The organism is Bradyrhizobium guangxiense, from assembly GCF_004114915.1.
Classification (GTDB): domain Bacteria; phylum Pseudomonadota; class Alphaproteobacteria; order Rhizobiales; family Xanthobacteraceae; genus Bradyrhizobium; species Bradyrhizobium guangxiense.
Genome location: NZ_CP022219.1, coordinates 1883381 through 1998723, shown reverse-complemented (window position 1 = coordinate 1998723; position 115343 = coordinate 1883381). Strand labels below are relative to the sequence as shown.

General features: G+C 64.6%; 100 protein-coding genes and 1 pseudogene (2 of these 101 running past the window's edge). 48 read left to right on the top strand and 53 right to left on the bottom strand.

The features are described 5' to 3' along the window. From X268_RS09355 to X268_RS40000, 6 genes are all read right to left on the bottom strand, one after another. A protein-coding gene (locus tag X268_RS09355) for an efflux RND transporter periplasmic adaptor subunit (RefSeq protein ID WP_128924673.1) crosses the window boundary here: on the bottom strand, positions 1–460 show its beginning. It extends 965 nt beyond the left edge of the window; 460 of the gene's 1425 nt are visible here — the first part of the coding sequence; the start codon lies at positions 458–460; its stop codon lies beyond the left edge, outside the window. 81 nt (positions 461–541) lie between these two features. After that, positions 542–934 (bottom strand): FixH family protein, encoded by a 393-nt coding sequence (locus X268_RS09350; RefSeq protein ID WP_128924672.1) that lies wholly within the window; start codon positions 932–934, stop codon positions 542–544. 103 nt (positions 935–1037) lie between these two features. Next, entirely contained in the window at positions 1038–1400 is a 363-nt protein-coding gene (locus X268_RS09345) for a hypothetical protein (protein WP_128924671.1), read from the bottom strand. A 108-nt stretch (positions 1401–1508) separates the two neighbouring features. Then, positions 1509–2915: a carbohydrate porin gene (locus tag X268_RS09340; RefSeq protein ID WP_128924670.1), complete on the bottom strand. Its 1407-nt coding sequence runs from the start codon at positions 2913–2915 to the stop codon at positions 1509–1511. Positions 2916–3118: 203 nt separating this feature from the next. Then, the gene (locus X268_RS09335) at positions 3119–3880 is read right to left on the bottom strand and encodes a hypothetical protein (RefSeq protein ID WP_128924669.1); all 762 of its coding nucleotides are present in this window, start codon (positions 3878–3880) and stop codon (positions 3119–3121) included. A 16-nt stretch (positions 3881–3896) separates the two neighbouring features. Further along, positions 3897–4085 (bottom strand): hypothetical protein, encoded by a 189-nt coding sequence (locus X268_RS40000; RefSeq protein WP_036005903.1) that lies wholly within the window; start codon positions 4083–4085, stop codon positions 3897–3899. Positions 4086–4339: 254 nt separating this feature from the next. Here X268_RS40000 and X268_RS09325 point away from each other — a divergent pair, with 254 nt between their 5' ends. Continuing rightward, positions 4340–5320: a DUF2336 domain-containing protein gene (locus X268_RS09325; protein WP_128924668.1), complete on the top strand. Its 981-nt coding sequence runs from the start codon at positions 4340–4342 to the stop codon at positions 5318–5320. A 150-nt stretch (positions 5321–5470) separates the two neighbouring features. On the opposite strand, the gene X268_RS09320 is transcribed toward X268_RS09325, so the two are convergent. The 4 genes from X268_RS09320 to X268_RS09305 form a co-directional block, all read right to left on the bottom strand. Continuing rightward, complete coding sequence (locus X268_RS09320) at positions 5471–5815, bottom strand: DUF1491 family protein (protein WP_128924667.1); 345 nt, start codon at positions 5813–5815, stop codon at positions 5471–5473. Positions 5816–5868: 53 nt separating this feature from the next. After that, positions 5869–6078, bottom strand: coding sequence for a hypothetical protein (locus X268_RS09315; RefSeq protein ID WP_164937627.1), 210 nt, complete (start codon positions 6076–6078; stop codon positions 5869–5871). Positions 6079–6230: 152 nt separating this feature from the next. Then, entirely contained in the window at positions 6231–6935 is a 705-nt protein-coding gene (locus X268_RS09310; protein ID WP_128924665.1) for a peptidoglycan-binding domain-containing protein, read from the bottom strand. Then, positions 6928–8823, bottom strand: coding sequence for an ATP-binding protein (locus X268_RS09305; protein WP_164937626.1), 1896 nt, complete (start codon positions 8821–8823; stop codon positions 6928–6930). The genes X268_RS09310 and X268_RS09305 overlap by 8 nt, the downstream gene beginning before the upstream one ends. A gap of 410 nt (positions 8824–9233) precedes the next feature. On the opposite strand from X268_RS09305, the gene X268_RS09300 reads away from it, so the two are divergent. Then, the gene (locus X268_RS09300) at positions 9234–9677 is read left to right on the top strand and encodes a DUF5330 domain-containing protein (RefSeq protein WP_128924663.1); all 444 of its coding nucleotides are present in this window, start codon (positions 9234–9236) and stop codon (positions 9675–9677) included. Between the two features lie 68 nt (positions 9678–9745). After that, entirely contained in the window at positions 9746–10174 is a 429-nt protein-coding gene (locus X268_RS09295) for a SufE family protein (RefSeq protein WP_128924662.1), read from the top strand. Positions 10175–10222: 48 nt separating this feature from the next. Here the strand turns inward: X268_RS09295 and X268_RS09290 are convergent, their stop codons facing one another. Together X268_RS09290 and X268_RS09285 are read right to left on the bottom strand one after the other, a co-directional pair. Further along, the gene (locus X268_RS09290) at positions 10223–10639 is read right to left on the bottom strand and encodes a Ros/MucR family transcriptional regulator (protein ID WP_128924661.1); all 417 of its coding nucleotides are present in this window, start codon (positions 10637–10639) and stop codon (positions 10223–10225) included. A 168-nt stretch (positions 10640–10807) separates the two neighbouring features. Continuing rightward, positions 10808–11683 (bottom strand): DUF308 domain-containing protein, encoded by an 876-nt coding sequence (locus X268_RS09285; RefSeq protein WP_128924660.1) that lies wholly within the window; start codon positions 11681–11683, stop codon positions 10808–10810. A gap of 309 nt (positions 11684–11992) precedes the next feature. On the opposite strand from X268_RS09285, the gene X268_RS09280 reads away from it, so the two are divergent. Then, a complete protein-coding gene (locus X268_RS09280) occupies positions 11993–13642 on the top strand; it encodes a glycosyltransferase family 39 protein (RefSeq protein WP_128924659.1) in 1650 nt (549 codons plus the stop codon). 133 nt (positions 13643–13775) lie between these two features. Next, positions 13776–14555 carry a class II aldolase/adducin family protein gene (locus X268_RS09275; protein ID WP_128924658.1) on the top strand — a complete coding sequence of 260 codons (780 nt, stop codon included), beginning with the start codon at positions 13776–13778 and terminating at the stop codon, positions 14553–14555. Positions 14556–14814: 259 nt separating this feature from the next. Here the strand turns inward: X268_RS09275 and X268_RS09270 are convergent, their stop codons facing one another. Both X268_RS09270 and X268_RS09265 read right to left on the bottom strand, forming a co-directional pair. After that, on the bottom strand, positions 14815–16209 hold the full coding sequence (locus X268_RS09270) for a M20/M25/M40 family metallo-hydrolase (RefSeq protein WP_128924657.1): 1395 nt from the start codon (positions 16207–16209) through the stop codon (positions 14815–14817). Between the two features lie 134 nt (positions 16210–16343). Next, positions 16344–17966 (bottom strand): helicase HerA-like domain-containing protein, encoded by a 1623-nt coding sequence (locus X268_RS09265; RefSeq protein ID WP_128924656.1) that lies wholly within the window; start codon positions 17964–17966, stop codon positions 16344–16346. A 347-nt stretch (positions 17967–18313) separates the two neighbouring features. Between X268_RS09265 and X268_RS09260 the strand changes: the two genes are divergently transcribed. From X268_RS09260 to X268_RS09215, 10 genes are all read left to right on the top strand, one after another. Further along, complete coding sequence (locus X268_RS09260) at positions 18314–18679, top strand: DUF2267 domain-containing protein (RefSeq protein WP_128924655.1); 366 nt, start codon at positions 18314–18316, stop codon at positions 18677–18679. Positions 18680–18705: 26 nt separating this feature from the next. Then, entirely contained in the window at positions 18706–19113 is a 408-nt protein-coding gene (locus X268_RS09255; RefSeq protein ID WP_128924654.1) for a DUF4332 domain-containing protein, read from the top strand. A 237-nt stretch (positions 19114–19350) separates the two neighbouring features. After that, positions 19351–20211 (top strand): dihydropteroate synthase, encoded by an 861-nt coding sequence (gene folP, locus X268_RS09250; protein ID WP_128924653.1) that lies wholly within the window; start codon positions 19351–19353, stop codon positions 20209–20211. Further along, positions 20208–20576 (top strand): dihydroneopterin aldolase, encoded by a 369-nt coding sequence (gene folB, locus X268_RS09245; RefSeq protein ID WP_128924652.1) that lies wholly within the window; start codon positions 20208–20210, stop codon positions 20574–20576. The genes folP and folB overlap by 4 nt, the downstream gene beginning before the upstream one ends. A 1-nt stretch (position 20577) precedes the next feature. Then, positions 20578–21069 carry a 2-amino-4-hydroxy-6-hydroxymethyldihydropteridine diphosphokinase gene (folK, locus tag X268_RS09240; RefSeq protein WP_128924651.1) on the top strand — a complete coding sequence of 164 codons (492 nt, stop codon included), beginning with the start codon at positions 20578–20580 and terminating at the stop codon, positions 21067–21069. A gap of 81 nt (positions 21070–21150) precedes the next feature. Continuing rightward, entirely contained in the window at positions 21151–23022 is a 1872-nt protein-coding gene (locus X268_RS09235; protein ID WP_128924650.1) for a methylmalonyl-CoA mutase family protein, read from the top strand. Beyond that, the gene (locus X268_RS09230; protein WP_128924649.1) at positions 23019–23483 is read left to right on the top strand and encodes a GFA family protein; all 465 of its coding nucleotides are present in this window, start codon (positions 23019–23021) and stop codon (positions 23481–23483) included. Before X268_RS09235 ends, X268_RS09230 begins: the two co-directional genes overlap by 4 nt. A 24-nt stretch (positions 23484–23507) precedes the next feature. Beyond that, a complete protein-coding gene (scpA, locus tag X268_RS09225) occupies positions 23508–25664 on the top strand; it encodes a methylmalonyl-CoA mutase (RefSeq protein WP_128929198.1) in 2157 nt (718 codons plus the stop codon). A gap of 34 nt (positions 25665–25698) precedes the next feature. Then, positions 25699–25989 (top strand): nucleotidyltransferase family protein, encoded by a 291-nt coding sequence (locus X268_RS09220; RefSeq protein WP_128924648.1) that lies wholly within the window; start codon positions 25699–25701, stop codon positions 25987–25989. 22 nt (positions 25990–26011) lie between these two features. After that, a complete protein-coding gene (locus tag X268_RS09215; RefSeq protein WP_164937625.1) occupies positions 26012–26791 on the top strand; it encodes a DUF3298 and DUF4163 domain-containing protein in 780 nt (259 codons plus the stop codon). Between the two features lie 183 nt (positions 26792–26974). Here the strand turns inward: X268_RS09215 and X268_RS39995 are convergent. After that, positions 26975–27277: pseudogene (locus X268_RS39995) on the bottom strand (SRPBCC family protein); the annotation flags it as partial. A gap of 216 nt (positions 27278–27493) precedes the next feature. Between X268_RS39995 and X268_RS09205 the strand changes: the two are divergent. From X268_RS09205 to meaB, 4 genes are all read left to right on the top strand, one after another. Next, entirely contained in the window at positions 27494–28486 is a 993-nt protein-coding gene (locus X268_RS09205; RefSeq protein WP_128924647.1) for a tripartite tricarboxylate transporter substrate binding protein, read from the top strand. A gap of 273 nt (positions 28487–28759) precedes the next feature. Next, a complete protein-coding gene (locus X268_RS09200) occupies positions 28760–29251 on the top strand; it encodes a tripartite tricarboxylate transporter TctB family protein (protein ID WP_128924646.1) in 492 nt (163 codons plus the stop codon). Positions 29252–29255: 4 nt separating this feature from the next. Then, complete coding sequence (locus X268_RS09195) at positions 29256–30767, top strand: tripartite tricarboxylate transporter permease (RefSeq protein WP_128924645.1); 1512 nt, start codon at positions 29256–29258, stop codon at positions 30765–30767. A 51-nt stretch (positions 30768–30818) separates the two neighbouring features. Next, positions 30819–31808, top strand: a complete 990-nt coding sequence (meaB, locus tag X268_RS09190) for a methylmalonyl Co-A mutase-associated GTPase MeaB (RefSeq protein ID WP_128924644.1) — start codon at positions 30819–30821, stop codon at positions 31806–31808. Positions 31809–31880: 72 nt separating this feature from the next. Here the strand turns inward: meaB and X268_RS09185 are convergent, their stop codons facing one another. Then, positions 31881–32783: a haloalkane dehalogenase gene (locus X268_RS09185; protein WP_128924643.1), complete on the bottom strand. Its 903-nt coding sequence runs from the start codon at positions 32781–32783 to the stop codon at positions 31881–31883. Between the two features lie 89 nt (positions 32784–32872). Here X268_RS09185 and X268_RS09180 point away from each other — a divergent pair, with 89 nt between their 5' ends. From X268_RS09180 to X268_RS09170, 3 genes are all read left to right on the top strand, one after another. Beyond that, a complete protein-coding gene (locus X268_RS09180) occupies positions 32873–33478 on the top strand; it encodes a CGNR zinc finger domain-containing protein (RefSeq protein ID WP_128924642.1) in 606 nt (201 codons plus the stop codon). Between the two features lie 82 nt (positions 33479–33560). Further along, positions 33561–34217, top strand: a complete 657-nt coding sequence (locus X268_RS09175; RefSeq protein ID WP_128924641.1) for a pyroglutamyl-peptidase I — start codon at positions 33561–33563, stop codon at positions 34215–34217. A 208-nt stretch (positions 34218–34425) separates the two neighbouring features. Then, on the top strand, positions 34426–35796 hold the full coding sequence (locus X268_RS09170; RefSeq protein WP_128924640.1) for a TIGR03808 family TAT-translocated repetitive protein: 1371 nt from the start codon (positions 34426–34428) through the stop codon (positions 35794–35796). Between the two features lie 29 nt (positions 35797–35825). Here the strand turns inward: X268_RS09170 and X268_RS09165 are convergent, their stop codons facing one another. The 4 genes from X268_RS09165 to X268_RS09150 form a co-directional block, all read right to left on the bottom strand. After that, positions 35826–36440, bottom strand: coding sequence for a TIGR03809 family protein (locus tag X268_RS09165; RefSeq protein ID WP_164937624.1), 615 nt, complete (start codon positions 36438–36440; stop codon positions 35826–35828). A 525-nt stretch (positions 36441–36965) separates the two neighbouring features. Further along, positions 36966–38681 carry a S8 family serine peptidase gene (locus X268_RS09160; RefSeq protein ID WP_128924638.1) on the bottom strand — a complete coding sequence of 572 codons (1716 nt, stop codon included), beginning with the start codon at positions 38679–38681 and terminating at the stop codon, positions 36966–36968. 16 nt (positions 38682–38697) lie between these two features. After that, positions 38698–39393, bottom strand: coding sequence for a hypothetical protein (locus X268_RS09155; protein ID WP_128924637.1), 696 nt, complete (start codon positions 39391–39393; stop codon positions 38698–38700). Next, a complete protein-coding gene (locus X268_RS09150; RefSeq protein WP_164937623.1) occupies positions 39390–39959 on the bottom strand; it encodes a sigma-70 family RNA polymerase sigma factor in 570 nt (189 codons plus the stop codon). The genes X268_RS09155 and X268_RS09150 overlap by 4 nt, the downstream gene beginning before the upstream one ends. Before the next feature lie 440 nt (positions 39960–40399). Here X268_RS09150 and X268_RS09145 point away from each other — a divergent pair, with 440 nt between their 5' ends. Both X268_RS09145 and X268_RS09140 read left to right on the top strand, forming a co-directional pair. Next, the gene (locus X268_RS09145) at positions 40400–41554 is read left to right on the top strand and encodes a GGDEF domain-containing protein (RefSeq protein WP_128924636.1); all 1155 of its coding nucleotides are present in this window, start codon (positions 40400–40402) and stop codon (positions 41552–41554) included. Positions 41555–41614: 60 nt separating this feature from the next. Beyond that, positions 41615–42715, top strand: a complete 1101-nt coding sequence (locus tag X268_RS09140; RefSeq protein ID WP_128924635.1) for a DUF2336 domain-containing protein — start codon at positions 41615–41617, stop codon at positions 42713–42715. Between the two features lie 113 nt (positions 42716–42828). On the opposite strand, the gene X268_RS09135 is transcribed toward X268_RS09140, so the two are convergent. Next, positions 42829–43467, bottom strand: coding sequence for an NrsF family protein (locus X268_RS09135; RefSeq protein WP_128924634.1), 639 nt, complete (start codon positions 43465–43467; stop codon positions 42829–42831). After that, on the bottom strand, positions 43467–44015 hold the full coding sequence (locus X268_RS09130; RefSeq protein WP_128924633.1) for a sigma-70 family RNA polymerase sigma factor: 549 nt from the start codon (positions 44013–44015) through the stop codon (positions 43467–43469). Before X268_RS09130 ends, X268_RS09135 begins: the two co-directional genes overlap by 1 nt. 290 nt (positions 44016–44305) lie before the next feature. Here X268_RS09130 and X268_RS09125 point away from each other — a divergent pair, with 290 nt between their 5' ends. The 5 genes from X268_RS09125 to X268_RS09105 all read left to right on the top strand — a co-directional run bounded on the left by X268_RS09125 (position 44306) and on the right by X268_RS09105 (position 49109). Then, positions 44306–44959 (top strand): hypothetical protein, encoded by a 654-nt coding sequence (locus tag X268_RS09125; RefSeq protein WP_128924632.1) that lies wholly within the window; start codon positions 44306–44308, stop codon positions 44957–44959. A 159-nt stretch (positions 44960–45118) separates the two neighbouring features. Beyond that, positions 45119–45898 (top strand): enoyl-CoA hydratase, encoded by a 780-nt coding sequence (locus X268_RS09120; RefSeq protein WP_128924631.1) that lies wholly within the window; start codon positions 45119–45121, stop codon positions 45896–45898. A gap of 187 nt (positions 45899–46085) precedes the next feature. Next, a complete protein-coding gene (locus tag X268_RS09115) occupies positions 46086–47516 on the top strand; it encodes a TolC family outer membrane protein (protein ID WP_128924630.1) in 1431 nt (476 codons plus the stop codon). A 22-nt stretch (positions 47517–47538) separates the two neighbouring features. Beyond that, positions 47539–48096: a P-loop NTPase family protein gene (locus X268_RS09110; RefSeq protein ID WP_128924629.1), complete on the top strand. Its 558-nt coding sequence runs from the start codon at positions 47539–47541 to the stop codon at positions 48094–48096. Positions 48097–48146: 50 nt separating this feature from the next. Beyond that, on the top strand, positions 48147–49109 hold the full coding sequence (locus X268_RS09105) for an amidohydrolase family protein (protein ID WP_128924628.1): 963 nt from the start codon (positions 48147–48149) through the stop codon (positions 49107–49109). A gap of 3 nt (positions 49110–49112) precedes the next feature. Here X268_RS09105 and X268_RS09100 read toward each other — a convergent pair whose 3' ends face one another. The 3 genes from X268_RS09100 to X268_RS09090 form a co-directional block, all read right to left on the bottom strand. Further along, positions 49113–52229, bottom strand: a complete 3117-nt coding sequence (locus X268_RS09100) for an efflux RND transporter permease subunit (RefSeq protein WP_128924627.1) — start codon at positions 52227–52229, stop codon at positions 49113–49115. A 39-nt stretch (positions 52230–52268) separates the two neighbouring features. After that, complete coding sequence (locus X268_RS09095; RefSeq protein WP_128924626.1) at positions 52269–53513, bottom strand: efflux RND transporter periplasmic adaptor subunit; 1245 nt, start codon at positions 53511–53513, stop codon at positions 52269–52271. A 145-nt stretch (positions 53514–53658) separates the two neighbouring features. After that, positions 53659–55059 (bottom strand): CoA transferase, encoded by a 1401-nt coding sequence (locus tag X268_RS09090; RefSeq protein WP_128924625.1) that lies wholly within the window; start codon positions 55057–55059, stop codon positions 53659–53661. Between the two features lie 68 nt (positions 55060–55127). On the opposite strand from X268_RS09090, the gene X268_RS09085 reads away from it, so the two are divergent. Both X268_RS09085 and X268_RS09080 read left to right on the top strand, forming a co-directional pair. Then, the gene (locus X268_RS09085; protein WP_100230195.1) at positions 55128–55415 is read left to right on the top strand and encodes a hypothetical protein; all 288 of its coding nucleotides are present in this window, start codon (positions 55128–55130) and stop codon (positions 55413–55415) included. Between the two features lie 174 nt (positions 55416–55589). Beyond that, positions 55590–56360, top strand: coding sequence for an SDR family NAD(P)-dependent oxidoreductase (locus tag X268_RS09080; RefSeq protein ID WP_128924624.1), 771 nt, complete (start codon positions 55590–55592; stop codon positions 56358–56360). 151 nt (positions 56361–56511) lie between these two features. On the opposite strand, the gene X268_RS09075 is transcribed toward X268_RS09080, so the two are convergent. Genes X268_RS09075 through X268_RS09065 form a run of 3 tightly spaced genes read right to left on the bottom strand, consistent with a single transcriptional unit; the run spans position 56512 to position 62271 of the window. Further along, on the bottom strand, positions 56512–59976 hold the full coding sequence (locus X268_RS09075) for an error-prone DNA polymerase (protein WP_128924623.1): 3465 nt from the start codon (positions 59974–59976) through the stop codon (positions 56512–56514). Further along, complete coding sequence (locus X268_RS09070) at positions 59973–61568, bottom strand: Y-family DNA polymerase (RefSeq protein WP_164937622.1); 1596 nt, start codon at positions 61566–61568, stop codon at positions 59973–59975. The genes X268_RS09075 and X268_RS09070 overlap by 4 nt, the downstream gene beginning before the upstream one ends. Further along, positions 61465–62271: an ImuA family protein gene (locus X268_RS09065; protein ID WP_128924622.1), complete on the bottom strand. Its 807-nt coding sequence runs from the start codon at positions 62269–62271 to the stop codon at positions 61465–61467. The genes X268_RS09070 and X268_RS09065 overlap by 104 nt, the downstream gene beginning before the upstream one ends. Before the next feature lie 163 nt (positions 62272–62434). Here X268_RS09065 and X268_RS09060 point away from each other — a divergent pair, with 163 nt between their 5' ends. From X268_RS09060 to X268_RS09050, 3 genes are all read left to right on the top strand, one after another. Further along, positions 62435–63670 carry a putative DNA modification/repair radical SAM protein gene (locus X268_RS09060; protein WP_128924621.1) on the top strand — a complete coding sequence of 412 codons (1236 nt, stop codon included), beginning with the start codon at positions 62435–62437 and terminating at the stop codon, positions 63668–63670. After that, positions 63670–65112, top strand: a complete 1443-nt coding sequence (locus tag X268_RS09055) for a UdgX family uracil-DNA binding protein (protein ID WP_128924620.1) — start codon at positions 63670–63672, stop codon at positions 65110–65112. Before X268_RS09060 ends, X268_RS09055 begins: the two co-directional genes overlap by 1 nt. A 96-nt stretch (positions 65113–65208) precedes the next feature. Further along, positions 65209–66837 carry an inorganic phosphate transporter gene (locus X268_RS09050; protein WP_128924619.1) on the top strand — a complete coding sequence of 543 codons (1629 nt, stop codon included), beginning with the start codon at positions 65209–65211 and terminating at the stop codon, positions 66835–66837. A 156-nt stretch (positions 66838–66993) separates the two neighbouring features. Here X268_RS09050 and X268_RS09045 read toward each other — a convergent pair whose 3' ends face one another. After that, complete coding sequence (locus X268_RS09045) at positions 66994–68166, bottom strand: M20 aminoacylase family protein (protein ID WP_128924618.1); 1173 nt, start codon at positions 68164–68166, stop codon at positions 66994–66996. A gap of 175 nt (positions 68167–68341) precedes the next feature. Here X268_RS09045 and X268_RS09040 point away from each other — a divergent pair, with 175 nt between their 5' ends. The 6 genes from X268_RS09040 to X268_RS09015 all read left to right on the top strand — a co-directional run bounded on the left by X268_RS09040 (position 68342) and on the right by X268_RS09015 (position 73788). Further along, complete coding sequence (locus X268_RS09040) at positions 68342–69961, top strand: GMC family oxidoreductase (protein ID WP_128924617.1); 1620 nt, start codon at positions 68342–68344, stop codon at positions 69959–69961. Positions 69962–69973: 12 nt separating this feature from the next. Then, positions 69974–70864 (top strand): alpha/beta fold hydrolase, encoded by an 891-nt coding sequence (locus tag X268_RS09035; RefSeq protein WP_128924616.1) that lies wholly within the window; start codon positions 69974–69976, stop codon positions 70862–70864. A gap of 177 nt (positions 70865–71041) precedes the next feature. Then, positions 71042–71986: a metallophosphoesterase family protein gene (locus X268_RS09030; RefSeq protein WP_128924615.1), complete on the top strand. Its 945-nt coding sequence runs from the start codon at positions 71042–71044 to the stop codon at positions 71984–71986. Positions 71987–72000: 14 nt separating this feature from the next. After that, entirely contained in the window at positions 72001–72336 is a 336-nt protein-coding gene (locus tag X268_RS09025; RefSeq protein WP_128924614.1) for a cupredoxin domain-containing protein, read from the top strand. A gap of 142 nt (positions 72337–72478) precedes the next feature. Continuing rightward, positions 72479–73027, top strand: a complete 549-nt coding sequence (locus X268_RS09020) for a sigma-70 family RNA polymerase sigma factor (protein WP_128924613.1) — start codon at positions 72479–72481, stop codon at positions 73025–73027. After that, positions 73024–73788 (top strand): anti-sigma factor family protein, encoded by a 765-nt coding sequence (locus X268_RS09015; RefSeq protein WP_128924612.1) that lies wholly within the window; start codon positions 73024–73026, stop codon positions 73786–73788. Before X268_RS09020 ends, X268_RS09015 begins: the two co-directional genes overlap by 4 nt. Positions 73789–73981: 193 nt before the next feature. On the opposite strand, the gene hpnO is transcribed toward X268_RS09015, so the two are convergent. After that, entirely contained in the window at positions 73982–75373 is a 1392-nt protein-coding gene (hpnO, locus tag X268_RS09010) for an aminobacteriohopanetriol synthase HpnO (protein WP_128924611.1), read from the bottom strand. Positions 75374–75514: 141 nt separating this feature from the next. Here hpnO and X268_RS09005 point away from each other — a divergent pair, with 141 nt between their 5' ends. Continuing rightward, complete coding sequence (locus X268_RS09005; protein ID WP_164937621.1) at positions 75515–76144, top strand: DUF2147 domain-containing protein; 630 nt, start codon at positions 75515–75517, stop codon at positions 76142–76144. Here the strand turns inward: X268_RS09005 and hpnN are convergent. Further along, positions 76112–78700, bottom strand: a complete 2589-nt coding sequence (gene hpnN / locus X268_RS09000) for a hopanoid transporter HpnN (RefSeq protein ID WP_128924609.1) — start codon at positions 78698–78700, stop codon at positions 76112–76114. The two genes, X268_RS09005 and hpnN, sit on opposite strands and share 33 nt — an antisense overlap. 462 nt (positions 78701–79162) lie before the next feature. Between hpnN and ispH the strand changes: the two genes are divergently transcribed. Further along, positions 79163–80089: a 4-hydroxy-3-methylbut-2-enyl diphosphate reductase gene (gene ispH, locus X268_RS08995; protein ID WP_128924608.1), complete on the top strand. Its 927-nt coding sequence runs from the start codon at positions 79163–79165 to the stop codon at positions 80087–80089. A 35-nt stretch (positions 80090–80124) separates the two neighbouring features. After that, complete coding sequence (hpnH, locus tag X268_RS08990; protein WP_128924607.1) at positions 80125–81285, top strand: adenosyl-hopene transferase HpnH; 1161 nt, start codon at positions 80125–80127, stop codon at positions 81283–81285. 231 nt (positions 81286–81516) lie between these two features. Here hpnH and X268_RS08985 read toward each other — a convergent pair whose 3' ends face one another. The 4 genes from X268_RS08985 to X268_RS08970 form a co-directional block, all read right to left on the bottom strand. Then, positions 81517–82866 (bottom strand): carbohydrate porin, encoded by a 1350-nt coding sequence (locus tag X268_RS08985; RefSeq protein WP_128924606.1) that lies wholly within the window; start codon positions 82864–82866, stop codon positions 81517–81519. 151 nt (positions 82867–83017) lie between these two features. Beyond that, a complete protein-coding gene (locus tag X268_RS08980; protein ID WP_128924605.1) occupies positions 83018–84076 on the bottom strand; it encodes an ABC transporter permease in 1059 nt (352 codons plus the stop codon). Then, positions 84073–85599 (bottom strand): sugar ABC transporter ATP-binding protein, encoded by a 1527-nt coding sequence (locus tag X268_RS08975; RefSeq protein WP_128924604.1) that lies wholly within the window; start codon positions 85597–85599, stop codon positions 84073–84075. The genes X268_RS08980 and X268_RS08975 overlap by 4 nt, the downstream gene beginning before the upstream one ends. Positions 85600–85657: 58 nt before the next feature. Then, positions 85658–86620 carry a sugar-binding protein gene (locus tag X268_RS08970; protein ID WP_128924603.1) on the bottom strand — a complete coding sequence of 321 codons (963 nt, stop codon included), beginning with the start codon at positions 86618–86620 and terminating at the stop codon, positions 85658–85660. 255 nt (positions 86621–86875) lie between these two features. Here X268_RS08970 and X268_RS08965 point away from each other — a divergent pair, with 255 nt between their 5' ends. Further along, positions 86876–88144 carry an ROK family protein gene (locus X268_RS08965; protein WP_128924602.1) on the top strand — a complete coding sequence of 423 codons (1269 nt, stop codon included), beginning with the start codon at positions 86876–86878 and terminating at the stop codon, positions 88142–88144. Between the two features lie 71 nt (positions 88145–88215). Here the strand turns inward: X268_RS08965 and X268_RS08960 are convergent, their stop codons facing one another. From X268_RS08960 to X268_RS08935, 6 genes are all read right to left on the bottom strand, one after another. Continuing rightward, positions 88216–89022 carry a phosphorylase gene (locus X268_RS08960; protein WP_347341917.1) on the bottom strand — a complete coding sequence of 269 codons (807 nt, stop codon included), beginning with the start codon at positions 89020–89022 and terminating at the stop codon, positions 88216–88218. Further along, positions 88962–90914 carry a squalene--hopene cyclase gene (shc, locus tag X268_RS08955; RefSeq protein ID WP_128924600.1) on the bottom strand — a complete coding sequence of 651 codons (1953 nt, stop codon included), beginning with the start codon at positions 90912–90914 and terminating at the stop codon, positions 88962–88964. The genes X268_RS08960 and shc overlap by 61 nt, the downstream gene beginning before the upstream one ends. Positions 90915–90978: 64 nt before the next feature. Beyond that, on the bottom strand, positions 90979–92235 hold the full coding sequence (gene hpnE / locus X268_RS08950; RefSeq protein ID WP_128924599.1) for a hydroxysqualene dehydroxylase HpnE: 1257 nt from the start codon (positions 92233–92235) through the stop codon (positions 90979–90981). Next, on the bottom strand, positions 92235–93074 hold the full coding sequence (gene hpnD, locus X268_RS08945) for a presqualene diphosphate synthase HpnD (RefSeq protein WP_128924598.1): 840 nt from the start codon (positions 93072–93074) through the stop codon (positions 92235–92237). Before hpnD ends, hpnE begins: the two co-directional genes overlap by 1 nt. Then, positions 93064–93948 carry a squalene synthase HpnC gene (hpnC, locus tag X268_RS08940; RefSeq protein ID WP_128924597.1) on the bottom strand — a complete coding sequence of 295 codons (885 nt, stop codon included), beginning with the start codon at positions 93946–93948 and terminating at the stop codon, positions 93064–93066. The genes hpnD and hpnC overlap by 11 nt, the downstream gene beginning before the upstream one ends. 193 nt (positions 93949–94141) lie before the next feature. After that, positions 94142–94375, bottom strand: a complete 234-nt coding sequence (locus X268_RS08935) for a hypothetical protein (protein WP_128924596.1) — start codon at positions 94373–94375, stop codon at positions 94142–94144. Between the two features lie 463 nt (positions 94376–94838). Here X268_RS08935 and X268_RS08925 point away from each other — a divergent pair, with 463 nt between their 5' ends. Next, the gene (locus tag X268_RS08925; RefSeq protein WP_128924595.1) at positions 94839–95336 is read left to right on the top strand and encodes a hypothetical protein; all 498 of its coding nucleotides are present in this window, start codon (positions 94839–94841) and stop codon (positions 95334–95336) included. Positions 95337–95586: 250 nt separating this feature from the next. On the opposite strand, the gene X268_RS08920 is transcribed toward X268_RS08925, so the two are convergent. From X268_RS08920 to X268_RS08900, 5 genes are all read right to left on the bottom strand, one after another. Continuing rightward, entirely contained in the window at positions 95587–96369 is a 783-nt protein-coding gene (locus tag X268_RS08920) for a class I SAM-dependent methyltransferase (protein ID WP_164937619.1), read from the bottom strand. Between the two features lie 75 nt (positions 96370–96444). After that, positions 96445–98811: an efflux RND transporter permease subunit gene (locus X268_RS08915; protein ID WP_128924593.1), complete on the bottom strand. Its 2367-nt coding sequence runs from the start codon at positions 98809–98811 to the stop codon at positions 96445–96447. A gap of 207 nt (positions 98812–99018) precedes the next feature. Then, the gene (gene eutC / locus X268_RS08910; protein ID WP_128924592.1) at positions 99019–99804 is read right to left on the bottom strand and encodes an ethanolamine ammonia-lyase subunit EutC; all 786 of its coding nucleotides are present in this window, start codon (positions 99802–99804) and stop codon (positions 99019–99021) included. Continuing rightward, positions 99801–101387 (bottom strand): B12-binding domain-containing radical SAM protein, encoded by a 1587-nt coding sequence (locus X268_RS08905; RefSeq protein ID WP_128924591.1) that lies wholly within the window; start codon positions 101385–101387, stop codon positions 99801–99803. Before X268_RS08905 ends, eutC begins: the two co-directional genes overlap by 4 nt. 151 nt (positions 101388–101538) lie before the next feature. Further along, complete coding sequence (locus tag X268_RS08900) at positions 101539–102921, bottom strand: ethanolamine ammonia-lyase subunit EutB (RefSeq protein ID WP_128924590.1); 1383 nt, start codon at positions 102919–102921, stop codon at positions 101539–101541. Positions 102922–103241: 320 nt separating this feature from the next. Here X268_RS08900 and X268_RS08895 point away from each other — a divergent pair, with 320 nt between their 5' ends. Continuing rightward, positions 103242–104981: a methyl-accepting chemotaxis protein gene (locus tag X268_RS08895; protein ID WP_128924589.1), complete on the top strand. Its 1740-nt coding sequence runs from the start codon at positions 103242–103244 to the stop codon at positions 104979–104981. A gap of 351 nt (positions 104982–105332) precedes the next feature. Here X268_RS08895 and X268_RS08890 read toward each other — a convergent pair whose 3' ends face one another. The 5 genes from X268_RS08890 to X268_RS08870 form a co-directional block, all read right to left on the bottom strand. After that, complete coding sequence (locus X268_RS08890) at positions 105333–105995, bottom strand: helix-turn-helix domain-containing protein (protein ID WP_128924588.1); 663 nt, start codon at positions 105993–105995, stop codon at positions 105333–105335. A 461-nt stretch (positions 105996–106456) separates the two neighbouring features. Next, a complete protein-coding gene (locus X268_RS08885; protein ID WP_128924587.1) occupies positions 106457–107323 on the bottom strand; it encodes a L,D-transpeptidase in 867 nt (288 codons plus the stop codon). 246 nt (positions 107324–107569) lie between these two features. Then, on the bottom strand, positions 107570–107836 hold the full coding sequence (locus tag X268_RS39990) for a hypothetical protein (RefSeq protein ID WP_128924586.1): 267 nt from the start codon (positions 107834–107836) through the stop codon (positions 107570–107572). Positions 107837–108080: 244 nt separating this feature from the next. Continuing rightward, positions 108081–110042, bottom strand: coding sequence for a diguanylate cyclase (locus X268_RS08875; protein ID WP_128924585.1), 1962 nt, complete (start codon positions 110040–110042; stop codon positions 108081–108083). 250 nt (positions 110043–110292) lie between these two features. Continuing rightward, the gene (locus X268_RS08870; protein WP_128924584.1) at positions 110293–112266 is read right to left on the bottom strand and encodes a cache domain-containing protein; all 1974 of its coding nucleotides are present in this window, start codon (positions 112264–112266) and stop codon (positions 110293–110295) included. A gap of 395 nt (positions 112267–112661) precedes the next feature. Between X268_RS08870 and X268_RS08865 the strand changes: the two genes are divergently transcribed. Beyond that, on the top strand, positions 112662–112967 hold the full coding sequence (locus X268_RS08865; RefSeq protein WP_128924583.1) for a hypothetical protein: 306 nt from the start codon (positions 112662–112664) through the stop codon (positions 112965–112967). Then, on the top strand, positions 112955–113968 hold the full coding sequence (locus tag X268_RS08860; RefSeq protein WP_128924582.1) for an AraC family transcriptional regulator: 1014 nt from the start codon (positions 112955–112957) through the stop codon (positions 113966–113968). Before X268_RS08865 ends, X268_RS08860 begins: the two co-directional genes overlap by 13 nt. Before the next feature lie 58 nt (positions 113969–114026). Here the strand turns inward: X268_RS08860 and X268_RS08855 are convergent, their stop codons facing one another. Together X268_RS08855 and X268_RS08850 are read right to left on the bottom strand one after the other, a co-directional pair. Next, positions 114027–115244: an acyl-CoA dehydrogenase family protein gene (locus X268_RS08855; RefSeq protein WP_128924581.1), complete on the bottom strand. Its 1218-nt coding sequence runs from the start codon at positions 115242–115244 to the stop codon at positions 114027–114029. 66 nt (positions 115245–115310) lie between these two features. Continuing rightward, on the bottom strand, positions 115311–115343 hold the end of the coding sequence (locus tag X268_RS08850; RefSeq protein ID WP_164937618.1) for an ABC transporter substrate-binding protein. It continues 1179 nt past the right edge of the window; 33 of the gene's 1212 nt are visible here — the last part of the coding sequence; its start codon lies off the right edge, out of view — the gene reads right to left on this strand; the stop codon is at positions 115311–115313.

Below are 115343 nucleotides of genomic sequence, written 5' to 3'. Positions count from 1 at the left end.
CCACGGGCTCGGATCTCACGCCGGTGCGCTGGATCTTGCCCGGCGAGAGCTTGACCGTGCCGTCGTCGACCTCATCGCCTTCATAGACGGGAACGTAGTTCATCCCCATCGGATCCTTCTTCGGCACCGGCGAGGTGTCGGGCAGGCCCATGGGGTTGCGGTAATAGAGGATCTTTCGCGATGACGCTGCCTGCACCGGCTTCGGTGATGCCGCGTCGACCTGACCGTCCTCATAGACCGGCAGATAGTCACGGCCGCGATCGTCCTTCTTCGGGCCGGCGGACCAGAGCGGCGCGCCGCTGGGATCGCGGTAATAGAGCGGAGTTCGGTCGGCCTGGGCCGCAGCCGGGGTCACCTCGGCATGAGCGGACCAGCGTCCGCCATTCGAGGCCCAGTACGCACCGCCCAGGGCGAGGCCACCGCCGAGAGCGAGAATAGTCAGGAGACGCAGCGTCTTCATGGTGTGTCTTCGCGCGGCGTGCGCGCGTCCATGTGAATGGGACGGAGAGAAGCTCGGACGCCGCTTGCGGCGTCCGCACGCTCACTTGGTCGCCGTGACGATCACCTTGCCGGTGACGGTCTCAGATTCGCCCTGCACCTTTGCCGACAGCGTGACCTGGTAGCGGCCGGCCATCGGCAGGGCCGTCTTTAAGGCGTAGACGCCCGGCTCCTTCGACGGCAGCGGCGCCACCGCCGATTCCATCTCGGCCATGCCATCCGGGGCCATGTCGACGCGGGTCTTGAAGATGACGGCGTTCGCCACCGGCTTGCCGGTCTGCTTGTTGGTCAGGCGAACCGAAAGCGTGACGTCGTCGCCCTTCTTCATCTGGGCATTGACGGGCTCGAAGGCGTAGTCGCCGGCGCCCGCCATCGCAGCGGAAGCGGCAAGCGAAAGGGTGGCGGCGAGCGCCGCGGTGCTGAATTTGGAAAGCATTGTTCTGTCCTCATGATCTGATCTCTCGCCGTGGCGCATGATGCGCGCACGTCAGTCGTCGTCGCGCACAGGCGTGCTGCACGCGTCCAAAGGCTTGGCGAAGTCAGACTCGAGGAGGTCGGAAGGGAGGACTGCCGCAGCGGACGGAGACGACCTGATCGGCGGGAATGGGAAGCGGGCTTGCCATGACGGCGAAATGCCGAAAGGCGACAGGCCTGACATCATCGAGCGCAACAAGCCCGCCGACGCAACAGAAGCCCATCCCGCATTTGTAGCTGGCAGTATCGGAACCGGTCCCCTTCATGTCGGGACAGCAATCGTCCATCGACATCTCGGTGGGGCTCATCTGCATCGCCGCCTGCATGTCGTCCGAGGACATGGCAGGAGTAGATGCGGACGCGCCAACCGGCAGCATCGCCAAGGATATGGCGATGGCAAATGCCACGATGGTACGGACGAACCGCATCGATAAAACTTACCCTTCGGGCCGGAACAAGGCCTCAATACCATATCCCGGAAGCGAAAGCAGTCCTTGATCCCGGTCAAGCATCCGTGACCGAAGCGGGCGCAGTCGCTAAAACTTCAGCGTCGTTCGCAATCCAAACACGGAAGCGTCCCGCAAGGGTCTCCCCGGCCGTGGTCCGGCTGGAGCGGTCGCACCGCCGCCGGGATGGACGATGTATTGAAAGTTCGGCTGAACGGTCCAACCATCCCTGACCTGATATTGATAGACCGCGGTGAACAGCCCCTCGAAGCTCCGCAGCGGCCAGCGGGGATCGACATAGGTCCTGTAATCGGTGTCCAGCACCTGCGCACGTTTCGAGACATGCGCATAGCCGGCGGCGATGCCGAACTTGTCGTCCGGCCGGGCATCGCTGAGCCCGATGAACTCGACGCCGCCATCTGCATACAGATCCACCAGATTGCGATCGGCCGGCGCGCCGGACACCCGCGCGAAGATGCCGATGCCGCGGTCGTCGCTGTTCGGCACCCGGTAGATCTGCTGCTCGAAAACCGCCCAGGCTCCGATGTCGCCCGAGAGCAGCAGCGGCTCGCCGCTGCTCGCAGGCGCCGCGAGCGAAACGCCGTTGGAGGCAAAGCGCAGATCGCCGAACGATCCGAAATGTCGCCAGCCGCCGACCTTGAACTGGCCGGTCAGGTTGGGATCGCCCTTCTTGTTGTTCCAGGCATATTGGATCTGGCCCAGCAGCAGTGGCGGATCGTTGACGCGGAAATTCACGCCGTACCGGTTGCGCTCCTGCGGATCGCCGGGACCGGGACCGGCCTGATCGCCATCGTAAATCGCGCCGAGAGCGGACAACTGGTCGGTGACGTTGATGAGCAAGCGCGCGCCGACCGCGGCCAGAGGCGGCGATGGCCCACCGCTCGGCAGCGCCAGCGAGGTGATCGCCGGCCAGCCCATCGAGGCGTTGGTGAACACATCGGTGTATTTGGTATTGAAGAATTCGCTGTCGGCCGCGAGCTGCCCAAGCTTGAGGGACACTTTCTTGTCGCCCCACTGCTTCTCGAAATAGGCTTCGTAAAGCCGCGTCGAGGGCAACGCCTCGATGCCGCTGACGACGAAGAAGTTCTGCAGGTTCGAGCGCGACAGCCCCTCGCCGTGGATCTGAAACATGTTGGCGTGGAAGGTCAGCTTGTCGAGACCAACCAGCTTTTCGAGGTCAAGATCGACGGCAAGGTTGAGCCGGCCTTCATAGACCGCGCCCGTCTTCAGCCCGCCGGTGGGATTGCCGAGCACCTCGCCGATATAGGTCGCCGCAAACTTCACCCCGATCTGCTGCCAGGGGTTCGGCAACAACCCGAGCGTCTTTTCCTCGACCGTGCTCTCTCCCGTATCAGGATCGGCAGGCTTGTCGTCGTCCGTCTTTTTGTCCTCTTGAGCGGCGGACTGCGCTGCCACGCTCAGACAGGCCCCGACTACCAGCACCCGCGCGATATGGCTGATTGCTCTGGCGGCCATGCTCTCCTCCCGGGCGATCAATGACGCACAGCGCCGCCCGGCAGGCAAGCCGGTCATCGAACGAAATCCCGGCGGCCGATCGATCCCCTAGGCTCTGCACTACCGCAGGCGAGGACAGCCGTTATGTTCACTTTTGCACATTGGAGGCGGTCATCCCGCGCGGCGGCTGGCGGGCCGGATCGAACCGAGCGCTCGTAAAGCGCTCAACCCTTGGAGATGACCGCGCGGCCGTAGGGCGGCTGGCCTGCGACCGGCGGGTTGGCGGTCTGGGCCGCGAGCTCGCCGATCAGGCGGTCGGCGTCGGCGGCCATGCCGTCGGGCGCCTGGATCACCAGGCGCTCCAGCGCCCAGCGATAGGACGAGATGCGCTGCTCGAGGCACTGCTGCACCCACTGCACGATCAGCGAGTTCTCCTGCATGCGCGCGACCGCGTCCTCCTTCTCCCTCGGCGAGAGCGCGGAGACGCGCGCCATGCTGGCGTCGCGCTTCCTGTCGAGGTCGATGACGCGGATCGCGCTAGCGAAGAACGGCTCGAAGCGGGGGATGTCGTTGCGTACGTCCTCGATCAGCTGCGCATAGCGCGAGGAATGCGAGCGGTGCGGCTCGTCGATCAGCGTGCGCCCGTACATGGTGCGGTCGAACACGACCTTCTGGCGCCAGGGCGAAGGCATCGCCTTGTAGTCGCCAAACACGCTCTTCCATGCGGGGCGCGACAGCGGCGGCTCGATCATGGGATAGGCGAGGTCGCGCAGCTGGCGCTCCTCGTCGGTGAGCTGAAATTGCGAAGGCTTCAGGCCGACGCTGGAGGTGACCTCCGCGCCCAGCCAGCGATGCATGTCGTCGCTGCGCATGTCGGCGCGGGTGCGGCCGAAATCGCCGCCGCTGCACGCACCCAAGGTCGCAGCAAGCAACGCGAGCAGAACGGCCGACAGGACGGGCCGGAGCTGGCGGATGGTGTCCGGCATGGCATGAAGCCGGATGTCAGCGACGGCGGCGACGACGCCCCGGCGCTGTGCCCTGCTCAGGGCCGCGGTCGCCGCTGGTTTCATCTGCCTCGCGCTCGATACGGATGACGGGAAGGATCAGGACCGTTCCCATGTCCGCGCGCGGAGCGACATCCCCCGACGAGCCCACCCGGCGACCGGCCGGAAATTCAATGATGGTCCCCATGTCAGCTCTCTTCAATTGCCGCGCGACCGAACGCGCCCCTGCAACATGGCAGTCATTAAGATCAGCTCATGGTTAACGGGATGTAAACGCCGCGTTCGGACCGTATCCGCACGGACCGGCCGCGACGTCCCGTTGCGGCACGAGACCGCTTCAAATCGAGCGTTCGGCTTCACGGCTCGTTTTTCTTAACGAGGCTTTAAAGGAGCCTGCGATAGGCTGGCGGCGAGGATGTTTTGCAGGTCGCGTATCTCTCCATGACCAAGTCGCTGTTTCCCGGATTCGACGGGCTGATGTCCCTCTCCCGTCGCGAAGGCGTCGATGTTCGCCCGACGCTGCTGCGCGTGCTGACCGACCTCTATGTCCAGACCCGCATCCACAGCGACGACGAGCAGCGTCAGTTCACCGAGCTGGCGACACGGCTGATCGACCAGGTCGACGATGCGACGCGCGCGGCCATCAAGGCCAAGCTCGCGATCTATCCGCAGACGCCCGTCCCGGTGCTGCAGAAGCTCGGGCTGGTCGCAGCCCAGGAAGGTCGCAGGGTTCCCCTGGCGCGCGAGACTCCCGCGCCCGTTCCCACCCCCGCGCCGGTCCGCACACCCTCGGATACCGAGCTGCGCATGGCCGCCACCAACATGGCGATGCAGCCGAAGGACGCCGCCGAGATCCACGACATGTTCTTCGGCGCCGGCGCCTCCGAGCGCACGCTGATCCTGCACAATCTGGCGCAGACCCCGCTGAAGGCCGCGCCGAGAATCCCGACCGTCCGTGCCAAGCGCGCGATCCAGATTTTGGAGATGGCGGCGATCGCGGGCGACGTCGAGAACTTCACCCTGGAGCTCGGCGACAGCCTGATCCTGCCCTCGCGCGTCGCAGCCCAGATCGTCGACGACGCCGGCGGTGAAGCGCTCGCTGTCGCCGCGCGCGCGCTCGATATGCCGAGCCCGAACTTCCAGCGCATCCTGCTGTTCTTCAAGCCGGCGATCGGCACCTCCGTGAACGAGGTGTACCGGCTGTCGCGGCTCTACGACCGCCTCAGCGACCGCTCGGCGCTGGTGATGCTGGCAGCCTGGCGCGGCTCGACGCTCGCCGTGACGCGCGCAAAATACCAGTCGTCACTGCATGACGGTGAACGCCAGCGCGCCCGCGCCGGCGCGAGCCAGACGCGGCCGGGCGTGCAGCCGGGCTCCAGCGCGGCGGTGCGGACGAGCACTGGCGGATCGTCGGAACGGTAACGCATCCGATACGGTCGCTCGCGCCACGAACTCGTCATGCGTGGTCTAAAGCGCGATGAAATCCAGGTGAATCGTCATCGCGCTTTAGGTTGTTGTTTGCGCATGATCGTTACGGAAAACCGCTTCGCACTTTTCCGGATCATGCTTTGATCAGGCCTTCGCCAGTTCCAGGAAATGCCGGCCCGCGCGGTCTTCAGTCTCGACGATCCAGGCATCCGGGTCGAAGCGGATTTCTCGGGTCAGCCGTTCCTCGACGGTGTGCTCCGGCAAGGGTTGCGGCGCGACCGGCACGAAGAAGCGATCGACGGGGCGGCCGTCGTCGTAAGAGGTCTGCGGCGCCGGCACGTAGAGCATCGCATGGCCGTCGAGTAGCGACACCTTCACGAACACCGCCCCGGCCTCCTCGGCGCCGCGACGGCGGACCGCGCCGAACACGCCCTCGGTCTGGCACCGGCGCAGGTAGGCGGCAACCCATATGTTGGATTTCAAACGCATGAGTCGAACGATAGGCCAGCGTGGCGCCCGCCGCCAGTGTCAGTGTCCGATTGTCACGCCTTGCCGACGCCTTGCCCGCCGCTGATCTGGCGCGCGACGAGGTATGACAGCGGCATTGCAAGTGCAAAGCCCGTTGCGACCGCGTAAGGGATGTTCCTGATGGCGTTGGCGGCGAAACCCGGCACCATCAGCACCACGATCAGGCTGACGCCCGCCAGCGTCGTGCCGAGCATGATCCAGACCAGAACGGAGACCTTGAACATGACACCCTCTCTTCTTCCTTGAAGATGCGCAATCATGTTCCCCGCAGCTGTCGGCGTCATTGATCCCAAGCAAATCGCGCCTCCGGGACGCGCATGGTCTGCCGGTGCGGGATGCCCGGAATTGATCCGCCTCAATGACAGCGGGATGCGCGTTATTCGACGGAATGGCCGATCGCGGCGCCGAGCTCGCGCAGCAGCCGATCGGACAGCTGGCCGGTGACCTGCATCTTGTGCTCGCGCTCGAACTTCTGGATCGCGGACTGGGTCTCGCCGTTCATCGCGCCCGTGATCTTCAGATTGCCGTAGCCATATTCGGACAGCGCGCGCTGCACGCCGGCGATACGCCGTGCGGCCGGGCTCTGCGGCGAGGGAATCGGCGCCGGCGGACGCATCGCGGAGGGCGGCGTCGAGGTCGTCTGCCGGACCAGATTAGCCATCGGATCGTTTGCGCGCGTCGATGCGGTCGCCTCGACAGGTTTTTCCACCGGCTTCTCGGCAGTCCGCTCGGCAGGCTTTGGCTCGGCGCGGAACTCCGTCGCGCGCGGCTCCAGCGGCGAGGGATCGGCGCCGACGGGGCGCGGACGCGGCAGGGGATTGGACAGCGGCACGGATGACGGCGCGGGCAGATTGATCACGGTGCCGAACATCGGCGCCGGATGCCGGCCGGTCTGCAGGAACAGCGCATTGGCAACGATCGCGCTGATCGCAGCGACGGCGACGAGACCTGCCAGCGTGTCCTTGGGGCTGTGCAACAGCACGCGCATCACGAGGTTGCGCTCGGTCTCGACGTCGACAACCGCAGCCTTGGCGCCACGGCGGCGCCGAGCAGTTTCGTCCTTGGCAGACTTCTTAGGCACTTTTCTTCACCAGAGCGGGTTGGTCCTGAGTCTGGTCGTGAGCGCGGTCTTGAAGCTCCTGACCTTGAAGTTCTTGACCGTGAAGGTCTTGGCGCAGCACCGGCGCCAGCGTCGCGATCTTGCTCTCGGCCGGCTTGGCTTGCGGCGGGGTGTAGAGGAGCGGCAGCTTGACGGTGACGGCGGTGCCCTCCCCCAGCCTGCTTTGTACCGTCAATTCGCCGAGATGCAACGCCACGAGGCTCTTCACGATCGAAAGTCCGAGGCCGGTGCCTTCGTGACGACGCTGATAGGTCCTGCCCGCCTGAAAGAACGGCGCGCCGATGCGCTTGAGATCGTCGGGCGCGATGCCGACGCCGGTGTCGCCGATGCGCAGCATCAGCTGGGAGCCGGTCACCGCAGCGGAAACGGAAACTTGACCGCCGCGTTCGGTGAACTTGATGGCGTTGGCGACGAGATTGAGCACGATCTGCTTGAAGGCCCTGGGATCGCCGGTCATGACCGGCAGGTCCTGCGGCGCGTCGGTGATGAGGTCGATGCCGTTCTCCCGCGCCTTCAGCGCCAGCAGATTGCAGCAATGCAAGAGCGAGGCGCGAGGCGCGAACGGCTCGGACGCGATCTCGAAATTGCCCGACTCCATCTTCGACATGTCCAGAATGCCGTTGACGACCGACAAGAGATGCTGGCCGGAATCGTTGATGAGCTGGGCATATTCCCGGCGCTGGGCCGCACCCAGCATCAGGGTCTGCTCCTGCGCAATCATCTCGGAGAAGCCGATGATGGCGTTCAGCGGCGTCCGCAACTCGTGGCTCATGGTGGCGAGGAAGCGCGTCTTGGCGGCATCGGCCGCTTCCGCGGCGCTGCGCGCCTGATCCAGCGCCTGCTCGGACAGCTTGTGGTCGGTGACGTCGCGCATCACGGCGACGACCTCGGCCTCGCGCGTGGCCTCGCTGTGAGGATTCTGGCCCATGTCCCGCTCGAGGGGGCGGCAACGCATCTCGACCCAGAGAAAATCGACCTGGCCGCGCTCCGAACCATCGGGTTCACGCCGCAGCCGGATCTCGACGCTGCGCACATCGCCGCGCGCGGCATCGGAAAGTGCCGTGAGATAGGCCGGGCGATCGGCGACATGGACGCGGTCGAACAGGCCATGACCGAGCAGTTGCGCCACTGACGTGCCGAGCATGGCCTCGGCCGCCGGCGAGATGAACTGCACCGCACCGTTGCGCTGATGCCGCGAGATCACGTCGCTCATGTTGCGGGCCAGCAGACGGTAGCGCTCCTCCTCGCGCGAGAGCAGCGCGACGCTGGTGCGCGCGAGCGATTCGGCGCCGAAGGCGAGAGCCGCAGCATAGAGCGTCGCCGAGGCGACGCCGCAGGCCATCAGCACGCCGCGTTCTGCGGCACTGATGTCTGCCGACGGCAGCCAGCCGAGCTGGCTGCCGAGGATCAGGAGTCCCGCACAGGACAGTGCGAGCAATGACGCGAAGGCGGCGACGCGGCGCGAGGCCGACAGCGCGGCTTCGAGCGGAACCACGACGAGCCAGACCGCGGCGAAGGATTCGATGCCGCCCGTGGTGCCCGCGACCGCCATGATCAGGCCGGCGAGCGCCAGCGACGACAACACATGCGCGCCTTCATAGCGGCCGGTGCGCGACAGGAACCAGGACAGCAGGATGGGTGCGATCAGCCAGGCGAAGGCGGCGACCTCGAGCGCGCTCGGCGCGCCACGCATGGCGAGATAGACCGGAAATGCGGCAAAGGCAGCCAGGCTGCCCAGCAGCCGCGGCGCCATGAAGGCACGATGGCGCGCTCGCATCAGCGCATCGTAACGCGCGGAGGGATGCAGCAGCGCATCGAGACAATCGCGGATGATACTCAAAACTGTCACGGGTCTCGCGCTTCGGCTCAATCGTCCTGAGAAGACGCGCCGGAACGCCTCCTTGTCGTTGAGCCACCGTGTCAGAGCGACCTTAAACGAGTGCTAAGGCGGCGCGGCGTGCGGCCGGGCGCCGGGACATCGCCGGGCTTTTTAGACGATTTGGCGACGTCTTCGGCGAGGATGGTGAACACAGGGTTTCACCTTCCCGCTCATGGTTTCGATTTGGTGGATTTGTCCGCCAGCAGAATCACGGGTCTCGGCGTCAATCGAAAATTTACGACATCGTCGATCCCGAAGAATTTTGCGTCAATTTCCGGCAAATTAAGCTCAAGGCAATCAGTTGCGATTTATCGAGAGTTGCTAGGTCGAAACGCGCGCGGACCATCGCCGCGGACGGGATCTACATACAGGTCGACAAGATGCGCTTTCTGCTCCGCATCACATTCTGGCTCGGGCTGGTGCTGGTGCTCCTGCCACGGGACAAGACACCCGAATCGGACAAGCTGCCGCAGATCGGCGCTGCCGATGCGGTTCAGGCTGCGACGGCGGCCGTCTCCGACATGACCCAGTTCTGCAAGCGTCAGCCGGCGGCCTGCGAGGTCGGCGGACAGGCCGCGACCATCATCGGCCAGCGCGCCCAGGACGGCGCGAAGAAGCTCTACCAGATCATCAACGACAAGAAGGAGCAGATCACCAACGACAAGAACGAGAGGAACGAGAAGAGCGACAAGAAGGCGCCCGACCACACCGGCTCGATCGCGATGGTCGGCGAAGGCGACGCCATCTCGAGCGAAGCGCCGCGCGACACCCTGAGCCAGGACGACCTCGCGCTGGAATGGCGCGGCCCGCAGCCGGCGAATTAGGCCCCAAACCCTATCGATTTCACCGCTTCGCATCCCTATATTGGCGGGAAGCGGAACCGTGGGCCAGCATGACGACGATCGACGAAATCAGGGACAATTTCGAGCTTCTGGACGAGTGGGACGACCGCTACCGGTATGTCATCGAGCTCGGCCGTACCCTGGAACCGATGCCGGAGGCGGAACACTCCGCCGCGAACAAGGTGAACGGCTGCGTCAGCCAGGTCTGGCTGCAGAAGCTGGTCGACCGCAGCAATGGCGCACCGATCCTGAAATATCGCGGCGACAGCGACGCGCATATCGTGCGCGGCCTGGTCGCGATCGTGCTCGCGCTCTATTCGGGCCGCACGCCGCAGCAGATCCTCGATACCGACGCGATCGCCGTGTTCAACGAGTTCGGCTTTCGCGACCATCTGACACCGCAGCGGTCCAACGGCCTGCGCTCGATGGTCGAGCGCATCAAGACCGATGCGAAAGAGGCGCTCGCCGAAGCGACGTGAGCGCGGCGCTTCGCGCCTTTGTCCACTCTACAAGATCGCAAGGCCCGACTATTTCCGCTTCCGCTGCTGCTGCCCGAGGCCCATCTGCTTTGCGAGCTGCGAGCGCGCCACGGCGTAGTTCGGCGCCACCATGGGATAGTCGGCCGGCAGGCCCCATTTCTCGCGGTATTGCTCCGGCGTCATGTTGTACTGCGTGCGCAGATGGCGCTTCAGCGACTTGAAGCGCTTGCCGTCTTCCAGGCACACCAGATAATCGGGCGCGATCGACTTCTTCAGCGAGACCGCCGGCTTGGCCGGTTCGAGCGGCGCGGTCTCGGTGCGGCCCGACGACACCCGCACCAGGGCGCCATGCACCTGGCTGATCAGGTTCGGGATCTCGGCCGCCGGCGTCGCATTGTTGCTGAGATAGGCCGACACGATGCTCGCCGTCAGCTCGATGAAATTCTTCGCCCCCGCATCCGACATGCGCCCGACCCTTCTCCGCCTCGTCTCTCACGGGATTGACGACGTCGGAGTATACCCTGTCAAGAATACGTTCGGCTGAACACGACGACTGACGATGACGGGCTGATTACTGCTGAACGGCGGCGCTTTACTTGGGCACTTCGCAACCGGACTCGGGCGCGGGCCGCCTCAGCCGCGCTGGTCGAGATGGGAGCGGAGCTCGTCGATGGAGGCAAAGCGCATCATGCCCTCCGGCATCTGGGCTTCGATCGACCCGTCCGAATAGAGCGAATAGGCCATGCCGTCGACGACGCCGGACTTGAGCACGGTGACGGGCGGCTGTTCGACAGCTGGCGAAGGTGGTGGTGGCGGCGGCGGCTCGGGTGCAGGCGGCGCCGCGGGCTCTGCAAAAGCCGATGGCGAGCGCGGCGGCGGGCGGCGCAAAGCAGCCGGCGGCTCCGGCGGACGCATGCGGTCCGGCTTCGGCCAGGCATCGTCAAAGCTTGCGGGCGGACTGTCCAGGGCCTCACCGGGCTCAGCGGGGAGTTGCGGCGGCGCGTCCTCGATGGCCTTCGCCTCCGCGCGCTCGCGCTCCTTGCGCGAGGTCGAGGCGAACAACAGGTTGCGCCGGCGCGGCGCTTCGGGGGCTGCGGGCGGCGTTGGAGCTTCCAGCACCGGCGGCGCCTCGGCACGCGGACGCTCGCGCGCGGCGGCTTCGCTCTGCCATGGTGGAGGGCCTGCGGGTGGCGGAGGCGGTGCCGCCTCGGTCCTCGCCGCCGAGACGGGCATCGGCTCGGACCCAGCAATGCCTGATGCGGCGAGGCCCGGCAGCACGGGCCTGACCCGGACCTCGGACGGCGCGCCGGCCAGCCGGCGCGCGATCCCCTTCAGTTCCGCGACCACGACATAGAGGCCAGCCAGTAACATCCCGGAGCAGACTGCGATCGTGCCGGAGATTATGAGAGGGCTGCCGAGGCTGAACTCCCTGACGGAGAAGCCAAACAGGATCGCAAGGAGACCCGCCAGAACGGCGAAAATCCCCGCGATCAACAATGCCAAGGTCATCGAACTCACCCCCGGCCGCACATCCGCGCGCGACCCGTCACGCCACGATACCGTCTTACGCTGTTCCGCGCCAACGGCCAATTGCGGGCAACGTTCCTAAAGGGAAGGAAATCAGGGACTTATTCACATTCCCTTCAGCTACGGCTCGCTACTGCTAGGTTGTGCTCGAAATCCGGAATTGCTGCGTCGCATCAGGAATTTAGCCATAATGCCCAATTACTTGGTAATGGAACTGCGCTATAGGGAGTCCGGGGAGCAGGCCCGCACGCACCAGCAGGGCCTAAAGGGGATTCCGGGGCACCGATAGCCATGACATCCATCACGACTTCGGCGATCGACACGCCTCAACGGCGCTCGGTCGAACGGACTTGCGACGATCTCGCCATGCTGGTGCTCGCTGCCGTCGCGGTCGTTGCAGGCTTGACCTTCCGCGACTACGGCCTCGGCTGGGACGACTACACCCACGCTGAATATGCCGACCTGTTGCTGCGCATGTTCGGTTCCGGCTTCAAGGACACCGCGGCGCTCTCCTTCGCCAATCTCTACATGTATGGCGGCGGCTTCGACATGGTCGCGGCCCTGCTCCACAAAGTCATCCCGCTCGAATTGTTCGAGACGCGCCGTCTGGTCGGCGCCATCGTCGGCGTGATCGGGCTCGCCGTGACCTGGCGGCTCGGCCGCCGCATCGGCGGACCGCTCGCAGGACTCGCGGCGCTGCTCCTGCTCGCGCTCTGCCCGATCTTCTACGGCCATATGTTCATGAACCCGAAGGATGCGCCCTTCGCGGTGGCCATGATCATCCTGATGCTCGGCCTCATCCGCCTCGCCGAGGAATATCCGCAGCCGTCGCCGCGCACGGTCCTGATCGTCGGCCTGGGTGCCGGCCTTTCGCTCGGCTGCCGCGTTCTCGGCGGGCTCGCGCTGGTCTACGCCGTGCTCGGCTTCATCCCGCTGTTGCTGGAGGAACTGCGCACGGAAGGTTTGCGCGAGTCCGTCCGCCGCTTCGTCCATGTCGTCTATGTGCTGCTGCCCGGGCTCGCGTTCGGCTATCTCGTGATGGGCCTGATCTGGCCGTGGTCGATCATGGAGCCCGGCAACCCGTTCGAGGCGCTGACCTACTTCTCGCATTTCTTCGAGAAGCCGTGGAAGGAGATGTTCGACGGCGCGATCGTGTCGGTGCCCGACATGCCGTGGTCCTATCTGCCGACGCTGTTCGCGCTGCAGCTGCCTGAGGTGATGCTGGTGCTGATGGGGGGCGCCGTGTTCAGCACGTTCGCCATGCTGCCGCGACGCGGGGTTCCGGCGCGGCGCAAGACCATCCTTCTGATGCTGACGCTGGCCGCGACCCTGCCGCTTGCGATCGCGATGGTGAAACGGCCGGCGCTCTACAACGGCATCCGCCATTTCGTGTTCGTGATTCCGCCGATGGCCGTGCTCGGCGGCGTCGCCTTCGCCTGGGCCATGGAGCGCCTGCGCGCCAATCACCGCACCTGGCAGCCGGTCGTGCTCGCCACGTTCTGCTTTGGCCTTGCGCTGTCGCTCGCCGAGATGATCCGGCTGCATCCCTATCAGTACACGCACTTCAACCACATTGCCGGCACCGTGCGCGGCGCCGACGACCGCTTCATGCTGGACTATTGGGGTCTCGCCTTGAAGCAGGCATCCGACGGATTGCGCGAGCAGCTGATCGAGCGCCAGGAAGTGCCGCCGACCAATCGCAAATGGAAGGTCGCGGTGTGCGGTCCGCAGCGCCCGGCGCAGGTCGCGCTCGGGCCTGACTTCACCATCGGCTGGGATTCCAATGCGGCCGATTTCGCCATGACGCTCGGCGAATTCTACTGCAAGGGCCTCACCGCGCCCGTGATGGTCGAGATCAAGCGCGACGACGTGGTGTTCGCCCGCGTCTACGACATCCGCGGCCGCAGCATTTCCAGCCTGCTGTCGATCCCGGCACCGTAGGATTCTTCTCCGCATCCGCGGCCCGTTGGTCTATGCGGGCTGCGCTTGACTGCCGCGCTTTGAGCGCCTTGCTGCCGGTCTCGCCCACGACTACGCTCCCTCTCCGCAACAACGATGTTCGGAGAGATCAGCCATGTCGCCAGCAGAAGCCCGCCTGAGGGAGGTGCCCTCCAACATGACGGAGGCGGAGTGGCAGCAACGGGTCAATCTCGCCGCCTGCTATCGCCTGGTCGCGCTGTACGGCTGGGACGATCTGGTCGACACCCACATCTCCGCGCGCGTGCCCGGCCCCGAGCATCATTTCCTCATCAACCCCTACGGACTGATGTTCGACGAGATCACCGCCTCGAGCCTGGTCAAGGTTGACCTGCACGGCAACCAGCTCTCCGAGAGCGAATACAGCATCAACCCCGCGGGCTTCACCATCCATTCGGCGATCCACGAGGTGCGCGAGGATGCGATCTGCGTGCTGCATCTCCACACGCTCGACGGCACCGCGGTGTCGAGCAGCGCCGAAGGCCTGTTGCCGCTGAACCAGACCGCCCAGCTCGTCACCCACGACCTCGCCTATCACGATTATGAAGGCATCGCGCTCGACCACGACGAACGGCCGCGGCTGCAGAAGGATCTCGGCGACCACAATCACATGCTGCTGCGCAATCACGGCACGCTGACGGTCGGCCGCTCGGTCGCCTCCGCCTTCGAGCGCATGTACCACCTCGAGCGCGCCTGCTCGATGCAGGTGCGCACGCGCGCACTCGGCACGCCGGTCTATCCAGTCGAGGAGATTGCGATCGAGAAGAACACCGAGCTGCTCGCCAACCGCGACCGCGCCGAGCTGCGCGCCACCAACCTCGTGTGGCCGCCGCTGCTGCGCAAGCTCGACCGCGTCAATCCCGGCTACCGGTCTTGAGATTTTCGCTGATTTGAGGTAGCGTCTTCGTCGAACTACCTCTGCACGTTCTGGAATGAAACGCCGCCCAATTCCGGGCGGCGTTTTTGTTCTGGGAGGTAGCGGTCGCCGCACCCGTCATTGCGAGGAGCCCTTGCGACGAAGCAATCCAGACTGTTTCCGCGGAGGGATTTCTGGATTGCTTCGCGGAGCCTGTCATCGAGGCGCGCGACGCGCGGACCCAGTGGCTCGCAATGACGAGGATAGAGCTTTGGGGGTCTCACTTCACCTCAGCCAGCGCCGCGAGAATCCTTGCCCAGGAGCGGATGCCCTTCTGGAAGCTCCGCAGGTCGTATTTCTCGTTCGGCGAGTGGATGTTGTCGTCGTCGAGGCCGAAGCCGACCAGCAGCGAGTCGAGGCCGAGCGTGCGCTTGAAGTCGGCGACGATCGGGATCGATGCGCCCGAGCCCATCAGCACGGTCTCCTTGCCCCATTCCTCGCTGAGCGCCTTGCTAGCGGCGGCGAGCGGCTTCATGTTCCAGTCGAGTGCGACCGCGGGCGCGGCGGAATGGTCGCCGAACTCGACCTTGCAGTCGCCTGGAAGCCGTGCCGTGACGTAGTCGCGGAAGGCCTTCCGGATCTTTTGCGGATCCTGTCCTTCGACCAGCCGGAACGAGACCTTGGCCGAGGCGTGCGAGGGGATCACGGTCTTGGAGCCCTCGCCGATATAGCCGCCCCAGATGCCGTTGACGTCGCAGGTCGGGCGGGATGAGGCCTGCTCGATCAGGAGGCGCCCCTTCTCGCCGGCCGGAATCGACAGGCCGATCGGCTTGAGGAACATCTCAGGGGGGAGGTTGAGCTTCTTCCATTGCTCCAGGATGTCGGGCGGCAGGTCCTTCACGCCGTCATAGAAGCCGGGAATGGTGATGCGGTTGTCGTCGTCGAACAGACCGCCGAGAATTTTCGTCAGCACCCGGATCGGATTCATCGCGCTGCCGCCGAACACGCCGGAGTGCAGGTCGCGATTGGCGGCGGTGATCTTCAGCTCTTCATAGAGCAGGCCGCGCAGCGACGTCGTGATCGCCGGCGTGTTGCGGTCCCACATGCCGGTGTCGCAGACCAGCACATAGTCGGCCTTGAACTCGTCCTTGTTGGCCTCGATGAACGGCACGAAATTCTTCGAGCCGACCTCCTCCTCGCCTTCGATCAGGAAGGTGATGTCGATCGGCAGCGAGCCTGTCACCTTCTTCCAGGCACGGCAGGCCTCGACGAAGGTCATGACCTGCCCCTTGTCGTCCTCGGCACCACGCGCGACGATGATCTTGCGGCCGTCCGCGTGATCGGTCACGACGGGCTCGAACGGCGGACGGTGCCAGAGATCGAGCGGATCGACCGGCTGCACATCGTAATGGCCGTAAAAGATCACATGCGGCCGCCCGCCGGCTCCGGTCTTGCCGACGATCGCGGGATGGCCCGCGGTCGGCCTCACCGCGGTGGCGACGCCGAGGCTCGCGATGTCCTTGGCGAGATGGTCCGCCGCCGCCTTGCAATCCCCGGCAAAGGCCGGATCCGCGGAAATCGACTTGATCCGCAACAGCGCGAACAGGCGCTCCAGGCTGTTGTCGAAGTCCTTGTCGATGTGATCGAGCACGGATTGAAGCTGCGCATTGGCCATGGTCGTGGGTCCTGATTGCTGGATCTCGGTAGTCCTCGGCTTTTAACGCCGTCACCGCGCCGGTGCCAGCCACGACACGACACACCAAGCCTGCCCAAGGCGAGCGGCTCGAAAGATGGCCACAAGGGAGCAGCTTACCTCCGCAGCAATCCGCCGAGCGCGCCGCGGACCAGTGTGCGGCCGATCGAGCCGCCGAGCTGGCCGCCGACCGACTTGCCGATATTGGCCGCCATCCCGCCGATCACCTGGTTGGTGACCGATCGCGTCACGTCCCGCGCAATGACCTGGCCGGTCGACAGGCGGCCCCGCTTGACGTTGGTGCCGAAGATGGTTCCGACGATCGAGCCGATCTGGCCCAGGATGCCGCCGCCGCTTCCGTCAGCCGGCCCGTCCGCTGTGGCCGCCGTGCCGGCGATGCGCTTCTGGATCATCTCGTAGGCGGACTCTTCATCCACCGCGGTGTCATATTTGCCCTTCACCGGGCTCGCAGCCATGATCGCCTTGCGCTCGTCCGGCGTGATCGGTCCGATGCGGGCCGACGGCGGCCGGATCATCACCCGCTCGACCATCGCCGGCGTGCCGTTGCCTTCGAGGAAGGACACCAGCGCCTCACCCTTGCCGAGCTCCATGATCACCTTGGCCGTGTCGAGCTTCGGGTTGGGCCGGAAGGTCTGGGCTGCGGCCGCGACCGCCTTCTGGTCGCGCGGGGTGAAGGCGCGCAGTGCATGCTGCACCCGGTTACCCAACTGTCCGAGAACGCGATCGGGCACGTCGATCGGGTTCTGCGTCACGAAATAGACGCCGACGCCCTTGGAGCGGATCAGGCGGACCACCTGCTCGATCTTGTCCATCAGCGCCTTGGGCGCGTCGTTGAACAACAGATGCGCCTCGTCGAAGAAGAACACCAGCTTCGGCTTAGGCAGATCGCCGGCCTCGGGCAGCTCCTCGAACAGCTCCGACAACATCCACAGCAGGAATGTCGCGTAAAGCCTGGGATTCTGGAGCAGCTTGTCCGCGACCAGGATGTTGATCATGCCGCGACCGTCGCGGTCGGTCTTCATGAAGTCCTTCAGCGCCAGCGCCGGCTCGCCGAAGAACTTGGTGCCGCCCTGGTTCTCCAGCACCAGAAGCTGGCGCTGGATGGTGCCGACGGTGGCCTTGGTGACGTTGCCGAACCCTTGCGCGGCCTTGCGGATGGCTGCGAGCGGATCCTCCTCCGCGTCCGCTGCCTTCTTCCCGCTCTCGGGCACGATGGCATCGAGCAGCGCGCGCAGATCCTTCATGTCGATCAGGGTCAGGCCGGCGTCGTCGGCGACGCGGAAGGCGACGTTGAGCACGCCTTCCTGCACGTCGTTGAGGTCGAGCATGCGCGCGAGCAGCAGCGGCCCCATTTCCGTGACGGTCGCGCGCACCGGGTGGCCCTGCTCGCCGAACACGTCCCAGAACACCGTCGAGAACTGGTCGGGCTGGAAATTCAGTCCCATCTCGGTTGCACGTTTGACGATGAAGTCCTTCGCTTCACCGACCTCGGAGATGCCGGAGAGGTCGCCTTTGATGTCCGCCGCGAAGACCGGAACACCGGCGCGCGCAAATCCTTCCGCCATCACTTGCAGCGTCACGGTCTTGCCGGTTCCGGTTGCACCGGTGACGAGGCCATGGCGATTGGCGAGCGCCAGCGTCAGCCATGCCTGCTCGTCTCCCTTGCCGACGAAGATCTTGTCGTCGGTATCGCCGAGCTTGCTGTCCTGTGCGGTCATTCTTCTCTCTGATCTTCCTGCCGGTTTCGCGTATCGAAACCCAAAGTACCAGTTCCGTAGTTTAATGCATGTCGCGCACCGATTAAAACCATTCAACGCGCCCCAAGCATGCGACATTGTCGGAAACGGACGGACGAGATCAGCCGAAAGTAGGAACGAGCAGTTCGCAACGCGGCAATTTTTCGCCGATTCCATCTCCGCTCTTGCACCGCTGCAACACTTTTCGCGCGTTCGAGGATGAATCGCGACGACGCCTGCGTTCATCGCTTGAATTTCACATCACACCGGCCCAAGATCATTTTCGAAAGAAATACTCCGGCATGCAAACCGGCTGAGGGGCGGGCCTTATGGACGAACTGATCGGGCGGCTGGCGACAAACGCCAGCATAGATAGTGCTGTCGCTGAAAAGAGCGTCGGCATCATCCTGGGCTTCCTCCGCAGCGAGGGTCCTTCCGACAGCGTACAGGCCCTGATCGATCAGATTCCCGGAGCGGAAGCGGCAATCGAGGCGTCCAGGAGCGGCGGCGGACTGTCTCGGCTGATGGGCGGCGGCCTGATGGCGGTCGGCACGCGCCTGATGGGCCTCGGGCTCGGCATGTCCGAGATTCAGAACGTCGCTCGTGAACTTTTCCGCTACGGCCGAGACAAAATCGGAGCAGATCAGATGGGCAAGATCGTTGCGGGGACGCCGGGTCTCAGCCAGTTCGCCTGAAGCCTTGGCAATTCATATCGAGCACCATGACATATCCCATCTCCGAGATTGAGGGCCTGTCGGTCTTTGCCGCCAACAAATTGAAGGCGGAGGGTATCCGCACCACCGACGCGCTGCTCGAGGCGGCCGGCACGGTGAAGGGCCGCAAGGCGCTTTCCGCCAAGACCGGTATCAGCGAGCAGCTGCTGCTGGAATGGGCCAACGTCTCCGACTACATGCGCATCCCCGGCATGGGCCGCGCCAAGGTCGGCCTGGTCCGCGCCGCCGGCGTCACCACCGTGCGCGAGCTCGCCTATCGAAATCCGGCAAGGCTCGCCCAGAGCATGCGCGACGCCAACGAGAAAAAGAAGCTGCTCCGCATCCTGCCCTCGGAGAAGTCGGTCGGCGACATCATCGCCAAGGCAAAGAAGCTGCCGCCGAAGATCACGTATTAGCCCACTTACTCTCCCCGTCATCTTGAGGTGCGAGGCATGAGACGCGAAGCGTCTCATGGAGAGCCTCGAAGGATGGGCGGCCATGCTGCCGCCACGCGAAGGGAGCGGGGCCGTCGCCCTTCGAGGGCCGCTGAAAAAGCGGCCGCCTCAGGGTGACGGCGAGAGAGCGACGCCCGTAGCCATTGGTGCCCCCTATCCCGGCTTGACTCCCCCTCCCCGCCCGCTAAAGCGGGCGCCATGAATGCCTCGCCCTCCAAAACGGTCCCGCCGGCCGGCTCGGCCGGGATTGATCTGCTGCGGACGCTGCTGGAGCGACCGATCCCGGCGGTGATGGGCGTGCTCAATGTGACGCCGGATTCCTTCTCCGACGGCGGCGAGTTCATCGCGCCCGAGCTGGCGCTGGCGCGTGCACGGGCGATGATCGAGGCCGGCGTCGACATCATCGATATCGGCGCGGAATCCACCCGGCCCTACAAGGGCGCCCGGCCGGTCACGGCGGACGACGAGCTCGTGCGGCTGAAGCCGGTGCTGGCTGGCGTCGTCGCGCTCGGCGTGCCCGTCTCGATCGACAGCATGAAGGCCGAAGTGGTGGCCTTCGCGCTCGACCAGGGCGTGGCGATCGTCAACGATGTCTGGGGCCTGCAACGCGACCCCGCCATGGCGCCGCTGGTGGCCGAAAGAAGCGTCCCCGTCATCGTCATGCACAACCGCGACGATGCCGATCCCGCCATCGACATCATCACGGACATGAAGACGTTCTTCCTGCGCTCGCTGGACATCGCGGCAAAGGCCGGCATCGCGCGCGACAAGATCGTGCTCGATCCCGGTATCGGCTTCGGCAAGACCGCCGAGCAGAGCATGACGGCGCTGGCGCGCTTGCGCGAATTCGAGATGTTCGGCCTGCCGATCCTGGTCGGCGCCTCGCGCAAGCGCTTCATCGCCTCGGTGTCGCCGTCGGAGCCGAAAGAGCGGCTCGCCGGCTCGATCGCCGCACATCTGATCGCCGCGCAGCGCGGTGCAAAGATCATCCGGACCCATGACGTCGCCGAGACCTTGCAGGCGCTGCGGGTGGCGAATGCAATCGAGGGCAAGCAATGACCGATACGATCTTCGTCACCGGCCTGTCGATCCATGCCCGTCACGGCGTGATGGACCACGAGACCGAGGTCGGCCAGCGCTTCGTCATCGATCTCGAACTCTATACCGACCTGTCGGAGCCCTCGCGCAGCGACCGGCTCGCCGATACCGTGTCCTACGCCGACGTCGTGGCGACGACGACGGCGGCGTTCAAGAATACCAATTACAAGCTCTTGGAGCGCGCGGCCGGCGCGGTGGCCGACGCCATCCTGTCGCACTTCCCGCGCATCCGCGCCGTGAAGATCACAGTGCACAAGCCGCACGCGCCGATCGCCGCGATCTTCGACGACGTCGGCATCGTGCTGACGCGCTCGCGGCACCCATAACATGGCGAGCGTGCTGATCGCTCTCGGCGGCAATGTCGGCGATGTCCGCACGACGTTCACGAAGGCGATCGCCCATATCTGCGGCATGGCGCAAGCCGCATTGATCGCACGTTCCTCGGACTACACCACGCCACCTTGGGGCGACGAGGATCAGGATCCTTTCATCAACGCCTGCATCGAGATCGAGACCGGCCTCGATCCGCACGCGCTGTTATTCGTGCTGCAAAAGGTCGAGCAGAAGTTCGGCCGCATGCGGGACAAGGACCGGCGCTGGGGTCCGCGCACGCTCGATCTCGACATGATCGCCTATGACGATGTCTCCTTACACAAGCCGGACCTGACGCTGCCGCATCCGCGCCTGTTCGAGCGCGCCTTCGTGCTGGTGCCGCTGGCCGAAATCGCGCCCGACCGCGAGATCTCGGGTATTCGCGTGCGCGATGGCCTCGCCAGCGTCTCGACGCAAGGCATTGAGCGGCTTCCGGATACCGGTTAACCAAAAACGACCGTTTGCAGGGACGGTCCGCCGTGGCAAATTCGCCTGCGAATAACGAGACGTTCGGGAGCCCTTGGCCGTATGACCTCCGTGACTGACGACCTGAAGCTGGCGGCCGATTTTCCCAAGGCGACCGCTGAGGACTGGCGCAAGCTGGTCGACGGCGTGCTCAAGGGCGCGCCGTTCGAGAAGCTGGTCGGCAAGACCTATGATGGAATCAAGATCGAACCGCTCTATCCGCGCGCCAAGGGCGTTGCGCCCGTGGTGGGACGGTCTGCGGCGGCACCGTGGCAGATCATGCAGCGGATCGACCATCCCGATGCCACCCTGGCGAATGCTCAGGCGCTGACCGATCTTGAAAACGGTGCGACCGGGCTTGCGCTGGTGTTCGCCGGCGCCAATGGCGCGCGCGGCTTCGGCCTGGAACCATCGGCCGACGCGGTCGCAAAGCTCCTGAACGACATTCACCTCGACGCCGGCATTGGCATCGAGCTCGAGATTGGACCGCAATCGCGGATGGCCGCGATCCATGTCGCGGAATATGTAAAGGGCAAGGGCCTCGATCCCGCCGCGTGCAACATCCGCTTCGGCCTCGATCCGCTCGCGGCCGGCGCGGTGTGGGGCCACAGCCCGTACACTTGGGAGGAGATCGCTCCCGCGATCACCGGCGCCATCAAGGGCCTCGCCGGGCTCGGCTTCAAGGGGCCGTTCGCATCGGCCGACGGACGCGTGATCCACGATGCCGGCGGTTCCGAGGTGCAGGAGCTCGCCTTCGTGCTCGCCTGCGGCGTCGCTTACCTCCGTGCAATCGAAGGTGCCGGCATTCCGCTGGAGATCGCGCAGGGCATGGTCTATGCGCGGCTTGCCGCCGATGCCGACCAGTTCCTGACCATGGCCAAATTCCGCGCGCTGCGGCTGTTGTGGGCGCGCATCGAAACGGCGTGCGGGCTGACGCCCAAGCCGCTGTTCATCGCCGCCGACACGGCCTGGCGCATGCTGACGCAGCGCGATCCTTACGTGAACATGCTGCGCGCGACCATCGCGACATTCGCGGCTGGCCTTGCCGGCGCCAGTGCGATCACGGTGCTGCCGCACACGCTGGCGCTCGGCCTGCCCGATCCGTTCGCGCGGCGCGTGGCACGCAACACGCAGCTGCTGCTGCTCGAGGAAAGCAACGTTGCCAAGGTCAGCGATCCCGCCGCAGGTGCCGGCGGCATCGAGACGCTGACGGCGCAGCTCTGCGAGGCCGCCTGGACCCTGTTCCAGGAGAGCGAGAGCGCCGGCGGCGCCTTTGCCGCGCTTCAGCAAGGCCTGTTCCAGAACAGGGTCGCGGCGGCGCGCAAGGCGCGCGACGCCAACATCGCCAAGCGCCGCGACGTATTGACCGGCGCCAGCGAGTTTCCGAACCTGCATGAGAGCGAAGCCACCGTCCTGAAAGCAACGCCGGTCGCGCTGGCACCGTACGGCGAGCAAAAATACAAGTTCGATGCGCTGCCCCCGATCCGACTCGCGGAACCGTTCGAGGCGCTGCGTGACAAGTCGGATGCCGTGCTGAAGGCATGCGGCGCGCGGCCCAAAGTGTTCCTGGCCAATCTCGGCACGCCCGCCGATTTCACGGCACGTGCGACCTTCGCCAAGAGCTTCTTCGAGGCCGGCGGCATCCAGGCCGTCGACAGCGAGGGCTTTGCCGATTCGGCTAAGCTCGCCGCCGCCTTCAAGGCCTCCGGCGCCGAGCTCGCCTGCCTTTGTTCCAGCGACAAGGTCTATGCGGAACACGCTGAAGCTGCGGCCAAGGCCCTGCAAAGCGCAGGCGGCCGACATATCTATCTGGCGGGCCGCCCGACGGATGCCGAGGCGGCGCTGCGGGCCGCCGGCGTCACGGCTTTTGTCTTCGCCGGGGGCGATGCGCTTGCCACGCTGCAAGACGCCTACCGACGGATGGAGCAGCCATGACCGACACCAGCAAACCCATCCTCACCGGCGGCTGCCAATGCGGAGCGGTGCGCTTCGGCGTCACGACGGCGCCGAACAGGGTCTCGATCTGCCACTGCCGCATGTGCCAGAAGGCAGCCGGTGCGCCGTTCGCCTCCTTTGCCGATATCAACAAGACCGATTTCGCCTGGACCAAGGGGCAGCCGTCGTTCTTCCGCTCCTCCACCATCGCCGAGCGCGGCTTTTGCTCCGCCTGTGGCACGCCGCTGAGCTTCGGCCGCATTGACGGCGACCGGATCGAGATCATGACCGGCGCCTTCGACCACCCCGACCGGGTGATCCCGACGCGCCAGTTCGGCACCGAATCCCGCCTCGGCTGGGTGGTCGGCATCGCCAATTTGCCGAGCCAGACCACGCAGCAGAATTACGGACCGGAGAAGATGGCGACCATCGTCAGCCATCAGCATCCGGATCATGATTAGAGCGCCGATGATATGGTTGAAGCCATGAGCCGCATTCCGAACTTTGCCGACATCGCCTTCGAGAGAGCTGCCACCACTGCACCGGCCGGCAGCGCCGAGCCCTGGCTAACGCCGGAGGGCATCCTGGTGAAATCAGCCTATGGCGAAGCCGATCTCGCCGGGCTCGATTTCCTCGAGACCTATCCGGGCATCGCGCCGTACCTGCGCGGCCCCTACCCGACCATGTATGTCAACCAGCCCTGGACCGTCAGGCAATATGCCGGCTTCTCCACGGCGGAGGATTCCAACGCGTTCTACCGCCGCAATTTAGCTGCCGGACAGAAGGGCCTCTCGGTCGCCTTCGACCTCGCCACCCATCGCGGCTACGACTCAGACCATCCGCGCGTCGGCGGTGACGTCGGCATGGCCGGCGTTGCCATCGATTCCATCTACGACATGCGCACGCTGTTCGCTGGCATTCCGCTCGACCAGATGAGCGTGTCCATGACCATGAACGGCGCCGTGCTGCCGATCCTCGCGCTCTACGTCGCCGCGGCCGAGGAACAGGGCGTGCCGCCGGAGAAGCTGTCGGGCACCATTCAGAACGACATTCTGAAAGAGTTCATGGTGCGCAACACCTACATCTATCCGCCTGCGCCCTCGATGCGGATCATCTCGGACATTTTTGCGTACACCTCGCAAAAGATGCCCAAGTACAATTCGATCTCGATCTCTGGTTACCACATGCAGGAAGCTGGAGCGACGCAGGATCTCGAACTCGCCTATACGCTGGCCGATGGCGTCGAATATCTGCGCGCAGGTCTTGCCGCCGGCTTAGATGTCGACCGCTTCGCGCCGCGGCTGTCGTTCTTCTGGGCAATCGGCATGAACTTCTTCATGGAAGTCGCCAAGCTGCGCGCCGCTCGCCTGCTCTGGGCGAAGCTGCTGAAGCCGTTCAATCCGAAGGATCCGCGCTCGCTGTCGCTGCGCACGCACAGCCAGACCTCGGGCTGGTCGCTGACCGCACAGGACGTCTTCAACAACGTGATGCGCACGACAGTCGAAGCGATGGCGGCGACCCAAGGCCACACCCAGTCGCTGCACACCAACGCGCTCGACGAGGCGCTGGCGCTGCCGACCGACTTCTCGGCGCGCATCGCCCGCAACACCCAGCTGTTCCTGCAGCAGGAGAGCGGCACCACCCGCATCATCGATCCCTGGGGCGGCTCGTATTACGTCGAACGGCTCACGCGCGACCTCGCCGCCAAGGCCTGGGGCCACATCCAGGAGGTCGAGGAGCTCGGCGGCATGGCAAAAGCCATCGAGGCCGGCGTGCCCAAGCTGCGCATCGAGGAGGCCTCGGCCAAGACCCAGGCGCGCATCGATGCCGGCAAGCAGGCGGTGATCGGCGTCAACAAGTACAAGCCGACCGACGAGGACAGAATCGAAATCCTGAAGGTCGACAACACCAATGTCCGGCGGCTGCAGATCGACAAGCTGAAGCGGCTGAAATCAGAGCGCAACCAGAAGGACGTCGATGCCGCGCTCGCCGCGCTGACGCGCTCGGCCGGCGAAGGCAACGGCAATCTGCTCGCGCTTGCGATCGATGCCGCGCGGGCCAAGGCGACGGTTGGCGAAATCTCTGACGCAATGGAGAAAGTGTTCGGCCGCCACCGCGCCGAGATCAAATCCATCACCGGCGTCTACAAGCGGGAGGCGTCCAGCATGGGCAATCAGGTCGAGAAGGTTCAGGCGCTGATCGACGCCTTCGAGGAGGCGGAAGGCCGCCGCCCGCGCATCCTGGTCGCCAAGATCGGCCAGGACGGCCACGACCGCGGCCAGAAGGTGATCGCCTCCGCGTTCGCAGACATCGGCTTCGACGTCGACATCGGGCCGCTGTTCGCGACTGCAGATGAAGCCGCCCGGCAGGCGGTCGAGAACGACGTCCACATCCTCGGCGTCTCTTCGCTGGCCGCCGCCCACCTCACCGCGGTGCCCGAATTGAAGGCCGCGCTGAAGAAGCAGGGCCGTGACGACATCATGATCATCGTCGGTGGCGTGGTGCCGCCGCAGGATTACGATGCCCTCTATGCGGCAGGCGCCGAAGCCATCTTCCCGCCGGGCACCGTGATCGCGGATGCGGCCGAGGAGCTGATCCGCAAGCTGAATGCCCGGCTCGGCCATAGCGAGGCGGCGGAGTAGATGATAGACTGGCCTTAACCGGCCAGGTGTGTCCATGACACGTGACGAGATCATCGCTGCGATACGCGAGAATGCGGACGCCATCAAAGGCAAGGGCGTTTCGAAGCTTGCCATTCTTGGCTCGCGGGCCGGCGAAAATTACGGCAGCGACATCGACATTCTGCTCGAGATCGAACCGGACACCTCTTTTTCACTACTCAAGCTGATCGATGTCGAGAATATCATCGAAGGTGCGACCGGCTTGCAAACGCAGGCAACCGTTCGCCGCTCGACGTCTCCCCGCTTTGCGCCGCACAGCGCAGACGACATTGTCGAAATATTCTGACGCTCACGCAGGAGCACCATCCTTGAAATTCATCGCCGCTCTAAGCGTCGCCCTGGCGCTGAGCGCAACATGCGCGTTTTCCGCCCTCGCCGCCGATCCCAAGCCCGACGCCGTGGCTAAGACCAAGAGCATCCAGGCGCGCGTCCTGCTCGACGACAAGATCAAGGCGGATGCCGCGCTGGCGGCGGATTGCTTCGCGGAAGGCAAGAAATGGCTCGACAAAAATGCCTCGGAAGCTGCCGCCTCGCGCAAAGCTGACCCGCAGTTCTTCAAGAACGGCGGCTGGGACTTCGAGCGCAAATATGAGATCCGCTCGGTCGTCGCCGATCGCTATGTCAGCATCCTGCGCAACGACTACATGAATACAAACGGCGCGCATCCCAACTCGGATGTGAACACGATCCTGTGGGACAAGGCCGAGAACAAGCGCATCTCGATTCGCCCGTTCTTCACCGAGACCGCCGACAAGGGCCCGACCCTGAAGGCGATGGTGAAAGCCATCATCGCCTCGCTCAAGGCCGAGAAGAAGAAGCGCGATGCGGGCGAGACCGCGACCGACGAATGGTTCAAGAGCGTGGAGCCGAGCCTGCTCAAGATTGGCGCGGTGACGCTCACACCCTCGACTGAAGCGGGCAAGAGCTCCGGGCTCACCTTCCATTACCCGCCCTATGCGGTCGGCCCCTATGCCGAGGGCGAATACGTCGCCTTCGTCCCGTGGGACGCGCTGAAGCCGTATCTCACCACAGAAGGCACCCGCATTTTCGGCGGCGCGCGGCCGAAGGGCGACGCGGACGAGCCGTGAGCGATCGCTAACCCGATCGCGGACGAGCCCGCGCCAGTGTCCGCGCCAATGAATCCGTCCAATCCGGAATCCAGGCCTCAAACAGGGCTCGCCAGCGATCGGCGTCTGCAGGTTCGGTATCGAGGCGACCGACCACTCGATAAGCGTACGGTTGCTCTCGGTGATCGGACGCAGATGCATGGTGCCTTGATAGCGCGTCGGCGCCGGAGTCCGGCTTCCATCGTCTTGCGGATACGGCAACGCTTCGAGACCGGCATAAGTCAGGGTGTGCTGCCGGTCCGAGTGATCGACCAGGCGCTGGCGGATCCAGTTTCCGAGATAGCAGAAGCGTCTGATGGCGCCGACTTCATCGCCGCGCTTGTCGTCTTCGATCACGCTCTCGCTCACGCCGTCGATATAGGCGGGATAGTTGTTGAAATCGCGGATCAGCGACCAGACTTCGTCCAGCGGGCGGTCCAGCACGGCACTGTAATAGGCTTGGGTCATCGAGGGCTTGCCTTGGCTTTCGTTACCCGCTCAGGTTGGCGAGTTGCGCCGGCAAAACCCACCCGATTTCCGATTGCCGGTCCGATGGGCATGCTGTTTTCACACAACATGTCGATGTCCTTGGTAGCGCTACCTTGCGGCAGCGCTGCAAAGCCGACTAGAATGTCGCCATTGACAAGAGCGCCCGATGTCACGGGCGCCGCTGGGAGGCATTCAATGTCCAAGATTTCCCGCCGCACCTTTGCGGCTTCGACGGCCGCCGTCGCGGCATCCGCCGCTTTCGGGTTCAAACCCGCAGTCGCCCAAGCCTATCCGGCCCGTCCGGTCACCGTGATCGTGCCCTGGGGCGCGGGCGGCGGCACCGATGCGACCGCGCGCATCGTCGCGGCGCTCCTCGAAAAAGACCTCGGCCAGCCCTTCAACGTGGTCAACCGCACCGGCGGCTCCGGCGTGGTCGGCCATAGCGCAATCGCGACCGCGCAGCCCGATGGCTACACCATCGGCATGCTCACCGTCGAAATCTCGATGATGCACTGGCAGGGCCTCACCGAGCTGACGCCGAAGAGCTACACGCCGCTGGCCCTGATGAACGAGGATCCCCCGGGCATCCAGGTCTCCTCCTCCTCGCCCTACAAGACCGTCAAGGAGCTCGCTGAAGCGATCAAGGCGGCCCCTCCCGGCAAGTTCAAGGCCTCGGGCACCGGCCAGGGCGGCATCTGGCATCTGGCGCTGGTCGGCTGGATGCAGGCGATGGGCCTGCCCGCCAACCAGGTCGCCTGGGTGCCGTCAAACGGCGCGGCACCTGCGATGCAGGATCTCGCCGCCGGCGGCCTCGACCTCACCACCTGCTCGGTGCCGGAGGCGCGTGCCATCATCGAGGCGGGCAAGGCCAGGAGCCTCGCCATCATGGCGCCCGCGCGCAATCCGGTCTTCAAGGACGTGCCGACGCTGAAGGAGGCGATGGGCATCGACTACGCGACGGGTGCCTGGCGCGGCATCGGCGCGCCGAAAAACCTGCCGCCGGAGATCGCAACCAAGCTCACTGCGGCGCTGAAGAAGGTCTACGACTCCGCCGAGTTCAAAGACTTCATGAGCAATCGTGGCTTCGGCACCGTGTGGGGCGATGCCGGCCAGTTCGCGGGCTTCATGGACAAGGGCGACGCCCAGATGGGCGAAGCGATGAAGGCGGCCGGCCTCAGCAAGGCGTGATTGTTCACCTCTCCTCGCGTGCGGCGAGGCTATCGCATATGAAGAAGAAGGCGGCGAATAGCTCGCTTGCAGCCCATCCTTCGAGACGCCCGCCTGCGGCGGGCCCTCAGGATGAGGTCGCGTTCTGCGGCGAGATATCAGACCCTCATGGTGAGGAGCCCGCGAAATCGGGCGTCTCGAACCATGCAGGCCGAGCATCTTCCGCATATGCGCTAGCCCGGCCCACGCGGGGAGACGGAGCCCACCTCCCGGAATTCTGACAGGACTTCTCCCATGCGTCTTCCCGACTCCGTCACGGGATCGTTTCTCGTCGCACTCGGTGCGGCCGCCGCCTATGGCGGCTGGATCTTGCCGCCGGTACCCGGGCAACCGGTCGGCCCCAACGTGTTTCCGCTCGTGATCGGCACGGGGCTAGCGCTGTGCGGGCTCGCGATCGTGTTCGGGATCGGCCACTCCTTCGAGGAGGAGGAAGAGCTCGTCCCGCTGGAGGACGGCCAGGCCGCAGCCCCGCCGCCGCAAGGCAAGCTCTACGGATTGCGCGCCTTGCTACCGCCGGCATTGCTGCTGTTCTACGTGTTTGCGGCCGACCGGCTCGGATTCATCGTCACTGCCGCGATCATGGTCTACGTCACCTCGACCGCGCTCGGGGCCAAATGGAAGCTGGCGCTGCCGCTCGCGGCGCTCTCGCCCTTCGCCATCCACCTCATCTTCGGCAAGCTGCTCCGCGTGCCGCTGCCCGCCGGCCTGTTGCCGACGCCCTGGTAATCCCATGCTCAAGACCCTGATTGAAGCTTTCGCGCTGATCTCCACCTGGGAGGTCATCATCGCGATGTTCGCGGCCTCCGTGTACGGCCTCGTGATCGGCTCCCTGCCGGGCCTGTCGGCGACGATGGCGACCGCCCTGCTCGTCCCCGTCACTTTTTACCTGTCGCCGATCGCGGCGATCGCGACCATCGTCGCGGCATCCTCGATGGCGATCTTCTCCGGCGACATTCCGGGCGCGCTGCTGCGCATTCCCGGCACGCCGGCTTCCGCCGCCTATGCGGACGAGGCCTATGCCATGACGCGCAAGGGCCAGGCGGAGCTCGCATTAGGTGCCGGCGTCTGGTTCTCGGCCGTCGGCGGCATTGCCGGCGTGCTGTCGCTGATGATCCTGGCGCCGCCGCTCGCCGAGATCGCATTGTCCTTCTCGACCTTCGAATATTTCTGGCTGGCGCTGCTCGGCCTGATGTGCGCCACGCTGGTGGCGCGTTCCTCGCCGGTGAAGGCGATCGCCGGCATGTTCATCGGCCTGCTCGTCTCCTGCATCGGCATCGAGAATCCCGGCGGCATCCCGCGCTTCACCTTTGGCATTACGGATCTGTTTGGCGGCATCGAGCCGATCCCGGCGCTGGTCGGCGTGTTTGCGGTCGCGCAGGTGATGCGGGCGATGCTGACGCCCGAGCCGCCGCCGCTGCCGCGGCGCAAATTTGGAAGCATCATGGCCGGCCAATGGAAGCTGACCAAGCTCTATCACTGGCAGATGACGCGCGGGAACATCGTCGGCATCATCATCGGCGTGCTGCCCGGCGCCGGCGCCGACATGGCCGCCTGGGTGTCCTATGCGATGTCGAAACGCTTCTCCAAGGAGCCGGAAAAATTCGGCACCGGCCATGTCGAGGGCCTGGTCGAGGCCGGCGCCAGCAACAATGCCAGCATCGCCTCGGGCTGGGTGCCCTCGCTGCTGTTCGGCATTCCCGGCGACACTATCGCCGCGATCGCGATCGGCGTGCTCTACATGAAGGGGCTCAATCCGGGTCCGACGCTGTTCACCGAGAAGGCGTCGAGCATGTACGCGATCTACCTGATGTTCATCATCGCGAACATCCTGATGATCCCGCTCGGCATCGCCATGATCCGGGTCGCCGCCTACATCCTACTGGCGCCGCGCTCCACCGTGATGCCGATCATCATGCTGTGCTGCGCGGTCGGCTCGTTCGCGATCGGCAACAACATGTTCGGCGTCGTCACCGTCGCCGCCTTCGGCGTGATCGGCTACGTGATGGAGGCAAACGGCTACCCTGTCGCCGCGATGGTGCTTGGCATCGTCATGGGCACCATGGTCGAGCAGGCCTTTGTCACGTCGCTGATTAAGTCCGACGGCAGCATCTTGCCGTTCTTCGAACGGCCGGTTGCCGCCATCCTCGCGGCGATGGCGATCGGCGCGCTGCTGTGGCCGGTGATGGTCTGGGTCTGGCGCAAGGTGAAACCGCCGCAGGCCGCGGCGGCAACGGGCCGGTGATATCGGGCGGGCGGGGCTCGCCTGCTTCGCCGGGGCGTTGTAAAGCAGGGCATGACTGAGAAGAAAGCCTCGCTCGACATCAAGTCCCTCGCGCGCGACTTGCGCGCCGGCAGCCGCGCGGCGCTGGCGCGGGCCATCACGCTGGTGGAGAGCCGGCGCGGCGACCATCAGGCGCTGGCCCGGGAGCTGGTGCAGATGCTGCTGCCGGACACCGGCAAGGCGTTCCGCGTCGGCATCACCGGCTCGCCGGGCGTCGGCAAATCCACCACCATTGACGCGCTCGGCACTTACCTCATCGCGCAGGGCCACAAGGTCGCGGTGCTCGCGGTCGACCCGTCTTCGGCGCGCAGCGGCGGCTCGATCCTCGGCGACAAGACGCGGATGGCGCAGCTCGCGGCGTCCGACCATGCCTTCATCCGTCCCTCACCGTCCTCGGGTACGCTCGGCGGCGTTGCGGCGAAGACGCGCGAGGCGATGCTGCTCTGCGAGGCCGCCGGCTTCGGCGTCGTGCTGGTGGAAACCGTCGGCATCGGCCAGTCCGAGACCGCCGTCTGCGACATGACCGACTTCTTTCTCGCCCTGATGCTGCCGGGCGGCGGCGACGAGTTGCAGGGCATCAAGAAGGGGCTGGTCGAGCTCGCCGACATGATCGCGATCAACAAGGCCGACGGCGACAATCTCAAGCGCGCCCACGTCACCGCTGCCGATTATCGCGGTGCGCTGCATATTCTCAGCCCCCGATCCGAGCACTGGCATCCGCCCGTCGTCACCTATTCGGCGCTGACCGGCACCGGCATCGCGGAGCTCTGGCAAAAGGTCCTCGACCATCGCAAGGCGATGAACGCATCCGGCGATTTCGCCGCACGGCGGCGCGACCAGCAGGTGAAATGGATGTGGTCGATGCTGGAGCAGCGGATGCTGGCGCGGCTGCGCAGCGAGGCGACCGTCCGCGCCAGGGTGAAGAAGATCGAATCCGAGGTCGCCGACGGCCACCTCACGCCGGCACTCGCCGCCGAGGAGATCATGAAACTCCTGCATTGAGGCCGCTTCACCCCTCAGTGGGAGAGGTGATGCGGAGTCCGAGTTCGCGATCCAACTCAGTCTCGCGACGACCTAACTGATCTGCCCGGCCAGCACCTTCGAGACGAAACGGGCGGTCGCCTCGCCGACCTCCTGAGGCGCCTCCTCCTGCAGGAAGTGCGCCCCCTTCACCAGGACAGTCTCCTGATTGGGCCAGGCCCTGCAGAACTCACGTTGCGCGCCGATCAGGAAGCCTGCCGGCTCGGCATCGATGAACAGTTTCGGGATCCGGTTCTTCGACATCCAATCCGCATAGGCCTCGACGACCGCGACGACATCGGCAGGCTCGCCCTCAATCGGCAATTCGCGCGTCCAGGTCAGCATCGGCTGACGGCTCCGACCGGGATTGCGGAAATAGCGGCGATAGACCTCGAGCGCCTCCGGCGCGATATGGCGCAGCGGCAGGAGATATTCGATGAACAGGTTCTTCTGCAGGATCAGGTCTTCGCCTTGCGGGCCCCGTTGGCCCTGGAAGAAGGCGCGCGTCGCATCGGGCCATTCGTCCCAGGAGTGGAACGGCCGGACGATGCCTTCCATGTAGACGATCGCCTTGACCCTCTCCGGATGCCGATGGGCCCAGTGAAAGCCGAGCGCCGCGCCCCAGTCGTGCACGACGAGGATGACATTCCCGGTCAGGCCCAGCGCATCGAACCAGGCATCGAGATAGCGCTGGTGATCGACGAAGCGATAGGAGCCGTTCGGCGCCGCGCCCGAATTGCCCATGCCGACGAGGTCTGGCGCAAGGCAACGGCCATACGGCAGGAGGTGCGGAATGATGTTCCGCCAGAGATAGGACGGCGTCGGAACTCCGTGCAGGAATACGATGGGATCCCCTGTGCCGACATCAACGTAGGCCATCTGGGTATCAAGGGACTTGATGTATTTCCGGTAGGAAACTTCCTCGGTCGAGATCGGGGGATGGTTGACGTGCAACATGATGAAACTCCGTTCTCTGTCTTGCACACCAGTGAACGATCACTACCCGCTACTTGTTTCAACCAGTAAACAAGATTAACTGGTGTTCGATGTCGAAGGAATCGCGCAAGTTCCATGTGCCGGACGCGCTGGCCAATCTCTACGATTTCGCCAACACGCTCGATCTGCGGCACTTCACCCATCACGGCGTCCAGCATCAGCAGGCGGACGAGCTGCACAATCTCGCCGCGCTCGGCGAGTGGATGCGCCAGCATGGGCTGATCGAACGTGCCGCTACACCATCGCAGAAGACGTTCGAGGCAGCCTTGCGGCTGCGCGGCGCGGTCCGCGACTACCTTAAATGCGAGCCGGCGGAGCGCCATCGCAAACCGGCCGTCACCACTCCCCTCAACGCTGCGATGGAGCCGTTTGCACTGCGTGTCGCCGCCATCGGCAAGAATGGTTTTGCACTCAGGCCGGTGATGAGCGATGCGCAGGCGGGCCTGTCGGCGATTGTCGCCGAATTGTACGACGCGGCCTCGGCCGGCACGCTCGATCGACTGAAGATGTGCGCCGCCGACGAGTGCCAGCGGGTGTTTTTCGATCGCTCGAAGCCCGGCACGCGGCGCTGGTGCCAATCCACCTTGTGCGGCAACCGGGAAAAGACGCGGACCTACCGTGAGCGCCACAGGCACGATCCCGCATCGGAGGTCTGACGGCTCGCGAGCTTGGAAGACGGCTGGTCCCGGTGTTTACTGGATGCCGGCGTCCCCGACAGGATCGAGAGGATCACATCCATTGTCCGACAAGCTCCGCGTTCTCCTCACCGGCTTCGGCCCGTTTCCCGGGGCGCCACATAATCCGACCCAGCCGCTGGTGGCGCGGCTCGCACAACTGCGCCGTCCGGCACTCGATGACGTCGCCATCTCCAGCCACATCTTCCCGGTCACCTATGCCGCGGTCGACCGGCAATTGCCTGACCTGCTCGCGACAGTGAAGCCGGATGCGCTTTTGATGTTCGGCCTCGCCGCACGCACGCCTTACTTGCGGGTCGAAACCCGCGCGCGCAACGCCGTCACCATGCTCTGGCCCGACGCTGCCAACACCCGCTCGAGCAAGCGCGGCATCGCCGGTCATGCGGACGCGATAACGTTCGGTCCGCACACCGCAAGACTGCTGCGCGCCGCGCGCCTCACCGGCATCGATGCACGGTCCTCGCGCGATGCCGGCGCCTATCTCTGCAACTACCTGAGCTGGCGCGCGATCGAGAAGGTCAGGGCTGGCGGTCCGCAGCTTGCGGCGTTCATCCACATCCCCCTGCTGGCGCGCAGCGGCGCGGTGCGCCGCAAGGGTGCAGCCCGGATCACGCTGGAGGAGCTGGTGGACGCGGGGGAAGCGATGCTGATGGAGATGGTGGGGCTGGCAAGAAAGCGGCGGAACACGCCGGCCTCGTAGCTTTGTGAGTGGGCAAAGGCGCACTTGCGCTGTGGCCACCATGTCTCCGCATCCATGGTGACGATGGTGGGCACGCTTGCGCTTTGCCCACCCCACGGCACCGCGTCTTGCGTAAACATTTAACCCTACCCCAAACAATCCCCACGAGCCCGGCCGCCCTGCGCTACCTAATCGGCGCGGACCCCCCGCGTCCGCCGGAGGACGCATCATGGACGTCAATCGCCGTCACCTCATCGGAGCTTCGACCGCAGGCCTCGCGGGTGCGCTGGCCATGCCGACCGACGCCGCACGCGCTGCGCCGCTGACGTCCCTGCTCGGCCGCGATGCGACGCAATACGGCGTGCGCCCCGGCAGCAGCGAAGACCAGACCCGCGCGCTGCAACGTGCGATCGACGAGGCGGCGCGGGCGCAGATGCCGCTGGCGTTGCCGCCCGGCGTTTACCGCAGCGGGCCGTTGCGGCTGCCGAACGGCGCGCAGCTGATCGGCGTGCGCGGCGCAACGAGACTCGTCTTCACCGGCGGGGCCTCGACGATCCAGAGCGACGGTTCGGATTGCATCGGACTCACCGGCATCACCCTCGACGGCGGCAGCATTCCACTGCCGGCGCGGCGCGGGCTGATCCATGTGCTCGGCGGGCGTGACGTCCGCATCGCCGATTGCGAGATCACGAACTCGGGCGGCAGCGGAATCTGGCTCGAGCAGGTCACCGGCGACATCGCCGGCAACATCTTGACCAACATCGCGGTGACGGCGGTGGTCTCGTTCGATGCCAAAGGCCTCAGTGTCTGCCGCAACACGATTCTCGGCACCAACGACAACGGCATCGAGATCCTGCGCACTGCGATCGGCGACGACGGCACGCTGGTCGCCGACAACCGCATCGAGAACATCAAGGCAGGTCCTGGCGGCTCCGGCCAGTACGGCAATGCGATCAACGCCTTCCGGGCCGGCAACGTGATCGTGCGCGGCAACCGCATCAAGAACTGTGACTACTCGGCGGTGCGCGGCAATTCCGCCTCGAACATCCAGATATCAGGCAACAGCGTCAGCGACGTGCGCGAGGTCGCGCTCTATTCGGAGTTCGCGTTCGAGGCCGCCGTGATCGCCAACAACACTGTCGATGGCGCCGCCGTCGGCGTCTCCGTCTGCAATTTCAACGAGGGCGGACGCATCGCGGTGGTCCAGGGCAACATCATCCGCAATCTGATCCCGAAACGGCCGATCGGCACCGCGCCGGATGACGACGCCGGCGTCGGCATCTACATCGAGGCCGACACGTCAGTGACCGGCAACGTGATCGAGAACGCACCGTCCTACGGCATCGTCGCCGGCTGGGGCAAATATCTGCGCGACGTCGCGATCACGGGCAACGTGATCCGCAAGGCGCTGGCCGGCGTCGGCGTCTCCGTCGTGCCGGGCGCCGGCATGGCGCTGGTCAACAACAACATGATCTCGGAAACCTCGCGCGGCGCCGTGGTGGGCCTCGATCACGCGCGTGCCGTGACCTCGGATCTGTCAGCGGACGGCGCGCAGCGATTTGCCCAGGTGGTGCTCGGCGGGAATGCGGTGCGGCGTTAAGGCCACCGCTCACCTCTGGCTATTGGACGCTAGAACGCGTTCCTGAGCAGCGGGTATTTGGCTTCGAGACCGTCGAGACTGAAGGTGAATTCGACGACGCGCTCGGGGGCTGCGACGATCTCCTCGGCCGGCGGGGTGAACTGCGGCAGGAGCGCCGCCATCGCTGCAGGCGCAGTCTTCGGCGGCTTGGCGGCAGCTGTTGCTAGCGGCGGCATCTCGGCAGGCGCGGGGAACGACGGCCACGCTGCGGGCGCCAGGGGCGCGGCAAGCGGAGCTTCGGCCATCTCCGCCAGGATGTCCGGCTTCGGATCGAGCCTGACCGGCACGGCGGTCTCGGGAGCGATGTGGACGGCCTTCGGCTGCACGGTCTGCGCCTGCTGGTCGCGTGGGAACAGGCGGGGCATGGTCGCCGGTGACCAACCGAACGCGGGCGTCACGCTCGCAGCCGCCTCGGCGACATCCCCACCGGTCGCTAGCGCGCGCCAGGTCTGAACGGCGCGCTTGGCTTCCTGGATGTTTTCGAGGAAAGCGATCTCGGAGTGATAGCGGCGCCAGCGGCCGGTCTCGAACATTTCGGAGAGATGCTGAAGCCGCTGCTCGGCGAGAGCACACCAGCGCGCTGCGACGTCGCGGCCAACGGCCACGGCACGATCAGACGCGAAGTCAGATCCTTGGCGATGTGTCATGAACCAGCCCGTCAGGAGAAAACACGGACGCGGGGGACGCAACGCACACGAATCAATTTAGACGCGACATGAATATTTTGTGGAAAAGATTTGACTTGTCCAGCAACGACGCAACGCTCGTCGTCAATGACCGTAGTTGTGCGGAGATTTGCTGTGTTTTCGAGTCAAGCTTCGCACAAGCATAGCGGACTTGCGGCGTGCTGCCCGAGTGACACCATGGACGTCGGCCCGACCTTTCAACCGAAAGCTGAATCCACCCGACGTTTCGAAGAATCGGACGCCCAAAAGAAAAGACCCGTCCGGGGGGACAACCGGACGGGTCGAGCCATATGGGCGCTTGGGGTGGATGGGCGCTCGCGCCTGATATGACTGATGGGGAGGGATGACCGCTCCCACATAATTTGGTCGTGGCAGCGGGCTGAACGTTCAACGTGGGGTTCGCTTTTTTGAGCTTCGATCTCGCGCGCGTCTTCGCCGCAGTCGCTAGCGCGTCGCTGGCCTATCCGCCTGAGAAACCGTGGATTTATCATCCGAGCTCGACAGCGAGGGTTGTTCGATCGCGCGGCTACTGGGCTCGTCGCCACGCTTCCCGGCGTCTTCACGTTTTGTTGTACCGGACGCAGCCGCAACCGGCGTCGCGCTGGTGGCGGGAACAGCCATGACTGCGGCAAACGCGTCGGGCTGGCCATCGCCGAAAAGCTCGTCACGCCCGGGAGAGCCGAGGTCGCGCGCCGTCTTCGTCAGCGTCACGCGCAGCGCTTCCGGCTTCAGGGCGTAGTTGCGCTCGAGCAGCAGCGCCGCGACGCCGGAAACATAGGCGGCCGAAAATGAGGTTCCCGACGTCATCTGGTATTTGCCGTCCGGCGCCGGCAGGAAGATATCGACCCCGGGCGCTGCGACCGCGATGTAATTGCCGCGGTTGGACGCGGTGAACAGCCTGTCCTGCTGGTCGGTCGCGCTGACTGCGATCACGTTGGGATTGGCGGCCGGATAGAGCGGCGGCGACTTGGCGCCGGCATTGCCGGCGGCCGCAATCAGCACGAGCCCGCGCGCGGCGGTCGCCGCGATGGCGCGCTCGATCACCGCGTCCTTCGGACCGGCAAAGCTCATATTGACGATCTGCGCGCCGTGCTCGGCGGCGTAGTTCAGCGAACGCAGGATGATGTAGGACGAGCTTTCGGCGCCGCCATTGGCACCACCAAAGGCGCGGATCGCGATGAGGCGCGCCTGTGGGGCGCTGCCCATCAGCCGGGCATGCGCCACGATCGCGCCGGCGATGCCGGTGCCATGAATGTGCGGCCCCTCGGCGCTGCCGAGGGCATCGAAATTGTCGGCGACGGAATCGGTGAGCTCGGGATGCCTGGCATCGATGCCGGAGTCGATCACGGCAATCGTGACGTTGGCGCCGTGCACCAGCGTGTGCGCCTGCGGCAGGCGGAGCTTGGCCAGGGCGTATTGCGCTGGATCGCCCTCGCTCGGGGCCACCGATTTCTGGTCCTGGAGCACATAGCGGAAGTTCGGCTGGACCGAGCGCACGCTGCCGTCCGCCGCGAATTCGCGCCGCACCGTCTCGTACGGCCGGCCATCCGCGATGCGGAACAGACCGAACGTGGCCCCGATCAGCGGGAAATTCTCCGAGGAGATGCGCCTCAGGCCGTGCCGGCGGGCAAGCTCGTCGGCATCGCCGGGCGACAGCGTGCCGTCGATCTCCGCCACGAATTCGTTGGCGAAGCTGCGCAGACTGGCAGCGGCCGGTGTGGCGTTGCCGCGGCCCTTGCCGGCACTCTTCTGGCCGGATTTGGCTGAGCCGCCACCGCCTGCGTTCGGCTGCGCCAGGCATTCGCCATCGGCGTCGCGATAGGGCGCGCTGCAGGCCGGATAGAGGTTCGGCGAGTAGCGCGCATATGGCAGCACCGTCGTCGTCGGCGGGATACGCGACGTCGTGATGTGGGGAAGGGTCGCTATCGTTCGCGGGCCGCGATCGACGGACACGGCCCTGGCCGACACGGTCGGTGCGACGCGCGGGGTCATGCTGGACGAGATGGTCGGCGTTCGCGAGGGGACGCTGATCGTGGGCGTGCGCATGATCGCCTGCGCCTGCGCAACCTCGATGCCGAGACAGGCGGCGATCAGAAGCGCGGCACCGACCGATGAAGCGTGGGCCCCGGCGCGCATCCTGCTCTCGGATTTGCCCGTCATCGATTCAGCGGCGCGCCTAGGGCGCCGCGACGGCGAGGTTCACGAACTTCTCGCGCTGCATCTTGCCTAGCAGCGAAGCGAGCTCGTCCTGGCTCATCGCCTTGTCGAACTGGAGGCGGAACAAGCCACCCTTGGCCCCGTCGATGATCGAGGCGTGGTAGCTGTCCAGCAGCGCGGTGATGTCGGCAATGCGCGCCTCAGGCGTGAAGCGCACCAGCGCGCGTGCCGGCGCGGCGGCGCCGCCAAGCTCGCGCGTGATCGGCGCGCCGGTCGAGAGCGAGGCGGTCTGGAAGGTCGCAGGCTGGTTCTTCATCAGCACGGCACCGATGACACCGGCTTGCAGCACCAGCGCGACGGCGCCGAGGGTCGCCGACCACGCCAGCGTGCGCGGCGACAGGCTCGCGAAGAAGGTCGAGATGCGCGCCGACAGCGGCAGCGGGCCGCTCGTCCGCGCCGGCTCGGCGTCGATCGCAGCGAACAGCTTCTGCATCGCGCGCGCCGACGGAGCACCCAGGCTCTCGTTCAGATGGATGGTCTCTTCGTATTCGCCGCGGATCGCGGCATATTGCTTGGCAAGCTCGGGATCGCGCGCCAGCGCTTCTTCGACCCGACGCGCATCGCGCGCGTTCAGCGTGCCGGCCGCGTGCCAGGGCAGCAGCAGTTCAATGTCACCGGGCTCTTGCTCCAGCATCTTCTTGCTCAAAGCCATCATGGCCAGCCTCGCTCAACGCCGGCTGCCTTCAGCAGTTCGGCCAGTTTCTTGCGCGCATAGAACAAGCGCGTCTTCACAGTGTTCTCCGGTATCCCGACGATTTCGGCCACCTCTTCCACGGACTTCTCGTGGTAGTAGACGAGATCGACGATTTCCCGGTGTTCCGGCGAGAGGCCCGTCAGACACCCCCGCAACACTTCACTGGTATCCTTCTTCTGCACCACCGTTTCCGGATCGTCGGACGCATCCTCGATCGCGTTGGCGGCCTCTTCGTCCAGCTCAAAATCCTTTCTGCGCCGAAGCGCAGACAGGGCCTTGAATCGGGTGATTGCCAGCAGCCAAGTGGAGACGGCGGATCGGCCCTCGAACTTGCCGGCCTGACGCCAGACGTCGAGAAACACCTCGCTGATGAGGTCTTCTGCCGCCTGCTCGTCCCGCACGAGCCTGAGCCCGAACCTGTACACCCTGACATGGTGCCGCCCGTACAGCACCTGCATGGCGAGCCGGTCACCTTGAGCGATCCTGGCGATCAGGATCTCGTCCGAAGCCGCCTGGGTCACGCTCAAAGGCCGTCTCGCAAAGTTGGTCGGGTCGGCGCGGCTGACGGTTCGACGGGGGGTGCAAAATTGTTCAAGCTACCGCAGTCATACGGGCGTCTGTGTGATCCCCCCCACATACCCGCATTTTTCTTGTCCCACCTGCGGCCATCGGCCGCCACGATCCAGATCGGTAACATAATACTGAGATACTTCCCTGCGGAATGCCTGTCCGGCACAGGCGGCCCGGCCTCGTCCGGTTCCATAGCAGCGTTGCACGACATATGTCTCGCCAAGCCCGGCTTAGGCTCGATCGCATCGCAAACTGACGCCTCATCGCCGGCAAAATTCCTTCCGCCGGCCCATCATCCTGCTCCGTGCTGCACGGTTCGGATTCGGCTTCAAAAGGATACCAAACCTAAAGGCTTGCCACGTAGATTTTTCCGCTGACATCCACCATTGGCGGGACCATGAGCACGGCCGCGACCTTTCCCGAGAGGAATGCCGCTGAGGTCGCGGACACCGTCCTCGCGCCCGAGGCGGCGGCTCCGGCAGTCCTGGCGCGCCGGGTCCGGCAGCGCCGCCAGATGTATGTCGGCCAGATCGCGAGCTATTCGCTGGGCGCCTCGGTCCTGTTGCTTTACGCCTATGGCGGAACGGTCTCCATGGCCGTCCCATCGCTGTTCTGGCTCGGCGGCCTCCTGATCATCGGAACCTTCACCGTCCTGTCGGAAGCCGGCATCGGTGACCGCTTCGAGGATCATTACCTCACCGTCTTCCAGATCTCGGCGCACATGGGGCTGCAACTGGTGTTCCTGCTCGCCGTGCCGACGGTCGGGGTCGCCTTCATCGCGGTGCTGTTTCTGATCTTCGCGTTTGGCACGCTGCGCATGACCTCGAGCCAGGCGATGCTCACCTGGGGCCTCGCCACCTGTGGGCTGGCCTTCGTCTTCCTGGGCTCGGACCTTCCGATCGGGCTGCCGGTCGCGACCCGCCTGGAGCGCACCGCCTCGATGCTCTGCTTCGTGCTGGTGATCGGCCAGTGTGCCTTCCTCGGCCTGTTCGGCGCCACCCTGCGCAAGGTCCTGTACCGGCGCAGCATCGAGCTGAAGGCCGCCTATCAGCGCATCGAGGAGCTGGCCGAGCTCGACGAACTCACCGGCTCCTACAACCGCCGCTGCATCATGCGGCTGCTCGATGCCGAGATCGAAAAGTCGCGGCAGACCTCGACGCCCTGCGCGATCGCCCTGATCGATCTCGACTGGTTCAAGCGCATCAACGACGCCCACGGCCATCCCGTCGGCGACGAGGTGCTGCGCACCTTCGCGATCACCATTTTCGCCAATATCCGCCCGTCCGACAGCTTCGGCCGCTATGGCGGCGAGGAATTCCTGCTGCTGCTGCCGGACACGTCGGCCGAAGCCGCGCAGCACATGCTTGAGCGCTTGCGCAGCATCGTCGCCGATCTCGACTGGGGCGCATTCTCCCTCAGCATGAGCGTGACCATTTCTGCCGGCGTCGTGGCGCTGCGCGAGACTGATACTGCCGACACATTTCTCGCGCGCGCCGACAGCGCGCTCTATTCCGCCAAGGCGCAAGGGCGCAACCGCATAGCAACGAGCTGACCAATCCATTTTCTCCCGGTTCGGCAGAAACCGCCGGACCAAACGCTCCAGGACAGGGCAATGAGATCCAAATCCGCAAAGTCATCCGAGAACCTGCTCGAGGAACTGCAGGCCGCGCTCTCGCACGGCACCGTCGCGCGCCGGGTCGAGACGCTGCGCCGCGTCACCGATCTCTTCGTGGGCAACGCGGTGGATTATTCCGACGACCACATCCGCGTGTTCGACGACGTGTTCCAGTGCCTGATCGAGCAGATCGAGACCTCGGCCAGGGCGCTGCTCGCCGACCGGCTCGCACCGATCGCGGCCGCGCCGCCAAAGATCATCCGCACGCTCGCGCTCGACGAGGTCATCGAGGTCTCCGGCCCCGTGCTGTCGAGATCGGAGCGGCTGGACGAGACGACCTTGATCGAGATCGCGCGCACGCGGGGCCAGGCACATCTCAAGGCGATCTCGCTGCGGCGGGGCCTGTCGGAGGCGCTGACTGACGTTCTGGTGACGCGCGGCAACGAGGACGTGGTGCAGTCGACCGTCAGGAATCCAGGCGCGCGGTTCTCCGAGGGAAGCCTGTCCGACCTCGTCACGCGCGCCGAACGCGACGACGACCTCGCCACCTGCATCGGCCTGCGGCCCGACCTGCCGCGCCACTACTATTTGAAGCTGGTCGCAAAGGCGTCATCGAGCGTGCGCAGGAAGCTCGCGGCCGCGCATCCGGAGCTCGTGGACGAGGTGTCGAGCGTGGTCCAGGAAGCGGCCCAGCGAGTCCGCGCCGCCGCCATGACGAAGCAGACCGAGATGGCGCGCGCGCTGGTGAAGTCGCTGCACGAGGACGGCCGCCTCGACGAATTCCAGGTCACCGCCTTCGCCGAGCAGGGCAAGTTCGACGAAACCAATGCGGGGCTCGCCGCCCTCGCCGGCGTCGCGGTCGAGACCGCCGAGACCATGATGATCGAAAGCCGCACCGAGGGCGTGATGATCCTCGCCAAGGTCGCCGGCATGTCGTGGCCGAGCGTGCGCGCCATCATCGCGATGCGCGAGAAGCTCTCGGGCGGCTCGCAGACCGACATGCTGACGCTGCGGGACAGTTACGAGGCGCTGCGTTCATCGACCGCACAGCAGGTGCTGCGCTTCCACCGCATGCAGAGCACGATTCCGGCGGCGTGAGGTTCGTAGACTCTAAAGCGCGATGCGATTAGGACGAATCGTCATCGCGCTTTAGGTTGTTGTTTAAGCATGATCTTTTCGGAAAACCGCTGCGCACTTTTCCGGATCATGCTCTAGTACCTTAGGACCCTCGATCCCACCGCCGCGCCGATCGCCGTCACCAGCGCGGTCGCGATCGTGTACCATGTCGCGACGAACAGGGGCGAGTCGTCGGTGCAATGCGAGGCGTAGAGCGTCGCGGCAAGACCGGCCGACACAAGTCCAGCAAGCGCACCGGCCAGCGCGGGTTGCGAGGGCGCGCCATGGCGCAGCCCGAACAGCGCGCCCGCGAGCAGCGGCAGCGACATCGCAGGGATAGCGAGCAGGCACACCCTGGAATTCTTGCCCATCAGTCGCATCGTCATCGGCATCGCCGGCGCCATCATCGCCTCGCTGCCGATCGCAACCGCGAGCAGCCCGACCGGCAGCAGCAGCAGCCAGCCCCAGCCGCGCATCAGGGCTTCGGGACGCGACAGATGCAGGCTGACGATGATCGCGGGGATCGCAAGCGACAGCGTGACCGCGAACTTCATGTCGAAGAACGGGTTGCGCATGGCCGTCATCACGTCCGGCCGCACGCCGAGGAAGGTCGCGAAAATCAGGATCGACAAGGGCGCGGCGACCAGCAGCGCCATGGTCAGCACGGCGCCAACGCGGGGCACGCGGTGGGCGTTGTCGGCTGCGAGCGAGCGGATCAGTTGATCGGTGTCCATCACGAGTGGTCCCGCAGTTTGGCAGTCAGCGCCGCAAGTCCGCGATGCAATGCGACCCGCACCGCGCCTTCGCTCATCGAGAACTTCGCCGCCGTGTCCTTGATCGAGGCGCTCTCGACCGCGATCGACTGCAGCACGTCGCGCTGGCGCTGCGGCAGCGTGCCCAATTGCGCGGCGACCTCGCCCGCGGAGGCCGTCTCCTGCGGTGCCTCGCCCGGCAGCGTCTCGGCGAAATCGTCAATGTTGACGAAGACGCGCTTGCCGCGGCGCCTGAGCGCGTCGATCAGCTTGTTGCGGGCGATCGCGAACAGCCACGGCGCGAAGGGGGCCTCGCTGTCCCAGGTGTGCCGCTTCAGGTGCACCGCCAACAGTATCTCCTGCACGATATCCTCGGCCTGGTCGGGAGGTTGCCCGGCGCGCGCCAGGCCACGCCTCGCCGCGGCGCGCAGCACCGGCGTGACCGCCTTCAACAGGCGATGATACGCCGCATCATCGCCTGCCATGGCCGACCGCATCAGGCCGGTCCATTCGTCCTCACGTCCGCGCACGCGCGCCCCTCACCATGCAATTCGGCCGTTCGTTCAATTTGTTACGCGGACCGGCAGGACATCACGAATTCGTGATCAACGCCTGATCTCGCAACCGATACGGCCGTCAACGACTGCGACGGCTCATAACACCGATCCGCGCTCCCCGCACCCGGCGGCCGGCGGCAGAGGGCCGGTTTGCCCCGTTTTTGCCCGGTGTAGCCCGAAGATTCCCATTTTCTGCCCCGCTGTCGTCACGCCCCAGGGTCTCTGTTCGGTCCGGGACGGGCGGAATTGGGGAGATCATCACCATGATGAAAGCCAGCGGGCGCGCGGCCCTGATTGTTCTGGCCGGGCTATTGTTGCTGTTCGGAGGTCCTGCTCAGGCGGCCCCAACCTCAGCCACGAGCAATTCGGACAGCGCGGGCAAGCAGGCCGACACGGCCAAGCCGGGCAAGCATCGGCGCCACGAGTCACGCCGCACCGGCAGCAGCAAGACGGCACAGAAATCGGACGACAAGACCGACGCGCCGGCAAAGGCCGACGAGGCTGTGGCCGACAAAAAGGCCGACAACAACGCGCCGGCCTCGAGCCAGATGCCGCCGGCAGTTGCCAACGCCAATGCGCAGCTCGCCGCCACCGATACGCCAACCGCGGCTGCAGCCTCCGCGATGACGGACCGCGCCAACGACAATGTCCAGGCAGCGGCCGATAATACCGGCGCCGAGAGCCAGGTCGTCGCACCCGATCAGCCCAACGAGATCGATCGCGCCGCGCAACAGGATAGCCCACCGGCACAGAAGGCGGTGATTGCCGCAACCGAGGCCCAGCCCCGGCCGGCGCCGGTCATGGCAAGCAGCCAGCAGAGCTCGGCCTGGGACCAGAGCTCCCTGATCGGCAAGATCTTCATCGGCGTCGGCACGCTGCTGACGCTGGCGTCCGCCGCGCGCATGTTCATGGCGTGATTGCGGGTTCGATCCGGGCTTGAATTCCTGGCTTGCTTGGCTTTGAAAGCCGTCCGCCGGAATGTGCCTCTCGCGGCGTGTTCCGGCGGCCTTCAGCCCCCTTGAAGGCATCCGCGCCAGCAGGCACATTGCCCGCCCAATCAAAAGCGTGGGTGGAGCATGAGCACGTTCGAACACATCATCGTCGAAAGCATCGGTGCGGTCGGCATTATCAAGCTGAACCGACCGAAGATGCTCAACGCGCTCTCCTTCGGCGTCTTCCGCGAGATCGCCGCGGCGGTCGAGGATCTCGAGGCCGATGACGCCATCGGCTGCATCGTCGTGACCGGCAGCGAAAAGGCTTTTGCCGCCGGCGCCGACATCAAGGAGATGCAGCCGAAGGGCTTCATCGACATGTTCTCCGAGGATTTTGCCGCGATCGGCGGCGACCGCATCGCACGTTGCCGCAAGCCGACGATTGCGGCGGTTGCCGGCTATGCGCTCGGCGGCGGCTGCGAGCTCGCCATGATGTGCGACATCATCATCGCGGCCGACACCGCAAAGTTCGGCCAGCCCGAGATCACGCTCGGCACCATTCCCGGCATCGGCGGTACCCAGCGCCTGACGCGCGCCATCGGCAAATCGAAGGCGATGGACCTGTGCCTCACCGGGCGCATGATGGATGCGGCAGAGGCCGAGCGCTCAGGCCTCGTCAGCCGCATCGTGCCCGCCGACAAGCTGATGGACGAAGTGATGGCGGCGGCGGAGAAGATCGCCGCGATGTCGCGGCCCGCGGCCGCGATGGCCAAGGAAGCGGTGAACCGCGCCTTCGAGACCACGCTTGCCGAGGGCATGAGCGTCGAGCGCAACCTGTTCCACGCGACCTTCGCGCTGGAGGACCGCTCCGAGGGCATGGCGGCGTTCATCGAGAAGCGCAAGCCGGTGAACAAGAACCGGTAACGTCGGCGAACGGTCAGGCTGGTGTAAGGCTCTGCCGCGCTCCTGTAAGATCCTGTGACGAAGCTGCAACAAGCACGGATTTCATGGGAGTTTCCCCCGCGGCAGTTTGCCTGCGGGACCTCGGCTGGCTAAACAGTTAAGAGGCCATCGTCGGCGGGGGCGGACAGCCGGGGTTTAGCAGGATTACATGATTGGGCGTACCGCCAGAGCTGGTCGCGCGGTGAAGCGGCATCGATCGGGCGTGGCTCCTGTGCTTGCGACATGGAGCACGCTGGCGCTGTCGTGCGCCCTCCCCTCCGCCGCATGGGCTGAAGCCCTGCCGGAGGCGCTGGCCAAAGCCTACCAGACCAATCCGCAGCTCAATGCCGAACGTGCGCGACAACGCGCAACGGACGAGAACGTGCCGCAGGCCCTCGCCGGTTACCGGCCGCAGATCGTGGCGAGCCTCAGCGCCGGCCTGCAATCGGTGCGCAACCTGCTGCCCGACAACACGATCCAGACCGGCAACCTGAAGCCATGGATCATCGGCGTCACCGTGACGCAGAACCTGTTCAACGGGTTCCGCACCGCCAACAATGTGCGGGCCGCCGAGCTCCAGGTGCAGTCGGGCCGCGAGGCGCTGCGCAATGTCGGCCAGGGCGTGCTGCTCGACGCCGTCACGGCCTATACCAACGTGCTGGCGAACCAGTCCCTAGTCGAGGCGCAGCGCTCCAACGTCGCCTTCCTGCGCGAGACCCTCGCGGTCACCCAGCGCCGCCTCAATGCCGGCGACGTCACGCCGACCGACAGCGCGCAGGCCGAGGCACGGCTCAATCGCGGTCTCGCCGACCTCAACGCCGCCGAGGTCGCGCTTGCCGTCAGCCAGGCGATCTATGCGCAAGTGATCGGCAATTCACCCTCGCAGCTTCGGCCCGCCGAGGTGGTCGACCGCTATCTGCCGAAGAGCCGCGAAGACGCCATGACTATGGCGATCCGCCAGCATCCGGCGGTGATGGCCGCAGGCTTCGACGTCGACGTCGCCTCCACCAACATCCGCATCGCCGAAGGCGCGCTGCTGCCGAGCGCCACCATCCAGGGCAGCGCCAGCAAGAGCCGCAACAACGACCCGACTCTCGGGACCTTCGCCGAGGACCAGGCCTCGATCGTCGCCAACGTCACCGCGCCGATCTACGACGGCGGCCAGGCCGCCGCACAGACCCGGCAGGCCAAGGAGGTCACGGCACAGAGCCGGCTGGTGCTCGACCAGGTGAGGAACCAGGCGCGCACGGCGGTGGTCAGCGCCTGGGTCGCCAATGAAGGTGCCAAGATCGCGGTCTCGGCCTCGGAATCCGAGGTGAAGGCGGCAACCGTTGCGCTGCAGGGCGTGCAGCGCGAAGCCGCCGGCGGGCAACGCACGACGGTGGACGTGCTGAACTCGCAGGCGGATTTGATCCAGGCCAAGGCCCGCCTGATCGGCGCGCTGCGCGACCGCGTCATCGCCTCCTACACGCTGCTCAGCGCCGTCGGACATCTCGACGTCAAGACGCTGAGCCTGAACACACCGGACTATCTGCCCGAGGTGCACTACCACCAGGTCCGCGATGCCTGGCACGGCCTGCGCACGCCATCGGGGCAATAGGCCCAAATCTTCCCCGCTGCCGATGAACAGCCGCCGCATCCATCTGACGGGCGCTTCGGGCTCCGGCGTGACGACGCTCGGTCGTGCGCTCGCGGGCCGGCTTGCGCTGCCGCATCATGACAGCGACGATTATTTCTGGCTGCCGACCGTGCCACCCTACCGGACGACGCGCCCGGTATCGGAGCGTCTGCGCTTGATGCGCGAGATGTTTCTGCCGCGCCTGGACTGGGTGCTGAGCGGATCCGTCAACGGCTGGGGCGAGGAGCTTGTTCCACTCTTCGACCTCGTCGTCTTCGTGACCACGCCGCGCGACGTCCGCCTGGAGCGATTGCGCGCCCGCGAGGCCGCCCATTTCGGCGCTGGTGCCGTCGCGCCGGGCGGGTGGCGGCATGATGAGACCGAAGACTTCGTCGAATGGGCATCCCATTACGAAGCCGGCGACCGCGAGGGCCGCAGTCTCGCCAAGCATGAAGCGTGGCTATCGGGCCTGCCCTGCCCGGTCGCCCGCGTCGACGGCTTGCGTCCGCTTGCAGACCTTGTCGAGCAGCTATGCAGCGAAACGGAGCGGTTGCCCGGCTGATGTGATATTCTCTTTCACTCGCCTATAAAAAATCAGTCGGGAGAGAAACCATGCTCAGTCGACGCAGCGTCCTGCTTGCCTCCCTCGCGGCCGGAGTAGCCATGACCAACAAAGCCCACGCCCGTGCCGCGCAGCCCGCGACGCCGATCAATTTTGACGTCCCGGCGCATGCCTGCGACTGTCACACCCACATTCACGGCGATGTCGAAAAGTTTCCGTTCTTCGCAGGGCGCGTCTACACGCCCGAGCCGGCCTCACCAGAAGAAATGGCCGCGCTGCACAAGGCGCTCCATATCGAGCGCGTGGTGATCGTCACGCCGAGCGTCTACGGCACCGACAACTCCTCCACCCTGTTCGGCATGAAGGCGCGCGGCGCGACCGCGCGCGGGGTGGCGGTGGTCGACGACAAGATCACCGAGGCGCAACTCGACACGATGCAGCAGGAAGGCTTCCGCGGCATCCGTCTCAATCTTGCGACCGGGGGCGTCAACGACCCCAATGTCGGCCGGCCGCGCTTCACCGCCGCCGTCGAGCGCATGAAGGCGCGCGGCTGGCACGTGCAGCTCTACACCACGCTTGCCATGATTTCGGCGATCAAGGACCTCGTCGAGACGGCGCCGGTGCCCGTGGTGTTCGATCATTTCGGCGGGCTGGAAGCTTCGCTCGGGCTGGAGCAGCCGGGATTTGCCGACCTGGTCGCGCTCGTCAAATCCGGCAAGGCCTATGTGAAGATCTCCGGCGCTTATCGCTCGTCCAAGCTCGCGCCCGACTATCAGGACATGGTGCCCTATGCACGTGCGCTGATCGCGGCAAATGCGGACCGCATCGTCTGGGGCACCGACTGGCCGCATCCGGATTCCAGCCGCGTCGAGGGCCGCAAGCCAACCGACATCGCGCCCCTCTATCAGATCGACGACGGCCGCCTGCTCAACCAGCTTCCGGTCTGGGCGCCGGATGCCGATGTGCGCAAGAAGATCCTGGTCGACAATCCGGCGCGGCTCTACGGGTTCTGACGGTCAGCGCGCGCGGCGCGAGAAGAACGAGATCAGGACCGGTAGGGTCACGAGGATCACGACCGGCGCCAGCATCATGCCGGTGACGACGACGACCGCGAGCGGTTTCTGCACCTGCGACCCGATCCCCTCCGACAGCGCCGCCGGCAGAAGGCCGACGCCGGCAACGACACAGGTCATCAGCACCGGCCGGAGCTGCAGCTCGCCGGTGCGCACCACCGCGCTCATGCGGTCCATGCCCTCTTCGATGAGCTGGTTGAACTGCGACAGGATGATGATGCCGTCCATCACGGCGATGCCGAACAGCGCGATGAAGCCGATCGCCGCGGAGACGCTGAACGCCGTGCCTGATATCAACAGGCCCAGCACGCCGCCAAAGATCGCCATCGGAATCACGCTCATGGCGAGCAGCGTGTCGGTCATCGAGCCGAAATTGAACCAGAGCAGCACGCCGATCAGCGCCAGCGAGATCGGCACCACGATCGACAATCGCCGGATCGCGTCCTGGAGATTGCCGAATTCGCCGACCCACTCCATGTGGGAGCCGGGCGGCAGCTGAACCTGCTGGGTGATCTTGTCCTGCGCCTCGCGGATCGCGCTGCCGAGATCGCGCTCGCGGACCGAGAACTTGATCGGCAAATAGCGCTCCTGCTGCTCGCGATAGATGTAGGCGGCGCCGGAGACGAGGCTGATGTTGGCGACCTCGCTCAGGGGGATTTGCGTCACGGTGCCGTTCGGCCCGGGCGCGCCGATCCGCAAGTTCTGGATTGCCTCCGCACTCCTGCGATATTCCGGCGCGAGGCGGACGATGATCGGGAAGTGACGATCGCTGCCCGGCTCGTAGAGATCGCCAGCCGTGTCGCCGCCGATCGCGACCTTGATGGTGGCGTTGATGTCGCCGGGCGCGAGGCCGTAACGCGCGGCCTTGGCGCGATCGATGTCGATCTGGACGGTCGGCTGGCCTAGCGAGGTGAAGACGGCAAGGTCGGTGACGCCCTGCACGGTGGCCAGCACCGATTTGATCTTGTTCGCGGTGTCGGTCAGCGCCTGCAGGTCGTTGCCGAACAGCTTGATCGAATTCTCGCCCTTCACGCCGGAGACGGCTTCGGAAACGTTGTCCTGGAGATATTGCGAGAAGTTGAACTCGACGCCGGGAAAGCGATCGTCGAGCTGCTTGAGCAGTTGCGCGGTCAGCTCTTCCTTGTCGCGGGTGCCGGGCCACTGGCTCACCGGCTTGAGCGGCGCGAAGAACTCGGCGTTGAAGAAGCCGGCGGCGTCGGTGCCATCGTCGGGACGGCCGTGCTGAGACACGACGGACTCGACCTCTGGCCGGGCGCGGATCACCTTGCGCATCTCGTTGACGTAGGAGTTACCCTCCTGCAGCGAGATCGTCGGCGGCAGCGTGGCGCGAATCCAGAGATTGCCCTCTTCCAGCTTCGGCAGGAATTCGAGGCCGAGCAGCCGAACGAGCGCCACTGTCATCAGCACGAGGCCGACCGCACCGCCGAGCACGATGCTGCGATTGGCGACCGCCCATTGCAGCAGCGGCGAGTACAATCGGTGCAGGATCAGCATGACCCTGGTCTCGGTTTCCTCGACATGCGCGGGCAGGATGATCGCGGACAGCGCCGGCGTGACGGTGAACGTCGCAAGCAGGCCGCCGGCGAGCGCATAGGCATAGGTACGGGCCATCGGCCCGAAGATGTTGCCCTCGACGCCCGACAGCGTGAACAGCGGCAAGAAGGCCGCGATGATGATCGCCGCGGCGAAGAAGATCGAACGCGAGACGTCGGCGGCCGCGCTGAGGATGGCGTGGCTCTTCATGCCGAACAGCGTCTCGGGCGACATATGCTCGGATTCCGACATCGGCGTCGTCTGCGTCAGACGGCGGAAGATCGCCTCCACCATGATGACGGTGGCATCGACGATCAGGCCGAAATCGATTGCGCCGACCGACAGAAGGTTGGCCGATTCCCCGCGCAGCACCAGAATGATGACAGCGAAGAACAGCGCGAAGGGGATGGTGGCGCCGACGATCAGGGCGCTGCGCAAATCGCCGAGGAAGATCCACTGCAGCAGCACGATCAGCAGAATGCCGACCACCATGTTGTGCAGCACCGTGTGGGTGGTGAGCTCGATCAGGTCACCGCGGTCGTAAATGCGCTCGATGCGCACGCCGGGCGGCAGGATGCTGGAATTGTTGATGGTTTGAACCAGTTGGTGGACCCGCTTGATGGTCGGCGAGCTCTGCTCGCCGCGCCGCATCAGGACGATGCCCTGCACGATGTCGTCGGAATCGTCGATGCCGGCAATGCCGAGGCGCGGCTTCTGGCCGACCGTGACGGTCGCGACGTCCTTGACCAGCACCGGGTTGCCGCCGGTCTGCGCCACCATGGTGTTGGCGAGATCATCGATCGATCGGATCAGGCCGACGCCGCGCACGACAGCCGATTGCTGGCCGATATTGACGGTGTTGCCGCCGACATTGACATTGGAATTGCCGACCGCCTGGAGCAATTGCGGCAGCGTCAGACCGTTCGCGACCAGCTTGTTGAAGTCGACCTGGAGCTCATAGGTCTTGCTCTTGCCACCCCACCCGGTGACGTCGATGACCCCCGGCACGGCGCGGAAGCGGCGCTGCAGGATCCAGTCCTGAATGGTCTTGAGATCGAGCACGCTGTAGTTCGGCGGACCCACGAGACGGTAGCGGAAGATCTCGCCGATCGGGCTGAGCGGCGATATCTGCGGCTGCACGTTGCCGGGCAGCGGCGCGAGCTGCGCCAGGCGGTTCAACACCTGCTGCAACGCCTCGTCATAGGTGTAGGCGAAGGAGAACTGAATTTTGACGTCGGAGAGACCGTAGAGAGAGATGGTGCGGATGGTCGTGACGTTCTTCAGGCCCGCAACCTGGGTCTCGATCGGGATCGTGATGTAGCGCTCGATCTCTTCGGCCGACAGACCCGAACTTTGCGTCACGATGTCGACCATCGGCGGGGGCGGATCGGGATAGGCCTCGATGTTGAGCTGGTTGAACGCGATCAGGCCGCCGATCAGCACGGCGACGAACATCCCGACCATCAGGAAGCGCCGGTTGACGGCGAGGGCGACGAGACGATCCATTCAAGCTTCAGTTTGTCTCGAGTTTTCTTGGGTCGTCGATCAGCTGCCGGACGCCGCGCGGTCGATGAAAAGGCTGCCCTTGGTGACGACCTGCTCGCCGGGTGTCAGATTGCTGGTGACCTCGACGAGGTTGCCGTTGACGAGGCCGATCTTGATCTGGCGCAGCTCGACCGACTTGTCGTCGCGCGCGACCCAGATGCGGACCTTGTCGGCTTCATAGATCAAGGCCTGCTTCGGCACGGCCGGCGCGGCGCGGTCGCCGGCCGAATAGATCGTGACGTTGGCGAACATTTCTGGCTTGAGCAAGCCGTCCTTGTTGTCGATGGTGGCGCGGACCAGCAGACGGCGGGTGTTGGGGTCGATCGCGGCGGCGACGTAGTTGATCTTCGCGGTGAGCGGACGGCCCGGCAGCGCCATCACGTTGACCGTGATGTCCTGCCCGATGCAGATCGCCGCCGCATCGCTCTCGCGCACGAAGGCGGTGAGCCAGACCGTGGAGAGATCGCCGACCACGAAGACCGGATCGCTGGCGCCGGAATTGACGTACTGACCCGGGCCGATCTTGCGCTGCACGACCGTGCCGGCGATCGGCGAGTAGATCGTGACTTCCCGATTGATCACGCCCTTGTCCTGGAACGCCTTGATGGTCTCGTCGGTGAAGCCGAGGATGCGCAGCTTGTTGCGCGCGGCTTCCAGCGCGGTCTCCGAGGAGCGCATGTCGTTGCGCGCCTGAACCTGGGTCGCCTCCGCCTGCTGATAGTCCTTCAGCGGAATGGCATGGCCCTCGTAGAGGTCCTTGGCGCGCTTGAACTGGATGTCGGAGAGCTCGAGCGCCGACTTCGCCTTGTTCTGCGAGGTCATCGCCGCGATGAAGTCGTTCTGGGCCTGCACCGTGTCGGCGGCCTCGATCGTAAACAGCGGTTGCCCCTGCTTCAGCGTCTCACCCGGCTTGGCCAGCAGCTTGGTGACGCGGCCGGCATAGGGCGAGAACACCGGCGTCGAACGGTCCTCGTCGACGGCGACCTTGCCTTCGGTGACGTATTCGGCGCGGAAGGCCCTGGTCTTGACCGGCTCGATCGTCAGCGTCGCCCATTCGGACGCCGTCGGCGTGAAGTTCTGCGCATTCCTGCGCGACTGGCTGGAGATCTCGGAGTGGTTCTTCTCCTTGGCGCCCGCACGGAGAAAACCGTAGGCCCCGCCGCCGGCAAGAGCTAGTAAAACTACGGATGCGATCATCCGTTGTTTTGTAAACACCTGCAATCGCTTGGTATTTTCAACTACCATGGAGCCCGGTCGTGTCTGCGACGATGTCGGCAAACGATAGCCTCATCGGTCGCGCTAATAGTGCCGAATTGAGAGTTCAAACAACCTAAAAAACGCTTCGCGCCTTTCCGTTTGAGTTAAAATTTTGCGACGCGTCAGCCCCACGTCAGCTTCGAGGCGGCCACTGTGCCGGATGACTGCCGAGCGGCATCGCCGGACGGCTCCATTGCGCCGGCGTCTTCGATAGTCGTGCCGAATGCTGCACTGCCTTCAACGTGCCAAAGCCAGATGGCATGCGCTCGATGAACGCAGCATGTACAGCTTCCCCCGTAAGATCCGGGATGTTCAGCCCGCCGTTGAGCCGACCGAGATTCCACAGCCAGCGTCCGGTCTGCGCCAGCGACACCCGCACGTGCCAGCTGCCGCCTTCGCACGCCTGGCGTGCTCTGGCCATCATCGCGCCGAACGCCATCAGATAGCCGGTGGCGTGGTCGAGGATCTGTGCCGGCAATTCCTTTGGGCCGTCGAGGCCGGCGGCCTGACCTTCAGCATGGTTGAAGCCGGTCGTGGTCTGCACCAGCGAGTCGAAGCCGCGCCGCTCGGCCCAGGGGCCGGCATGGCCGTAGGCCGACAGCGTGACATAGACGATGCCGGGACTGATCTTCGCTGCATCCTCCGGAGAAACGCCGAGCGCGGCGAGCGCGCGCGGGCGATAGCCCTGCGAGAAGATGTCGGCGCCAGTGAGCAGCTCGCGCAATTGCGCCCTGCCCGTCTCGCTCTTCAGCTCGATGAAGGTGGTGAGCTTGCCGCGGCCGGTATCGATGGTGAGCCAGGGAATGGCCGGCAGCTCGGGCCCCGACACCAACAGCACGTCGGCACCGTGCGCGGCGAGCGTGCGGCCGGCGACGGGACCTGCGATGACGCGGGAGAGATCGAGCACGCGAAGACCTTCGAGCGGACGATCGCCTTCGGGCCACGGCCTTGGCGCGGCCTCGCCGATCCTCTCGATCGAAAGCAGCGGCAATTGCGCGAGCGCACGTGCTTGCGGCAGCGCGGACCATTCGTCGTGGGAGCGCATCAGGGCAACGACGCCGCCGGCGGCGTAGGCCGCTGTCTCGAAATCCTCGCCCGTCCATCGCATCAGTGCCGCCTGCACCTTCTCGCGCTCAGGCTCGCAAGCAAGCACCTTGCAGACGGCATCGCGGTGATGCGGAAAATTGGTGTGGCAGCGGACGAAGCGGCCATCGCCGGTCTTGTAGACACCGGCAATTGCGTCCCAGGCCGGGGGCGGCGGCTTGTCGTCCAGACGCAAATAGCGCTCGGAACGGCATTCGGCAACGGCGTGACGCATGTCGACGGAAACATCCTGCGTCTGCCCGCTGCGCAGCCGCCAGATCTCGGCAGCGGCGAGGCCTGCGGCGGCGATCGTGGCTTGGCCCGCGACAGCAACACGAAATGAGGACGGAAGCTGCGGCTCCTCGCCGGTCAGCCGCACGCGTTCGAGCGCGGCCCGATCGCCGCCGGCGGAGGTCCAGATCTCCTTGAGAATGTCGGCGGGTCCTTGCATGGCCGCTTCTCTCACTCGTCGTTTGCTGTACTTTTCGCGACCATGTCACGATCGCAGAAAGGATTGCAATGGCCGCCATCGATCCCCTCACCGCGGGCGCCGTGTTCGTCGCAACGGCGGCTACCGACGCGGTCTATGTGATGTTCACCTCGGCCGTGGTCGCACGCAAGCGCGTGCCGGCCGCCACCTGGAGCGCGATCTGGTACCTGCTCTCATCCTACGCGGTGATCAGCTACACCGAAAACGCCTTCTATGTCGCCTTCGCCGCGATCGGCTCCTGGGTCGGCGCCTATGCCTCGCTCACCTTCCTGCACCGCCCGCCCGGCGGACCGCCGGTAGGCGCCGCGCCGGAGTGAGGGACGCACATGCCTCTCCACGTCATTGCGAGGAGCCCTTTGCGACGAAGCAATCCAGACTGTTTCCGTTGAGAGACTCTGGATTGCTTCGCTCGCTCGCAATGACGACGGAGAGGCTTCTGTGAGTCTTCTGAAACAGCTACACTCGCGGCACCAGCAAAAAGGAGCCAAACAATGGATCTCGGTCTCAAAGGCAAGAACGCTCTCGTCCTCGGCGGCACGCGCGGCATCGGGCGGGCGATTGCGGCAACGCTCGCCGGTGAAAGCGCCAATGTCGCGGTGTGTGCACGCAATGCCGAGCAGGTGGCGGCGACCGTCGCTGAGCTGAAGGCGAGCGGTATCAAGGCTGTCGGCGGCGCCATCGACGTCACCGACGGCGCGGCGTTGAAGGCCTGGATCGAGAGCGCAGCAAAGGAGCTCGGCGGCATCGACCTGCTGTTCTCCAATGCCGGCGCGATGGCGCAAGGGGCCGATCCCGCGTCCTGGGAGCAGAATTTCCGGCTCGACGTGCTCGGCGCCGTGCATGCGTTCGACGCCGCGCGGCCGTTCCTCGAGGCCAGCGGCGCCAGCAGCGGCGACGCCGCCTTCGTGATCATCTCGTCGATCGCCGCGGCGCAGGCGGACGCGGCCAGCTCCTACGGCCCGATCAAGGCGGCGCTGATCCACATGGCCAAGGGGTTGGCGCGGCAATACGCCAAGAAGAAGATCCGCGTGAATGTCGTTTCGCCCGGCACCGTCTATTTCAAGGGCGGGGTCTGGGAGATGATCGAGAAGAACATGCCCGAGCGTTACAACGACGCGATGAAGCGCAATCCGACCGGACGTATGGCAACGCCGCAGGAGATCGCGAGCGCCGCGGTGTTCCTGGCAAGCCCGGTGTCGGGGTTCACCACGGGATCCAATCTCGTCGTGGACGGCGCGATCTCGAACCGGGTGAATTTTTGAAGCGCGGCAACGTCATCGAAGCACTCCTAGGGTGGGCAAAGTGAAACGTGCCCACCGCCTTCGCGACAAGCTGCTGGAAGATCGGCACGGCGCTTACGCGCCTTTGCCGGCCCTACGGCAGTAAGCGTGTGGCGGCATCTCGCGTCACACCTCAATGAAAATCCCGCGACGGCGGCAGGATGCGGACGTTGCGGGGGTGGCGGATTTTTTGCGCGGGCATGTCCGCGAGGGCGCGGGGGTCTTCGTTGAGCGGCTCGACCACGGTGGCGCCTGCCGGCACCGGATGTTTGCGGCTTAGAGCGTCGTTGGCCAATCCGACCAGATCGTGCGAGCGGTCGATCATGCGCTGGGCGATGAGATGCGTCACCTTCTCGGGGCTGCTCTGGATGTAGCCTTCGACCAGGATGAGGCGCGCGCCCATCACCTCCTTGCGGTACTGCTCCATGATCTTGGGCCAGACCACGACATTGGCGATGCCGGTTTCGTCCTCCAGCGTCATGAACACGACGCCGCTGGCGCTGCCCGGCCGCTGCCGGACCAGCACCACGCCGGCACAGCGGACGCGGCGCCGCTCGTTCTCATGGTTGACGTCCTTGCAGGCAACGACGCGCTCGCACGAAAACATCTCGCGCAGGAATTCCATCGGGTGGCCCTTCAGCGATAGCCGGATGGTCTGGTAGTCCGCGACCACCTGCTCGGCGCGCGGCATCGCCGGCAGCGGTTTTGCGCCTTCGTCCGGCTGCTCGCGCGCGGTGGCCGCCTCGAACAGCGGCAGCGGCACGTCGTCGGGCAGCCGCCGCACCTGCCATAGCGCCTCACGGCGGTCGAGCCCGAGCGAGCGGAAGGCGTCGGCATCCGCCAGCAGGATCAGCGCGCGCTTGGGCAGGCCGGTGTCGCGGGCGAAGTCTTCGAGCGAGGTGAAGGGCCGGCGGCTGCGAGCGGCGATGATGCGGTCGGCCCAGTCCTGAGCTTTCTCGACATCGTCATTCCGGGGCGACGCGTCAGCGTCGAGCCCGGAATCCATTCCGCCAGGCGTGTACGGCCCGATGGATTCCAGGCTTGCGCCTTTCGGCGCGCCCCGGAATGACAGCTGGGAGCGTTTCAGCCTCTCCTCGTCTTCATCCAGCCAATGAAAACCGTCGATCTGGCGAAAGCCGAGGCGCACGGCGCAATCCCTGCCGCTCCCTTCCTCAAGCGTGTTTTGCGCAAAGCTGTAGGACACGTCGATGTCGCGGACCTCGACACCGTTCTTGCGGGCATCACCGACGATCTGCGCCGGTGCGTAAAATCCCATCGGCTGCGAGTTCAGGAGGCCGCAGCAGAAGGCATCGGGATGGTAGTGCTTCAGCCATGAGGAAATGTAGACCAGTTGCGCAAAGCTTGCGGCATGGCTCTCCGGAAAGCCGTAGGAACCAAAACCCTTGATCTGGTCAAAGCAGCTTCTGGCGAAGTTGGGATCGTAGCCGCGCGCGACCATGTTGCCGATCAGCTTCTTCTCGTATTGGCCGATGGTGCCGACATTGCGGAAGGTCGCCATCGAACGGCGCAGGCCGTTGGCCTCCTCGGAGGTAAATTTGGCCGCCTCGATCGCGATGCGCATCGCCTGTTCCTGGAACAGAGGCACCCCCTTGGTCTTGTGCAGCACCTTGTAGAGCTCGTCCGCGGGACCGTGATCTGGCGCTGGTGACGGATAGGTCACTTTCTCCTGGCCGTTCCGCCGCCGCAAGTAAGGATGCACCATGTCGCCCTGGATCGGCCCGGGCCGCACGATCGCGACTTCGATGACGAGATCGTAGAAGGTTCGCGGTTTCAGGCGCGGCAGCATGTTCATCTGCGCGCGGCTCTCGACCTGGAACACACCGAGCGATTCCCCGGCGCACAGCATGTCGTAGACCTTGGGATCGTCCTGCGGGACGCTCGCCAGCACCCAGCGCCTGCCCTTGTGATCCGCGATCAGATCGAAGCACTTGCGGATGCAGGTGAGCATGCCCAGCGCGAGCACGTCGACCTTCATCATGCTGAGTGCGTCGACGTCGTCCTTGTCCCATTCGATGAAGGTGCGATCGTCCATCGCTGCGTTGCCGATCGGCACATAGGTGTCGAGCCGGTCCTGCGTCAGGACATAGCCGCCGACATGCTGGGAGAGATGGCGTGGGAATTCGATCAGCTCGGTCGCAAGCTCGACCGCGAGGTTGATCATGGGATTATCGGGATCGAGCCCGGCCTGCCTGACCTGCATGTCGTTGAGACCCTTGCCCCAGCTGCCCCAGACGGTGTCGGCGAGCGCGGCGGTGACGTCTTCGGTCAGGCCCAGCGCCTTACCGACGTCGCGGATGGGGCTGCGCGGGCGATAATGGATGACGGTAGCGATGATCGCGGCACGGTGGCGGCCGTAGCGGCGATAGACATATTGCATCACCTCCTCGCGGCGCGAATGCTCGAAATCGACGTCGATATCGGGCGGCTCCAGCCGCTCCTTGGAAATGAAGCGTTCGAACAAGAGGTCCACCTTGGTCGGATCGACCGAGGTGATGCCGAGCACGTAGCACACGGCCGAATTCGCCGCCGATCCCCGGCCCTGGCACAGAATGTTCTGGCTGCGCGCGTAGTGCACGATGTCATGCACCGTGAGGAAATAATGCGCGTATTTCAGCTCGGCGATCAGCGCGAGCTCCTTGTTGAGCGTCGCCCGCAGCTTGTCGTCGATCTTGCCGTCGAAATATTTGTCGACGCCCGCCCAGGTCAGATCCTCCAGATGCCCCTGCGCGGTCTTGCCCGGCGGCACCGGCTCGTCCGGATATTGGTATTTGAGCTGGTCGAGCGAGAATTCGATCCTGTCCGCAAAGCGCATGGTCTCCGCGATCGCATCAGGGAAATCGCGGAACAGCCGCGCCATCTCCCTCGGCGTCTTAAGAAAGCGCTCGGCATTGGCTTCCAGCTTCCGCCCCACAGCTTCGATCGTGGTCTTTTCCCGGATGCAGGTCAGCACGTCCTGGAGAGGACGACGGCCGGGATCGTGATAGAGCACCTCGTTGGTCGCGAGCAGCGGCACCTTTGCTTTTGCGGCGAGATCGTCGAGCCGTGAGAGGCGACGCCGGTCGTCGCCGCGATAGATCAGGCTCGCCGCCAGCCATACGCCCTCGGCACGGCTCGCCTTCAGCTTTGCGAGCACATCCAGCGCCTGTGCGGGATCAAAGCGATGCGGCAGCGTCAGCACCAGGAGCTGGCCTTCCGAGAATTCGAGAAGATCGGCGAAGGTGAGACGGCACTCGCCCTTCTCGATCCGCGTGATGTCGTCGCCACGCTTGCCCCGGGTCAGGAGCTGGCAGAGCCGGCCATAGGCGGCGCGGTCGCGCGAATAGACAAAAATGTCCGGCGTGCCGTCGATGAAGACGATGCGCGCGCCGATCAGCAGCTTCGGCTTGTGCAGCACCTTGTCATTGTCGAGCTCTTTATAGGCCCGCACCACGCCGGCAAGCGTGTTGTGATCGGCGATACCGATCACGGGAATGCCGAGAATGCTGGCCTGATGCACATAGGCACGCGGATCCGAGCCGCCGCGCAGGAAGGAGAAATTGGTGGTGATGCCGATCTCGGCATAGGCGGGGGGGTTCATGCGAAAAGACCGTGCACATACCAGCCGGGAGAAGCGGGCTTGCCATCGCCATCGAACACTTCCCCTTCGTAAAGACCGTCGCGAAAGATCCAGAAGCGCAGGCCCTCGGCATCCTCGACGCGGAAATAATCCCGCGTCAGCTGCTTGCCGTCCTGCCGCCACCATTCCATCGCGATGCGCTCGGGCCCCTCCACCCGCACCACGGCATGCAGCGCGCGGCGCCAGGTGAACTGATGGGGCGGACCATCCGGCACGGCCGCGAACGGCACCTTGATCGGCTCCGGCTTGTCGAACAGCCTCAAGGGGCGCAGCGGCGGCTCGCTCTCGACGCGTGCGGGCCATTCGGCCTGCATGGCGGCAGCAAGATGATGCTGCGCCGGCGCGGTCATCACCGCGCATTCGGGGATATGGGTATCCTCAGGCAGGTGCACGACGACGCGTTTTCCACCGATGCGCGCGGCGATGCGGTCGATCAAGGCGGCGAGCTCATCATTGTCGTGGACATGAGCGTCGAGATCGCGCTGCTCCTGCACCACGATCTCGGTGCGGCTCGCCGACAGGCGCACCATGTCGAAGCCGAAGCCGGGATCGAGCGGATCGGCGAGCGCATCGAGACGCTCGCGAAACAGCCGATCGATCACCGCGCTTCGCGTCACGGGACGTCCGGTCTCGACCATGATCGCGCGCACCACGCCGTCGGTGCGGAAGAAGGCGGCTTCCAGCCGCCGCGCGCCCTTGCCCTGTTTCTCCATGGAGGCGATCAACGTGTCGGCGAGTCGCGACAGCGTCATCGCAATCATGGTGTCGGTTGCGATCGGCTCGGCGAAGCGCTTCTCGACGATGTAATCGGGCGGCGGTTTTCGCGGGCTGATCGGCGCATCGCCCTGCCCCAGCGCATGGGCGAGCAGCGTGGAGAACCGGGCGCCGAACCGCGCCGTGATCTCGCTCGGCGCGCGCGCGGCGACGTCGCCAATGGTCTTCAGGCCGGCGCGGCGCAGGCCCGTGGTGATCGCCTCGCCCGCACCGAGCGCGGACACCGGAAACTGCGCGATCGCCGCCGCCTCTTCACCATCGGCGACGATGGTGCCCGCGGCCTGCCGCGTCAGCGTGCGCGCGCAGACCGACGTGCCGGCAATTGCCGCACCGACGGCAAAGCCCTGACGGGCAAGCGTCCGGACCAACGCTCGCAACAGCGCAGCCTCGCCGCCGAACAGATGCGTGCAACCGGTGATATCGAGGAACAGCCCGTGCGGCGGATCGAGCGCAACCAGCGGCGTGAAGCGGTCGCACCAATCGGCGATATCGCTGAGCGTCTTCGCATCGGCCACCACATCGGCGTCGAACACTTTCAGATCCGGGCACATCGCCCGGGCATTGGCGAGGGGCTGGCCGATATACAGGCCGAGACGTTCGGCGGCCTCGTCCAGCGCATGGATCACCAGCGCATTGTTCTCCTTGATGACGACAATGCTCGGCTCATGATTGGTCTTAACCAGTCCGGCGCTGCCAAGAAAGCGCTGGATCCGGTCGATGGGCAGGCGCGGCAGCCACAGGCTGAGGATACGCCGACGGTTCACTGAACTGGCACTCATCACAATTCCATTCCATGATCCAGCGGCCGCATTGGCCATGACGATTGCGCAAGAGCTCGGCATCGAAGCGCGGCGCGCCCCAGGCACTCCAAGGCGCCGCAGGCATTGAAGCAGTGCCCGGCGGCGAATGCGCCGCGCGCAGCATCCATCTCGTCTCCGCGGTCGACGGCAACGGCTGCGCCGCCATCCGCAACATCAGGCCGGTGACGCCGGACGATTGCGCGGCCAGCGTCAGCTTGCGGCTCGCCACCAGATCGAACTGCCTGATATCCCCCCAAAGCTCGAGCACGACGGCGCCCAGCGCGTCGCAGGCAAGCGCGTCGGCCGAGGTGCGCAACGCGCTCTCGACATCGGCGGCGCGAACCATCACCACGCGGCGCGGATCGAGGCCGAGCTCGGATAGCCCGCTCATCGACAGCGCGCCGGCTTCAACTTCCGAAAAATCCTGCCGCACCCACAGCAGCGGCCGCTGCGCGCTCACGCGCCCCGCAAGCCCCATGACAAAACCCGTCGCGGCCGCGCCCTGGCGCCCCTCGCAAAACACCTCGTGGACCGCCGCGCGCGCGAGCCCGCCCTTCAGCACGGTATCGGCCTGGCTATGGCCGAGCGCGACGCGGTCGTGCTGATGCACGATCTCCGCCGTCTCGATGCGCTCGATCTGGCCGCGCAAGGTCGCAAGCGCGCTCATACGTGCGCCGCTCATATACGCCGCTCCTTCAGAGGTGATTGCCGATGGCTCTCAAAAAGAGAACCAGCGGCTGGCTCATTTGTTCATGATATGTTCTAATATAAAGCTAACGGCACCAGAAGAGTCAATCGAATTGGCGCGCCGTCGGATTCATGAGCTGAATCAAAGGGATTCAAATATGGACGTGCAACGCAAGCTGGAGATTCTGGCCGATGCCGCCAAGTACGACGCATCCTGCGCCTCCAGCGGCACCGAGAGGCGGGATTCCAGCGACGGCAAGGGCATGGGCTCGACGGCGCCCGGGATGGGTATCTGCCATTCCTACGCGCCGGACGGACGCTGCATCTCCCTGCTCAAGGTGCTGCTGACCAACGCCTGCAATTACGATTGCCTCTATTGCGTCAACCGCGCCTCCTCGAACGTGCCGCGCGCCCGCTTCACCATCGACGAAGTGGTCAAGCTGACGCTCGACTTCTACCGGCGCAATTACATCGAGGGCCTGTTCCTCTCCTCCGGCATCATTCGCAGTCCCGACTACACCATGGAGCAGGTGGTCAGCGTCGCGCGAAAACTGCGCGAGGAGCATCACTTCCGCGGCTACATCCACCTGAAGACCATTCCCGAAGCCGACGACGCGCTGATCGCGGAGGCCGGCAAATATGCCGACCGTCTCTCCATCAACATCGAGATGCCGCAGGAGACGAGCCTGCAGCAATTCGCGCCGGAGAAAGACGTGCGCGCGATCCGCCGCACCATGGGCCGGCTGCGGCTGAAGCTCGACGAGGCCGAGGAGAACCGCGCAACGAAAACGAAGGCCAAGCCACAGCGCTTTGCACCCGCCGGGCAAAGCACGCAGATGATCGTCGGTGCAGATAGCGCCTCCGACCACACCATTCTCCACACCAGCGCCAATCTCTACGGCGCCTACCGGCTGCGGCGCGTCTACTATTCCGCCTTCAGCCCGATCCCCGATGCCAGCCGCGCCTTGCCTCTGGTGCAGCCGCCGCTGCTGCGCGAGCACCGGCTCTACCAGGCCGACTGGCTGATGCGGTTCTACGGTTTTGACGTCGGCGAGATCGTCGACGACAGCGCGATGCTGCCGCTCGAGATCGATCCAAAGCTGGCATGGGCGCTGCGTCACCGTGACCGCTTCCCGCTCGACGTCAACCGCGCCAGCCGTGAAGAACTGCTGCGCGTGCCGGGCTTCGGCACCAGGACGGTCGAACGCATCATCGCGACACGGCGCACCACCACGATCCGCCTGGCCGATCTGGCGCGCCTGCATGTCCCCCGCAACAAGGCGCTGCCGTTCATTGTCCTCAGCGATCCCCGGCCGCCGCCACCCCGCCTCGACGAGGCGCGGCTGGTCGAACGGTTCAAGCCGAAAGCAACGCAATTGGGATTTGGCTTCTGATGCAGTACATCACCCTCGACACCGAAACCGATTTCGACGGCTGGCGCAAAGCAGCGCGGAGCCTCGTGCTTCACCACGTGCCGCCCAGTGATGTCACCTGGACCGTGAAAGGCGGCGAAGCGGACTTATTCGCGCCACAAGCGCCGTCTCCGATGCTCGAGGTGAACGAGGGTACCTTCAACGTATCAGGCAAATTCGTCGAGCTCGCCCAGGCCGCGATCCTGCACCGAGATCCCCAGCGCTTTGCGATCCTGTATCGGCTGCTGTTCCGGCTGAAGGACAACCACGATCTCATCGAGGTCGCGACCGATCCTGACGTCGCGCAGGTCACCGCCATGGCGCGAGCAGTCCATCGCGACGAGCACAAGATGCATGCCTTCGTGCGCTTCCGCGAGATCGGCAGGGAACGCCAGGCGCATTACGTTGCCTGGTTCGAGCCCGAGCATCACATCGTGGAGCTCGCCGCGCCGTTCTTCGCAAAACGCTTTGCCGACATGCCCTGGTCGATCCTGACGCCCGATCTGTGCGCGCATTGGGATGGCCATGCGCTCTCCTTCACGTCGGGTGTCAGCAGGCGCGAGGCGCCCAGCGAAGACCGGCTGGAGGAAACCTGGCGGCGCTACTACGCCAGCATCTTCAATCCGGCCCGCCTCAAGGTGAAGGCGATGCAGGCGGAGATGCCGAAGAAATACTGGAGGAACCTGCCCGAGGCTTCGATCATTAAGCCCTTGATCGAGGACGCCGAACGCATGACCGGCGCCATGATCGCCAATGCCGCAACCGATCCGCACAAGCCTCAGAAGCGGCCGGAGGCCCCGATGAAACGCAAGACCGCTGCCGACGATCTCGAAACGCTCCGCGAGGAGGCCGCGCATTGCCGCGCCTGCCATCTCTACAAGGACGCGACCCAGACCGTGTTCGGCGAGGGCCCGAAGAATGCCAATATCATGCTGGTCGGCGAGCAGCCCGGCGACAAGGAAGACCTCGCCGGCCATCCCTTCGTCGGCCCGGCCGGCCAGATGCTGGACCGTGCGCTGGAGGAAGCCGGTGTCGATCGCAAGAAGGTCTATGTCACCAACGCCGTGAAGCACTTCAAATTCGTGCCGCGCGGGAAGATCCGCCTGCACCAGAAGCCGAACACGCCTGAGATCCGGGCATGCCGGCAATGGTACGAGCGGGAAGTTTCGGCAATCCAGCCTGAGCTCATCGTCGCGATGGGCGCCACCGCCGCGCAGAGCGTGTTCGGCAAGATCACTCCCATCGGCAAGACCCGCGGCCGCCTCATCGACCTTCCCGACGGCCGCAAGGCGCTGGTGACGGTGCACCCGTCCTATCTGCTGCGGCTGCCCGATCCGGAAGCCAAGGTGCTGGAATATCAGCGCTTTGTCGAAGATCTGAAGATCGCCGCTGGCCTGCAGAGGAAAGCCGCGCACGCGGCCTAAATACTGGCAGGAAGACGCTTTTCAACCGGCGCTTGTCATCCAGCCTTCAAATCCATCGCGGACAATACCCTTACCTGAAAGTTAAGGGGCGTCCACATGACCGATGTTGCATTCGACCGCGCGGTAGCCGATCCCGCGCCTGTCCAGCCGGCCTCGCGGCCAAATCTCGAGAAGGGCTTCAATCCGCTGACGATGATCCTGTTCTTCGGCATCCTCGCTGCGGGCCTCTTGTTCGTCGCCTACAGCATCTATGTCGACGTCAATGCGACCGGCACGCGCGTGACGACCTACCTGCCCTACATCCTGCTGTTCGTTGCGCTGCTGATCGCGCTCGGCTTCGAGTTCGTCAACGGCTTCCACGACACCGCCAATGCGGTGGCAACCGTGATCTACACCCATTCGCTGCCGGCTGAAGTTGCCGTGATGTGGTCGGGCTTCTTCAACTTCCTCGGCGTGCTGCTCTCCTCCGGCGCGGTTGCCTTCGGCATCGTCTCGCTGCTGCCGGTCGAGCTGATCCTCCAGGTCGGCTCCAGCGCCGGTTTTGCCATGGTGTTCGCGCTGCTGATCGCCGCAATCCTGTGGAATCTCGGCACCTGGTTCTTCGGCCTGCCCGCCTCGTCCTCGCACACCCTGATCGGCTCGATCATCGGCGTCGGCGTTGCCAACGCCGTCATGCGCGGCCGCGACGGCACCTCGGGCGTGGACTGGACCAAGGCGACCGAGATCGGCTACGCGCTGCTGCTGTCGCCGCTGTTCGGCTTCATCTGTGCCGCCGTGCTGCTGCTCGTGCTCAAGTTCATCGTGCGCAACCCCGCACTCTACGCTGCGCCCGAAGGCAACAAGGCGCCGCCGCTCTGGATCCGCGGCCTCTTGATCGCAACCTGCACCGGCGTCAGCTTCGCGCACGGCTCGAACGACGGCCAGAAGGGCATGGGCCTGATCATGCTGATCCTGATCGGCACCGTGCCGACGGCCTATGCGCTCAACCGGGCGCTGCCGGAATCCCAGGTCGCCCAGTTCCAGAAGACCTCGGATGCCGCTTCCAAGGTGATCGCGGCGAAGGGCGCCGGCCACAGCATCATCGGCGATCCCCGCCCGGCGGTCACGCAGTACATCGCGCTGCGTCAGCTCAACGAGGGCACCTATCCCTCGCTCGCCGTGCTGGTGAAGGACGTCGGCAATCAGGTCGCCCAATACGGCTCGCTGAGCAAGGTGCCGGCGGAAGCCGTCGGCAACACCCGCAACGACATGTACATGACCTCGGAAGCGATCCGCTTCCTAATGAAGGACAAGGAGAACGATCTCAACAAGGAGGAGATCGCGACCCTGAACGCCTACAAGGGCTCGCTCGACGCCGCCACCAAGTTCATTCCGAACTGGGTGAAGATCGCGGTCGCCATCGCCCTCGGCCTCGGCACCATGATCGGCTGGAAGCGCATCGTGATCACGGTCGGCGAGAAGATCGGCAAGAGCCACCTCACCTACGCACAAGGCGCCTCCGCCGAGCTCGTCGCCGCCGCCACGATCGGCGCCGCCGACGTGTTCGGCCTGCCGGTCTCGACCACGCACGTGCTGTCGTCCGGCGTCGCCGGCACCATGGCCGCCAACGGTTCGGGCCTGCAATGGTCGACTATCCGCAACCTGCTGATGGCGTGGGTGCTGACGTTGCCCTGCGCGATCATGCTGTCGGCCACGCTCTACGTGATCTTCTCGCGGATCTTCTGAGTTCCTCTCCCTCTCCCCGTTCTTACGGGGAGAGGGTTGGGGTGAGGGGCCGCTTCCGCGCCCCCAGTGAGAGATGGACTCGCGGAGAGTCCTCCTCACCCGATCGCTTATGCGATCGACCTCTCCCCGCAAGCGGGGCGAAGTGAAGAAAAAGCCTTACGATGCCGCGAGCGACTCCTCAACGAGCTTGACCCAATAGGACGTGCCGTAGACGATCGCCTCGTCGTTGAAATTGTAGGCGGGGTGATGCAGGCCGGCGCTGTCGCCGTTTCCGCAGAAGATGAAGGCGCCGGGCCGCGCTTCCAGCATGTAGGCGAAATCCTCGCCGCCCATCAGCGGCGGCATCTCGTGCACATTGGCGTCGCCGGAGACCTGCTTGGCGATGCGCCGCGCCACCTCGGTCTCCGCGGCGTGGTTGTTCACGACCGGGTAGTTGCGCTTGTAACGCAGGTCGATCTTGGCGCCGGTGATCTGCGCGACGCCCGCAACCACTTCGTGCACGCGCTTCTCGACCAGCTTGCGCACCTCGGGCGAGAGCGTGCGGATGGTGCCCCGCAGCGTCGCCGTCTGCGGAATGACATTGCGGGCGTTGCCGGCGTGGAATTCGCAGATCGAGATCACGGCCGATTCCAGGGGATCGACGCTGCGCGCGACGATCGATTGCAGGGCGGTGATCACCTGCGCGCCAACCAGCACGGAATCGACGCATTTGTGCGGACGTGCGGCATGGCCGCCGAGGCCCTCGATGTTGATATCGACCTCGTCGGTCGCCGCCATGATCGGACCCGGCCGGATCGCGAACGAGCCGACCGGAATGCCCGGGCCATTGTGCATGCCGTAGACCTGCTCGATGCCGAAGCGCTCCATCAGGCCGTCCTTGACCATGGCCGCGCCGCCGGCGCCGCCCTCTTCCGCCGGCTGGAAGATCACCACGGCATCGCCGGCGAAGTTGCGGGTCTCGGCCAGGTAGCGGGCTGCCCCGAGCAGCATCGCGGTGTGACCGTCATGGCCGCAGGCGTGCATCTTGCCCGGGGTCTTGGAGGCGTAAGGCAGGTTGGTCTGCTCCTCGACCGGCAGCGCGTCCATGTCGGCGCGCAACCCGATCACCTTGAGGCCCTCGCCGGCCGGCTTGTTGCCCTTGATCACGCCGACCACACCGGTTTGGCCAAGGCCGGTCACGACCTCATCGCAGCCGAACTCGCGCAGCCGGTCCGCCACGAATGCTGCAGTGCGATGAACGTCGTACAGCAGCTCGGGATGCTGGTGGATGTCCCGGCGCCAGGCCTGAATATCGGGTTGGAGGTCGGCGACGCGGTTCACGATGGGCATGGAGGGTCTCGAGCTTTGTGGAAAATACTGGACTGTCTACCATGCAAGCGTCGGTCCACCCAACCGCCTGACATCGGGGTCTAGCCCTGCCCGCCCGGCATGGCCGGGCTTGTCCCGATCCGCCGCGTCTGCCTATTAGGGCGGAACGCTAAGTGACCATCCGGGTGGAAGCAGAATGCCAAGGGGGCTCGAAGGTGAGTTTGACTACATTGTCGTCGGAGCCGGCACAGCCGGCTGCATCGTCGCCAACCGGCTCTCGGCCGAGCCGAGGAACCGCGTCCTCGTCCTCGAAGCCGGCGGCGACGACAACTGGATCTGGTTCCACATCCCGGTCGGCTATCTCTTCGCAATCGGCAATCCGCGCTCGGACTGGATGTTCAAGACCGAGCCCGAGCCGGGCCTGAACGGCCGTTCGCTCGCCTATCCCCGCGGCAAGGTGATCGGCGGCTGCTCGGCGATCAACGCCATGATCTCGATGCGCGGACAAGCAGCTGATTACGATCACTGGCGCCAGCTCGGCATGACCGGCTGGGGCTATGATGACGTGCTGCCGCTGTTCAAAAAGCTCGAAGACCATTTCCTCGGCGCCAGCGAGCATCACGGCGCCGGCGGCGGCTGGCGCATCGAAGCGCCGCGGCTGTCTTGGGATATTCTCGATGCCGTCGGCGATGCCGCCGAGGAAATGGGCATCAAGCGCATCCCAGATTTCAACACCGGCGATAACGAAGGTACCAGCTATTTCCACGTCAACCAGAAGCGCGGCCGGCGCTGGTCCTCGGCGCGCGGCTTTCTCAAGCCGGCGCTGAACCGGGCGAACCTGCGGCTCAAGAAGCACGTGCTGGTCGACCGCCTCATCATCGAGCAGGGCCATGCCGTCGGCGTGCGCTTCATCCAGAACGGCGAGATCATCGAGGCGCGCGCGAAACGCGAGGTGATCCTCTCGGCCGGCTCGATCGGCTCGGTGCAGGTGCTGCATCGCTCCGGCATCGGACCGACGGATTGGCTGTCGCCGCTCGGCATCGACATCGTCATGGACAAGCCCGGCGTGGGGCGCAATCTGCAGGACCACCTGCAGCAGCGTGCGATCTACAAGGTCGAGGGCGTGCGTACGCTGAATGAGACCTATTACAATCTGTTCCGCCGTGGATTGATGGGTCTCGACTACGCCTTCCGCCGCCGCGGGCCCCTCACCATGGCGCCGTCGCAGCTCGGCATCTTCACCCGCTCGGATGCAACGCGCGCCCGCGCCAACATCCAGTTCCACGTGCAGCCGCTGTCACTCGACAAGTTCGGTGATCCCCTGCACCGCTTTCCCGCCATCACGGTCAGCGCCTGCAATCTGCAGCCGACCTCGCGCGGCACCGTGCGGCTGCGCTCGGCGACACCCGATGAGAAGCCGATCATCGCGCCAAACTACCTGTCGACCGACGACGACCGCCAGGTCGGCGCCGACGCCATCCGCACCACGCGCCGCCTGATGCAGCAGAAGGCGCTAGCAAAGTACCGTCCGATCGAATATCTGCCCGGGCCGTCCGTCGGAGACGACGATGCCTCGCTGGCAAAGGCCGCCGGCGACATCGGCACCACCATCTTCCATCCTGTCGGCACCGCGAAGATGGGCGCGGTCAGCGATCCCATGGCGGTGGTCGACGAGCGCCTGCGATTCTACGGCCTCGAAGGCTTGCGCATCGTCGATGCCTCGATCATGCCGACCATCACCTCGGGCAACACCAACACGCCGACGGCGATGATCGCCGAGAAAGGTGCGACGATGATCCTGGAGGATGCAGAGTAGCGTCCGTCCCGCATGATCACCTCGCAGTGTCTTTCCATCGGCCCTGCCGACGCAGAGATCGCCCTGCTGCAATGGGGCGAGCGCGGCAAGCCGCCTGCGCTCCTCGTACACGGCACCGGCTTCGTCGCTGCCGTCTGGGAGGAGGTCGCGCGCGAGCTCGCATCGACCCACACCGTTTATGCGCTCGACCGCCGCGGCCACGGCGTGAGCCACAAGCCTGATGCCTATCATTTCCTGGACTATGCGGAGGATGCTTGCCGCGTGGTCGATGCGCTCGGCCTGCGAGACGTCTACGGCATCGGCCACAGTGCGGGGGCGACCGATCTCCTGCTCGCGGCAAAGCTGTTGCCCGGCCGCTTCAGGCGCCTGTTCGTGATGGAGCCGACGGTGATGGACCCGCGCGCGGCGTGCGCGGGCGGATTGAGCGGCGAATCCCTCGCCCGCGTCGAGGGCACGCTGCGCCGACGGGCCGAGTTCGACAGTACCGATGCCGTGTTCGAGCGCTACCGCGTGGCGCCGGCCTTTGCCGATTGGACCGAAGCATCGCTCCGCGCCTATGTGCGTCACGGCTTCACCGCGCTCGACGATGGTCGGGTGCGGCTTTGCTGCACGCCTGAGATCGAATCCGCGATCCTGCGTCCGATCTACGAGGCGATGGAGCAGGTCTATGTCGGCGATGCCCGCGGCAATCCGTTTGGCTCGCTCGCCGAGATCGACTGCCCGGTGCGCGTCACGACCACTGCGAAATCAGGCCCGATCTATTGGGAGATGGCACGACGGGCCGTGTCGTTGATACCGCGCGTCAGCACGTTCGTCTTTGAAGACGCCGGGCATTGCGTCGCGCAGGAAGTGCCGGCGGCCGTGGTGGAGGCCGTGCGGGAATTCGCGATCTCCGCTCCGTAGCCCGGATGGAGCGAAGCGCAATCCGGGTGCCCCCGCGCGACTGATCCCGGATTATCCTTCGGTCCATCTGGACTACAATCCCATCACCTCACGAAAACGTCATCCCGTCCGGGAATAAGCCCGCGCCTGCCCTGATCACCTCCCCGAAGCCCACTTCCGGGCGAGAGGAGACGTGCGATGAGCGGACACGACCACGGAGACGACGGCGTCAGCCGCCGCAAGGTGCTGGAATGCATGACATGGGCCGGCACCGGGGTGCTGTGGACCGTCACGGGCGGCGTGCCCCGCGCGCTCGGCATCATCGATTCGGCGCAAGCTGCGACCGCGGCCGCGCCGGGCATGACCTTCCTCCAGATCAGCGACAGCCATGTCGGCTTCGACAAGCCGGCCAATCCCAATGCACTCGGCACGCTGGAGGAGGCCGTGAACAAGATCAACGCAATGCCGGCCAAGCCCTCGTTCATGATCCACACCGGCGACATCACGCATCTGTCGAAAGCCGCCGAGTTCGACAACGCCGAGCGCATCATCTCGCAGACCAAGCTCGACGTACACTATGTCCCCGGCGAGCATGATTTCATCGACGAGGAGGTGAAGCTCTATCGCGAGCGCTACGGCCGCGGCACCAAGGGACACGGCTGGTACTCGTTCGACGCCGGCGGCGTGCACTTCGTCGGCCTCGTCAACGTGGTCGACCTCAAGGCTGGCGGTCTCGGCAATCTCGGCGCCGAGCAGCTCGCCTGGCTCGAGGACGATCTGCGCGGCAAGTCGAAATCGACGCCGATCGTGCTGTTCGCGCACATTCCGCTGTGGACCGTCTATCCCGAATGGGGCTGGGGCACCGAGGACGGCGGCCGTGCGCTCGAATACGTCAAGGGCTTCGGCTCGGTCACCGTGCTGAACGGGCACATCCATCAGGTGATGCAGAAAGTCGAGGGCAACGTCACCTTCCATACCGCGCGCTCCACCGCCTTCCCGCAGCCGGCGCCGGGGGCCGCCCCCTCGCCCGGCCCGATGAAGGTCGAGGACGCCAAGCTCCGCGGCATGCTCGGGGTCGCCAGCATCAACTTCAAGCAGAACGAGCAGCGCCTCGCGATCATCGACACGCCGCTCCAGGGCTAAGGTGGAAGCAGACAATGAAGACACTCAACCGCCGCGACTTCGGTGTCGATCTCAGTCTCGCTTTGGCCGCGGCTATCCTGTTGCCCGCAACAAAGGCCCGTGCCGACGACATGGAGGTCCATATCGACAATTTCGTTTTCCAGCCGGCCGAGCTCAAGATCAAGGTCGGCACCACTGTGACCTGGACCAACCGGGACGACATCCCGCACACCGTGGTGTCGGCCGGCAAGTTCAGGTCTAAGACCCTGGACACGGACGACAAGTTCTCCTTCACCTTCACCAATGCGGGCGACTACAAATATTTTTGTTCGCTGCACCCGCACATGACGGGGATGATCAAGGTTGAGTAACGTCTCCAACCAAGGCATCAACGTCTTGCCCGGCCGGTGGTCCCACGCCGGCCGGGCTCGTGCGCCTTCGGTCACATACAACGGCACACCGAACCGGGACGAAACGAAGCCACAAGCAGAACGAGAGGCAAGGCGAGGAGCGATGCCCGCCACCGACGATGTGCAGAAGGCGCAACGCTTCCGCGAGGCGGCGCTGCCCTATCTCGACGACGTCTACACCCTCGCACGCTACCTGCTGCGCGATGCCTCCGACGCCGAGGACGCAGTCCAGGAGTGCTATTTGCGCGCGCTGAAGCATTTTGACAGTTATCGCGGCCCGGCGATGAAGCCCTGGCTGTTCGCTATCCTGCGCAACGTCTGCAACGCCGAATATGCAAGGCGAGCATCGCGGCCGAGCGCGATCGAGGATACGCCAGGCGCCGCCGAGCAGACGCCGATCTGGCAGGAGAGCGAGGCGAGCCCGGAAACCGAGATGCTGCGCAGCCGCGACGCCGGTGCCATCCGCAAGCTGATCGACGCGCTCGCCGAACCGTTCAAGGAAACATTCGTGCTGCGTGAGATCAACAACCTATCCTATCGTGAAATCGCGGACGTCGTCGGCGCCCCCGTCGGCACCGTGATGTCCCGCCTCGCTCGCGCCCGCGCCATGCTGCGCGCCGCCTGGACGGCGGAAGAGGAGCACTCCAGATGACCTGCGACGAAGCAAGGATCCTGCTTCACGCGCTGCTCGATGGCGAGCTCGATGCCGGCCACGCGCGCGAGGTCGAAGCGCATATCGCGAGTTGCCCGGACTGCGCTGCCGAGTTTGCCGCGCAACGCGAAATGCAGCGCATGCTTGCTGGCACCAAGCTGCGCTATACCGCGCCGGCAAGCCTGCGCGACCGGATCGAGGCCTCGCTGCCGAAGCAGCAAGCCCAGCCGCCCCGCCGCTCCGTGCTGCGCGGCTTTGCCATGGGCTCGGCGGTCTCCGCGCTCGCCGCCTCAGGCGTTGTCGCCATCGTGCTGCGCCAGGACGACCAGCAGCGCGTCCTGTCGGAGGTCGTCTCCGCGCATCTGCGTTCGCTCCAGGCCGGTCACCTCACCGACGTGATCTCGACGGACCAGCACACGGTGAAGCCCTGGTTCAACGGCAAGCTCGACGTCGCCCCGCCGGTGATCGATCTCACCGCGCAAGGTTTCACGCTGGTCGGCGGCCGGCTTGACTATATCGACGCGCGCGCCATCGGCGCCGTGGTCTACCGGCGCCGACAACACGTGATCAATCTGTTCGTGGCGCAAACCGCGAGCACCGAGCACCGGCCGCCGAAGACCCAGACCATGCAGGGCTTCAACTGCCGCCGCTGGGGCGGCCGCGGCCTGAACTTCTGGGCGGTGAGCGATCTCGGCGCCGACGAGCTCGCCGAATTCGTCGACAAGTTCGAAGCGGCGATGAAGGCGAATGTGGAGGGGTAGCATCGCCCGCCCGCCGATCACACCAACGTTCAAGCGTGACGGCTCTCACTGTCCTCCAGCGCGCGACGCGGCGGATTGGCGCCGTCGTCACGGAGGACAAGGGGACTCACCGTCGTCGCCGGAATCGGCGGTCTGACCAGTCTGAATATTCTCCGGTGAGCCGCCAGGATTGGTCCCGTGATGGACGAAGCTGTCAGGCCGACCTTCTCACCGCGTTGTCCACCAGCGTCTTGCCGAGCGACCAGATCGCGCCGGGGACCTTGTGGCTGCCGGCGATGACGTCGTCGAACGCGCGCTCGATCCAGCTGCAATCTTCCTCGGTGATGGTGAGCGGCGGCAGCAGCTTGATGGTGTGGCTGCCGTGGCCGGCGACTTGCGTCAGGATCTTGTGATCCTTGAACAGCGGCACGGTGATGAGCTGGCAGAACAGGCCTTTGTTGGCGGCCTCCAGCACGTTCCACGAGGCGCGCAGCCGCAGCGATTTCGGCGGGCCGAACTCGATGCCGATCATGAGGCCCTTGCCGCGGACTTCCTTGAGCAGCTCGTAGCCGGGCACCATGCGCGTCAGCGCGAGGCGCAGTTCGGCGCCGCGCTTGGCGGCCGCATCGATCAGCTTCTCGGATTCCATGACGTCGAGCGTGGCGATGCCCGCGGCCATCGCGAGGTCATTCTTGGAGAAGGTGGAGCCGTGCACCACCGCACGGTCCATCTGGTTGAAGATCTTGTCGAAGATGCTCTTGCGCGTCAGCACGGCGCCAACCGGCACGTGGCCGCCCGACAGCGACTTCGACAGTAGCACCATGTCGGGCTCGACGTTCCAGTGCTCGACCGCGAGGAAGCGGCCGGTGCGGCCCATGCCGGTCTGGATCTCGTCGGCGACGAACAGCGTGCCGTATTTCTTGCAGAGCGCGGCCGCGCCGGGCAGGAACTCGTCGGTGGGCATGTTGACGCCCTTGCCCTGGATCGGCTCGACGACGAAGGCCGCGACCTCGCGCGAGGCCAGCGCCTTTTCCAGCGCCGCCAGATCGTTGAACGGGATCGGGGTGCAGCCCGGCAGCAGCGGCTCGAAACCGGTGCGGAAATTGGCGTCGCCGGTCAGCGACAGCGCACCATAGGTCAGGCCGTGATAGCCGTGGGAGCAATACACGATGCCGGGACGCCCTGTCGCGCCGCGCGCAAATTTGATCGCGGCCTCGACGCATTCGGCGCCGGAATTGGCGAAGAACGCCTTGTCGAGATAGGGAACGTATTTCAGCAGCCGCTCGGCCAGCACGCCGGCGAGCGTCGAGACGTCGAACTGAACGAGGTTGGGCAGGTCGGCATCGAGCACGCTCTTGAGCGCATCGCGCATCACCGGATGATTGCGCCCGATCGCAAACACGCCAAAGCCGGACAGCAGGTCGAGATAGCGCGCGCCATCGCGATCATAGAGGTACTGCCCCTGCCCCTTCTGAAAGCCGACGTCGTATCCGATGGTCTTGAGGACCCGAACGAACTGCTCGTTCAGATACCGATTATGCAGGGTGCTGCGCTGGGCCTGACGGTCCGCGAATAGCTGAGACATGTCTGGATTTGGGCTGTGCATCCGTTACATACTTCGGTTGAGGGTCGTCTCGTCAACTGAAAAGGGACCGTTACTGAAAACGGTCTGTGCGGCCTTTTGCCCTTTTTCGGACCATCTTCGCAAGCACAGCTTTAAACCATGTTGCACTGCCGAGGAACTATCATGCGTTTGGCCCTTTACACCGGATTAATACTGGCTGGCGGTTACAGCTACCTGACGCCGGCGCTCGCCGCCGATCCCACCGGCGACTGGCGGGTGGCCGACGGCGTCGCCAACATCCGCGTCGCCCAATGCAATGGCAGCATGTGGGGCGCCGTCGCCTGGGAAAAGAAACCCGGCGGGCGCGACGAGAACAATCCAGATGTCTCGAAAAGAAGCAGACCGACGCTGGGCATGGTGACGCTGATCGACATGAAGAAGAAGCCGGGCGCCGATCAGTGGGAAGGACAAGTCTACAACGCCCAGGACGGCCAGACCTATAGCGCGACCATCACGCCGACGGGTGCCGACCAGCTCGAAATCAAGGGCTGCGTGATGGGCTTCCTCTGCGGTGGCGAGACCTGGACCCGGGTTGGCCCGCCGATCCCCTTGAGCACCGCCAATGCCATGGCCAAGAGCACGCCGAAGTCCGCCGGCCCGGCGCCGAAAGCCGCAGGTACGACGGTTGCCGCCGCGCCTGCGCCCGCGGCTCCGAAGGCGGCCGCCGCCGCAGCCAAGCCTGGTCAGAAGAACGCCGCCGATCCGGTCGGCGACATCTGCCTACTCCCTGAGATTGCGGGGCTTGCCCATTAGGGCCGGCTGGAACAGCAGCACGGCCGCGAGCGTGGTCACCAGCGAGAGGGCCAGCAGCTTGCCCATGCTGGACGTGCCAGGATGGCTCGACAGCCACAGGCTCCCGAATGCGGTCGCGGTTGTCAGCGCGCTGAAAAAGATCGCGCGTGTCAGGCTGGTCTGGAGCAGATTTGTCCTGCCCGAGCGCCAGGCGACGACATAATAGATTTTGAATGCAACGCCGACGCCGAGCAGCAGCGGGAACGCAACGATGTTGGCGAAGTTGAGCGGCAGACCGATCAACACGCAGATCTCGAGCGTCACCGCGCCTGCAACCAGGAGCGGCACCAGCGTCATCAGCACGTCGACGAAGCGGCGCAGCGTGATCCACAGCAACAGACCGATCACCAGCAACGCGTAGATGCCGGCGTGGATGAATGCCCGCACTACGGTATCACCGGATTTCAGAATCGACACCGGGCCGCCGATCGCGGTCGGCTCGGCAACGAGCACCGCCGCCGCAAATTTGCGCAGCGTGTCGTTGTCGTTGGGATCGCCCTTGGGCAGCGCCTCGACGCGGATGATGCCGTCCTTGCTCTTCCAGGCGCTGACGAGATCGGGCGGCAGTGACTTCAGGGTCACGGGCTCGGCCTGCATCGCATTTCTGAGCTGGTCGAACACGATCTTCAACGGCGTGACGAACACGTCCTGCGCCTTGTTGCGCGTGGCCTCGTCGCCATTGGCGAGCTTTTCGAGCGCATCTGCCAGACGGCGCGAGGCGGCCGCGCCCGGGCCCTTCGCGTCGCCCGCGGTCCGGCGCAGATTGTCGACCGAGGATTTCAGCGACTCGACGTTTTCCTGGTCCGACGGCGCCGCGTCGATCTGCTCGGGGTTGAGTGCGGGGTTCAGCACCTTGGCGCCCTGCGCGAGCAGCTTCAGCTTCGGCGGCTGGTCCTGCGGCACGAAGCTGTCGAGCGACATCACCCGCAGCACCTCAGGCACCTTCTCCAGCTTCGCCTCGACCTGCCTTGCCTGCTCCTCGGATGTGGTCATCACGTTGATGGCATTGGCACCCGTGTTGGGGTCCTTGCGCAGATCGAGGAAGGTCGCGATCGATTCGGCCTTCGGGTTGCGCAGGTTCATCGGGTTGAAGTCGAACTTCATGAAATAGAGCAGCGGCAGGCCGCCGAGCGCAAGCAGCAGCGTGCCGCCGACGATCAACACGCGGTGCTTCTCCAGGAAGTGATCGAGCGGCGCGAGGAAGGCATAGCCGACCGGTTCCTTCTCGCCGGGCGGGTTCAGCAGCTTCAGCATGGCCGGCAGAACGGTGATCGAGGAGAGAAACGCCACCAGCATGCCGACGCCGGCGATCTGGCCGAGCTCCGCGATGCCCTTGTAGTCGGTCGGCATGAAGCAGAGGAAGCCGGCGGCCGTCGCCATCGCCGCGAGCGACAGCGGCACCGCCGAGCGCTTGGCCGCCAGCACCAGCGCGCCCGTGAGATCGTTGTGCTTGTAGCGCTCCGAGCGGTAGCGGACGCTGTATTGGATGCCGAAATCGACGCCGAGGCCGACGAACAGCACCGCGAACGCGATCGACAGCAGATTGAACGATCCGACCATCATCAGGCCGGCTGCGGTCGTGATCGCAAGGCCGACGAAGAGATTGACGAACACGGCGAAGATGATCTTCGCCGAATGCAACGCCAGCCACAGGATGACCAGCACGACGAGAACCGTGCCGACGCCGTTGATGACGGCGCCCTCCTGGACGGTGGCGTATTCCTCGTTGGCGATCGGGACCGGGCCGGTCAGCCGCACCCGCGCCTGGTATTTGGTCGGAAACTCCAGATCCGCGGCGGCCTTGCGGATCGCGTCGGTGGCGCCCTTGCCCGGCTCCAGCGCGTTGTAATCGAGGATCGGCTTGAACTCGATGAAGGCGCGCTTGTCGGAATCCGATAGCGGCTCGTCGCTGACGAGCTCGCGCCACGAGAAGCTCGCATTGCCCTTGTTGAGCACGGTCTCGACGGTCTGCGCGATCAGGTTGAAAGGCCGCGCGGTGTTGTCGAGCTTGACCTGGCCGCGCTTGACGCCGGCAAGCCCCGTCTCCAGCGCGCCGGTCAGGCCGCGGATGGAGGGGTCGCCGGCCATGATCTCGATCAGGGGCGCTGCGGATTCGAACTGGCCGGTGATCTTGCCGACTTCCTCGGTCGGCAGGAACAACAAGCCGTTCTTCTCGAAGAACTCGCCGCTGCCGAGCTGCTGCATCGACTGGAAGTTGGTCTTGTCGTCCTTCAGCTTGGCATAGAGCGCATCCGACGCCGCGCTCGCCATTTCCGGAGTCTTGGCCTCGACGACCGCCGTGATCGTGGCATCGCGGTCGAAGGCCCGGTCGAACTGCTGGTCGCGCTGGCGCCAGTCCAGATTCTGGGCAATCAGCGAATTGATGTCGGTGTTGATGGCGAAGTGCCGGGACGCGTAATAGCCCGCGCCCGCTGCCAGCAGGAGCCCGAGAACGACGACGAGGGAGGCAAACCGGGTGCAGGCCCTGACGATGGCAACGACGACGCTTTGCAGCACTTCTTTTCTTTCTGCGGTTAACAGCTTGCCGGAAACGCCCGCTGTTTATCGGAGTTCCCGGGCGAAACCTATTGCTGTTTTGGGTGGTTCTCGCCGCAACAAGGTTCGAAGTAAACGCGGGAGACCCGGGCAAAATCATGCGGGGCGGTCGGTATAGCCGGGGAGTTGAGGCGGGAAAGTGACGAAGGTGTGGGCACAAATGTCGCCATTTTGCGCACGCCATAATCCATACTATAATACCTCAAATCGAGCCGCGGCCTATCCCAGGGTTTCATTCCACCTTTCCTTGCTGCCGATTTTTTGACACAAAGTACTGCGCCTCCATGCCGCCGGAGCCCTGAGGGGTGGGTGGCTACCGCGTGCGCGAACCAATGGTGCGGATATTGCAACTCATTGGTCAGTATCGGAGTGCCGCCGGGGACCTACGAAGCGGATTGGTGCAACTTGCGTGACGGACGTCCTATGGAAGTTTATCTGGCGCAACCGCGCGGCTTCTGCGCGGGGGTGGTGCGTGCGATCGAAATCGTGGAACGGGCGCTGGAGAAGTACGGCCCGCCCGTCTACGTGCGCCACGAGATCGTGCACAACAAGTACGTCGTCGAGAGCCTGAAGAACAAAGGGGCAATCTTCGTCGAGGAGCTGTCGGAGGTCCCGCCGAAGTCGGTGACGGTCTTCAGCGCCCATGGCGTCGCCCGCAGCGTCGAGGAAGAGGCGGCCGCACGGGACCTTCCGGTGCTCAACGCCACCTGCCCCCTGGTCACGAAAGTTCACAATCAGGGGAAGCGCTACATCACCAAGGGCCGCACGCTGATCCTGATCGGCCATGCCGGACATCCCGAGGTCGAGGGCACGATGGGCCAGGTTCCCGCCCCGGTCCTGCTTGTCCAAAGCGTTCAAGAGGTTAAGGCCCTGACGCTGCCGGCGGATACGCCAGTGGCCTACATCACCCAGACCACCCTGTCGGTCGACGACACCAGGGACATCATCGCCGCCCTTCAGGCCCGCTTTACAGATATTCAAGGTCCGGATATCCGGGATATCTGCTATGCGACACAGAACCGCCAATCTGCGGTAAGGGACTTGAGCAAGCTGGTCGACGTGATCTTGGTGGTGGGCGCTGCCAACAGCTCGAACTCGAACCGGCTTCGCGAAATCGGCACCGAAGCCGGCGTCGCGAGTTATTTGATTGCCGACGGCAGCGAGCTCAATCCGGAGTGGTTGAAGAATGCCAGGACCGTCGGCATCACGGCCGGCGCTTCGGCGCCCGAGGTACTCGTGGATGACGTGATCGAAGCGATGCGGCGGATCGGACCGGTCAAGGTCTCCGTACTGCCGGGCCGCGAGGAAAACATCGAATTCCGGCTTCCGGCCCAATTGGCTGCGAGCTGACCCACCCGAATTCAAAGCCCAGAAAGAAACTTGTAATGGCTATCCCGTTCTTCAAGGAAATGCGTATCGGCGGCTATTTGCTCAAGCAGAAACTGCTTGGCCGCAAGCGCTACCCACTCGTGCTGATGCTGGAGCCGCTGTTCCGCTGCAACCTCGCCTGCGTCGGCTGCGGCAAGATCGATTATCCCGATGCGATCCTCAACCGCCGCATGACCGCGCAGGAGTGCTGGGACGCGGCCGACGAGTGCGGCGCGCCGATGGTCGCCATACCCGGCGGCGAGCCGCTGATCCACAAGGAGATCGGCGAGATCGTGCGCGGCCTCGTCGCGCGCAAGAAGTTCGTCTCGCTCTGCACCAACGCGCTGCTGCTGGAGAAGAAGCTCGATCTGTTCGAGCCCTCCCCTTACCTGTTCTTCTCCGTGCATCTCGACGGCCTGCGTGACCATCACGACAAGGCGGTGTCGCAGAAGGGCGTGTTCGACCGCGCCGTCTCCGCAATCAAGGCAGCCAAGGCGCGCGGCTTCACCGTCAACGTCAACGCCACCATCTTCGACGGCCATCCGGCCGAGGAGATCGCGAAATTCCTCGATCTCACCGTCGAGCTCGGCGTCGGCGTCTCGATGTCGCCGGGCTACGCCTATGAGCGCGCGCCGGACCAGGAGCACTTCCTCAACCGCACCAAGACCAAGAAGCTGTTCCGCGACGTCTTTGCGATGGGAAAGGGCAAGAAGTGGAATTTCATGCATTCCGGCCTGTTCCTGGACTTCCTCGCCGGCAATCAGCAATACGAGTGTACGCCCTGGGGCATGCCCGCGCGCAACATCTTCGGCTGGCAGAAGCCCTGCTATCTGCTCGGTGAAGGCTACGCCAAGACCTTCAAGGAGCTGATGGAGACCACCGACTGGGAAACCTACGGCACCGGCAAGTACGAGAAGTGCGCCGACTGTATGGCCCATTGCGGCTACGAGCCGACGGCGGCGACGGCTGCGCTCAACAACCCGCTGAAGGCGATGTGGGTCTCGCTGCGCGGCATCAAGACCTCTGGCCCGATGGCGCCGGAAATCGACATGTCCAAGCAGCGCCCGGCGCAGTACATCTTCTCGGAACAGGTCCAGAAGAAGCTCTCCGAGATCCGCAAGGACGAAGCCGCCGCCGCGCAGGCGAAGGCCGCGCAGAAGGCTTCGACGGCCGCGTAAGCGCGCGAGTCGGCACGAACAAAAAGGCCCGGTCGCCACCGCGACGGGGCCTTTTCTTTTATTCAGCTTCGCGTTCGCAGCGTGGGTTGCGCCGGGCAGCGATAACGTCGAGATGACTGCAGCTCGCCTACTGGGCGGAGCCGCCAAGGGCGGGGGCCGCCGCATGTTGCATATGCTCCGATGGGATTTCCTGGCATGCCCGGCTTTCGCATCAGCCGTGCTGGCGTCAGATCAGAAATGGACCTCGGTTCGCATGCCGAGAACCACGGCGTTGTCGGTCTTCACGCCCACCGCGTTATAGCCGCGCCCACCGGGATTGATCACATATTGCGCGTCGAACTTGAGGTTCATCCAGCCGGTCGCCTGCCATCCGTACCAGACTTCGATCGGAACTTCGTTGCCACCGGCGTTGGTGCTAAGGGCCGCCGAGTTCACGTGGGTCGTGCCCACCGCGAAGCCGACTTCGTCCTGGGGACGCCAGCTGAACGTTCCGGTATGCCGGAAGCCAAGGGCGATCTGGTAATCCTGGTACGACGTCCGATGATCGGCAACAGTCGTGTTGAGGAAGGTGTACCAACCCTGCGCGCCCGGACCATCGACAGTCAAGCGCTGAAGAATGGACTCGTAGACGCCGTAGCGGCCGCGTTGATCTCCGAGATTTTGATCCGGGACACCTCCAATGCCGGGGATGGTGGAGATGACACCGGGAAGGCCACCATCAATGGTCGATGCGCTGTCGTACCAGCCGCCAAATCTCCAGGTCCCATTCAAGGGTCCTTTCGGCGCCCAGACCAACTCCACCGGGACCAACACGCCGCTGGCGGGGGTCGAGTGAGGGACGCCGGGCAAAAAGTAGACAGTCGGATCTGACGTCGTCAGGTAATTCGGATTGGCGTCGTAGACGCCGACCGAAATCGTAAATTCCGGCGCGATCTTGTAGTGGACGACACCGGCCCACTGGCTCACCGGCCAGTTGTAGATGTACCCGCCCTGGATGTTGCCGGGCTGGCCGCCGCAGAAGGTCAGGTTGATGAACTCGCACAGACCGAAGAAGAAGTCGGAGCCGACGGGAAGACGACCGCCCTTGAGCTCAAGGCGATCATCGAAAAGTTTCTGCGAGTAGTAGAGCTGAGTCAGGCGCAGAATATTGCCGCGGCCGAACACTTCGTTGGTCAGCTGCAAGGCGGGAATGTCCGCCTCGGTATTCAGGTTCTTGCCGAAGCGGTCGACCAGCGTCAGGCCGACGGTGCCGCCCTGGATGCCGGCGAGCTTCCCCATGTCGAGCTTCGCGCCAAACCATAGCTGACCGGCGTTGGCTGCGGTGTTTCTGCTTCCACCCGTGACGTTGCCGACAGATTCGTTACCCAGCGTCAGACCCAGCTCGATGCCCTGCTCCTTCAGCCTCGTCCGGCCGAGATCGCCGAACAGATACGGTCTCGTCCAGAAGTCGTCGGCCTCCACATAAGCAAGGGGCGCAGCTTTCGTTGCAAAATCGGCCGCATGTACTGCACCGCCCAACAGCGATGACAAAACGATCCCCACACCGCACGCACATGCGGTGTTCACAAGCCTGCGCAACATTTTTCTCGTCCTCCCGCCGTCTCAGGCTTTGTCATTCTTGCCTCACGTTCCCGCCAAGCCCTCGAGCCTGGAACGCGCTCCTTCCCCAGCACACACCGTTCGCAGCCGCGCGCCCACGCAGCTGCTTTGTGTCAACTGGAGCCTGGATCCGTCATGCCTGGTCGCCCGCTCTCACCGGCAACGCGTCCACGCCGCGCGGAGCTGCGCCCTGCTGTCCTTCGAGTGTCGATCGCGGCGCCGTGCGGGCGAGGCCGGCCAGCGCCATCTTGCGCCGCCGTCGGGCCTGCAATTGATGATCCGCCAACACGCCGATCAGAATCACCGTCCCCATCACAGCGAAGTTAAGGGAATTGGGGATGCCCAGGATGTTCACGAGGTTCTGCAGCACCTGCAGCAGCGCAGTCCCCAGCACGATACCGAGGATCGAGCCTTCGCCGCCGCGCAGGCTGCACCCGCCCAGGACGGCAGCCGCGATCGCATAGAGCTCATAGAAATTGCCGAAGGAGCTCGGAGACACCGAATTCGTGTAGAACACGAACAAGACTGTCGAAACGCCGGCGAGCCCACCGCTGATGATGTAGGCGGCGGCGATCACGATATTCGTGTTGATGCCCGAGAAGCGCGCCGCTTCCTCGTTCTTGCCGACGGCATAAAGCCAGCGCCCGTACACCGAGCGGTGAAGCACCACGCCGAGGACGAGCGCAAGGATGATGAGAAGGATAAAGGTGTTTGGGATGCCCGCGACATTGCCGGAGGCAATGCTGCTCAGCGTCCCGGCCTCGTCGCCGTAGCCGAAGCCGCGTGTCGAGTCGGACGTATAGTAGCGCGCGGCGCCGCGATAGATGAGCAACCCGCACAGCGTTACGATGAAGGGCTGCATCTTCAGCCGGGTGACAAGGAAACCTTGTATTCCTCCCAGCGCCAGCCCACCCAGCAACACGGCCAGCAGCGCCAACGGCCAGGGAACCTGATAAGTCGTCAGAAGGTCGATGAATACGACGCCGAGCAGCGCGAACATCGAGCCAAGCGAGAGGTCGATGCCGCCGGTGATGATCACAAGGCCCTCGCCAAGTGCAAACACGCCGAACAGGCCGATCAGGTTGGCCATGTTCAGCAAGTTCACGAGCGACAGAAAGGCTGGATTGATCGCACCCGTGACGGCGGCAATCACCAAGAGCAGCAAGCCCAGGCCGAGTTCTTTCTTGTTCATGGCGCAGCCGCTTCCGCAGTTTCCGGCGCCTGGCCGATTGCAAGCTGCAACACGTTGTATTCGCTGAACTGCGGGCGCTCCAGCACGCCGCTGACGCTGCCTTCATGCATCACTGCGATCCGGTCGGAGACGCCAATGACCTCCTCCATGTCCGACGAAATCATCACGATCGCGACGCCCTGGTCGGCAAGCTCCCGCATCAACGCGTAAATCTCGCTCTTGGCGCCGACATCGACGCCGCGGGTCGGCTCGTCGAAAAACATCACGCGCGGCTGCATCGAAAGCCACTTGCCCAGCACGACCTTCTGCTGGTTGCCGCCGGAGAGCGTCACGGCCTCCATATCGATGCTCGGCACTTTGATGGAGAGGCGCCTCACCTGCTCTTTCGCGACCTTGCGCTCGGCCGGGCCGCTGCCCAGCCACAACCGTGCGTAATTCAGCAGGCTGGCCAGCGTCACGTTCTCCCGGATCGGCAGCTCCAGCACGAGCCCGGATTTCTTGCGGTCCTCCGGCATCAGATAGATGCCTTGCCTGATGGCGTCCTGCGGCGATGCAACATGGACTGGCGCGTTGTCGATCCTGATCTCACCGCCCAGCAGCGGATCAATGCCGAAAGCCGCGCGAGCCAGGGAGGTGCGACCGGCGCCCACGAGCCCTGCCAGTCCGAGTATCTCGCCATGCCGTACGGAAAGATCGATCTGCCGGTCGGGAAAGGCCGATGTGACGAGACCGACGATGTCGCAGCCACCCGGCAGCGGCGGCCGCCTCGGCGGCGTGTGCAGCGCTTTCAGGTCGCGACCGATCATCAGCCGGATCATTGCGGCATGGCTCAGCCTGTCCCGCGCCAGCTCTCCCACCGTGCGCCCGTCGCGGAGCACCACGACGCGGTCGGCGCAGGTTATGATCTCGCTGAGCCGGTGAGAGATATAGATCACCGAGATGCCGTGAGCCTTCAGATCGGCAATCACCTCCAGCAACCGTTCAGTCTCCGCAATCGTCAGGCTGGAGGTCGGCTCGTCCATGATGATCACGCGGGCGTCGATCGAGAGCGCCTTGGCAATCTCCACCAACTGACGCTCGGCGATCGACAAATTGTCGACCGGCGTGTCCGGGGCAAAATCGGCGCCCAGCCGCTCCAGCAGCGGCGTCACACGGGCGCGCATGTCCGCATTGTCCACCAGCTTCAGCGGGCCGCCGACAAGCTTCTCGCGTCCAATGAAGACGTTGGCGGCTACGTCGAGATTTTCGAAAAGGTTCAGTTCCTGATGTACGAAGGCGATGCCGGCCTGCGTCGCCTCGGTCACCGTCATACGGGGGTGGTCGGTGCCGCCGATGCGGATCACGCCCTCGCTCGGCGCGATCACGCCACCCAGCACGCGCATCAACGTCGATTTGCCGGCGCCGTTCTCGCCGATCAGACCCAACACCTCGCCGCGGTACACGCTTAGGCTGACATCGTCGAGCGCCATGACCCCGGGATAGGACTTGCTGATCCCGGCGAGTTCGAACAGGATTTCCGTCATTCATTTCCTCCCGCATGACGCCCGACTGTGCCAGCCGGGCGTCGAAAGGCGCTGAAAGTCACTTCTTCAGCAGTCCCTTCAGATTTGCGGTGAACTCAGCGACGTTGGACTTGCTGATCACCTGGGTTGGCACGATCAGCTTGCCGTCAGCCGGGATCCAGGACTTGTCGCCGTTCAGCGTCTTGATGATGTTGGTGGCGGAGAGATAGCCGAACTCGTAAGGCTGCTGCACCACCGTAGACTCGATCGTGCCGTCGGAAACGCCCCGCAGCGTGCGCTGGTCCTCGTCGAAGCCGACGATCTTCACCTTGCCGGCCTTGCCCGCCGCCTTGACCGCGTCGTAGATCAGCGGCGTCTCGTAGCTCCAAAGGCCGGACAACAGCGCGATGTCGGGATATTTGACGAGCACGTTCTCGATATTCGCCTTGGCCTTGGCGAAGTCCACCTGGTCGGTGAACACATCGACCAGCTCGACCTTGGTGCCGGCGATCGCGTCCTTGATGCCTTGCACCCGCTCGCGGGCATTGTCCGCGTCCATCGTGCCGACGAACAGCGCGATCTTGCCGCCGTTCGGCAGCGCCTTCTTGATCTCCTCGCCTGCTTGGCGCCCGGCCGCGACATTGTCGGTGCCGATATAGGCGAGACGTTTGCTCTGCGGCGCGTCGCTGTCCGTCGTGATCAAGACGGTCTTGGCCGCCACCTTGTTGAGCTGTTCGGTCGCATGCGGCGCATCGTCGACCGAGATGGATATCCCGGCGACGCCGCGCACCAGCAGGTCGTCCAACTCGCGCCGCTGGCCTGCCGCCGTGCCCTCGTTGGTGACGATCAATTCGATATTGTAGTCCGGGTGCTCCTTCTGCGCCTTCTCGAGCCCGCGGCCGGCGATGGTCCAGAAGTCGGCCGCCACATTGGTGACCAGCGCGATGGTCTTCTTCTGCTGGGCTTGCGCCACACCCGTCGCCATCGCGAGCGCGGCGGTCGTGAGCAACGGCACTAGCAATTTCTTCATCGATTCGTTCATGTTTCAGCTCCCTTTGACCACCCCGAATGAGGGCTTCACGGCGCTTATGCGCCTTATTTTCTTTATTAAGCGAAGAAATGTCACAGAGCAAAAACATCGAAATTGGGATGTACTGCCACATTCTTCACGCGGAAATAGTACATGAGGTATTATATTAGTAAAGAAGACTCTCACCCGACGTTTTTTAGCTGTGCTTTTTCGACCACACCATCTCCCTTCACATATTAACTTCACGTTATAAACTAAAGAGGCAGCATGGTTGACCAAATTGAGCAGCCGAGACGAATGTCCAGCCCCGGCCGCGGCTCGAATCGCGGCCGCCTGGTCGAGGTCTTGCGACGCCACGGGCCGTTGCCGCGGGTGGAGCTCGCCCGGAGCACGGGATTGAGCTCCCCCGCCGTGTCTGGCCTGACGTCGAGACTGATCGCGGAAGAGTTGCTGTGTGAGACTGAGACAGCGGCAACCTCATGGTCCGACGACACGGACGAAGACGATGCGGATGGGCTGAGCGGCCGCCGCCGTGGCCGGCCAGCCGTGCTGCTGACCCTGAATCCGGAGTTCGGCCGCATCATTGCGGTCTCGCTCCGCATGAATCTGATTGAAACGCTGATCGCGGATTTCAGCGGCTCCGGCCTGGCACAATCGCGGCTGGAAATCGCGACGCGAGCCCTCGATGCGGGTGCGTTATGCGATCTCGTGATCGCGCAGATCGATGCGATGCTTGAGGCGACAGCCACACCGCGCCATCGCCTGTTGGGAATAGGAATCGCCCTCCAAGGCATCGTGAACGCGGACACTGGCCGGCACTTGTGGAGTCCGGCGCTGTCCGTCACCGATGTCGATCTGGTGAAGCCGGTACGCCAGGCTTTCGACGCCGAAGTCGTGATGGCGAATGACGCTGTCGCGGTTGCGCTCGCCCTTTGCGCCGCGGAGCCGTCATTGGCGCAGGGCCTCTCAGCCACGATCATGGTCGGCCACGGCGTCGGCATGGGCGTCGTTGTCGACGGCGAAGCGCGCTGGGGCGCTGGTGCCGGCAGCGAGATTGGCCATATCAAATTGGGATCGAACGGCCCGCAATGCCGCTGCGGCCAGCGCGGCTGCATCGAAGCCCATCTCGCCGATTATGCGCTCTACCGCGACGCCCGCACCTTTCTCGACTTGCCACCGGCGGCGGCGCAACAGCCTTCCGAAGCGCAGATGGCCCTCCTGCGGGAGCGGGCGCGGAGTGGCGATCCCCGTCTTGAGCAAGTATTCCAGCAGGCAGGTCGCGCGCTTGCCGAGGCGGTCGCGGCAACGATATCCGTACTGCGCCCACATCATGTGATCCTGGCGGGACCCGGACTGCAGGCATTTGACATGATGCGCCGCGCCTATGAGGAGCGGCTTGAGCAAGCGGTGTTGCCATGGCTGCTCAAGTCCACGGCGATCTATCTGCGTCCAAGCGAGTCGGCGGCAATCGTCGAGGGCATGGTGCGACGGACCCTGTGGGTCGTGGACCGAAACCGCATGGAGGCGACCGAGTGAGCATGCACCAAAACGCAGACGGCCCGGTCGCCAATCGCGACCGGGCCCTTTTGTTTTATCGCATCAAGAGGTCAGGCCGCCTTGGAGACCAAAGCCTCGCTGTCGATCAGCTCGGTGCCGATCAAATAGTCGCGGCAACCGCGCAAAGACCGGAGCGCGCGGTTGAAGTCGATGCCGGTCGAGACCAGGGCATGCAGCGTTGCCGGGTTGCGGACGATGCCGCGCAGCACGGCGGCGAGGTCGATCTGGCCGTTCGGCTTGATCGCGGCGCGGGCGAGCGCCGGCAGCGCGCGGTGGGCGGGGTCGCTGATGACGCGGACCGCGGCAAAGGGCAGCCCGGCCTCGGCGGCGTAGGCGGCGGCGATGTGACTTTCCATGTCGACGGCCGAGGCGCCGGTCTCGGAATGCAGCGCCGCCTTGCAGGAGCGCCCGGTGACCACTTCCTCGGCACCGGCGAGGCTGCCGCGCACGACGCGACGGCGGCCCGAGGTCAGGCGGTCGATCAAATCGTCGCCGAGCGAGAGCCCCGCGGCCCAACGGGTGTCCCCGGACAGCACTTCGGTCGCCAGCACGACGTCGCCGGAGCGCAGCGTCGGGTCGAGCCCGCCGGCGACGCCGAACGAGATCACGCCGCGAATCGTTTCGGGATCCACCACGGTCAAAAGCGCCCGCAACTGCGTCGGGCTGCTGGATGAACAGATGACCGCCATTCCGGGCCCGGCTGCGATGCGGGCCTCCTGGACCAGTCCGGTCACGATCAGTATTGGCCGCGGGTCGACGGTCTGACCCGCGGTAAAATAGTCCCCCGTCCCCAAAGTCACATTCCGACCCCTACCACCCTGCTGTTGGTGTTCCGCAAGTTCCGATACCGCGCCAATGCCCACAGCGGAAAGAACTTTGGGTAACCATGATACCGTAGATAGAACACGCGGGGGAAGCCCGTGGCGGTGTACCGCTGCTCGTCCCACAGTCCTTTTTTGTCTTGTGTTGCAATCAGGTACTCCACCCCGCGGGCGACGGCCGGGTGATCAACCTCGCCTGCCGCCATGAGGGCAAGCAAGGCCCATGCCGTTTGCGAAGCGGTCGAGGGGGCGGCCTCCCAGCCCTTATAGTCCAGCCGGTAGCTGACGGCGTCCTCGCCCCAGCCACCGTCCTCGTTCTGGATCGAGGCCAGCCAGGCGGCGGCTTTGCGAATCATGGGATCCTTATGGTCGACGCCGGCCATGTTGAGGGCGCACAGCACCGACCAGGTTCCATAGATGAAGTTCATGCCCCAGCGGCCGTACCAGGACCCCTCGGGGTGCTGGGTCTTCCGCAAATAGGCGACCCCGTCGGCGACGTGCTTGCTGGACTTCTCGGTCTCGCCGAGCTGGGCCAGCATCGAGATGCAGCGCGCCGTGACGTCCTCGGTCGGCGGGTCGAGCAGCGCACCGTGGTCAGAGAATGGGATGTTGTTGAGATAGTATTCGAGATTGTTGACGTCGAAGGCGGCCCAGCCGCCGTCGTCGCTCTGCATGCCTTCGATCCACTCCCTGCCGCGGGCAATCGCGGCGTCATAGCCGGTGGCGCCGTGCTCTCGGCGCATGCGGTCCATCGACATCACCACCACGGCGGTGTCGTCGAGGTCGGGATAATGGGCATTGTTGTACTGGAACGCCCAGCCGCCCGGACGCACGTCGGGCCGCTTTGCCGCCCAGTCGCCCTTGACCTCGAGCTCCTGCCGCGGGATCAGCCAGTCGAGGCCCTGCTTGGCCGCCGGCACCGCCTTGTCGCCGCCGGCTTCCAGCAGCGCATGCGCGGTCAGCGTCGTATCCCAGACCGGCGAGACGCAGGGCTGGCAATAGGCCTCGTCGTCGTTGATCACCAGCAGCTTGTCGATGCCCCGGCGCGTGATCGCGCGCGGCGGATAGTTCTCGTCCTTGCCGAGCGCGTCGTACATCATGACGATGTTGGCCATGGGCGGATAGATCGCGCCCATGCCGTCCTCGCCGTTGAGCCGCTCCTCGATGAAGGCGAGCGCGGCGTCGATCGCACGCTTGCGCAGGCTCTTCGGAAACAGCGGTTCGATCACCCGCAGGATTGCGTCGAGCGAGCGAAACAGCAGGAACCAGGCCATGCTCTGATGCGGCGCCTTCGCGGTCATGCCGATCGAACGCGGGTCCTGAAGAAACAGCTCGTCGATGCCGACGCCCTTCGGATTCTTCGCGCGCGGCTTCAGCGCGGCGATCACCATCAGCGGCACCATGGTGGTGCGCGCCCAATAGGAGATCTTGTTGAGATGGAAGGGCGACCAGAACGGCAGCAGCACGATCTCGATCGGCAGCACCGGCACAGCGCGCCAGGTCACGACGCCGAACGTCGCGAGCAGGAAGCGGGTGAAGACGTTGCTGTTGATCGCGCCGCCGCGCGCGTGGATCGCCTCGCGCGCACGCACCATGTGCGGCGCGTCGACGGAATCGCCGATCATCTTCAGCGCGAAATAGGCCTTCACGCTGGCGCTCATGTCGAACTCGCCGTCATGCACCAGCGGCCAGCCGCCATGGGCGCCCTGCACGCGACGCAGATAATTGCCGATCTTGGCCTCGAGCACGGTATCGACTGGCTCGCCAAGATAGTGGCGCAGCAGAATGTACTCGGCCGGGATCGTGCAGTCGGCCTCGAGCTCGAACACCCAATGGCCATCGGACTGCTGGAAGCCGAGGATGCCCTGGGTGGCCGACGCAATGCTCGATTCCAAAGCTTCGCGGCTGGTCGCGTTCACGGAATCCATGTCGCTCGATTGCTCCGATAGTCGATTGAAAGTTGACCGGGACATCGCCCGTCAGGGCCGCCTCTCAGGATCCTTTGGCGGCCAGAACCAGATCGGCGGCGCGGTCGCCCGACCGGACCGATCCCTCGATGGTTGCAGGCAATCCCGTAGCAGTCCAATCGCCGGCAAGGAACAGGTTTTTCAGCGCAGTGACCGGCCCTGGACGCAAGGCATTCTGGGCTGGCGTGGCCGCAAATGTGGCACGGCGCTCGCGCACGATCTGCCACGGGGGCAGCTCGCCCGACACGCCGCCCGCCTGGCAGACGTCGTTCCAGATCGTCTGCGCGAGTTCCTCGCGGGGCATGTCGATCAGACGGTCGCCATTGCTGATGGTGACGGAAAGCCGGTTCGGGAACGCGAACAGCCATTCCACCACGCCGCCGATCACGCCTAGGATCGGCGGCGAGCCCGGCGGCGGCTCAAAGCGGAAATGCGCATTCACGATGGCACGGAATTCCGTCGGCGTCTTCAGGCCCGGCAGCAGGCTGGAGGCCGCACGCGGCGGCACTGCCATCACGACGACATCGCCCTCGCCGAGCTGGATCACGTCCTCGCCGCCGAAATTCAGCGCACTGGCCTTGCCGTCACCGCTCGCAAACGAGCGCAGCTCGTGGCCGAGCTGAACGGTGTGGCCACGCTCAGTCAGGAACTTCACGGCCGGCTCGATCAGCACGGCGCTGAGGCCGTCACGCGCGATCAGCGGACGGCAGGCCTGCCCGCCCGCGAGCAGCGTCTCGCGCACGATCGCACCGGCAAGCCCCGCCGAGCCCTCGGGCGGATCGACGTTGAGCGCGGCGAGCAGCAGCGGCTGCACCAGGCGCTGATAAAGAATGCCTTCGGTCGGAATCGACTTGCCGACCAGCGTCTGTTCCGACGCCCAGATCAGCGGCGCCAGCTTCAGATAATCGGTGAGCCCGGTGTCGGGCACACGACGGCTCTCGTCGAACACCCAGGTCGGCAGCCGGCCGGCGCCGAGATCGATCTGCCAGCGCTGTCCGGTCTTGATGTCGACGAACGGAAACTGCGCGCTTTCGGGGCCGACGAGGCCGGCCTCGGTGCCGATCGCGCGCGCATAGGCCCGCGCATGGCTGTTGCCCGAGAGCAGCAGATGATTGCCGTTGTCGATGGTGAGGTTGGTGGCGCCATCGAAATAGGAACGGCAACGGCCGCCGGCCTGGTGCGTGGCCTCGTGCACCGCGACCTTGAAGCCGGCATTGGCGAGCCGCACGGCGGCGGAGAGGCCGGAAATTCCGGCACCGATGATGTGAGCTGTCTTTTGCATCAGATGAAAGCGTAGCGGAGCAGGATGGCGATGCGTGTGATCTTCGACACACGCACCGGCTGGCGCGGTGCATTGAAACCGCGCGCAATCAGGAGATCCAGAATGGAATGATAGTATTTCGACATGATCCGCGGCGCGCGCACCGTGCGGCGCTTGTTGCGGTTCATGATCTCGTCCGACTTCTCGAAATGCACCTTCGCGCGCTGCGCCAGCGGCATGCAGACCTTCGGCAACGCGCGCTCGGCAATGACGCGGTTCGGGTCGCTCGAGGTGATGCCGGCATGCAGCAGCGCCTCGCGCGGCAGATAGAGCCGGCCGAGGCCGGCATCCTCGTCGATGTCGCGCAGGATGTTGGTGAGCTGAAGCGCGCGGCCCAGATGATAGGCGAGCTGGATGCCGTCCTCCTCGGGCAGGCCAAAGACCCGCACCGACAGCCGTCCCACGGCGCTGGCGACGCGATCGCAGTACAGATCGAGCGTCGCCATGTCGGGCGCGCGGATGTCCTGCGGCACGTCCATCTCCATGCCGTCGACGATCGCCAGGAAATCCTCGCGCTTGAGGCCGAAGGTCTTCACCGAGGCGACGTAGTCCTTCAGCCGCGGCGGCGGATTGCCCTGATAGAGCGCGTCGATGTCGTTGCGCCACGCCTGAAGCGCGGCGAGCCGCTCATCGCGCGGGCCGTCGGAATCGGCGATGTCGTCGACCTGGCGGCAGAAGCTGTAGATCTGGAACATCGCTTCGCGCTGGTCATGCGGCAGGATGCGCATCGCGGCGTAGAAGGAGCTGCCGGATGCGGTGGAGCCATAATTGGCGCCGGGCGAGGTCGCCTCAAGCGTCATGTGCAGTCCCCGGTCTGGAAATGGCCCTGCGTCCCATGGCGCGGCGGCCGGCCTCGCCGATCATTCCGGCAAGGCTGAAGATGAGCAGTTCGAACTTGTTCAGGTGCACCCGCTCGCGCAGGGGATCGCGCACCTTCAAGAGCCGCACGATGCGGTCGGCATAGGCCTGGATCACCGCGACGTCGACGCCGAGACGGAAATCCCGGATCTCGGCGCTCAACGGTCTGCCCTCGTTGAGCAGCACCTCGTTGCGCGCGGCGAGCGACTGCAGGCAGGCCAGCATCGCCGGCGGCGACTGCGACCGCCCGAGCTGTTCGACCGAGGCGCCGTGTGCTGCCAGCGCATCGCGCGGCAGGTAGACGCGGTTGAGCTCGCGGAAGTCCTTCCCGCAATCCTGCAAATGGTTGTTGATCTGCAGGCCAGCGCAGAGCGCGTCCGATGCGGCCCAGGTCGAGGTGCTCTCACCATGGACGTCGAGCATGAAGCGGCCGACCGGCATCGCCGAATAACGGCAATAGTGAATGACCTCGTCCCAGGTCTCGTAACGCAGCTTGGTGACGTCCATGCGGAACGCGATCAGCACGTCGAGTGCATGACGCGGCGCCATGCCGCGCTCGGCCAACGCGCGCCGCAGGCTGACGGCCTCGGCCTGGGTGTCGCCCTTGCCGAGCAGTTCGGCCTCGAGCAGATCGAGGTAGGCGAGCTTCTGGTCGGGCGGGAGCGTCGCGTGGTCGGCGATGTCGTCGGCGGTGCGGACGAAATTATAGTACGCCAGGATCAGCGCGCGATGACGCGGATGAATGATCCAGGACGCGACGGGAAAATTCTCGTCGCGGTCACCCTTGCCGGATCGCAATTCGCTCGCAGAGGTCATCGAGGGCTGGCTTACAATCGTTTGGATAGAAAGGGCTTCTTCGCTCGCGCGGGCTCATGCCGGCGATCCGCCGCGGCCCCCATATAGGGGAATATGGCCGCAAAACCAATCCTGTCTCGCGATGGCAGCCCTTCCGCGGGTCGGGTCCGAAAAGGCGGCCCTGGGGCCGCCTTTTGTGGGCCAATGGCCGAGCTTATTGGTTGTGGTTCTTCAGGACCTGGTCGCAGGCCTGTGAGATCTTGGCCCGGTTCTCCTTGAGGCAGGCCAGGACGGTGAAATCGCCCTGGTCGATAACAGGACGGCAGAACTTCTGCACGTCGCGCGTGCAGGCCTTCTGCTCGGCGTCCGTGCCGCGCCCTTGCTGTGCGAACGCCGCCGTCGAAACAGATGCCGACAACAGGGTGAGAGCGACGAGAAGCTTACGCATTGTATTCCTTCATTCTGACGGCAGAATCGCACCGGGCCCGGACTGCACAGGGCGGATGACCGGAACGGACTATTCTGATGGCAAGTTGCCGCGCGGAAAGTGCGGCCTCAGAGAAGGCACAAGCACTGGCAAATGCGGCCAAATTGGCGCCGCGCCCGCCAAATCAGGTCTTCCCCCGACCTTCATTGGCAGATGTAAGAGATTGATACTACGTCATAATTCTGGGAGGCTGCGCTTTACTGCATACCTGTTGCAGAGCTGCATCTCTCCGCCCCGGCGTTCCCGCCAGAAACATGCCGAAACAAGTCCAAATCAGCCAATCCAGGCCTGGCGCGAGACGTCGTGAACGGCCATCTCTGGCGGTCTGGCTTTGAACCTGACACTGGCTCGGAGCACTAAACTTTCGATGTGGCGAGACGTTATCACGCGTGAGCGGGCGTCGTTCCAAAACGGGATATTTGCGATGACATTCTTTGGGCGATCTGGACTGGCAATCAAGGCGGCCGGCATCGGGGCGGCGCTGCTCCTTTCGGTTTCGGCAAGCCATGCTCAGTCCTCCGGCCCGTTTGCCGGTTTCGACGGCGCGTGGACCGGCACCGGCACGGTGTCGCTGTCCGACGGCTCCACCGAGCGCATTCGCTGCAAGGCAGACTACAAGGTCGCCGGCAGCGGCCTCAATCTGAAGCAGGCCCTGCACTGTGCGTCAGACAGCTACAAGTTCGACCTCACCAGCGACGTGACGAGCCAGGGCGAGCGCATCTCCGGCAATTGGAGCGAGTCCAGCCGCAACATCTTCGGCAATCTGCAGGGCACCGCCGGCGGCGGCCAGATCGACGTCTTCGTCGAGGCCAACGGCTTTGCCGCCAACCTCTCGCTGCGCACCAACGGCACCAAGCAGACGGTGCAGATCTCTTCCAAGGGCGAGATCCGCGGCGTCAACATCACCATGACGAAGAGCTGACACGCTCTCCTCGGCTGAGAGACATAAGGCCCCTGGTTCTCGCGAGCCGGGGGCTTTTTTGCTGACACGAACTCATCCGGAGCTCATCCATGGAGGAGATCGCCAACGCCATGACCTAGCGCGGCATCGATGCGACGCTGCGCGATCGCAAGCTCACGCTGTCGCACGACCAGGACGACGCCGAGAGCGATTTCAAGTTCAATCCGTGCGGGATCGTCCGGATCGAGGCGTGAGTGCGAGGCGCGCCGGATCAGTCGCTGCGTGCGACGCATTCGCACCGGCATCGGAAATAGACCGCGTCCGGATCGGCTCCCCAGGCCTCCCATCCGGCAAGCGCAACCTCAATCTCATCATTCGTCGCGAGCCCCTTGCCCGCGAGTTGCGGCCCAAGCCCGAGTAGGCTTCGCCGCGCATCGGCAACTGCCTCGCTGCGGCTCTCCGCATCGGCGCTGTGGTTGACGTAGCTGGCGCCCGCCCAGACCGGCGTGAATCCGTGCGCGCGGAGAATGGAGCCCTGCCTGCGACCGAAGCGCAACGCCTCCCCATCCTCGTGCTCGTACCAGCGCTGCCAGAGATCGAGCGCGAGGCGTACGCCGTCGAGCTCAGGGTAAAGAATATTGCCGCCGACATCGGCGTCGCGTGTTGCGACGAACCCGCCCCGCCTTAGCACGCGTCGGGCTTCCGCCAGCGTCCGCGTCAGCACCGCCTCGCTCTGATGGTACAGCACCGCGTGAAAGAACACGGCATCGAACGTACCATTCTCGAACGGAAGGGCGGCCATGTCGGCCTCGACAAAGGCCATATTGGTGAGGCCCGTCGTCTGGGCAAGCTGATGTGCTGCGGCGATTGCCTTCGGCTCGATATCAACGCCGACGGCCCTCCCGACAATGCCTGCGAGCGCCGCGGTGATCGTCCCCGGCCCGCAGCCGACATCGAGCAGGATCATGTCTGAGGTCAGGAACGGGACAAGAAAGGCAGCGCAATCGCCACCCCGCTTCTGCTGAAACGCTACGATGGAGCTGTCGTGCCGCATAGGCTGCATCCTCAGCCGGAACCCCGGCGCAGTCGTCCAGGCTGCGCCGATTCCATGTCCGGAGGATGAAGCTGCTCAGATCGCCGGCTTGTCGGTGCCCTGCAGCTTGGCGTGCAGATTGATCAGCCACATCGCCGTCGGCCGCAGGATGAAGAGGTCGGCGACCAGCGCCATCACCATCGAGAAGGCGCTGAGCCAGCCGAACAGCCGCAGCGACGGCAGATCCGAGAACACGGTGACGACGAGGCCGCAGGCCAGCACCACCGTGGTCAGGATCAGCGCCGGTCCGACCAGCACGGTCGCCCGCTCCACCGCGAGCGCGGAGCCGACGCCCGGCTTGCTCTCCAGGCGCAGGCGGTTGAGGAAGTGGATGGTGGCGCTCAAGCCGAGGCCGAACGAGACGGTGAGCGCGACGACGCTGGCGAATTGCAGCCCCTCGCCCATCGCCCACAGCACCGTTCCCGACATCACCACCGGGAAGATGCCCGGCAGGATGCAGGCGAACATCACCACCCAGGAGCGGAAGGCGAGGCCGATGAAGATCGCGACCAGCGCGAACTCGACGGTAAGCCCACGGTTCAGCTTCTCGATCATGCTGGCCGAGTTGCGCGCGGCGATGGCGGCAAGACCGGTCACCGCAATCTCGTAGCCGGGATGCTTCTTGCGGACGGCGTCGAGCTCGGTGTCGAGCTTGTCGACGATCGGCAGGAGCTGGCTGGAATCCTTGTCCGGCACGCGGCCGGCGACGACGACGGCGTCCTGCTCGGCGTCGATGAAGCGCCGCACCAGATGCTCGGGGATAACGCTGACATATTCCTTCAGCGTCGCGACGTCGGCGCTGCCGGCCTTTTCCGCCAGCCAGCGGCGCAGCGTCTCCAGCGACCAGACATTGCCGACGCCGGCGGCCTTCTCGACCGTCGCGTGGACTTCAGCGATGGTCTGGAGCGTCTGCGGTGAATAGAGCGATTCACCCTTGGGGAACGCGATCAGCACGTTGACCGGGTTGGCACCGGTGAGCTTGGCATCGAGCCGGTCGCTGGCAGCAACGGCCTGGCGCTTGTCCGGCACCTGGTCGGGGAGCCGGTAGCGCGGCTCCAGATTGGCGTAGATGACGCCGAGGCCGCCGACGAACAGCACCGCGATCAGGCTGAACAGGCCGGGCCGGCCGACCATGCGCACCGCGATCCAGTAGCAGAAATTGCGCAGCGCCTGGACGCCGGCATCCGCGCCCTGGAACTTGACCGCAAAGACCTTCTCGTTGCGCACGAACAGCACGCCAAACACCGGCACCAGCGACAGCACGGCGACCAAAGCGATGATGGTAGCGGCAAGGCCGGCCTCGCCGAACTTGCGGATCAGATCGGAGTCGGAGAATTGCAACGCGATGAAGGAGATGCCGGCGGTGCCGTGCGTCAGCACGCAGGCCGGTCCCACCACCAGCACCGCGTTCTTGAACGCGGTGAACTTATCCTGGCCTGCGATCAGCCGGTCGCGCGCGGCGAAGGTGAGCTGCATCGAGTCCGAGAAGCTGATCACCATGATGAGCGGCGTCATCACGTTCAAGAACATGTTGAGATTGAAATTGGCCCAGCCGAGCGCGCCGAGCGCCAGCAGGATCGCGATCATCGGCGGGAATGCCGCCGCAATCATGAACGAGATCTTGCGGAAGAAGATGATGGCGATGATGCAGCCGGCGAGAATGCCGAGGATGTTGTAAGTCAGCCCGTCACGTTCGACCGCGTTGCGGATCTCGAGCTGCATGACCGGCACCCCCGAGAGCTGCACATTGAGCCCGGTGTCGCTGAGATCCTCCTTCATCAGCGCGCGGATGTCGGCCACCGTCTTGGTCAGCTTGTTGGAGGCGACGACCTCCGGATCGAGCGACAGCACGATCAGCGCCAGCGTGCCGTCCTCCGACAGCAGCTTGCCGCGGATGATCTCGTTGTTCTTGACCGTCTCGATGAACTTGTCATAGGCCGCGCCCTCGGGCAGCTCGGCCGGGAACAGGGCCGCCGGCAGCTTGCCCGGCGCCGGCGCCTGGCGCGCCGAGAACAGCGAGACGAGCCCACGCGTGCCTTCGACCAGCTGCAGATCGGTGACGAAGTCGCGCAGCTTCTCCAGATTGTTCCGCGCCAGCAGGGTCTTGCCCTCGACCACGACGAGGACGTCGAATTCCTCGGCGGGGAACTTCTTGGTCACCTCTTCATATTGGCGGAATTCGCGGGTGTCGGAGCGAAACAGCTGCGACAGCGAATCGTCGATCTTGATCCGGTGGATACCGAACACGGCGCCGACGATCAGCGCGAGCAGGACAATGCAGGAGACGATCGGCGCCCGGACGGCGATCAGCCCGAGACGCTCCAGCCCGAAGGCGATCGAGGACGTAGGTCCTTGCTCGACCTTGTCGACATGAACCTCACTCTCGCTGTGCTTTTCGAGCATGCCTTGTCCAGTTCCTAAATCGGCTCGGTCTTGGGAGCTTATTGCGCACCGCGAACGGCTTGAAAACGCCATACCAATGGGAGGCTTGCCCTTTGAAAATGCGCGGAAAATCGCCGCGTGGGGTTTAGCAGGTCAACAGGTCTTTTCGCAAGCAGGCCCAGCGTGGCCGAATCGATCAAGAAGCGGCGATTTGGGCGGGGTTGCCGGTCATCCGGGCGATAATGTGCCAATTCGACGCGGCGCGCGGTCTGCGCTCTCGTCCTTCAGCGCCACGCCGCTGACCTGCCGGGCCAGCCCTTCGCGCACCAGCCAGGCAATCTTGAAGGCAGCCTCGTCATAACTCAACCCGGCGTGGTGGATGTTGGAGACGCAATTGCGCTCGGCATCGGTGCGGCCGGGTTTCGGCGCGAAAGTCAGATAGGCGCCGAGACTGTCGGGCGCCGACAGGCCGGGCCGCTCGCCGATCAGCATCACGACCATGCGCGCGCCGAGAATGGTGCCGATCTCGTCGCCGAGCGCGACGCGCGCGCCGGAGGCGACGACGACATGGCCAACCGCGACATCGTCTCCTTCCGCCAGCAGCGGCAGCAGGCGCCCCACCAGAGCCACCGCATGGGCGTGGACCGCCGCCGCGGACAGGCCATCGCCGATCACCAGCGCGAGCTGGCACGGCGCGGAAGCCGCTCGCGCCAAAGCCTCGGCAGAGCCCGCTTCAAGCCGTCGTCCCAGATCCGGCCGCCGCAGATAGTCGCTGCGGTCGACCACCCGGCTCTTCGCCTCGGTGACGGCAAGTCCGAGTGCGCGGAGATCGGCGAGCAGGCGCGGCGCATCGAAGGCGGCGTGCACGGCATCGCGGGCGCGGGCATGATCGAGCGTGAAATCGAGCAGCGCCTTCGTCGGCACGCTTGCGCCGCTGCGTCCGAGCGCGACGCGCGCGGGCGTGAACGACCGCAGGTCAACGGTTGGGCGGGCCGGAATGGGCTTGTCGCTCATTCGGCGGGAACGGCGGCCTCGCGCAGCCGGATCGAATAGTTCGAGGCGTTCTGCTTGCCGCTTGAGGCGGCACGCGCGAAGGTGATGAGGTGGTGCGCGATCAGCGTACAGCCGATCAGGCCTTCGATGTCGCCGCGCTTGATGCGCCCCAGCGCGAACTTCCAGAACACGCGCCTGTAGTCGCCGAGCACACCGACCTTCCAGAAGATGTTGCGCAGCATGACGAGGCCGCGCCGGATGTTGGGCCAGGTCTTCATCTCGTCCGGCACCGGCATCTTGAGACGGCGCGAGTAGACATGATCGCACTGATACTGATAGCGGGCGTAGACCTTGTCGGGCGCGTAGGCGACCGCCATTGCATGCTTCCAGGACGCGACGACCTCGTCATAGGGCAACAGGAAGTCGACGTTGGAATCGCGGCCGTCGTCTTCGACCAGGCGCCCCTCGCGCTGGAGCCGGTCCCACAGCGGCGTCTTCGGCAGCGCCTGAAGCAGGTTGATCGTGAGCAGCGGAATCCGCGATTCCTCGACGAAAGCGAGCAGCGCCTCCGACGTATTCGGCTTGTCGGTGTCGAGCCCCATGATGATGCCCGAGACGACCTCCATGCCGTAGGAGTTGATGGTGCGCACGCCCTCCAGGATCGGGACCATCATGTTGTGGTCCTTCTGCATCGCCTTCAGCGCGTCGGGATCCGGCGTCTCGATGCCGCAGAAGATGGTGATGAAATAGGCCTCGCGCATCTTCTCGAGGATCTCGGGCCGCTTGGCGATGTTGAGCGTCGCCTCGCAGGCGAGCCGCACCACATAGCCGGTCCGCTTCTGCCATTCGATCAGATGCGGCAGCAGGTCCATCGCCGCCTTGCGGTTGCCGATGAAATTGTCGTCGACGAAATAGATCGTGTCTGTCATGCCGCATTCGCGCAGGCGGTCGAGCTCGGCGATGATCTGCTGCGGCGTCTTGATGCGCGGGTTGCGGCCGTAGAGGCCGGGGATGTCGCAGAACTCGCACTGATAGGGACAGCCACTGGAATACTGGATGCTGCCGAGAAAATATTTCTTCACATCGGCCAGTTCGTAGGCCGGGATCGGAAACTCCGTCATCGGCACCCGGTCCTTGGTCGTGAGGACCACCTGCTGCTCCGGCCGCGAGGTGTCGTGCGACAGGATCTCGATCAGCTGGTTGGTGGCATCGCCGAGCTCGCCGACATGGAGATAGTCGAACGACGGATAATAGTCGGGACAAGCGCTGACGGAGGGACCGCCAAGCGCGACCGGCAGATCGAATTCATGAGCGCGGCGGCAGATATCGTTCATCTGCTGGCGCTGGATGTGCATGCCGCTGACGAAGACCGCCTCGGCCCATTCGAACTCGTCCCTGGTGGTGCGGCGGAGGTTCTCGTCGACGAATTTGCCCTGCCAATCCTGCGGCAGATAGGCGGAGATCAGCAGCAGACCCTGCGGCGGCATGAAGGCACGGACACCATCGGTCAGGGGATAGGAATGCTCGAACGTACCGAACGAGGAGGTGTAGCGCGGAAACACGCAGAGGATCCGCCGGGACGTTCCGTTACTTTCAGCTCGCATCTAAGCCCCCCCGCCACGATGGTGCGGAAATTGCCAGCCAGACACATAGCGTAATGCTGCCGCCGGAATTTCTCAATATTGTGGCACAAGCATAATTCCGGGCGGCGTCAATGGTTTCCTGAAAGAGAAAGTTTGATGCTTCGTGCCGCCCTCACGCGATCAGCCGCGAGGCAAAATCGGGCAGCAGGCCTGCATCACCGGCAATCCGGAAATCGCCGCCCGTGATGCCCGACCGCGCCAGCCAGTCGTCGAATTCCGGCGCGCGGCGAAAGCCGAAGACGTCCCGGACATAGAGCGCGTCGTGAAAAGACGTCGACTGGTAGTTCAGCATGACGTCGTCCGCACCGGGGACGCCCATGATGAAGGTGACGCCGGCGGCGGCAAGCAGCGTCAGCAGATTGTCCATGTCGTCCTGGTCCGCCTCGGCGTGGTTGGTGTAGCAGATGTCGATGCCGAGCGGCAGGCCGAGCAGCTTGCCACAGAAATGATCCTCCAGCCCGGCCCGGATGATTTCCTTGCCATCATAGAGATATTCCGGGCCGATGAAGCCGACCACGCTGTTGACCAGCAGCGGGGCGAAGGCGCGGGCCACCGCATAGGCGCGGGCCTCGCAGGTCTGCTGGTCGACGCCATGATGGGCGCTCGCCGACAGCGCCGAACCCTGGCCGGTCTCGAAATACATCACGTTCTGCCCGACGCTGCCGCGCTGCAGCGACAGCCCGGCCTCCTGCGCCTCCTTCAGGAGCGCAAGGTTGATGCCGAAACTGCGGTTGGCAGCCTCGGTGCCGGCGACCGACTGGAAGACGAGGTCGACCGGCACGCCCTGCCCGATCAGCGACAGCGTCGTCGTGACGTGGGTCAGCACGCAGCCTTGCGTCGGGATCTTCAACCGCGCGATGATCTCGTCGAGCAACCGCAGCAATTGCGCGATCACGGCCGGATCGTCGCTGGCGGGATTGATGCCGATGCAGGCATCACCGGCCCCAAGCAGGATGCCGTCGAGGATCGAGGCGGTGATGCCCCTGGCATCGTCGAACGGATGGTTGGGCTGCAGCCGCGTGCTCATCCGCCCCTTCAGGCCGATGGTGTTGCGGAAGGCGGTGGTGACCTCGCATTTCCGCGCCGCCAGGATCAGATCCTGGTTGCGCATCAGCTTCGACACCGCGGCCGCCATCTCGGGCGTAATGCCGCCCGCCAGCCTGCGCAGCACATCGGGCGTTGCGGCATCCGACAGCAGCCAGTCGCGGAAGGCCCCGACGGTCAGGGACGCCACCGGCGCGAAGGCTTTCGCGTCATGGCTGTCCATGACGAGACGGGTGACCTCGTCGGCCTCATAGGGGATGACGGCTTCCTGCAGGAATTGGGCGAGCGGGACGTCGGCGAGCGCCATCCGCGCCGCGATCATCTGCTCGGCCGTGTCGGCAGCGATCCCGGCCAGCCGGTCGCCGGAGCGCGGCGGCGTCGCCTTGGCGAGAAGATCGCGCAAGTCAGGGAACATGTGGGTCGTGGCGTCGATGGTGTGGCGGTAGACCAAGGGCCTCTCCCGGGTTCGTCGGCCGGTGGCCGAGTCCGATCGATCTTGCAGGTGATCACAGCGTCAGGGAATACGCGCTTGGCGGCCGGCGTGCACGCCCATGTTGGAGCTTTCGCGGGTCCGCCCCATAGCGGTCTGCCGAAAACCGATGATGCGCCGCCAACCAGCTGAAATAATTCGCCATTTCGTCGGCCGCGCGCCCTCCTCGCTGGCCCCCCGCGTTAACGTCGCGTCCACCTTCGTTCTGCATAGTTTTGCATCAATTTTGCCCGAACCCCGCTCACCGGCCGTTTCAGGCCATTCCGAGCCCGTGAACAACCATGACAGCAGATCGATCTGGGAATGCCGCCAAGCCGGCAGGCCGATTTTCGCTTACGACCAAGCTCTACGCGATCTTCGCGCTGTTCGCGCTGCTCACGGCGGCGATCGCCCTATTGTCCGACTACAACAGCCGCCGCAGCGCCGACCTGACCAGTGCGATCGAGACGGCGAACGCCGCCGCGCTGAATGTCGAGCGCGTCAACTCGCTGGTCTATGCGGTCGTGATGGAATCGCGCGGCGTCTACATGTCGACCGAGCCGAAGGTCGTGAAGAAGTACGGCGAGGGCCTGCTCAAGTTCAACGAGCAGATCCTGGACGTCGTGAAGCGCTGGGAGACCATCGTCAAGGCCGACGATGCCGAGCAGTTCGCAACCTTCAAGAAGCGCATCGAGCAGTTCGTCGAGTTCCGCAAGGAGCTGGTGCGCCGCGGTGTCGAGATCAATGCGGCGGCCGGCCGCGAATGGGGCGACAACGACGCCAACCGCGCCGTGCGCTCGGCGCTGAACAAGGATCTCGAGGCGCTGTCCAAGGTCTATGCCGAGCGCGCCAAACAGATCGCGCAGCAGACCGAGACCAATCGCGACTTGTCCTTCGTGCTGACCTGCCTCGGCGGCGTGGCGCTGGCCCTCGTCGTGATCGGCATCGTCATCATCGCCCGCTCGATCGCCCGGCCGCTCGCCTCGATCACCGCCACCATCAAGCAGGTCGCGGACGGGGCCGAGGACGTCGAGGTGCCGCACTCCGACCGCGCCGACGAGATCGGCGCGCTCGCCCGCGCGATCCAGGTCTTCCAGGAGGCCATGGGCCGCAACCGCAATCTGGCCTCGCAGGTCTCGCAGGATTCCGCCGCGCGCGAGGAGCGCGCTCGCCACATCGAACGATCGGTCGAGCAGTTTCGCGAGGCGATCGGCGCGATCATGCGCGGCCTCAGCGACAACGCTTCGGTCATGCGCGAGACCGCGCAGACCATCACCCGCGTCACCGCGGACGCCTCCAGCCGCGCCGGCACGGCGGCGAACGCCACCGAGCAGGCCTCGCACAACGTCACGGCGGTGGCGGGCGCGGCCGAGGAGCTGTCGGCCTCGGTGGTGGAGATCGGCCGCCAGGTGCGCCAGAGCGCCGGTGCGGTCGAGCAGACCGGCCAGCGCACCGAGAAGTCGATCTCCGAGATCGAGAGCCTTGCCGCAGCCACGCAGCGCATTGACGGCGTGCTCAATCTGATCCAGGCGATCGCCGAGCAGACCAATCTGCTCGCCCTCAACGCCACCATCGAAGCCGCGCGCGCCGGCGATGCCGGCCGCGGCTTTGCCGTGGTCGCTCATGAAGTGAAGGCGCTCGCGGGCCAGACCGCCAAGGCCACCGCCGAGATCAGCGAGAACGTCGCGATGATCCAGGCCTCGACCCGCAACGCGGTCGACGCCGTCCGCGAGATCGGCGGTGCGGTGCGCGAGATCAACGAGGTCACCTCGGCGATCGCCGGCGCCGTCAGTCAGCAGGACGCCGCCACGCGCGAAATCTCGTCCAACGCGCAGAGCGCCGCGCAGGGCAACGAGACACTGGTCGCCAACATCACCTCGCTGCGCGACGCCATCGGCGAGACCGATACGGCGGCAACCTCGGTGTTGACGGCCGCGAGCAGCCTGACCGAGACCGCCGATACGCTATCGCGCGAGGTGGAGAAGTTCTTCCAGAACCTGCGCGCGGTATCGGCGGATGGCCGCATCGCAAGGGTGGCGTAGCGGCGTGGACGGCGGCCCACGTAGCCGTCGTCAGGGCCGCTCGACCACAAAAACGCGAAAACAACCCCATGCACAGTAGCCGGTAGCAACGGGATCAATGAGTTAGCTGCCAGCGCGATGGCTTGCGGATTTTGCTAATTGAGTTTGCCGTGTCGGGCAAAACACCGGCATGATGTCATCAAGGACGACGTGCGCTGTCCGGGCTGCCGCTTGCCGTACGGACGGGACGCTTGTTAGCCGACGAAGCGACCCACCAGGCCCACCAAATCGTCGCGTCCTTACCTCCCTGACAAACTCCAGACATCTATGCGCAATCCTTCGAGGACCTCCAGCCGGTGCCATCACCGAGGGTCATGGGCCCAGCTCCACGAGTTCTTCACGCCGAAGCAGTTCGATCCGTCTTTGAGTCGTGCCCTCGAAGCGAAGCAGATTTTGTTCCCGAAGTCCGGATAAGGCGCGCGAAACAGTCTCGAGCGTAAGCCCGAGATAATCCGCAATGTCGCGACGGCTCATGGGGAGGGTCATAAGTTGAGGATGTCCCAGTCGCGCATCCATCTCGACGAGAAACGTGGCAACCCGCTCTTGAGCGGTCTTTCGTCCCAGCAGGAGCATGTGGTCTTCGGCGTGCTGGAGGTTCTGCGTGACCAGTCTCAGAAGGCTCTTTGTGCCGCCGTCCCGGTTCTCGGTTGCCTCGATGATGCTGCCCCGCCTCATGATGCGAACGCTGGTTTCGATGATGGCTTCGGCTGTAAAGCGGTGACTGGTGCCATTCTCGAATCCGAACATGTCGCCCGGCAGATGAAAGGCATTGATCTGGCGACGGCCGTCTGCGAGCAGCTTGTGGGTCCGGACTGCGCCCGCGGTGATCTGATAGACGTATTCGGCTTCTTCGCCCTCACCGAAGATCTCGGTCCCTTTGCGATACCTGTACTCACTGCAAAGCACCCGCTCACCGGCAAGAGCGGCAAGGTGTCCGTCGACGGGCCGTCGATGCGTGTTGATATTCACCAGCATGGGCGCCTCCCTGATCACTTAACGCAAGTTAAGTAGACGGAAGGCCACACCGGATTGACGAAGCGCAAATTCGCGACAACCTAGGTAGTTGCCCGGATGGATGCCGGACACCGAACTGACGAAGGCGGAAAAAAGAAAGCCGCCAGCCCTTGGGGAAGCCGACGGCTTGGGTTGGGGTCGCGTAGCGGGGACTACGCGACACCTCATTTAGCTGAGCAGGAGAGGCGCCTGTTGACCTGGATCAAAGGCATCGGCGGGAAAGCGGATGGCAAGTCGGAGTTAGTGCAGTTCATCGATCGACCGTCGCCCCGGATGCCCGTATTTTCCCGGTATGACCTGCGCGGCACCTGGATGCGGGCGTCTGCGAACAACGCAGTCATAAGCCCTGCCCTATCACCCTGCTCCGCCCGATCCGGGAAAGTGTCGCAAGTTGAATTGCAGAGCGAGGACGGAGGACTGGCTTACCGAGCCTCGGCGATCTTTGGTCCGGATGATGGCATCTGCGCGTTGGTTGCCGCGGGCCGGTTCGACGGCGATGCCGGGTCCGGCGATCGGGACGCGGCGTCAGGCGGCGCTCCCTGAGACGGCCTGCGGGCAGCGGCTGGCGGAAGCACGATCACCTTCGCTCCGACCTTCACCCGCTCGTAGAGGTCGACGACGTCCTCGTTGGTCAGCCGGATACAGCCGGACGAAACCCGCTTGCCGATGGTGTCGGGCTTGTTGGTGCCGTGAATGCGATACTCGGTCTCGCCAAGATACATCGCGCGCGCGCCGAGCGGATTGCCGGGCCCCCCCGCCATGAACCGCGGCAGATAAGGCTGGCGCGAGACCATCTCCGCAGGCGGATGCCAATCCGGCCATTCCGCCTTGCGGGCCACAGTCTGCTCGCCGGACCATGTGAAACCTTCGCGGCCGACACCGATGCCGTAGCGCATCGCCTGCCTGTCGTTGAGGACGAGATAGAGGAATGTGTTTCCGGTATCGATGATCACCGTACCCGGCGTCTGGTGGCTGACGTAGTCAACCACCTGCCGAACCAATGCTCCGGGAGCGTCGGCGTCGGCCTTTGGTGGCTCGGCCAGAGGCGCCGGGGCCGGAATCGGAGCGGGAGCCGGGGCTGGAGCCGATGCGTGAGCCGGAGGTGCCACGTAAACTGGACTCGACGATGCCCGGGCTTCGCGTGCAGGCGGCGTCCGCGTCGGTTGCACGCTCGGGCCAGACAGCAAACCGTAGCCCAAGGCGGCGACGGCCACGGCGCCAATTGCAACTCTCGCGGCCATCGGTATTGCGAGCGTCTCCGCCTTTCCACGTTTGGCCCGCTTACCCATGCTCTTTCCCCGAGGTCACTCTGCCCCAGAGGTACCCAGCAAAATTTAAGAAACTTCGAAGCGAATGCGTCCAGGCCGGAACCATCAGCGATGGTTAACGCCGCACTTTCGCGGGCGAGGCGGCTGCGCGAATGATCATTTCGGCGCCCCTCCGGTGGCCGAGTCCTGTTAGCGCATGCATGTCCAACAAGAAGCCCCGGTGCGAACCACCGGGGCTATTTTCATCGATCGCGGTATCACCATCGATCAGCGCCGCACTCCGACACGATTGACGCCCCCATTCCAGTTGGTTCGGCTTGCTGTGCCAGCCCGTACCGCCGCGCGAGCCACCGGACGAGGACGTAGCACGACGCCGGCGCGTGCGACGCAACTCGGGGGGTAGTCAATGTACTGGCAATACACGACCGCATGAGCCGGCGCCGGACTGACAGCCGTGCCTGCCAGGCCGAGCAGCAGGCTGGCCACAAAGCCCATACCCGCCAGAGATTTCTTTGAAACACGCTTGCTCTGCATTACGTTTCTCCCTTGCTTGCTCCCGAGGAAAATCACGTCAGCATTTCAGATCCAACGCAACACATCGTACCCCGAAGCCAGCCAGGCCTTTGATCGAGGTCAAGGCGGCATCACAAAGATTCGTCGCCGCATGCCCGGTGCAAAGTCTTGGATTCCCGTCCGGGCCGATGCGCATCGGGCGGCGCTTGATCCCGCCCGCCCACGCCCAAACGGGCCCGGTGTGCGCCCCGCTTGTCTGGCTTCCTCACGAAGCTTGCTCGACATCCGCGATAGATGGGATCAACGAAGCGATCTCCAGCCCCTCTGAAACCAGCGATGAAGCGGCAATCGTGCAGTCTCTTCCGCGTTCCTTGGCCCGATACAGCGCTATGTCTGCGTCCCGCGTGAGCGCGAATTCGTCAATTGTGGTCGCGCTCGTCTCTGCGACTCCAATGCTTATGGTCACGCGCTTCCGCGGTGATCGAGGATGATAAATGTTCAATCTGGAGACCAACGACCGGATCGCCTCGGCCACCCTGACTGCTTTATCTTCGCTCACACCGGGCAGGACCACCGCGAATTCCTCGCCGCCGTACCTCGCCGATAGACTTTTCGTATTGATGGTCGCGCTTCCGATGATTTGCGCAATCTGCTTCAAGCATCCATCGCCAGCCTGGTGCCCCAGGGCATCATTGAAGCCCTTGAAGTGATCGATGTCGATGAGAAGCACCGAAATCTGCGAGTGCTTGACAAATGCGTCTCGCAAGAACGCATCGAAGCTGCGCCGGTTTGCGAGCCGCGTCAGCCCGTCGGTCGCCGCGAGCTGCGTCAGCTTGAGGTTGGCTGACGACAATTCGTCCTCCAGTTTCTTCTGCTCCGTGATTTCCCGGAGCACGCCCACGACTTCTAGATCCTGCCCGGGAGAATACTCGGCCACTCTGAAGCGACATTCCAACCAAATCGTTTCACCATCAGCTCGGCGCATCCGGAATTGGACCGATGGACAAACACCGACTTCCTTTAATCTTCGACTCGCAGCCACGATCTTATAGCGGTCCTCCTCGTGGACCATCTCCAGACAAGAACGCCCGAGGAAAGCGTTCTCGTCCATTCCCAGCACGGCCGCGACCGAGGGGGAGACATAACGAAGACATCCCTCACCGTTCATGACGACGACGATATCGGCTATATTGTCCGTAAGCAGCCGAACCCTGGCTTCTCTCTCGCGGAGAAATTGTTCAAGTTTCGTCCGAAAGCGGAATTGAGCGTTCAAGAGCGCAGCCATTCCTACGACGCCCGCGACCAGGAGGCCGGCGATGAGGGCGTCAGACGCCAGGTCCCTTCTCCAATGCTCCAGGACCTGGTGCTCTGAACGCGCTACCGTCACGACAACCGGGTACTCCGAACCCTGCTCGAAACCCAAGTATTTTCGTACGCCGTCGAAGGGTGAGGTGACGATTTCAAACCCGGCAACGCTTTCGTTTACACGCTTCTCGAAAGACAGATTGTCCGTAAGCTTGCGTAGTGCGGTTTGAACGGGCCAACGCGCCAACACAGTGCCGTCCTTCAACAGGAGGCTGATACCGCCCTCGGTCCCGACAGAAAATCCGCTGTAAAATGCGTTGAAGAACTCACATTCGATAGTGCCCACAAGAACGCCAGCGAAACCGCCAGCGGGGCTACTGATCCGCTTCGACAAAATGATCACCTGCCGGCCGGTGAGGCGGGACTCGGCCGGACCACTGATCAGCAATTCAGAGCCCGGATTATCGCGATGGTAAGCGAAATAGGGTCTGTCCGCGTTGTTATGGCTCCGTAGCGATGTCACCGAGGAGTAACGCCAGCTCCCGTCTGAATTGAGAACCGCGAAGAACTGAATCTGCGGCATCGCCCGCGTAGCGTCTTGCAGATAAGCGTTGAACCTCTCAGGCAACGGGTTCTGAAACTTGAGCAGGTCCACCATTCCCGCCATCGCGACGTCTGGGGTCTTGATCGTGTTCGATGCATGCTGCGATAATGAACGCGCCAGGTTCAACAGATCCGCCTCTGCTCGGTCCAACGTGCTCTGCCGGGAGACAGAGACTTTCCAACCCACCAAGCCCAGTACACACGCCATCATCACCGCCAGAAAAGCACCGACGATCGCCTGCGGCTTGCGGTGAAGCGACTGCTGTAATGAAATCGGGACCATCGCACCTGCTCGATTGCGAGGCATGATGATCATCATCCTACGTTGCGATCGAACTAACAGCCTCGAAAAATTGGCAACAGATGCCGGATTAGACTAACGGCTGCTTGAGTGTCCTGTCAAAATTCAGCAAGGAGCGCGCACCGGCAGATGAGTTCGTCTCGACGGCCTGCCTTCAGTGCTAGCTGAGCAGGTGTCCGACCGGATTGAACTGACTCGCTTAGCAGGCAGCACGATACTGCCCAGAGAAGCAATGTCGATCATCGCGTCGCGATTCATGTGACGCGAGCTAGGCGGCACGAACCAATTCATCCAGGACGCTTCGCTCTGCTCCGACCAGTGTGAACCTTACCAATGCGGATTGCCCCTCGATCCGGGCGATGGTGCCGGTTAGAGCCGCCGAGGTGCCCTCTATCCTCAGCTGCACCTGGGTTTCGATGGGCCAACTCGCGGGCATGTCGTCGACTCGCGCGCCGCCGGCCGAGATGTCGCGAACTGTGACGTTGAACGGAGTACCCGCAACCAGAAGCGTACCTGGCCGTCGGATCTCCATCCGCGTCGCCAGTCGGCGGTCGACGTCCGTTGTCGAAGTCCGAATAACGCGCACGAGTGTCGTACGAAGGACGTCGACCTTCCTCGCGATATTCACCGAACCATCGAGGATTTCCGAAGCGCGGCGGCCGGTTTCCGCAGCCTCGCGTGAGACCGAGGCGATCTGGGCCGCTACTTCGCGGGCAGCCAGCGAAGTCTCCTCGACGGTGCGGGAGATCTCCAGCGTCGTTGCGTTCTGTTCCTCGATAGCATCAGCAATGGCGGTGGAAACCACCTCCACGTTGCGAATGACCTCCCCAATCGCACAAATCGACTGGACCGAAGCGTGCGTCGATTCCTGGATCTCGGAGATTTGTTGGGAAATCTCGCTGGTCGCTTTCGCCGTCTGCTCCGCTAGAGACTTCACCTCGGATGCGACTACAGCAAAGCCGCGTCCGGCTGTCCCGGCACGTGCCGCTTCGATCGTGGCATTAAGCGCTAGCAGATTGGTCTGCTCGGCAATTTCGCTGATCAGATTGGTAACGGTGCCGACCTTCGCCGCGGCCTCGGACAGCTTTGCTATGGTCGACTGCGCATCCGTGGAGGCGGCGACCGCTTGACGCGTCAATTCACGGGAGGACGAGACCTTCGTGGCAATCTCGCTGATCGACCCCGCCATCTGCGACGACGCTCTCGCCACTGTTTGCGCATTGGCAAGCGCCTCTTCTGCTGCGGCCGCGACGCTGCTTGAATTCTGGCCAAGTGTCCGCGCAGTTTCGTTCATGGAGGTGGCGTTGTCCGCCATCCGGGCGGTGCCGTCAGCGACCTCGCCAACCGCTGTATTGGTCTCTCGCTCGACGGTCTCGGCCATCTCCTTGAGCGCCGACGCCTTGACCTGCTCGGCATGCACTCGCCGCTGCTCCTCGGCGAACGCCTCTTCGCGGGCCTTCTCGGCGGCCCTGATCTTGAACTGGGCAATGGAACGCGCCATTTCACCGAGCTCATCGGAACGATCGAGGCCCGGCAATTCGATGTCAAACTGACCAGCCCCAAGCGCGAGCAGCGCAGAGGTCATGGACGACAGCGCCGATGACATCCGCCGTGCGATCACCAGCGTGATCGCGCCAAGCAGTACGATTACGGATAAGGCCGCGATGATTACGTTCCGAGCGCTGGTCCAGACTTGCGCCTCCAAGTCGTCGATATACACCCCGCTACCGATCACCCAACCCCACGGCGCGAAGCCGGCGACGTAGGATAGTTTTGGCTGTGGAGCGTCTTTGCCGGGTTTCGGCCAATGGTATTCGACGAATCCCGAGCCCTGACGCTTCACTGTGTCGACAAAATCGACAAACAGTCGCTTACCCGTCGGGTCCTTGTTGTCACCCAGGTCCTGGCCGTTCAGCTCCGGCTTGATCGGATGCATGACCATGCGCGGCGTGAGATCGTTGATCCAGAAGTAATCGCCATTGCCATAACGCAGACGACCGATCTGCTCGGCGGCACGTTGGCGGGCCGCGTCATCTGACGTATTATTGCGCGCAACACCATCATATTCGGCCTTCACGATGCTCAGCGCCGCTTCCACCAGATGGCTCAGTTCTCCCTGACGCTGCTCTCGCAAGGCCGTGGCGAGATTACTCACCTGGACGCCCCCGAGGCCAAGCAATCCGCCGAAGCTCAGTCCGATAATTGCGTAGATGCGAAGCTTGATCGAGAAGCGCAGGTTCATGCGCACGTCTCCGTCCATCTGGGATATGCCGTCCTACCGGGCGGCCGCGCCGACGGCTCGACAAACTTGTAATGGAGTGCGGTATCGATCGCGTTAAAGCAGATATCGAATTTCGGCAAATGAGATCGACCTCTATCTCGACGAGTCTGCGACGACTCGCGAAGGGACAACGCGGCAACGAAATAGATCCGAGCCGGCTTACCTAGATCAATCTATGCCGCCAGCGAGTAGTATTGCGACGGTATCATCACGACCGTAGGCAGCTAATTACCGGACGGACTGCAACTTGGCCGAAATCCGATAGTCGCGGCAATTGACCGCCATATATTGAATGATATGCATCATACCTCGCAAACTTGATCGGCGAAGTAGCTCACCCCCCGCGAGGGATCTGCATGTCCAACGTGGTATCTCTTCCCAGGCGAAACCGACGCTGGGAAGACCGTCATCCGGCTCTGGAACGGCTCAAGGGGATTCAAGAAGCCTTGAGTAAACTAGATACCTCTCATCTCTGCAGTCGGGCCGACCTGTCGCGCACTCTGAACACGCTCGACGTGGCGAACAAGTGCATCCGAATTGTATTGAATGACTTTAGGGACGTACCGGCGACGGCAGAGCTGATCGAGCAGTCGGCTGCTCTGAACTCGTTGATTGAAACGGCGCGCGATAAAGTCACCGCCCTGCGACCATGGCTCCTCTAGGCACTCTCGACAAACCTCAAGATCAAATCGGCAACCCCGATTATACTTGCGGATTAAGGGCATCATCGGTTCTCCGCGTCGATCACTTCGAGAATATCGAAGAATTTCGCCCAGTCGGCATTCTCGGCACCTCAAAAACCGTGGCGCTGGATCCTGCATCAGCCTCCATCAGCCGCGCGGCCCTGGCTTTGCCCGAATGTCGCGTGGTACTGCAGCGATCTTTTGCTCGGGAATCCGAAGGCGATCTTGGCGCGGAGACCTGCGGTTTGGTTATCCCCATGTCTCCCGATCACTGTCACACCTTGAACGGGCAACTGGTCGGGAGTGATGGAGTCGTCCTTCTGCGTGGAATTATGTCCTGTCGTGTGCGTGAGCCGCATCCGAACAGCTACGCGCTCGTGCGCATGAGTACGGCAATGCAGACGAGAGGATGGCCGGACTTCGAGCGAGGAATAGGTTTATTCAGCGCCGGCGCTCAACAGATCCGTGACCTTCAGCGCGTGCTTTGGAATATCGCCCACCGAGCGTCAACTTGCTTAGCTTCGGCAGACTTTGCGAAACAGGCGGCTGACATGCAGGAAACCCTCTACGCCGCATTCGACAGCATCCTGATCAAACCGGACGTCATACGAGAGCGCCCGAGATCGCACGATCGCCACCGCAAGTACGTGAGCCAGCTCGACGCGCTAATCCAAGAATCGCCCAGCGCCTCGCTGTACAGTGAAGATCTAGCCCTTGCTCTTGGCACCTCCGTGCGAACGCTACAAACTGCCATGGTAACCGTACATGGCATCTCGCTGCACAAGTACATACGCATAAGACGGCTTTGGATGGTTCGTTGTGAGTTGGCGAGGGGCTACCCGTCAACCAACGTGAAGGCGATCGCTGGCGCGCACGGCTTCTGGCACATGGGAGATTTCTCCCGACTCTACAAAGTTGAGTTCGGTGAATTTCCCTCGGAGACGCTCATGCAAGCTCGAAGATACAGATCGTTTCGCTGATCTGACGCGTCGGCTCTTTGCCTTTCTTGCTCGGTCGGCTGAAGCCGTGCCACAAGCCCTACCCTGCCATCACCCCGCCCCGCCTGATCAGCTCCTTGCCCAGCGCTGCCAGATGCACCTGGTCCGGGCCGTCGCCGATGCGGATGAAGCGGGCGTAGACGTAAGCACGCGCGAGGAAGGTGTCCTGCGAGACGCCGGCGGCGCCGTGGATCTGGATGGCGCGGTCGATGACGCGGGCGGCCATGCTGGGCACCACGATCTTGGCCGCCGCGATCAGGTCGCGCGCGGCCTTGTTGCCCTCGCGGTCCATCTTGTCGGCGGCCTGCAGCGTCAGCAGCCGGGCCTGCGCGATCTCGCAGAACGAATGCGCGATTTCCTCGCGCACCGAGCCCTGCTCGGCCAGCGGCTTGCCGAAGGCGACGCGCGAGAGCGCGCGTTGGCACATCAATTCCAGCGCACGCTGGGCGCAGCCGATCAGCCGCATGCAATGATGGATGCGGCCGGGACCGAGCCGGCCTTGCGCGATCTCGAAACCCCGACCTTCGCCGAGCAGGATGTTCTCAGCGGGCACGCGGACGTCCTCGTAAGAAATCTCGGGATGGCCGACCGGGGCATCGTCATAGCCGTAGGTCAGCATGTCGCGGACGATGCGCACGCCAGGCGTACTTCTCGGCACCAGAATCATGGATTGCTGGCGATGGCGGTCGGGATGGTCGGGGGCGGTCTTCCCCATCACGATCAGGATCTCGCAATCCTCGTTCATCGCGCCCGAGGTGAACCACTTCCGCCCGTTGATGACGTAGTCGTTACCGTCGCGTTTGATGGCGCACTGGATGTTGGTGGCGTCGCTGGAGGCGACCTGCGGCTCCGTCATCGAGAAACCGGAGCGGATGCGCCCCTCCAACAGCGGCTTCAACCAGCGCTCCTGTTGCGTCTTGGTGCCGTAGTTTGCCAGCACCTCCATGTTGCCGACATCGGGCGCGGAGCAGTTGAAGACTTCGGGCGCCCAGAGGATGCGGCCCATGATTTCCTTCACGGGCGCATATTCGAGATTGGAAAGGCCCGGCCCGTGCTCGCCGGACAGGAACAGGTTCCAGAGCCCCTGCTCGCGCGCCAGCCGCTTCAGCTCCTGCAGCACAGGCGGCGTCCGGTAGCGCGCGGCTTCCGGCTTCACCTGCTCGTAATAGAGATCCTCGACCGGCTCGACATGCGTCCGCATGAACTGCCGGACGCGGTCCTGGAGTTCGAGCGAACGGGCGGAGTGTTGGAAGTCCATGGTGGTCTCCTCTCTCCTTCTCCCCACAAGGGGAGAGGGTGCGCCGTCTCTGCCGCCGCTTCCCCCTCACGTCCCCTTCAAAAGCTCGCTCGCCACCAC

Coding starts and splice junctions, on each gene's coding strand:
- X268_RS08965 (WP_128924602.1), top strand. CDS start 86,876: ATGGTTGACCAAATTGAGCAGCCGAGACGAATGTCCAGCCCCGGCCGC.
- X268_RS09015 (WP_128924612.1), top strand. CDS start 73,024: ATGACCTGCGACGAAGCAAGGATCCTGCTTCACGCGCTGCTCGATGGC.
- shc (WP_128924600.1), bottom strand. CDS start 90,914: ATGGATTCCGTGAACGCGACCAGCCGCGAAGCTTTGGAATCGAGCATT.
- X268_RS09140 (WP_128924635.1), top strand. CDS start 41,615: ATGAGATCCAAATCCGCAAAGTCATCCGAGAACCTGCTCGAGGAACTG.
- X268_RS08925 (WP_128924595.1), top strand. CDS start 94,839: ATGACATTCTTTGGGCGATCTGGACTGGCAATCAAGGCGGCCGGCATC.
- X268_RS08980 (WP_128924605.1), bottom strand. CDS start 84,076: ATGAACAAGAAAGAACTCGGCCTGGGCTTGCTGCTCTTGGTGATTGCC.
- hpnE (WP_128924599.1), bottom strand. CDS start 92,235: ATGCAAAAGACAGCTCACATCATCGGTGCCGGAATTTCCGGCCTCTCC.
- X268_RS09090 (WP_128924625.1), bottom strand. CDS start 55,059: ATGCAAGGACCCGCCGACATTCTCAAGGAGATCTGGACCTCCGCCGGC.
- ispH (WP_128924608.1), top strand. CDS start 79,163: ATGGAAGTTTATCTGGCGCAACCGCGCGGCTTCTGCGCGGGGGTGGTG.
- X268_RS09160 (WP_128924638.1), bottom strand. CDS start 38,681: ATGACGGGCAAATCCGAGAGCAGGATGCGCGCCGGGGCCCACGCTTCA.
- X268_RS09060 (WP_128924621.1), top strand. CDS start 62,435: ATGGACGTGCAACGCAAGCTGGAGATTCTGGCCGATGCCGCCAAGTAC.
- X268_RS09315 (WP_164937627.1), bottom strand. CDS start 6,078: ATGTTCAAGGTCTCCGTTCTGGTCTGGATCATGCTCGGCACGACGCTG.
- X268_RS09135 (WP_128924634.1), bottom strand. CDS start 43,467: ATGGACACCGATCAACTGATCCGCTCGCTCGCAGCCGACAACGCCCAC.
- X268_RS08875 (WP_128924585.1), bottom strand. CDS start 110,042: ATGATGATCATCATGCCTCGCAATCGAGCAGGTGCGATGGTCCCGATT.
- X268_RS08915 (WP_128924593.1), bottom strand. CDS start 98,811: ATGCTCGAAAAGCACAGCGAGAGTGAGGTTCATGTCGACAAGGTCGAG.
- X268_RS09300 (WP_128924663.1), top strand. CDS start 9,234: ATGCGCTTTCTGCTCCGCATCACATTCTGGCTCGGGCTGGTGCTGGTG.
- X268_RS08935 (WP_128924596.1), bottom strand. CDS start 94,375: ATGCGTAAGCTTCTCGTCGCTCTCACCCTGTTGTCGGCATCTGTTTCG.
- scpA (WP_128929198.1), top strand. CDS start 23,508: ATGAGCCGCATTCCGAACTTTGCCGACATCGCCTTCGAGAGAGCTGCC.
- meaB (WP_128924644.1), top strand. CDS start 30,819: ATGACTGAGAAGAAAGCCTCGCTCGACATCAAGTCCCTCGCGCGCGAC.
- X268_RS08895 (WP_128924589.1), top strand. CDS start 103,242: ATGACAGCAGATCGATCTGGGAATGCCGCCAAGCCGGCAGGCCGATTT.
- X268_RS09115 (WP_128924630.1), top strand. CDS start 46,086: ATGATTGGGCGTACCGCCAGAGCTGGTCGCGCGGTGAAGCGGCATCGA.
- X268_RS09185 (WP_128924643.1), bottom strand. CDS start 32,783: ATGTTGCACGTCAACCATCCCCCGATCTCGACCGAGGAAGTTTCCTAC.
- X268_RS09085 (WP_100230195.1), top strand. CDS start 55,128: ATGGCCGCCATCGATCCCCTCACCGCGGGCGCCGTGTTCGTCGCAACG.
- X268_RS09195 (WP_128924645.1), top strand. CDS start 29,256: ATGCTCAAGACCCTGATTGAAGCTTTCGCGCTGATCTCCACCTGGGAG.
- X268_RS08870 (WP_128924584.1), bottom strand. CDS start 112,266: ATGAACCTGCGCTTCTCGATCAAGCTTCGCATCTACGCAATTATCGGA.
- X268_RS09055 (WP_128924620.1), top strand. CDS start 63,670: ATGCAGTACATCACCCTCGACACCGAAACCGATTTCGACGGCTGGCGC.
- folP (WP_128924653.1), top strand. CDS start 19,351: ATGAATGCCTCGCCCTCCAAAACGGTCCCGCCGGCCGGCTCGGCCGGG.
- X268_RS09320 (WP_128924667.1), bottom strand. CDS start 5,815: ATGCGTTTGAAATCCAACATATGGGTTGCCGCCTACCTGCGCCGGTGC.
- X268_RS09105 (WP_128924628.1), top strand. CDS start 48,147: ATGCTCAGTCGACGCAGCGTCCTGCTTGCCTCCCTCGCGGCCGGAGTA.
- X268_RS09340 (WP_128924670.1), bottom strand. CDS start 2,915: ATGGCCGCCAGAGCAATCAGCCATATCGCGCGGGTGCTGGTAGTCGGG.
- X268_RS09020 (WP_128924613.1), top strand. CDS start 72,479: ATGCCCGCCACCGACGATGTGCAGAAGGCGCAACGCTTCCGCGAGGCG.
- X268_RS09220 (WP_128924648.1), top strand. CDS start 25,699: ATGACACGTGACGAGATCATCGCTGCGATACGCGAGAATGCGGACGCC.
- X268_RS09290 (WP_128924661.1), bottom strand. CDS start 10,639: ATGTCGGATGCGGGGGCGAAGAATTTCATCGAGCTGACGGCGAGCATC.
- X268_RS09260 (WP_128924655.1), top strand. CDS start 18,314: ATGGACGAACTGATCGGGCGGCTGGCGACAAACGCCAGCATAGATAGT.
- X268_RS09265 (WP_128924656.1), bottom strand. CDS start 17,966: ATGACCGCACAGGACAGCAAGCTCGGCGATACCGACGACAAGATCTTC.
- X268_RS09280 (WP_128924659.1), top strand. CDS start 11,993: ATGACATCCATCACGACTTCGGCGATCGACACGCCTCAACGGCGCTCG.
- X268_RS09335 (WP_128924669.1), bottom strand. CDS start 3,880: ATGCCGGACACCATCCGCCAGCTCCGGCCCGTCCTGTCGGCCGTTCTG.
- X268_RS09155 (WP_128924637.1), bottom strand. CDS start 39,393: ATGATGGCTTTGAGCAAGAAGATGCTGGAGCAAGAGCCCGGTGACATT.
- X268_RS09270 (WP_128924657.1), bottom strand. CDS start 16,209: ATGGCCAATGCGCAGCTTCAATCCGTGCTCGATCACATCGACAAGGAC.
- X268_RS09295 (WP_128924662.1), top strand. CDS start 9,746: ATGACGACGATCGACGAAATCAGGGACAATTTCGAGCTTCTGGACGAG.
- X268_RS09050 (WP_128924619.1), top strand. CDS start 65,209: ATGACCGATGTTGCATTCGACCGCGCGGTAGCCGATCCCGCGCCTGTC.
- X268_RS08920 (WP_164937619.1), bottom strand. CDS start 96,369: ATGCGGCACGACAGCTCCATCGTAGCGTTTCAGCAGAAGCGGGGTGGC.
- X268_RS09145 (WP_128924636.1), top strand. CDS start 40,400: ATGAGCACGGCCGCGACCTTTCCCGAGAGGAATGCCGCTGAGGTCGCG.
- X268_RS09040 (WP_128924617.1), top strand. CDS start 68,342: ATGCCAAGGGGGCTCGAAGGTGAGTTTGACTACATTGTCGTCGGAGCC.
- X268_RS09025 (WP_128924614.1), top strand. CDS start 72,001: ATGAAGACACTCAACCGCCGCGACTTCGGTGTCGATCTCAGTCTCGCT.
- X268_RS09125 (WP_128924632.1), top strand. CDS start 44,306: ATGATGAAAGCCAGCGGGCGCGCGGCCCTGATTGTTCTGGCCGGGCTA.
- X268_RS08855 (WP_128924581.1), bottom strand. CDS start 115,244: ATGGACTTCCAACACTCCGCCCGTTCGCTCGAACTCCAGGACCGCGTC.
- X268_RS09170 (WP_128924640.1), top strand. CDS start 34,426: ATGGACGTCAATCGCCGTCACCTCATCGGAGCTTCGACCGCAGGCCTC.
- X268_RS09005 (WP_164937621.1), top strand. CDS start 75,515: ATGCGTTTGGCCCTTTACACCGGATTAATACTGGCTGGCGGTTACAGC.
- hpnC (WP_128924597.1), bottom strand. CDS start 93,948: ATGACCTCTGCGAGCGAATTGCGATCCGGCAAGGGTGACCGCGACGAG.
- X268_RS09255 (WP_128924654.1), top strand. CDS start 18,706: ATGACATATCCCATCTCCGAGATTGAGGGCCTGTCGGTCTTTGCCGCC.
- hpnO (WP_128924611.1), bottom strand. CDS start 75,373: ATGCACAGCCCAAATCCAGACATGTCTCAGCTATTCGCGGACCGTCAG.
- X268_RS09120 (WP_128924631.1), top strand. CDS start 45,119: ATGAGCACGTTCGAACACATCATCGTCGAAAGCATCGGTGCGGTCGGC.
- X268_RS08975 (WP_128924604.1), bottom strand. CDS start 85,599: ATGACGGAAATCCTGTTCGAACTCGCCGGGATCAGCAAGTCCTATCCC.
- X268_RS09205 (WP_128924647.1), top strand. CDS start 27,494: ATGTCCAAGATTTCCCGCCGCACCTTTGCGGCTTCGACGGCCGCCGTC.
- X268_RS08890 (WP_128924588.1), bottom strand. CDS start 105,995: ATGCTGGTGAATATCAACACGCATCGACGGCCCGTCGACGGACACCTT.
- X268_RS09095 (WP_128924626.1), bottom strand. CDS start 53,513: ATGGTAGTTGAAAATACCAAGCGATTGCAGGTGTTTACAAAACAACGG.
- X268_RS09345 (WP_128924671.1), bottom strand. CDS start 1,400: ATGCGGTTCGTCCGTACCATCGTGGCATTTGCCATCGCCATATCCTTG.
- X268_RS09180 (WP_128924642.1), top strand. CDS start 32,873: ATGTCGAAGGAATCGCGCAAGTTCCATGTGCCGGACGCGCTGGCCAAT.
- X268_RS09200 (WP_128924646.1), top strand. CDS start 28,760: ATGCGTCTTCCCGACTCCGTCACGGGATCGTTTCTCGTCGCACTCGGT.
- X268_RS09230 (WP_128924649.1), top strand. CDS start 23,019: ATGACCGACACCAGCAAACCCATCCTCACCGGCGGCTGCCAATGCGGA.
- X268_RS09080 (WP_128924624.1), top strand. CDS start 55,590: ATGGATCTCGGTCTCAAAGGCAAGAACGCTCTCGTCCTCGGCGGCACG.
- X268_RS09235 (WP_128924650.1), top strand. CDS start 21,151: ATGACCTCCGTGACTGACGACCTGAAGCTGGCGGCCGATTTTCCCAAG.
- X268_RS09035 (WP_128924616.1), top strand. CDS start 69,974: ATGATCACCTCGCAGTGTCTTTCCATCGGCCCTGCCGACGCAGAGATC.
- X268_RS39990 (WP_128924586.1), bottom strand. CDS start 107,836: ATGCAGAGCAAGCGTGTTTCAAAGAAATCTCTGGCGGGTATGGGCTTT.
- X268_RS08905 (WP_128924591.1), bottom strand. CDS start 101,387: ATGCGAGCTGAAAGTAACGGAACGTCCCGGCGGATCCTCTGCGTGTTT.
- X268_RS08860 (WP_128924582.1), top strand. CDS start 112,955: ATGGCTCCTCTAGGCACTCTCGACAAACCTCAAGATCAAATCGGCAAC.
- X268_RS09285 (WP_128924660.1), bottom strand. CDS start 11,683: ATGACCTTGGCATTGTTGATCGCGGGGATTTTCGCCGTTCTGGCGGGT.
- X268_RS09350 (WP_128924672.1), bottom strand. CDS start 934: ATGCTTTCCAAATTCAGCACCGCGGCGCTCGCCGCCACCCTTTCGCTT.
- X268_RS09100 (WP_128924627.1), bottom strand. CDS start 52,229: ATGGATCGTCTCGTCGCCCTCGCCGTCAACCGGCGCTTCCTGATGGTC.
- X268_RS40000 (WP_036005903.1), bottom strand. CDS start 4,085: ATGGGGACCATCATTGAATTTCCGGCCGGTCGCCGGGTGGGCTCGTCG.
- X268_RS09075 (WP_128924623.1), bottom strand. CDS start 59,976: ATGAACCCCCCCGCCTATGCCGAGATCGGCATCACCACCAATTTCTCC.
- X268_RS08985 (WP_128924606.1), bottom strand. CDS start 82,866: ATGTTGCGCAGGCTTGTGAACACCGCATGTGCGTGCGGTGTGGGGATC.
- X268_RS09110 (WP_128924629.1), top strand. CDS start 47,539: ATGAACAGCCGCCGCATCCATCTGACGGGCGCTTCGGGCTCCGGCGTG.
- folB (WP_128924652.1), top strand. CDS start 20,208: ATGACCGATACGATCTTCGTCACCGGCCTGTCGATCCATGCCCGTCAC.
- X268_RS09030 (WP_128924615.1), top strand. CDS start 71,042: ATGAGCGGACACGACCACGGAGACGACGGCGTCAGCCGCCGCAAGGTG.
- X268_RS09045 (WP_128924618.1), bottom strand. CDS start 68,166: ATGCCCATCGTGAACCGCGTCGCCGACCTCCAACCCGATATTCAGGCC.
- X268_RS08970 (WP_128924603.1), bottom strand. CDS start 86,620: ATGAACGAATCGATGAAGAAATTGCTAGTGCCGTTGCTCACGACCGCC.
- X268_RS09325 (WP_128924668.1), top strand. CDS start 4,340: ATGACCAAGTCGCTGTTTCCCGGATTCGACGGGCTGATGTCCCTCTCC.
- X268_RS09065 (WP_128924622.1), bottom strand. CDS start 62,271: ATGAGCGGCGCACGTATGAGCGCGCTTGCGACCTTGCGCGGCCAGATC.
- X268_RS08865 (WP_128924583.1), top strand. CDS start 112,662: ATGTCCAACGTGGTATCTCTTCCCAGGCGAAACCGACGCTGGGAAGAC.
- X268_RS09275 (WP_128924658.1), top strand. CDS start 13,776: ATGTCGCCAGCAGAAGCCCGCCTGAGGGAGGTGCCCTCCAACATGACG.
- folK (WP_128924651.1), top strand. CDS start 20,578: ATGGCGAGCGTGCTGATCGCTCTCGGCGGCAATGTCGGCGATGTCCGC.
- X268_RS08885 (WP_128924587.1), bottom strand. CDS start 107,323: ATGGGTAAGCGGGCCAAACGTGGAAAGGCGGAGACGCTCGCAATACCG.
- hpnH (WP_128924607.1), top strand. CDS start 80,125: ATGGCTATCCCGTTCTTCAAGGAAATGCGTATCGGCGGCTATTTGCTC.
- eutC (WP_128924592.1), bottom strand. CDS start 99,804: ATGAGCGACAAGCCCATTCCGGCCCGCCCAACCGTTGACCTGCGGTCG.
- X268_RS09070 (WP_164937622.1), bottom strand. CDS start 61,568: ATGAGTGCCAGTTCAGTGAACCGTCGGCGTATCCTCAGCCTGTGGCTG.
- hpnD (WP_128924598.1), bottom strand. CDS start 93,074: ATGACGCTTGAGGCGACCTCGCCCGGCGCCAATTATGGCTCCACCGCA.